Annotated in this window: 94 protein-coding genes (1 of these 94 running past the window's edge); 35 read left to right on the plus strand and 59 right to left on the minus strand. The window is 70.8% G+C overall.

The features are described 5' to 3' along the window. Positions 1–321 carry the final stretch of a TIGR03089 family protein gene (locus VGK78_RS05225; protein ID WP_331526407.1) on the plus strand. The gene continues 402 nt to the left of window position 1, outside the view, so 321 of the gene's 723 nt are visible here — the last part of the coding sequence; its start codon lies off the left edge, out of view; it ends in the stop codon at positions 319–321. Positions 322–339: 18 nt separating this feature from the next. Here VGK78_RS05225 and VGK78_RS05230 read toward each other — a convergent pair whose 3' ends face one another. The 10 genes from VGK78_RS05230 to VGK78_RS05275 all read right to left on the minus strand — a co-directional run bounded on the left by VGK78_RS05230 (position 340) and on the right by VGK78_RS05275 (position 12856). Continuing rightward, on the minus strand, positions 340–3219 hold the full coding sequence (locus VGK78_RS05230; protein ID WP_331526409.1) for an FG-GAP-like repeat-containing protein: 2880 nt from the start codon (positions 3217–3219) through the stop codon (positions 340–342). A 313-nt stretch (positions 3220–3532) separates the two neighbouring features. Further along, positions 3533–4324: an ABC transporter ATP-binding protein gene (locus VGK78_RS05235; RefSeq protein ID WP_331526410.1), complete on the minus strand. Its 792-nt coding sequence runs from the start codon at positions 4322–4324 to the stop codon at positions 3533–3535. Then, positions 4321–5184 (minus strand): ABC transporter permease, encoded by an 864-nt coding sequence (locus VGK78_RS05240; protein WP_331526412.1) that lies wholly within the window; start codon positions 5182–5184, stop codon positions 4321–4323. The genes VGK78_RS05235 and VGK78_RS05240 overlap by 4 nt, the downstream gene beginning before the upstream one ends. 77 nt (positions 5185–5261) lie before the next feature. Then, complete coding sequence (locus VGK78_RS05245; protein ID WP_331526413.1) at positions 5262–7247, minus strand: glycosyltransferase; 1986 nt, start codon at positions 7245–7247, stop codon at positions 5262–5264. Continuing rightward, complete coding sequence (glf, locus tag VGK78_RS05250) at positions 7244–8416, minus strand: UDP-galactopyranose mutase (protein ID WP_331526414.1); 1173 nt, start codon at positions 8414–8416, stop codon at positions 7244–7246. The genes VGK78_RS05245 and glf overlap by 4 nt, the downstream gene beginning before the upstream one ends. Positions 8417–8449: 33 nt before the next feature. Beyond that, entirely contained in the window at positions 8450–9391 is a 942-nt protein-coding gene (locus VGK78_RS05255; RefSeq protein ID WP_331526416.1) for a glycosyltransferase family 2 protein, read from the minus strand. After that, complete coding sequence (locus VGK78_RS05260) at positions 9388–10314, minus strand: glycosyltransferase family 2 protein (RefSeq protein ID WP_331526418.1); 927 nt, start codon at positions 10312–10314, stop codon at positions 9388–9390. The genes VGK78_RS05255 and VGK78_RS05260 overlap by 4 nt, the downstream gene beginning before the upstream one ends. A gap of 9 nt (positions 10315–10323) precedes the next feature. Beyond that, positions 10324–11136, minus strand: a complete 813-nt coding sequence (locus VGK78_RS05265) for a nucleotidyltransferase domain-containing protein (protein WP_331526419.1) — start codon at positions 11134–11136, stop codon at positions 10324–10326. A gap of 34 nt (positions 11137–11170) precedes the next feature. Next, positions 11171–11458 carry a DUF1905 domain-containing protein gene (locus VGK78_RS05270; protein ID WP_331526420.1) on the minus strand — a complete coding sequence of 96 codons (288 nt, stop codon included), beginning with the start codon at positions 11456–11458 and terminating at the stop codon, positions 11171–11173. A 9-nt stretch (positions 11459–11467) separates the two neighbouring features. Then, positions 11468–12856, minus strand: coding sequence for an LCP family protein (locus tag VGK78_RS05275; RefSeq protein ID WP_331526421.1), 1389 nt, complete (start codon positions 12854–12856; stop codon positions 11468–11470). A 178-nt stretch (positions 12857–13034) separates the two neighbouring features. On the opposite strand from VGK78_RS05275, the gene VGK78_RS05280 reads away from it, so the two are divergent. Further along, positions 13035–14282, plus strand: a complete 1248-nt coding sequence (locus tag VGK78_RS05280; RefSeq protein ID WP_331526422.1) for an LCP family protein — start codon at positions 13035–13037, stop codon at positions 14280–14282. Positions 14283–14335: 53 nt separating this feature from the next. Here VGK78_RS05280 and paaK read toward each other — a convergent pair whose 3' ends face one another. The 4 genes from paaK to VGK78_RS05300 are packed head-to-tail and all read right to left on the minus strand — an operon-like array spanning position 14336 to position 17879. Next, entirely contained in the window at positions 14336–15616 is a 1281-nt protein-coding gene (paaK, locus tag VGK78_RS05285) for a phenylacetate--CoA ligase PaaK (RefSeq protein ID WP_331526423.1), read from the minus strand. A 20-nt stretch (positions 15617–15636) separates the two neighbouring features. Beyond that, positions 15637–16062 (minus strand): hydroxyphenylacetyl-CoA thioesterase PaaI, encoded by a 426-nt coding sequence (paaI, locus tag VGK78_RS05290; RefSeq protein ID WP_331526424.1) that lies wholly within the window; start codon positions 16060–16062, stop codon positions 15637–15639. 9 nt (positions 16063–16071) lie between these two features. Further along, positions 16072–17016, minus strand: a complete 945-nt coding sequence (locus VGK78_RS05295; protein ID WP_331526425.1) for a cation diffusion facilitator family transporter — start codon at positions 17014–17016, stop codon at positions 16072–16074. Positions 17017–17069: 53 nt separating this feature from the next. Further along, positions 17070–17879: a SigB/SigF/SigG family RNA polymerase sigma factor gene (locus VGK78_RS05300; RefSeq protein WP_331526426.1), complete on the minus strand. Its 810-nt coding sequence runs from the start codon at positions 17877–17879 to the stop codon at positions 17070–17072. A gap of 295 nt (positions 17880–18174) precedes the next feature. Between VGK78_RS05300 and VGK78_RS05305 the strand changes: the two genes are divergently transcribed. Together VGK78_RS05305 and VGK78_RS05310 are read left to right on the plus strand one after the other, a co-directional pair. Continuing rightward, the gene (locus VGK78_RS05305; RefSeq protein WP_331526428.1) at positions 18175–18342 is read left to right on the plus strand and encodes a hypothetical protein; all 168 of its coding nucleotides are present in this window, start codon (positions 18175–18177) and stop codon (positions 18340–18342) included. A gap of 47 nt (positions 18343–18389) precedes the next feature. Further along, on the plus strand, positions 18390–18929 hold the full coding sequence (locus VGK78_RS05310; protein ID WP_331526429.1) for a type 1 glutamine amidotransferase domain-containing protein: 540 nt from the start codon (positions 18390–18392) through the stop codon (positions 18927–18929). 11 nt (positions 18930–18940) lie between these two features. Here VGK78_RS05310 and VGK78_RS05315 read toward each other — a convergent pair whose 3' ends face one another. Beyond that, positions 18941–19351 carry a hypothetical protein gene (locus tag VGK78_RS05315; protein WP_331526430.1) on the minus strand — a complete coding sequence of 137 codons (411 nt, stop codon included), beginning with the start codon at positions 19349–19351 and terminating at the stop codon, positions 18941–18943. A gap of 348 nt (positions 19352–19699) precedes the next feature. Here VGK78_RS05315 and VGK78_RS05320 point away from each other — a divergent pair, with 348 nt between their 5' ends. After that, positions 19700–19885: a hypothetical protein gene (locus VGK78_RS05320; protein WP_331526431.1), complete on the plus strand. Its 186-nt coding sequence runs from the start codon at positions 19700–19702 to the stop codon at positions 19883–19885. Positions 19886–19907: 22 nt separating this feature from the next. On the opposite strand, the gene VGK78_RS05325 is transcribed toward VGK78_RS05320, so the two are convergent. Beyond that, the gene (locus VGK78_RS05325; RefSeq protein ID WP_331526432.1) at positions 19908–20636 is read right to left on the minus strand and encodes a dienelactone hydrolase family protein; all 729 of its coding nucleotides are present in this window, start codon (positions 20634–20636) and stop codon (positions 19908–19910) included. A gap of 138 nt (positions 20637–20774) precedes the next feature. Between VGK78_RS05325 and VGK78_RS05330 the strand changes: the two genes are divergently transcribed. Both VGK78_RS05330 and VGK78_RS05335 read left to right on the plus strand, forming a co-directional pair. Next, complete coding sequence (locus VGK78_RS05330) at positions 20775–21362, plus strand: sigma-70 family RNA polymerase sigma factor (RefSeq protein WP_331526433.1); 588 nt, start codon at positions 20775–20777, stop codon at positions 21360–21362. After that, positions 21359–21859, plus strand: a complete 501-nt coding sequence (locus VGK78_RS05335) for a hypothetical protein (protein ID WP_331526434.1) — start codon at positions 21359–21361, stop codon at positions 21857–21859. The genes VGK78_RS05330 and VGK78_RS05335 overlap by 4 nt, the downstream gene beginning before the upstream one ends. A gap of 215 nt (positions 21860–22074) precedes the next feature. Here the strand turns inward: VGK78_RS05335 and VGK78_RS05340 are convergent, their stop codons facing one another. The 3 genes from VGK78_RS05340 to VGK78_RS05350 are packed head-to-tail and all read right to left on the minus strand — an operon-like array spanning position 22075 to position 24909. Continuing rightward, a complete protein-coding gene (locus VGK78_RS05340; RefSeq protein ID WP_331526436.1) occupies positions 22075–22512 on the minus strand; it encodes an SET domain-containing protein-lysine N-methyltransferase in 438 nt (145 codons plus the stop codon). Then, a complete protein-coding gene (locus tag VGK78_RS05345) occupies positions 22505–23740 on the minus strand; it encodes a cysteine desulfurase-like protein (RefSeq protein ID WP_331526438.1) in 1236 nt (411 codons plus the stop codon). The genes VGK78_RS05340 and VGK78_RS05345 overlap by 8 nt, the downstream gene beginning before the upstream one ends. Continuing rightward, positions 23737–24909, minus strand: a complete 1173-nt coding sequence (locus VGK78_RS05350) for an acyl-CoA dehydrogenase family protein (RefSeq protein ID WP_331526439.1) — start codon at positions 24907–24909, stop codon at positions 23737–23739. Before VGK78_RS05350 ends, VGK78_RS05345 begins: the two co-directional genes overlap by 4 nt. A 24-nt stretch (positions 24910–24933) precedes the next feature. Between VGK78_RS05350 and VGK78_RS05355 the strand changes: the two genes are divergently transcribed. Further along, positions 24934–25371, plus strand: coding sequence for a CoA-binding protein (locus VGK78_RS05355; protein ID WP_331526440.1), 438 nt, complete (start codon positions 24934–24936; stop codon positions 25369–25371). A 7-nt stretch (positions 25372–25378) separates the two neighbouring features. Here VGK78_RS05355 and VGK78_RS05360 read toward each other — a convergent pair whose 3' ends face one another. The 7 genes from VGK78_RS05360 to VGK78_RS05390 form a co-directional block, all read right to left on the minus strand. Next, complete coding sequence (locus tag VGK78_RS05360; protein ID WP_331526441.1) at positions 25379–25798, minus strand: DUF5709 domain-containing protein; 420 nt, start codon at positions 25796–25798, stop codon at positions 25379–25381. Positions 25799–25853: 55 nt separating this feature from the next. Continuing rightward, positions 25854–26372, minus strand: coding sequence for a 5-(carboxyamino)imidazole ribonucleotide mutase (gene purE / locus VGK78_RS05365; RefSeq protein WP_331526442.1), 519 nt, complete (start codon positions 26370–26372; stop codon positions 25854–25856). Beyond that, the gene (locus VGK78_RS05370) at positions 26365–27558 is read right to left on the minus strand and encodes a 5-(carboxyamino)imidazole ribonucleotide synthase (protein ID WP_331526443.1); all 1194 of its coding nucleotides are present in this window, start codon (positions 27556–27558) and stop codon (positions 26365–26367) included. The genes purE and VGK78_RS05370 overlap by 8 nt, the downstream gene beginning before the upstream one ends. Positions 27559–27580: 22 nt before the next feature. Continuing rightward, positions 27581–27937, minus strand: coding sequence for a winged helix-turn-helix domain-containing protein (locus VGK78_RS05375; protein ID WP_331526444.1), 357 nt, complete (start codon positions 27935–27937; stop codon positions 27581–27583). Between the two features lie 116 nt (positions 27938–28053). Continuing rightward, entirely contained in the window at positions 28054–29037 is a 984-nt protein-coding gene (locus tag VGK78_RS05380; protein WP_331526446.1) for an adenylate/guanylate cyclase domain-containing protein, read from the minus strand. After that, on the minus strand, positions 29024–29539 hold the full coding sequence (locus VGK78_RS05385; protein ID WP_331526447.1) for a PH domain-containing protein: 516 nt from the start codon (positions 29537–29539) through the stop codon (positions 29024–29026). Before VGK78_RS05385 ends, VGK78_RS05380 begins: the two co-directional genes overlap by 14 nt. 12 nt (positions 29540–29551) lie before the next feature. After that, positions 29552–30325, minus strand: a complete 774-nt coding sequence (locus VGK78_RS05390) for a biotin--[acetyl-CoA-carboxylase] ligase (RefSeq protein WP_331526448.1) — start codon at positions 30323–30325, stop codon at positions 29552–29554. Positions 30326–30416: 91 nt separating this feature from the next. On the opposite strand from VGK78_RS05390, the gene VGK78_RS05395 reads away from it, so the two are divergent. The 4 genes from VGK78_RS05395 to VGK78_RS05410 all read left to right on the plus strand — a co-directional run bounded on the left by VGK78_RS05395 (position 30417) and on the right by VGK78_RS05410 (position 34662). After that, complete coding sequence (locus tag VGK78_RS05395; RefSeq protein WP_414690635.1) at positions 30417–31982, plus strand: acyl-CoA carboxylase subunit beta; 1566 nt, start codon at positions 30417–30419, stop codon at positions 31980–31982. After that, complete coding sequence (locus VGK78_RS05400; protein WP_331526450.1) at positions 31979–32209, plus strand: acyl-CoA carboxylase subunit epsilon; 231 nt, start codon at positions 31979–31981, stop codon at positions 32207–32209. The genes VGK78_RS05395 and VGK78_RS05400 overlap by 4 nt, the downstream gene beginning before the upstream one ends. Positions 32210–32807: 598 nt before the next feature. Then, positions 32808–34151 (plus strand): HNH endonuclease, encoded by a 1344-nt coding sequence (locus VGK78_RS05405; protein WP_331526452.1) that lies wholly within the window; start codon positions 32808–32810, stop codon positions 34149–34151. 73 nt (positions 34152–34224) lie between these two features. After that, positions 34225–34662, plus strand: a complete 438-nt coding sequence (locus tag VGK78_RS05410) for a hypothetical protein (RefSeq protein ID WP_331526453.1) — start codon at positions 34225–34227, stop codon at positions 34660–34662. Here VGK78_RS05410 and VGK78_RS05415 read toward each other — a convergent pair. Beyond that, positions 34595–36814: a hypothetical protein gene (locus tag VGK78_RS05415; RefSeq protein WP_331526454.1), complete on the minus strand. Its 2220-nt coding sequence runs from the start codon at positions 36812–36814 to the stop codon at positions 34595–34597. The two genes, VGK78_RS05410 and VGK78_RS05415, sit on opposite strands and share 68 nt — an antisense overlap. After that, positions 36811–37554 (minus strand): class I SAM-dependent methyltransferase, encoded by a 744-nt coding sequence (locus VGK78_RS05420; RefSeq protein WP_331526456.1) that lies wholly within the window; start codon positions 37552–37554, stop codon positions 36811–36813. Before VGK78_RS05420 ends, VGK78_RS05415 begins: the two co-directional genes overlap by 4 nt. A gap of 59 nt (positions 37555–37613) precedes the next feature. Between VGK78_RS05420 and VGK78_RS05425 the strand changes: the two genes are divergently transcribed. Continuing rightward, positions 37614–38204, plus strand: coding sequence for a Maf family protein (locus tag VGK78_RS05425; protein ID WP_331526457.1), 591 nt, complete (start codon positions 37614–37616; stop codon positions 38202–38204). A 6-nt stretch (positions 38205–38210) separates the two neighbouring features. Here VGK78_RS05425 and VGK78_RS05430 read toward each other — a convergent pair whose 3' ends face one another. From VGK78_RS05430 to VGK78_RS05445, 4 genes are all read right to left on the minus strand, one after another. Then, positions 38211–38744 carry a GtrA family protein gene (locus tag VGK78_RS05430; protein WP_331526458.1) on the minus strand — a complete coding sequence of 178 codons (534 nt, stop codon included), beginning with the start codon at positions 38742–38744 and terminating at the stop codon, positions 38211–38213. A gap of 62 nt (positions 38745–38806) precedes the next feature. After that, entirely contained in the window at positions 38807–40036 is a 1230-nt protein-coding gene (locus tag VGK78_RS05435; RefSeq protein ID WP_331526459.1) for an MFS transporter, read from the minus strand. A 9-nt stretch (positions 40037–40045) separates the two neighbouring features. Further along, positions 40046–41233, minus strand: a complete 1188-nt coding sequence (locus VGK78_RS05440) for an acyl-CoA dehydrogenase family protein (RefSeq protein WP_331526461.1) — start codon at positions 41231–41233, stop codon at positions 40046–40048. Between the two features lie 67 nt (positions 41234–41300). Next, entirely contained in the window at positions 41301–41873 is a 573-nt protein-coding gene (locus VGK78_RS05445) for a DUF664 domain-containing protein (RefSeq protein ID WP_331526462.1), read from the minus strand. Between the two features lie 307 nt (positions 41874–42180). Between VGK78_RS05445 and VGK78_RS05450 the strand changes: the two genes are divergently transcribed. Next, a complete protein-coding gene (locus tag VGK78_RS05450) occupies positions 42181–42633 on the plus strand; it encodes a hypothetical protein (RefSeq protein WP_331526463.1) in 453 nt (150 codons plus the stop codon). Between the two features lies 1 nt (position 42634). On the opposite strand, the gene VGK78_RS05455 is transcribed toward VGK78_RS05450, so the two are convergent. Next, a complete protein-coding gene (locus VGK78_RS05455) occupies positions 42635–43273 on the minus strand; it encodes a class I SAM-dependent methyltransferase (protein WP_331526465.1) in 639 nt (212 codons plus the stop codon). Next, a complete protein-coding gene (locus VGK78_RS05460; protein WP_331526466.1) occupies positions 43270–44688 on the minus strand; it encodes an FAD-binding oxidoreductase in 1419 nt (472 codons plus the stop codon). The genes VGK78_RS05455 and VGK78_RS05460 overlap by 4 nt, the downstream gene beginning before the upstream one ends. A 111-nt stretch (positions 44689–44799) precedes the next feature. Here VGK78_RS05460 and VGK78_RS05465 point away from each other — a divergent pair, with 111 nt between their 5' ends. The 10 genes from VGK78_RS05465 (at position 44800) to VGK78_RS05510 (ending at position 57413) form a co-directional block, all read left to right on the plus strand. Then, on the plus strand, positions 44800–46572 hold the full coding sequence (locus VGK78_RS05465) for an acetyl/propionyl/methylcrotonyl-CoA carboxylase subunit alpha (RefSeq protein WP_414690636.1): 1773 nt from the start codon (positions 44800–44802) through the stop codon (positions 46570–46572). Further along, positions 46572–47069: a PH domain-containing protein gene (locus VGK78_RS05470; RefSeq protein ID WP_331526467.1), complete on the plus strand. Its 498-nt coding sequence runs from the start codon at positions 46572–46574 to the stop codon at positions 47067–47069. Before VGK78_RS05465 ends, VGK78_RS05470 begins: the two co-directional genes overlap by 1 nt. A 13-nt stretch (positions 47070–47082) precedes the next feature. Further along, entirely contained in the window at positions 47083–48534 is a 1452-nt protein-coding gene (locus tag VGK78_RS05475) for a PH domain-containing protein (RefSeq protein ID WP_331526469.1), read from the plus strand. Positions 48535–48569: 35 nt separating this feature from the next. Then, positions 48570–49814, plus strand: a complete 1245-nt coding sequence (locus VGK78_RS05480) for an MFS transporter (RefSeq protein WP_331526471.1) — start codon at positions 48570–48572, stop codon at positions 49812–49814. Between the two features lie 245 nt (positions 49815–50059). Then, complete coding sequence (locus VGK78_RS05485) at positions 50060–51769, plus strand: ABC transporter family substrate-binding protein (protein WP_331526472.1); 1710 nt, start codon at positions 50060–50062, stop codon at positions 51767–51769. 10 nt (positions 51770–51779) lie between these two features. Beyond that, positions 51780–52763 carry an ABC transporter permease gene (locus VGK78_RS05490; protein WP_331526474.1) on the plus strand — a complete coding sequence of 328 codons (984 nt, stop codon included), beginning with the start codon at positions 51780–51782 and terminating at the stop codon, positions 52761–52763. After that, positions 52756–53727: an ABC transporter permease gene (locus tag VGK78_RS05495; RefSeq protein ID WP_331526475.1), complete on the plus strand. Its 972-nt coding sequence runs from the start codon at positions 52756–52758 to the stop codon at positions 53725–53727. The genes VGK78_RS05490 and VGK78_RS05495 overlap by 8 nt, the downstream gene beginning before the upstream one ends. Next, positions 53724–54806 (plus strand): ABC transporter ATP-binding protein, encoded by a 1083-nt coding sequence (locus tag VGK78_RS05500; protein ID WP_331526476.1) that lies wholly within the window; start codon positions 53724–53726, stop codon positions 54804–54806. The genes VGK78_RS05495 and VGK78_RS05500 overlap by 4 nt, the downstream gene beginning before the upstream one ends. After that, positions 54799–55818, plus strand: a complete 1020-nt coding sequence (locus VGK78_RS05505; protein ID WP_331526477.1) for an oligopeptide/dipeptide ABC transporter ATP-binding protein — start codon at positions 54799–54801, stop codon at positions 55816–55818. Before VGK78_RS05500 ends, VGK78_RS05505 begins: the two co-directional genes overlap by 8 nt. Before the next feature lie 56 nt (positions 55819–55874). Beyond that, on the plus strand, positions 55875–57413 hold the full coding sequence (locus tag VGK78_RS05510) for a hypothetical protein (RefSeq protein WP_331526478.1): 1539 nt from the start codon (positions 55875–55877) through the stop codon (positions 57411–57413). A 7-nt stretch (positions 57414–57420) separates the two neighbouring features. Here VGK78_RS05510 and VGK78_RS05515 read toward each other — a convergent pair whose 3' ends face one another. From VGK78_RS05515 to lpdA, 6 genes are all read right to left on the minus strand, one after another. Further along, positions 57421–59016 (minus strand): NAD(P)/FAD-dependent oxidoreductase, encoded by a 1596-nt coding sequence (locus VGK78_RS05515; RefSeq protein WP_331526479.1) that lies wholly within the window; start codon positions 59014–59016, stop codon positions 57421–57423. After that, entirely contained in the window at positions 59013–60287 is a 1275-nt protein-coding gene (locus VGK78_RS05520) for an aminomethyltransferase family protein (protein WP_331526480.1), read from the minus strand. The genes VGK78_RS05515 and VGK78_RS05520 overlap by 4 nt, the downstream gene beginning before the upstream one ends. A gap of 67 nt (positions 60288–60354) precedes the next feature. Next, positions 60355–61563, minus strand: coding sequence for a SpoIID/LytB domain-containing protein (locus VGK78_RS05525; RefSeq protein WP_331526481.1), 1209 nt, complete (start codon positions 61561–61563; stop codon positions 60355–60357). A gap of 60 nt (positions 61564–61623) precedes the next feature. Further along, complete coding sequence (locus tag VGK78_RS05530) at positions 61624–63015, minus strand: NAD(P)H-quinone dehydrogenase (RefSeq protein WP_331526483.1); 1392 nt, start codon at positions 63013–63015, stop codon at positions 61624–61626. Between the two features lie 4 nt (positions 63016–63019). Continuing rightward, positions 63020–63289 (minus strand): hypothetical protein, encoded by a 270-nt coding sequence (locus VGK78_RS05535; protein WP_331526484.1) that lies wholly within the window; start codon positions 63287–63289, stop codon positions 63020–63022. A gap of 215 nt (positions 63290–63504) precedes the next feature. Then, positions 63505–64947 carry a dihydrolipoyl dehydrogenase gene (gene lpdA, locus VGK78_RS05540; protein WP_331526485.1) on the minus strand — a complete coding sequence of 481 codons (1443 nt, stop codon included), beginning with the start codon at positions 64945–64947 and terminating at the stop codon, positions 63505–63507. Positions 64948–64986: 39 nt separating this feature from the next. Between lpdA and VGK78_RS05545 the strand changes: the two genes are divergently transcribed. Continuing rightward, positions 64987–65439: a gamma-glutamylcyclotransferase gene (locus VGK78_RS05545; RefSeq protein ID WP_331526488.1), complete on the plus strand. Its 453-nt coding sequence runs from the start codon at positions 64987–64989 to the stop codon at positions 65437–65439. Between the two features lie 21 nt (positions 65440–65460). Here the strand turns inward: VGK78_RS05545 and VGK78_RS05550 are convergent, their stop codons facing one another. Beyond that, positions 65461–67155, minus strand: coding sequence for a hypothetical protein (locus tag VGK78_RS05550; protein WP_331526489.1), 1695 nt, complete (start codon positions 67153–67155; stop codon positions 65461–65463). 140 nt (positions 67156–67295) lie between these two features. Here VGK78_RS05550 and VGK78_RS05555 point away from each other — a divergent pair, with 140 nt between their 5' ends. Next, complete coding sequence (locus VGK78_RS05555) at positions 67296–68114, plus strand: purine-nucleoside phosphorylase (RefSeq protein WP_331526491.1); 819 nt, start codon at positions 67296–67298, stop codon at positions 68112–68114. Here VGK78_RS05555 and VGK78_RS05560 read toward each other — a convergent pair. Together VGK78_RS05560 and VGK78_RS05565 are read right to left on the minus strand one after the other, a co-directional pair. Next, positions 68111–68542, minus strand: coding sequence for an SRPBCC family protein (locus tag VGK78_RS05560; protein ID WP_331526492.1), 432 nt, complete (start codon positions 68540–68542; stop codon positions 68111–68113). The genes VGK78_RS05555 and VGK78_RS05560 overlap by 4 nt on opposite strands. After that, a complete protein-coding gene (locus VGK78_RS05565) occupies positions 68539–69105 on the minus strand; it encodes a HEAT repeat domain-containing protein (protein ID WP_331526494.1) in 567 nt (188 codons plus the stop codon). The genes VGK78_RS05560 and VGK78_RS05565 overlap by 4 nt, the downstream gene beginning before the upstream one ends. Before the next feature lie 18 nt (positions 69106–69123). Between VGK78_RS05565 and VGK78_RS05570 the strand changes: the two genes are divergently transcribed. Continuing rightward, positions 69124–70791 carry a phospho-sugar mutase gene (locus VGK78_RS05570; RefSeq protein ID WP_331526495.1) on the plus strand — a complete coding sequence of 556 codons (1668 nt, stop codon included), beginning with the start codon at positions 69124–69126 and terminating at the stop codon, positions 70789–70791. A gap of 1 nt (position 70792) precedes the next feature. Here the strand turns inward: VGK78_RS05570 and VGK78_RS05575 are convergent, their stop codons facing one another. Next, complete coding sequence (locus VGK78_RS05575) at positions 70793–71458, minus strand: hypothetical protein (RefSeq protein ID WP_331526496.1); 666 nt, start codon at positions 71456–71458, stop codon at positions 70793–70795. Between the two features lie 89 nt (positions 71459–71547). Here VGK78_RS05575 and deoC point away from each other — a divergent pair, with 89 nt between their 5' ends. Genes deoC through VGK78_RS05590 form a run of 3 tightly spaced genes read left to right on the plus strand, consistent with a single transcriptional unit; the run spans position 71548 to position 74880 of the window. Continuing rightward, positions 71548–72528, plus strand: coding sequence for a deoxyribose-phosphate aldolase (gene deoC, locus VGK78_RS05580; RefSeq protein ID WP_414690637.1), 981 nt, complete (start codon positions 71548–71550; stop codon positions 72526–72528). A 13-nt stretch (positions 72529–72541) separates the two neighbouring features. Continuing rightward, positions 72542–74002, plus strand: a complete 1461-nt coding sequence (locus VGK78_RS05585; RefSeq protein WP_331526497.1) for an aldehyde dehydrogenase family protein — start codon at positions 72542–72544, stop codon at positions 74000–74002. Then, complete coding sequence (locus VGK78_RS05590; RefSeq protein ID WP_331526498.1) at positions 73999–74880, plus strand: aldehyde dehydrogenase family protein; 882 nt, start codon at positions 73999–74001, stop codon at positions 74878–74880. The genes VGK78_RS05585 and VGK78_RS05590 overlap by 4 nt, the downstream gene beginning before the upstream one ends. Before the next feature lie 19 nt (positions 74881–74899). Here VGK78_RS05590 and VGK78_RS05595 read toward each other — a convergent pair whose 3' ends face one another. Next, positions 74900–76186 (minus strand): hypothetical protein, encoded by a 1287-nt coding sequence (locus VGK78_RS05595; protein ID WP_331526499.1) that lies wholly within the window; start codon positions 76184–76186, stop codon positions 74900–74902. Between the two features lie 53 nt (positions 76187–76239). After that, a complete protein-coding gene (locus VGK78_RS05600) occupies positions 76240–77613 on the minus strand; it encodes a hypothetical protein (RefSeq protein WP_331526500.1) in 1374 nt (457 codons plus the stop codon). A 162-nt stretch (positions 77614–77775) separates the two neighbouring features. Here VGK78_RS05600 and VGK78_RS05605 point away from each other — a divergent pair, with 162 nt between their 5' ends. Next, entirely contained in the window at positions 77776–78387 is a 612-nt protein-coding gene (locus VGK78_RS05605; protein WP_331526501.1) for an ATP-binding protein, read from the plus strand. On the opposite strand, the gene VGK78_RS05610 is transcribed toward VGK78_RS05605, so the two are convergent. Next, positions 78374–78829 carry a MaoC family dehydratase gene (locus VGK78_RS05610; RefSeq protein WP_331526502.1) on the minus strand — a complete coding sequence of 152 codons (456 nt, stop codon included), beginning with the start codon at positions 78827–78829 and terminating at the stop codon, positions 78374–78376. The two genes, VGK78_RS05605 and VGK78_RS05610, sit on opposite strands and share 14 nt — an antisense overlap. A gap of 41 nt (positions 78830–78870) precedes the next feature. Here VGK78_RS05610 and VGK78_RS05615 point away from each other — a divergent pair, with 41 nt between their 5' ends. Beyond that, entirely contained in the window at positions 78871–79962 is a 1092-nt protein-coding gene (locus VGK78_RS05615; protein ID WP_331526504.1) for an adenosine deaminase, read from the plus strand. Between the two features lie 23 nt (positions 79963–79985). Here the strand turns inward: VGK78_RS05615 and VGK78_RS05620 are convergent, their stop codons facing one another. The 10 genes from VGK78_RS05620 to VGK78_RS05665 all read right to left on the minus strand — a co-directional run bounded on the left by VGK78_RS05620 (position 79986) and on the right by VGK78_RS05665 (position 93296). Then, positions 79986–81272, minus strand: coding sequence for a thymidine phosphorylase (locus tag VGK78_RS05620; protein ID WP_331526505.1), 1287 nt, complete (start codon positions 81270–81272; stop codon positions 79986–79988). Continuing rightward, on the minus strand, positions 81262–81675 hold the full coding sequence (locus VGK78_RS05625; protein ID WP_331526506.1) for a cytidine deaminase: 414 nt from the start codon (positions 81673–81675) through the stop codon (positions 81262–81264). The genes VGK78_RS05620 and VGK78_RS05625 overlap by 11 nt, the downstream gene beginning before the upstream one ends. Positions 81676–81699: 24 nt before the next feature. Next, positions 81700–82995: an ABC transporter permease gene (locus VGK78_RS05630; protein WP_331526507.1), complete on the minus strand. Its 1296-nt coding sequence runs from the start codon at positions 82993–82995 to the stop codon at positions 81700–81702. Next, a complete protein-coding gene (locus tag VGK78_RS05635) occupies positions 82992–84254 on the minus strand; it encodes an ABC transporter permease (protein WP_331526508.1) in 1263 nt (420 codons plus the stop codon). The genes VGK78_RS05630 and VGK78_RS05635 overlap by 4 nt, the downstream gene beginning before the upstream one ends. Beyond that, positions 84251–85765 carry an ABC transporter ATP-binding protein gene (locus tag VGK78_RS05640; protein WP_331526509.1) on the minus strand — a complete coding sequence of 505 codons (1515 nt, stop codon included), beginning with the start codon at positions 85763–85765 and terminating at the stop codon, positions 84251–84253. The genes VGK78_RS05635 and VGK78_RS05640 overlap by 4 nt, the downstream gene beginning before the upstream one ends. A gap of 133 nt (positions 85766–85898) precedes the next feature. Then, on the minus strand, positions 85899–87005 hold the full coding sequence (locus VGK78_RS05645; protein WP_331526510.1) for a BMP family ABC transporter substrate-binding protein: 1107 nt from the start codon (positions 87003–87005) through the stop codon (positions 85899–85901). Positions 87006–87136: 131 nt separating this feature from the next. Further along, positions 87137–88318, minus strand: coding sequence for an amidohydrolase (locus tag VGK78_RS05650; protein WP_331526511.1), 1182 nt, complete (start codon positions 88316–88318; stop codon positions 87137–87139). Positions 88319–88330: 12 nt separating this feature from the next. Next, positions 88331–89341 (minus strand): methylmalonyl Co-A mutase-associated GTPase MeaB, encoded by a 1011-nt coding sequence (gene meaB, locus VGK78_RS05655; protein ID WP_331526512.1) that lies wholly within the window; start codon positions 89339–89341, stop codon positions 88331–88333. Further along, positions 89338–91545: a methylmalonyl-CoA mutase gene (gene scpA / locus VGK78_RS05660; RefSeq protein ID WP_331526513.1), complete on the minus strand. Its 2208-nt coding sequence runs from the start codon at positions 91543–91545 to the stop codon at positions 89338–89340. Before scpA ends, meaB begins: the two co-directional genes overlap by 4 nt. After that, positions 91542–93296 (minus strand): methylmalonyl-CoA mutase family protein, encoded by a 1755-nt coding sequence (locus tag VGK78_RS05665; protein WP_331526514.1) that lies wholly within the window; start codon positions 93294–93296, stop codon positions 91542–91544. The genes scpA and VGK78_RS05665 overlap by 4 nt, the downstream gene beginning before the upstream one ends. A gap of 176 nt (positions 93297–93472) precedes the next feature. On the opposite strand from VGK78_RS05665, the gene VGK78_RS05670 reads away from it, so the two are divergent. The 3 genes from VGK78_RS05670 (at position 93473) to VGK78_RS05680 (ending at position 95699) form a co-directional block, all read left to right on the plus strand. After that, on the plus strand, positions 93473–93892 hold the full coding sequence (locus VGK78_RS05670) for a hypothetical protein (RefSeq protein ID WP_331526515.1): 420 nt from the start codon (positions 93473–93475) through the stop codon (positions 93890–93892). Positions 93893–93990: 98 nt separating this feature from the next. Next, positions 93991–94281 carry a hypothetical protein gene (locus VGK78_RS05675; RefSeq protein WP_331526516.1) on the plus strand — a complete coding sequence of 97 codons (291 nt, stop codon included), beginning with the start codon at positions 93991–93993 and terminating at the stop codon, positions 94279–94281. A gap of 47 nt (positions 94282–94328) precedes the next feature. Further along, on the plus strand, positions 94329–95699 hold the full coding sequence (locus tag VGK78_RS05680) for a sugar porter family MFS transporter (protein ID WP_331526517.1): 1371 nt from the start codon (positions 94329–94331) through the stop codon (positions 95697–95699). Between the two features lie 2 nt (positions 95700–95701). Here VGK78_RS05680 and VGK78_RS05685 read toward each other — a convergent pair whose 3' ends face one another. Together VGK78_RS05685 and VGK78_RS05690 are read right to left on the minus strand one after the other, a co-directional pair. Then, positions 95702–96433 carry a hypothetical protein gene (locus VGK78_RS05685; RefSeq protein WP_331526518.1) on the minus strand — a complete coding sequence of 244 codons (732 nt, stop codon included), beginning with the start codon at positions 96431–96433 and terminating at the stop codon, positions 95702–95704. Positions 96434–96521: 88 nt separating this feature from the next. Beyond that, positions 96522–96933: 4Fe-4S dicluster domain-containing protein (locus VGK78_RS05690; protein WP_331526519.1), on the minus strand; the 412-nt coding region annotated here is incomplete at its 5' end.

The raw sequence follows: 96933 nt of genomic DNA on the forward strand, positions 1-96933 counted from the left end.
GGGGGCGTCCACGACCTCGGAGCCGAGGTCTGGTCGCAGCCGGACGCGTACGTCGCGTGGCCGGGGCCGGAGGACGGCGACCTGGCGGTTGCCGGGACGACGCAGGCCGACCTGTGGAGGTCGGCCGCCGCCGGTGATCTCGCCGACGGCGGCCGCCTCCTCTCGGAGGCGAACCCGGCTTCCCCTTCCGGTCTCGCCTCCCTCACCGAACCACTGGCACGCAGCGGTTCACTGGTCCTGGTCACGCAGGCGTCCGAGGAACGGCGTGGGCGCATCGCTGCCGACGAACGGGTGACCGACCGCTTCTCGCCCGCCACCTGACGTCTCGGGGCGTCGCGCCTAGCCCACCAGGTCGTACCCCCCGAAGCCGCCGCCGACGTACACGGGACGCTTGAGGCCCGAGCCCTTGCCGGGGATCGCGTACAGCCGGCCGGTGTTCTTCTGGCGCACGATCAGGTCGGGGTGGCCGGTCAGCTGGAGGTCGCTGATCCCGATCGTCCAGTCGTACGGGGACATGTCGACCGGCAGCGTCGACGGGGAGTGCAGACCACCTGGGCCGTTGCCCTGGAGCAGGGTCAGCGTGCCACCGCGGCGCAGCAGGCTGTCGGGGGCACCATCGCCGTTCCAGCGGCCCACCCCGATGGGGTTTCCCTTGAGACGGCTGTAGATGGGGTAGCTCTTCTTGAAGCCGGCCAGACCCCTACCCGGATACACCCTCATCACGCCGTAGCGCGGCTGGCCGATCAGGTCGGGGAACCCGTCACCCGTCATGTCACCGACGGCGGTGAGCTTGCCGACGGTGCCGAAACCCTTGGCCAGCATCTTGGTCCGCGCGAGATGGCCGTGGCCGTCGCCGCGCCAGAGCACCAGGTTGCCGCTGGTCTGGCGGGTGACCACGTCGCCGTAGCCGTCGCGGTCCCAGTCGCCGGCGACCAGGATCTTGTCGGCCCCGGAGAGGTCCGCCCCGGTGTCGATCGGGCCGCCGAGGTCGAACCGGCCGGGGTTGACCCACTCCTCGACCCGGTTTCCGTCGAGGGCGACGACATCGGGCGCGTTCGACCGGGCGACGTTGCCCACGGCCAGGCCGGTGGCGCCCGCGAACCGGTTGATCGGGCCCAGTCTCCGGCCGAACGTCCCGTCGCCGTTGCCCGGGAGGACGTAGGACGCGCCGGTGCTGCGCTCGCGGACCAGCAGGTCGGCGCGGCCGTCGTGGCTGATGTCACCGGCCCCCGCGATCACGTCGTACTGCCCGAAGCTGCCGGGGATGCGCACGCCCTTCGCGAACGTCGTGTCGCCCCGCCCGGCGTACAGCCAGAGGTCGCCGTCGGCGTCGCGCGCGACGAGGTCGGCGTGACCGTCCCCGTTCAGGTCACCGACACCGGTGATCAGGTCGAAGGACTTCCAGCCCGTGCTGCTCACGACGCGTCGGAACCCGCCGTCCGACCGCTGGAGGAACAGCACCAGCGCACCGGTCGAGGGGTTGCGGCCGGCGAGGTCGTTGCGGCCGTCGCCGTTGAGGTCACCCGGCGCGGTCACCTGGTCCAGGCCCCGGAACCCGGTCAGCACCTGGGTGGCCGCCTTGAAGGTTCCCCGCCAGGTGCCGGGCCGGACGGCGACGCTGCCGTCGGCCTGCCGCACGAGCAGGTCGCTGTGCCGGTCGCCGGTGATGTCCGGTGTGACGGTGAGCTGCGTGGCGCCGGAGACCACGGAGGCGGCGGTGACGGGCCTCGGGAAGGAGAAGAGCCCCCCGGTGGGCACGACGAACGCCTCGCCGTCCCTGGCACGACGTACGACGATGTCGGGTGCGGGCGTGGACGCGAGGTTGGACTCGAGCTGCCGCCCGGACCAGCCGCGCTGCGCGGCCGCGGCGAGGCGGCGGATCTCGGGGAGCTTGGCGTAGAGGTACTGGCCGGGGCACAACGTGGCGGCGGCGTCGCGGTGGCCGTTGATGGCCTGGAACCACCGCTTGGTGACCCACTGACGGGTCGAGTCGGCGTTGACGCCGTGGAGTGACAGCTTCCAGGCGTACAGGCTCGCGTAGGCCTGGATCATCGCCGAGCTCGGATGGGCGATCTGGTAGTTGCCGATCGCCGAGGCGGCGAACGAGTCGTCGTTGTAGCCGAGGGTGTGGGCCCCCACGACCGGGCGGTCGACGCCGCCGTACCGGCCCTCCCAGATCCGGCCGAAGCGATCGACCAGGTAGTTGTAGCCGATGTCGCTCCAGCCGCGGGACTCCACGTGGTAGGCGTAGATGCTGCGGATGATGCCGGGCACCTCGCTGCGCGAGTAGCCGTTGGCGTTCACGGTGTGGTGCACGAAGCCGGCGTGGACGTCGCCGTAGTGCAGGGAGGACTTGTCGCGGATGCTCTCGTCGGCGCCCCACTGCTGGCGCGAGTAGATCACCGGCTTCGGGGTGAACACTGCGGCCGCCAGTCGGGCGGTGTCGTCGGCGCCGGTCGTGGACGCCACGGAGGCCGCGCGATCCAGGACCACGGCCTCCTGGACCGAGTCGCTCCCGCCGCCGCCGTCCATCGTGCTGGTGTCGATCGCGGCCCGCTCGTCCGCCGAGTCCTGGGCGTGGCCGGGTGCGATCACGGCGAGCTTCATGTCCGGCGGCATCGGCTGGTCGGAGACGACGCGCACCTGGACGTCGCTGACCTTGCCGACCAGCACCGGCTCGGTGCCCGGCCGGGCGTGACGGGCCTCGGCCGATCCCGGGTCGGGGCCGTGCTCGGGGTCGTAGGGCACGTCGCTCCATGCGGTCCACCCGTTGTCGGTCCGCGTCCGCGCGGTCACCGTCAGCCCCGACTGGGGGATCGTGACGCCGTGCGCCCAGGTCACGCCGACCTCTCCGAAGCCGGTGACCGTCTGCGGTGTGGTGGTCAGCTCATGGGTGCCGCCGCGCTGCTGGGCGATCCGGGCCGACGGCGTGGGGATCGCTCGCCCGGCGGTGGTCGTCGAGGAGGTCAGCTGCACCTCGCGCACCTGCGGCTTGACCGGGGCTGTGGGGACCCGCGACGCCTTGATCGCCTCCGCTGTGTACGCCGCGAGCGCGGAGGTCGGGAGCGCAGTGACTCCTCCGCCGCTGGTGGTCGCCGGACCGGTGCCGACCACGTCGAGGGTGACCACCCCGGCCGCCGGAGTGAGCGCAGCGAGCACGACACCGAGCGCCAGCACCTGCTGGCAGGTCGTGACGAACCGACTGCGGTGGGGGCTCATGCCGCTGCTCCAGATGTGTGGGGGAAGGAGTCACACGAGCAGCAAGTTTCACATCAGTCACACGGCACGGGAAGAAGTTCTGAGTAACTACAAGCCTGTAATTTCCAGTCGACACGCCGTCGAGCGCCGGATTACTCGAGCTTGCTCGAGGAATCCGACAAGCGCGAGAGAGTGAGGAGCGTCGGCTCGAACCCGAACGAAGAGAGGGGTCGAGCGACGCGTCTCGAAATCCGGTAAGCGCCGGATCTTCCGAGCGAAGCTCGACCTTCCCGCGCCCACGCCGAGCCCTCCTTCCTCGCGCTCGGCTGCGCGGTCAGATGTCCGCGCCCATCGCCTCGTCCATCTCCTGCTCCTCGTCGAGCGGCTTGTCGCCGTCGTCGTCGTAGTGCAGGAAGCGGATGCCCTCGTCGACCGGCCCGTCGAACGCCAGCCGGCCCTTCTCCAGCACCAGCACCCGCTCGCACATGCTGCGGACACTGCCGGCTGAATGGCTGACGTAGAAGAGGGTCGTACCGCTGTCGCGGACCTCCTCCATCTTCGCCAGGCACTTGCGCTTGAACGGGCGGTCGCCCACCGCGAGCACCTCGTCGGCGAGGAAGATGTCGGCGTCGACGTGGATGGCGACCGCGAAGCCAAGCCGGGCGAACATACCCGAGGAGTAGTGGCCGACGGGCGAGTCCAGGAACCGGCCGAGATCGGCGAACTCCACGATGGCGTCGAACTTGCGCCGCGTCTCCGCCTCGGACATGCCGAGGATCGCGGCGTTCAGGTAGACGTTCTCACGGCCGGTGAGCTGCGGGTGGAAGCCGGCCCCGGTGGCGATCAGGCCGGCGATCCGGCCACGCGTCTTCACCACGCCGGAGTCGGGACGCATGATCCCGTTGATCATCTTCAGCAGCGTGCTCTTACCGGAGCCGTTCAGGCCCATCAGCCCGATCGACTCGCCCTGCTTGACCGTGAACGAGACGTCGTCGACGGCCAGGAAGGAGTCGGACAGGTCCTGCTGGCGCAGCATCGCCACGCTCATCTGCTTGAGCGTGCGGTGGTAGCGCAGGGTGAACGTCTTCGAGACGTGGCGGACGACGATCGAGCGGCGGTCGGTCACAGAAGACGCTCCGGGATGCGCCGTTCGAGGCGGGTGAACGTCGACTGGGCGAAGGCCAGGATCACCATGCTGATCAGCAGCGCCCGGACCGCCAGCCAGAACAGGTTCGGCGGCATGTCGGTGGCGACGGTCTGCGACGGGTGGCTGGTGGCGCCGACCCAGAAGCAGCGCTGGAACGACAGCACGGCCTCGCTGATCGGGTTCATGAGGTAGAGCCCGGTGTGACCGTGGAAGCGCTGGGCGACCAGCGTGTACGGGTACATCATCGGCACCCCGAAGCGGATGAAGTTGCTGAGCACGTTCACCGCGTTGTAGATGTCGCGCAGGAACACGTTCGCCGCGCTGAACATCAGGGCCAGCGCGGTGCCCAGGGTCATGCTGATCAGCAGACCCATGACGCCGAAGAACATCCCCACCGGGTCGGGGCGCCAGCCGGCGATCAGGGTGGCGATCAGCAGGATCACCACCTGGGGCACGACGTGGAACAGCGAGACCAGCATCGAGGCGACGGGGAACATCTCCCGTGGCACGGCCATCTTCTGGACCAGGGACTTGTTCCGGACGATCGACCGGGTGCCGGCTGTCATCGTCTCGGTGAAGAAGTGCACCACGATCAGGCCGGCGAAGACGTGGACCGCGAAGTCCTCGGTGCGGGTGGCCCGGCCGAAAAGGATGCCCATCACGAAGTAGTAGATGAAGAACTGCGTGAGCGGGTTGACGTAGGACCAGAGCAGGCCGAGCACGGACCCCTGGTAGCGCGCCGCGATCTCACGGCGCACCAGCAGGCTGAGGATGTAGCGGTGCCGGAACACCTCGAACAGCCCCTGCTCCGACCACGGCGGACGCAGCGGCGCGTCCACCGCACGGAAGCGTACGGGCGGCGCGGCAGGGGCGCTCGTCGCCGCGTCGTTCCCGCTCACGTCCCGGTCACTTCCGCTCACTCCTCGGACTCGGTCCAGGGCCGCAAGGTCTCCTCCCAGGCCTCGGGCGAGGTGATCTCCGCCAGGGCGTCCCGGTACTCGGCGGACAGGGCGTCCCACTCCCGGTGGAAGCGCGCGTGCACCGCGAGGGTGCGACGCATCAGGTCGCGGAAGTGGGCGGGGTCGCGCCGGTAGAGAGCAGCGGAGGTGCCGTCGTTCATGGACACGACGGCCGAGTCGTAGCGCGCCAGGCGGAACCACCTGGCGTCCATCGCCGGCAGCTCGACCTCGGGGAACTCCGCGGCGAGCTTCCGGCGCGGCCGCAGCTGCCGGATCGGGGCGAGCCCGGCGGTGATCAGCATCGACCGGCGGGTGGGGACCTCGCTGTCGGACTTCCCCTTCCGGGGCGGCTTCTCGCGGCGTACCGGCGGGAAGTCGTCGGGGTCGGCGTGCAGCTGGGCGTCGCTGAACTGCTTGCGGAAGGCGTTCACATCGGCCAGCCGGTGCGGGAGCAGCTCGTGGAGCCCGCGCGGACCGGCCAGGACGTCCTCCATGGCCATCAGTCGCAGCTCCGCGGTGGAGTACTGCATCGAGACCAGGTGGGCGATCTGGTGGTTGACGCTCTCGCGCAGCATCCGTCCGCCGCGCGGATATCTCGAGTGGAGCAGCGCCGCGACCAGACGGTTGCGGTGGTGGAAGTAGGCCTGCCAGTCGACGGCGTCGTTCTTGTCGCTCCACGGCACGTGCCAGACGGCGGCGCCGGGGAAGGTCACGGTCGGGAAGCCGTGCTCCTTCGCGCGCAGGCCGTACTCGCTGTCGTCCCACTTGATGAACAGCGGCAGCGACAGGCCGATCTCGTCGATCACCCGGCGCGGGATCAGGCACATGAACCAGCCGTTGAAGTCGACGTCCTGCCGCTTGTGGAGCCAGCGCGCGGAGCGCAGGTTGCGTGCCGCGAGGTCCCACTCCGGGTAGGCGTCGAGCGGGGTCATCCACCAGAAGCGCCAGGGATGGATGATCTCGCCGAAGCTGTGCAGCCGCGAGCGCGAGTAGAGGCTGAACATGTGACCGCCGACGATCGTCGGGCGCTTGGCCAGGTCGCCGAAGGTGACCGCCCGGATGATGCCCTCGGGCTCGCAGACGACGTCGTCGTCCATCATCAGCGCGTACGTCGCGGTGCCCTTGCGCAGCGACTCCAGCTGGCCCCGGGCGTACCCGCCGGAGCCGCCCAGGTTGCCCTGGACGAGCACCCGCAGCCGATCGCCCAACGCCTTCTCGGCCGCCGGGAAGAACTCCGAGCCGGTCACCGGCTTGGAGCCCTGGTCCATCACGAAGACGGTGTCGACGTACGGCGCCAGGTCGTCGTCGTCCCCGATCTGCTTGAGCAGCTTGGAGCAGAAGTCGGGGAGGATCGTGGTGATGGCGATGTCGGTGGTGCCGTGCTCCGCCAGCTCCTCAGGGACGTCGGCCGTCCACTCCGCCGACTCCACGACCGCGTCCTCGTCACCGCCGACGACGTCGTACCAGTACCAGCCGCCGTCGACGAACGGCGTGAGGCTGAGCTCGAACGTGAACCTGCCCGAGCCCTCGGAGTCCGTGGTGGCCGAGGCGACGCGCTGCGCGCGACCGTTGGCCATCGACTTGTACACCGTGACGCTCGAGCCCTTGCCGGTCACGGACACGGTCAGGGTGACGTCGGTGACGTGGGTCCACCGCCGCCAGTAGGACGCCGGGAACGCGTTGAAGTACGTACCGAAGGACAGCCGCTGCCCCTGGAGCACGCGGAGCGCCGTGCGCGACTCGATCTGGTCGGGGTGGACGCTCGCGCCGGTCGAGGTCGTCTGCCGGATCGCCGCCTGGTTGAGCTCCTTGGCGGCCCGGTTGCCGCCGACCTGGTACTTGTCGGCGTCGAGCCGTGCCTCCTCGGGGTCGACGTAGAGCGCCATCACGTCGGTGTCGCGGTCGAGCGGCAGGATCTGGCGCTGCAGCAGACGGGTGGTCATTCGACTCCTCCACTCGTGAGCTCGGCGCCCTCGGCGAAGTGGGGCCGCAGCTTGTTGTCGAACATGGACAGGGCCGAGCCGATCGCCATGTGCATGTCGAGGTACTTGTAGGTGCCGAGACGCCCGCCGAACAGCACCATCGGCTCCTTCTTGGCCAGCTCGCGGTACCGCAGCAGCGTGGCGCGGTCCTCCTTGGTGTTGATCGGGTAGTACGGCTCGTCGTTCTCCTCGGCGAAGCGGCTGTACTCGTGCACGATCACGGTCTTGCCCGGGAGATAGGTGCGCTCGGGATGGAAGTGCTTGAACTCGTGGATGCGCGTCCAGGGCACCTCGATGTCGTTGTAGTTCATCACCGCGCAGCCCTGGAAGTCGTCGACGTGCCTGACCTCCGCCTCGAGGTCGACGGTGCGCCACGACAGGCGTCCCTCGCTGTGGCCGAAGTACTCGTCGACCGGCCCGGTGTAGACGATCGGCACCCGGCCCTTGAACTCGTGGGCGATGTCGAAGAAGTCGGTGTTCAGCCGGACCTCGATCTTCGGGTGGTCGGCCATCCTGGTCAGCCACGCCGTGTAGCCGTCCACGGGCAGGCCCTCGTGGGTGTCGTTGAACCACCGGTTGTCGAAGTTGTAGCGGACCGGGAGCCGGGTGATGATGTCCGCGCTCAGCTCCTTCGGGTCGGTCTGCCACTGCTTGGCCGTATAGCCCTTGATGAACGCCTCGTACAGCGGGCGGCCGATCAGGCTGATCGCCTTCTCCTCCAGGTTCTGCGCATCCTCGGTCTGGATCTCGCTGGCCTGCTTGGCGATCAGCTCGCGGGCCTCGTCGGGGGTGTGGCTGCGGCCGAAGAACTGGTTGATCAGCCCGAGGTTCATCGGCAGTGAGTAGACCTGCCCGTCGTACTGGCCGAAGACGCGGTGCTGGTAGTGCGTGAACGACGTGAAGCGGTTGACGTACTCCCAGACCCGCTCGTTGGAGGTGTGGAAGAGGTGCGCGCCGTAGACGTGCACCTCGATGCCGGTCTCGGGGTCGGCCTCGCTGTACGCGTTGCCGCCGATGTGGCGACGTCGCTCGAGGACGAGGACGTCCAGGCCCAGCTCGTTGGCACACCGTTCAGCGATGGTGAGGCCGAAGAAACCGGACCCGACGACGACGAGGTCGGGCTGGGACAAGTCAGAACTCCTGATCGGTCGAGATCCGCCAGTCTAGCCAGCGGAGCGGTCCGAACCTGGAATCGTGCCGCCGCCCGAGGGCGAGGGGAGCCGACGCATCGAGCGCGCGTCGCGCACCGCGCGCAACACGTTGCTCGCCTCCACCCGGCCCCCGCGGACCGGGCTGAGCGCGGTCACGACGGCGGCGACCGCGTAGGGCTTGGCACGCACGAGCGGGTTGGTCCCGTAGCGGAAGTGCACAGCGAACAGGTTGCGGTACATGTAGTAGCCCTTCCAGGTGTCCAGCGCGTGCTTCTGGTCGAAGTCCAGCTGACGCACGAGTACGGCATCGCGGACGGCCCAGATCCGGTAACCGGCGCGGCGGGCGCGCAGGGCGAAGTCGACGTCGTCGTAGAAGATGAAGAAGGAGTCGTCGGGCAGCCCGACCGCCGCGACGACCTCTCGGCGTACCAGGAAGCCCTCGAAGGCGACGTTCTGCAGCTCCACGCGCTCCGGCATGGCGGCACGCTCGCCGTACGCCGACTCCACGCTGGCGCGCTTGGGCCGGATCGACCAGGGGCGGCTGAGGTCGAAGTCGATGGCGGCCTTCTCGACCAGGTGGCCGCGGATGTCCTCGCGGACCACCATCAGGCACGCCTCGTCCTGGGCCATCAGGACCGCCAGGCAGTCGGGCACCGGGACGACGTCGTCGTCGATCAGCCAGATCCGGTCGAAGCCCTGGTCGTACGCCGCCGCCATACCCGCGCGGAACCCGCCTGCGCCGCCGGTGTTGGTCTCGAGATGGATCCGCTGCAGCGTCGGCCCGGCCGACGAACGATGGCGGTCGAGCACCTCGCGGGTGTGGTCGGTGCTGGCGTTGTCGACCACGATGATCGACCCGGGCTGATGGGTCTGCGCGGTCAGCCCCTCGAGGGTCCGGGCGAGCAGGTCGGCCCGGTTGTAGGTGACCACGACGACGGCGACGGTCTCGCTCACAGGAACCTCTCGTGGCCGGTGAAGTCGCCCCGCAGCGCGTCGCGCCAGGCGCCGATGCTGAGCCGGATGCGGCCGGGGTCGCGCCGGGTGAACGTGTAGAACCACAGCGTCTTCGCGACGAAGGCCAGCGCGTGCGGTACCCCGCCGTACTCGCGCAGGTTGACCAGGTTGTTGCGCGCCATGCAGTAGTGCTTGAGGTCGCTCGGGGTGTCGTTGTACGTCGTGCGCCCGAACGCCATCGGGGTCCCGAGCGCCCCCACGGACGGGTGCTGGACCCGGGCATCGACGACGGTCGCGATGCGCGCACCGGCACGCTCCGCGCGGAGGCGGTACTCGTGGTCATCGCCCCAGATGAAGAACTCCGCGCGCGGCAGGCCGATCCGCTCGACCAGCCCGCGCGTGACCAGGACGCCGTTGAACGGGATCACGATGTCGCGGATCAGCCCACCATCGGCGGCTCGGCGTACGTCGTCCATGGCGTGCACTACCCGCGTGCCACCGGGCAGCCGGATCGGGAAGACCAGCCGTTCGGGGTCGGCCTCGTCGACGACGACCGGGCCCCAGAAGTCCAAGGCGCCGTCGTGGGCGAGGAGCCGGTCGAGGCAGTCAGGCTCGGGCGTGCCGTCGTCGTCCATCAGCCAGACCAGGTCGGCGCCCCGCTCCTCCGCCCAGCGCAACCCCTCGTGGAACCCGCCCGCGCCGCCGGAGTTCTGCGGCAGCGTCCGGGCCAGCACCGGCACGCCGCCGGCGGTCGTCCCCACCTTGCGCAGCCACTCCCCGGTGCCGTCGCTCGAGGCGTTGTCGATCACCAGGATCTCCGCCAGCTCCTCGATCGCCCGCAGTCGCTCGAGGAGCCGCTCGATCATGGCGAGCCTGTCGAAGGTCACGACCACCGCGCTGATGCGGCGGCGGCGGTCGGTCACGGGGAAACCCTAGGTCCTGCCAGCCCCCAGCTCGCCGCGGGCCAGCCGCGCCAACATCGCCATGGTGCCGGCCTCGAGCCCGGAACCAGGACGAGCACGACCGGTGCGCTCCGCCCAGTCCGTGAGCAGCTCGGTGTACCAGACTCCGGCCGCGTGGAGTGCCCGCGCGAGCTCTTCCGGCGCGGATGATCGCGGACACACCTCGTCGAGCCGAGTCAGCGTTGCCTGGTCCCTCGGGTCACCGACAGAGCCGATTCGGTACGCCGGAGGCGCCAGCAGAGGCACGAGGCGACTCGCGATCAGATCGCAGATACCGACCCACGTCATGAAGACCCGCCGCTGAAGCAACCCTCCGGCCAGCCACACGAGCAGCCCCCACGTGACGTCACAGGCACCCGTCGCGTCGTACTCCGGGAGGGGCAGGTGCGCGCGGTCCTGCTCGAAGGCGGCGCGGACATCACCACGGTCGACGAGGAAGTCGACCTCACCGGTCAGGCCGATCCAGACGTCGACGGTTCCCTCGTCGAGCGTGAGGTCGAGCATGTCGAGCTCGGCGGTCCGAGCCTGCCAACGGTACGGGCGCTGGTGCGGGACCTCCCAGCTCGCGACGGGGTCGGCACCGAGCAGCCGGCGAGTCACCTCTTCCCGTTCGGCCCAGATCTCGCCGCGTCGTCCCGGCTCGGCCACGACGACGAGATCGACGTCGGAGAGCTCGGTTGTCTCGTTCCGGGCCACTGAGCCGTGCACCAACGCGGCACGGACTCTCGTGTCGGCGACCGCCCACTCACGAGCACGGGCGACGATCCGGTCTGCCTGGTCCATCCCGGGATTACATCAGCGCCGCCGTCGAAGGCAGTCACAGGTCGATGGTGAGTCTCACCGTGACCTCGTCACCGAGCTGGAGCCCTTCCGGCCTGCGGACCGCGTCCTTGATCGGCACGACGTACCCGCCGTCCTTGGGCCACAGCGAGGTCGTGAAGTCGGTGTCGCCGATGCGGCCGCGGACCGGGATCATCCCCCAGCCGTAGGTGACGAACACCGCGGCGTCACGCAGCTCCTCGGCCTCGTCCTCCGGCACGGCGACGAAGTGGTACGGCGCGGGGCCGCGCCACTCGTACATCGGCCCGGAGAACTCCAGCTCCATGGGAGAAGTTCAGCAGACGGCGCCCAGGTTGCTGGACTGGTTCGCGGCGTACCCGGTGGAGAGCGAGCCGATCGAGCCGCCGGTGACGGTCGTCGGGGCCTTCTTCTTCGTGTGGTGGTGCGCCGAGGTGGCCGGCGGATGCTCCGAAACGGCGATGGAGGCCGCGACCTTGCGCCGGATCAGGGCGATGTCGGGGTGGCCGGTGTCGATCAGCGGCGGTACCAGCGAGAGCGTCGCGACCGGCTGGCTCTTCGCCTTCAGCGCGAGCGCCATGAACGTGTCCACCTCGCTCGCCGGGATGTCGGTGGAGATCATCTGCGACGACGCCTTGGCGATCTTCTCGAAGTTGGTCAGCACGGTCTGCGGGCTGACCTGGTGGAGCATCGCGTTCATCACGCACTTCTGCCGCGCCATCCGCGAGTAGTCGTCGGAGCTGTCGCGGGAGCGGGCGAACCACAGCGTGTCGAAGCCGTCGAGCTTGCGGATGCCGGGCTTGATGTAGCCGGTGACGTCGGCGCCGAGGCCGCCGACGGGGATCGGCTGCCGTACGTTGAGGGTGACGCCGCCGACCGCGTCGACGAGGCCGCGGAACCCGGCCAGGTTGACGAACGCCCAGTAGTTGACCTTCAGACCGGTGATCCCCTCGATCGCCGAGATCGTGGCGTCCATGCCGGGGTCCTTGACCCCCTTGAACAGACCGAGGTGGTCGCCGACCCAGGTGTTCACGCCGTTCAGCTCGCAGTCCGGGTAACCGCAGTCGAAGCCGTGCGGCCACGCCTTGTGCATCACCGAGCCCTTGGCGAACGGGAAGTTCGTCATGTTGCGCGGGAGGCCGATCAGCACCGTCTTCCCGGTCGTCGCGTCGATGCTGGCCACCGTCATCGAGTCGGTGCGCAGCCCCCACCGGCCGGCCCCGGAGTCGCCGCCGACGAGCAGCACGTTGTAGCGCCCGTCGTTCGCGCCGTGCACGGTGTCGCCGGAGAACATGGTGAGGATGAAGTCGCGCTGGACCCCGACCAGGTGGGCGCCGAAGAGCAGGGTGCCGGCGACCGAGAGGCAGAGGACGCCGTTCAGCCCGACCACGGCCCGGCGATGACCCATGGACAACGACAGCGGCTGGCCGATCCGCCACGCGTCGAGGAAGAGCAGCGCCCAGCCGATGGCGAGCACCATCAACCCGAGCCGGACGACGCCGAGTGCGGTGGTGTCGGTCACGAACCAGAAGACGTACTGGTGGTGGACCGCCGCCATCGCCATCCCGAGGATCCCCGCGACGAGGAGGGCCGCCCAGATGCGGGTGGCGATGCGACCGACCCTGCGGTCGCCGGCCACCAGCTGGGCCGAGCCCGGGACGGCCAGCGTCATCACCATCAGCATCAGTGCGCGGCGGTAGCGCACGCGCGCGGCACGGTCACCTGCGGTGGCCCGGACTGTGGGAGACGCGGGAGGCAGCCCCATGGGCATGGCTTTCTGTGCTGGGGAAGTAGCCCCGCCAGTATCACCAGCCACACCGGTCACACCGCGGACCGACGCGCCGAATCGGGCCCGTGAAGTGCCGGCCGGTACCCTCGCCGACATGTCCGACGACTGGCTGTACGGCCGCTCGCCCCGTGGCGGGAAGAGTGGGCGGGACGGCGGCCGCCAGGACGGCGACGCGGGCTCGCACGCCGATCCCGACGCCACCCGGCCGGTCCCGCGGCAGTCCGGGTCGCGCGAGCCCGGTCCCGACGAGACCCGCGTGATGCCCACCGTGGCACGTCAGCAGCGCGGCTCGGCCGCTCGGTCGCCGCGCGAGACACCAGCCCCTCCCCCGCCCCCGTCGCGTGCCGGCGGCGGGTTCCTGGGCGGCGTACGCCGGTGGGGCCCGCGGTGGCCTCGGCCGCGGTTCCGGCTCCGCTACCTCTGGCTGCTGCTCCTGCTCTGGCTGGTGTACCTGGTCGCAGTGCCGGTCTTCGCATGGAACAACGTCTCGCAGGTCAACGCGTTCCCGTCCGGCCACCGCCCCGCGGACACGCCCGGCACCAACTACCTGATCGTCGGAAGTGACTCCCGCAAGGGCCTCACCGCCGCCCAGCGCAAGCAGCTGCACACGGGCAACGACTCCGGGCAGCGCACCGACACGATCATGCTGCTGCACGACGGCTCGGGCCCGAGCCTGCTGATGTCGATCCCGCGCGACTCCCTGGTGGCGATCCCGGGCCACGGGACGACCAAGATCAACGCCGCGTTCGCCTACGGCGGCCCGAAGCTGCTGATCCGGACCATCGAGCAGCTGACCGGGATCCGCATCGACCACTACGTCGAGATCGGCTTCGGCGGCTTCGTGAACGTCGTCGACTCGGTCGGCGGCATCACCATCTGCCCGAAGCACAACATGGACGACAAGCTGGCCAACCTGCACGTGAAGAAGGGCTGCCAGCACGCAGACGGGCGCGTCGCGCTCGCCTACGCCCGGTCGCGGCACGCCGACCCGAAGCTCGGCGACGTCGCACGAGGCGGGCAGCAGCGCGAGGTGGTGAACGCGGTCGGTCACAAGGCGCTGTCGCCGTGGACGTTCGTCAACCCGTTCCGGTACTGGAGCCTGAACATGTCCGCCGCCGACAGCCTCCAGGTCGACCAGGACCTGAGCGTGTTCGGGATGGGACGGTTCGCGTGGGGCCTGACGCACGCCGACCTCAACTGCGTGGTGCCGATCAGCAACCTCTCGGTCCAGCTCGACCCGACCCGGTCCAAGCAGATGTTCAAGCTGATCCGCGACGACGACACGTCAGCGGTCGACAAGCGACTCTGCACCCGGTCGGGGCTGCCGCCCAGCGCGGGATAGTACGGATCAGCGGGCGGTTGTCCACGGGCGTGAGACGAGCCAGGTGATCCGTACTATCGCGACCGGTGGTCCTCGATCCGCCGGGCCTTGCCGGTCGAGCGCTCGAGGCTGTGCGGAGCGACCACCTCGACCCGGGCGGTGACGCCGATCCGGTTCTTGATCCGCTCGGCGAGCACCGACTCGAGCGCGGCCGTGCCGAGGGCGTCCGGCTCACCCAGCGACTCCACCCGCACCGTGAGCTCGTCGAGGTTGCCGGGCCGGCTGAGCACGCACGTGTAGTGCGGCGCCAGGCCGTCGACCGCCAGGATCTGCTCCTCGACCTGGGTGGGGAACACGTTGACCCCGCGCACGATCATCATGTCGTCGGTGCGACCGGTGACCTTCTGCATCCGCCGGAAGGCCGGGTACGCCGACCCCGGCAGCAGGCGGGTCAGGTCGCGGGTGCGGTAGCGGATCACCGGCATCGCCTGCTTGGTCAGGCTGGTGAAGACGAGCTCGCCCTCGTCGCCGTCCGGCACCGGCTCCAGAGTCAGCGGGTCGACGATCTCGGGCAGGAAGTGGTCCTCCCAGACGTGCAACCCGTCCTGGGTCTCGCCGGACTCCTGGCTGACCCCTGGACCCATGACCTCGGACAGTCCGTAGATGTCGACCGCCCGCAGGTTGGTGCGGGCCTCGACCGCGTGCCGCATCTCGTCGGTCCACGGCTCGGCACCGAAGATCCCGACCTCCAGGCTGGTGTCCTTCGGGTCGACGCCCTGGGCCTCGAGCTCGTCGAGGATCGACAGGAAGTACGACGGCGTCACCATGATCACCCGAGGCCGGAAGTCGACGATCAGCTGCGCCTGCCGCTCCGTCATGCCGCCGCTGACGGGAACCACCGTGCAGCCGAGTCGCTCCGCGCCGTAGTGGGCTCCGAGCCCGCCGGTGAACAGGCCGTAGCCGTAGGCCACGTGCACGACGTCACCGGGCCGCCCGCCGGCCGCGCGGATCGAGCGCGCCATCAGCTCCGACCAGGTGTCGAGGTCGTCCGCGGTGTAGCCGACCACGGTGGGCTTGCCCGTCGTGCCGCTGCTGGCGTGGACGCGGTTCACCTGCTCGCGCGGCACCGCGAACATGCCGAACGGATAGTTCGCGCGCAGGTCCGACTTGGTCGTGAACGGGAGCTGCGCCAGGTCGTCGATCGAGGTCACGTCCTGGGGTTTGACTCCCGCCTGGTCGAAGGCGCGGGTGTAGTGCGGCACGTGCGCATAGACCCGGGTCAGGGTGTCCTGCAGCCGCTCGAGCTGCAGCCGCTCGAGCTCGTTCCGGTCGTACGTCGGGATCTCGCCGCTCATGCGGCGAATCTAGACCGGAGTCAGCCCGCGTCGAACAGCGTGCCGCGGATCTCCTTGCTCCGTCCGGTGAAGACCGCGACGACCTCGTCGCCGACCGTGACCAGCACGTCGTACACCCCGTCGCGGCCGTCGCGCTCGCGCTCCGTCGCGGTGGCGACCAGCCGGTCGCCGAGATGCGTCGGCCGGCGGAACCGGATCTCGCACCCGGCCGCCACCGTGGAGCGGTTGTAGGAGTTGCAGGCGAACGCGAAGGCGCTGTCGGCCAGCGTGAACGTGTACCCGCCGTGCCCGATCGCATGGCCGTTGACCATGTCCTCCCTGACCGTCATCGAGAGGGTGGCCGTCCCGGGGCCTACGGCGTCCAGACTCATCCCCAGGCCCTGACTGGCCCGGTCGCCGGCCCACATCGCTTCGGCGCTCCGGCGGGCGGTCTCCTCGGGCGTCACGGGCAGAGGTTAGCCAGGCGCCTCCGCGTCGGCCTCGTCCCGGTCCGGGGTCGGATCGAGGAACAGGTGCCGTACCTCCGGGAACCGTTCCTTGACCAGGTCGTCGATCTCGTCCGCGGCCTGTTCGATCTGCTCGGGTGTCAGGTGGTCGGCCAGGTCGACGCGTGCCGCCACCAGGACCTGCTCGGGCGAGAGCCGCATCGTCATCAGCTCCAGGACCCGGTCCACGCCCTCCGCATCGTGGATGGCGGAGGCGATGTCGGACTGCATCCGGGGGGATGCCGCCTTGCCGATCAGGTACTGCTGGTTCTGCCGCCCGAGCCCGTAGGCGACCGCGATCAGCAGGGCGGCGATCGCCAGCGAGGCGATCCCGTCGAACGTGCGGCCGCCCCGGACGGTGTCGAGCCCCAGCCCGGCGGCCGCCAGGACGAGCCCGACGAGGGCGGCACCGTCCTCCCAGACCACCGCGCGCAGTGCAGGGTCCGCCTCGCCGCGGAGGAACGACACGACGGGTGCGCCGGCCTCGGCGGCGTTGCGGCGCAGCTGCAGCACCCCCTTGCCGAACGAGGCCCCTTCGAAGAGGAACGACAGCCCGAGGACCACGAACGCCCACAGGGGCGAGCCCTCCGACCCGCTCGGCGAGAGGAGCGACTCGATTCCCTGGTACGCCGAGAAGCCCGCCCCCAGCACGAAGATCCCCACCGCGGCCAGCAGCGACCAGAAGTACCGCTCCATGCCGTAGCCGAACGGGTGCTTCGGATCAGGCGCCTTGCGGCTCTTGCGCAGGGCCGCCATCAAGAACACCTGGTTCATGGTGTCGCCCACGGAGTGGGCGGCCTCCGACAGCATCGCCGAGGAGCCGGAGGCGAGCCCGGCGACCAACTTCGCGACCGCGATCAGCAGGTTGGCCGTGCCGGCCACGAGCACGGTAGAGGTGGACTCGTCCTCTGCCATGTCCTGTTGAGTACCCGATCACCCGCAGACCAGCAGCGGCCTCCGGGGTCGATTCAGCTGACGGTCCCCAGCTCGTCGCGCAGCCGCGCGAGCAGCGCGGAGAGCAGCCGCGACACCTGCATCTGGGTGATGCCGAGGACCTCACCGATCTCCGACTGGGTCGCGCCCTTGAAGAACCTCATCTCGAGCATGATCCGCTCACGCCGGTCGAGATGGGCCAGCAGCGGCTTGAGCGCCACGCGTGCCTCGGCGCTGTCGAAGGACGCGTCCTCGTCGCCGAGCCGGTCGCCGATGCCGCCCTCGTGGTCACCCGGAGCGGCGTCGAGCGAGGTGGGCGCGAAGCAGCCGTTGGCGGCCAGCGCCTCGACCACGAGATCGAGGTCGAGCCCGAGCCGGTCGGCGATCTCGCTCGGGCGCGGCGCGCGCCCCAGCTCCTGGCACAGGTCGGACTCGACGGCGGTGATGCGCGCCTGGGCCTGCTGCACCGAGCGAGGAGGACGGACGCTCCACCCGTGGTCGCGGAAGTAGCGGCGTACCTCGCCGCGGATGGTCGGCACCGCATAGCTGAGGAAGTCGGTGGCCCGCTCGGGATCGAAGCCGCGGGCGGCCTTGACCAGGCCCAGGTAGGCGACCTGCTCGAGGTCGTCCACCGCGACGCCGCGGGACCGGTACCGGCGGGCGACGTCGACGGCGATCTGCATGTTGATCTCGACGATCGTGTCCTCGAGCATGCGGCGTTCATCGCCGGTCGCCGTGGCTGCGAGCGCGAGCAGACGCGCCGTCGCGTCGCGCCGCGGGAGCTCCGCGATCTCGTAGGGATCGTCGGTATGGAGAGGAGGGGATTCGGTCGTGAGGGTGGCCACGCGAGACACGCACCTTTCGGAAGGCTTCCGGTGCTGCTGGACGTGGCAGGGGGTCTCGACCACTTGTCACTGGTTTAGCACTCCCGGACAGCGCCGGAACACACCCCTAGGGGGGTGAACACCTCACCCCCCGAGGCGCCGGCCCCCGTGGCCCCCGCCTGGGCGGTACCGCTCAGGCGACCCGGGGAAGACCGTCCGCATCCTGGACGACGCGCTCGCCAGGCCGTGCGCCTGCGCTGCACCGGCACTGTCGGAGGGCCCTGCATGAGCAGGAGGGTCTCGGGTACGGCGAGGCATGAGCGAGATGGGGCACAAGAACGAGGAGCGTCCGGTCGAGGTGGAGGGCGTGCCCGAGGGCGAGGAGATCTCCCAGGGAGACGCGGCCGAGCGCATCGACGAGGACCCGGACGAGCAGGAGAACCGTCGCGACCCGGTGTGGAACGACGAGGACCACGAGGACTGACACGGGACTGACAGAGGGCTGACAGCGGATCGAGAGGAGCAGAGGTCATGGCCGAGCTGGACGGCAAGACCATTGCGTTCCTGGTGGCGACCGAGGGCGTGGAGCAGGTGGAGCTCACCGAGCCGTGGGCGGCGGTCGAGAAGGCCGGAGGCGTCCCGCGCCTGCTGTCGGTCGAGGCGGGGAAGGTGCAGGCCCTCAACCACCTGGACAAGGCGGACACCTTCGAGGTGGACGCCGTCGTCGCCGACGCCGACCCTGCGACGTACGACGGGCTCGTGCTGCCCGGTGGCGTCGCGAACCCGGACGCCCTGCGCACCGACGAGGACGCGGTCGCCTTCGTGCGCGACTTCGTGGAGGCGGACCAGCCGGTGGCCGCGATCTGTCACGCGCCGTGGACGCTCGTGGAGGCCGACGTGGTGCGAGGACGCCGGATGACGTCCTGGCCGAGCCTCCAGACCGATCTCCGGAACGCCGGCGCGGAGTGGGTGGACGAGGAGGTCGTGGTCGACGGCCGGCTCGTCACCAGCCGCAAGCCGGACGACCTGCCGGCGTTCGACGAGGCGATGGTGGAGTTGTTCGCGGGCTGATTCGCCCGGCGTCAGACCCGGGAGCCGGCGATCGCGAGCGCGACCCGGTGCACCGCAAGACGCAGGTTGGTCGCCGGGAGGTGGGTCCTGATCCGGCGCTCCACGAAGGGGCGCGCGAACTCCGGGAAGTCCGCGCGGCCGAACGGATCGAAGAGGTGGATCGCCTCGTGAAGCCCCTCGAGGGCGTGGTGCTCGAGGCCGCGACGCCGTGAGTCCGTCAGCGCGAGCCGGTCGGCCACCTCGCCGATCAGGGGCAGGTTGAGGTGCAGGGCCCGGAACTCCAGGGCCCGGGCCTCGCCCGGCTGGGCATGGGCCGCGCGGGTCAGCAGGTCGCGGGTCAGGATCCGCCTGGTCTGGTCGGCCCAGTCGGCCGGAGACTTCTCGGTCACGGTCGAGCCGGGGGGCTGCTCCACGACGCGCATCGCACCACTCTGTCCACTCGGGGGCGTCGCCCATCGCCCGGCTTGGTCGGCCCTGGTCCGGTCGTGCCTGAGGCCGCCCGGACCGGGCCGCGGCGACTATGTACCCCTGGCCTCGCGGCTCCAAACACGCCTCGAGGCGGGGAAATTCGCTCCGGCGGACCGAACCCTCCGGCTGGCTGCTCAACCAGAGGGCCTGTCCCCGCCACAGGTGGCGGACACCGGGACCGTGCCCACCTGGTGAGGATCGAAACGAGCGGGTACGAGCGATCCGATGGATGCTGCAGTCACGGGTCGGCAGCCGCCGGCTGCGGGCGATCCGCCCGGCCACGTAGTCGCAGGTGAGGACGCGTGAGCCGCCCATCCGTCCGCGCCACCTACTTCTGGCTGATGGGCACGTGCATCGTGCTGATCGTCCTGGCCTGGAACGTCGTCCGTCTCTGGTCGGTCCCGGCGGCCGTGGCGATGAGTGCCGTCGCGGCCATCATCCCTCCGGTGGCCGCCATGTGGGCCGGCCGCGGGCGCGGTGGCGGCTGACGACCCATCCCCCATCCCGGCATCACCCGCTCAACCTGCGGTCGAGCAGGCCCCGCAGCTCGTCGAAGGACCGCTCCGCGCCCGCCTCCTGGTAGGCCGCCGTGTCGTTCATCGTGTACCCGTGCGCTGCATCCGGGTAGATCTCGTTCGTCGCCGTCAGACCGGCGGCGTCCAGCGCCGCACCCAGCCGCTCGACGGCGGCCGGGCCCATCGACCGGTCGTGGTCGGCATGCCCGAAGACGTACTCGGCACGCGTGCCGGAGACCAGCCGGTGTGGGCTCTCCGGGTCGTCCTCGACGGCCAGGGCCGCGCCGTGGAAGCCGGCGACGGCCACGACGTCCCCGTCCAGGGCCGCCGTTCGGACGGCGAGCCGGGCGCCCATGCAGTACCCGACCGTGCCGACCTCGTCGCCGTCGGCGTGCTCACGCAACGCGGCCAGGTACGCCGGGATGTCGCGGCGCGCCAGCTCGGGCGTGAGGTGGCCGATCCGCGGCCCGGCGTGGGCGAAGAACGCCTCCCCCGCTCCGGGCTCCCGGAGGTCGGTCTTCGGTGACGTCTCGTCGGCCGAGCCGTCGCGGTGGAACACGTTCGGCGCCAGCACCGTGTAGCCCCAGCTCGCGATGCGGTCGGCCATCTCCGCGATCTGCGGGCGGATCCCGTAGGCGTCCATGAACAGCAGCACGCCGGGTCCGTGTCCGGTCAGGTATGCCTGGGCCGGCCCGTCGGGGGTCTGGATCTCGATCAGGTTCACGGGCTCACGTTAGGCCGGGGCCTGGATCGCCGCCGAAAACGGTCGAATGCGCATGACGAGCCGGTCGACCCGCGATAGGTTCGTGACCCAGTCATTGAGGTATCAGGACCGCTCGGGCGGATCTCCTGTGGGGGTGTGATGGCCACGCACGGCGCACCGGGAGGACCCACCTCCTCGGCGTTGTACGACGCGGCCACCGACGCGTTCCGGCGCTGGCGCACGGGCGACGAGCCCGCCCTCGACGACCTGGTCCGGATGATGAGCCCGGTGCTGTGGCACGTCGTACGCGCCACCGGCCTCGACCGCGAGGCCGCCGAGGACGTCGTCCAGAACACGTGGCTCACCCTGGTCCGTTCCGCCGACTCGGTCCGCGACGCCCAGGCCATCACCCGCTGGCTGTGCACGGCCGCGCGCCGCGAGGCCTGGCGGGTCAGCAAGGTCTCGACGCGCTCCCGGCCGGTCGAGGACGAGGTGCTCGACGCCCGCATGCCGGTGCAGAGCTCGCCCGAGTCGGAGGTCGTCACCAGCGACGAGCAGGCACACCTCTGGCGGGCCCTCTCCCGGCTTCCCGAGCGGTGCCAGAAGCTGTTGCGGATCGTGGCCTGGGAGCCGCGGCCCGACTACTCCTCGGTCGCCGACAGCCTGGGGATGCCGATCGGGAGCATCGGCCCCACCCGTCGGCGCTGCCTCGACAAGCTGCGTCTCGAGCTGGGCGGGCTGGCATGAACACCTTCGACGACGACCTCCTCCAGGCGATGGCCGACCTCTACGCCGCGCTCGATCCGGCGCCGGCGGACCTGGCCGACGGCGTCCTGGCCCGGCTGGCGGTGCAGGACCTCGAGGCGGAGTTCGAGCTGTTCACCCTTGTGCAGCCCGTCGACACGCTGGCCGGCACCCGGCACGGCGACGAGCCCGAGACCAGCGCGACGGTCGCGCTCGAGTTCGCGGGGTCGGCGTACCGCGTCCTGGTGCGGATCAGCGACACCGACGACGGTCGCCGGCTCGACGGCTGGGTCGTGCCGGCCCTGCCGATGCGGGCCCTCCTCGGTCCCCAGGGCGATGCCCTCGCGCACACCCGGCAGAGCGCGTACGCCGACCGCGAAGGCCGCTTCGAGTTCCCCGCCGCGGTGACCGGCGAGGTCCGGCTGTGGCTGCTCCCGCAACGCGGCCGCGGGGACGGCGACACCGTGCCCGCGTTCGTGACGCCGCCCTTCCTCGTCTGACCGCGGGCGGCCGACGGATTTTCCGGGAACGTGTGTATCAGGCGCCCGTTGACCGGCTCTTGAACGTCAGCGGCCGGGAACGCTGATTCGGGGGAACAGCGCCCCCGGCCGACACGGGAGAGAGCGCCGACATCGTCGGCGTCACGGGCTGGATCGCGGTGCATCGGGGGGTTGCCCTGCGATCCGGCCCTTCCGCGTGTCACCAAGCCTCGGCGTCAGCCCGCTCGGCTCGCCTCGACCAGCCGCCGGACGCGCGGCGCCCACCATCCGTCGTAGCGCCGCTGCAGCTGCGGGATCCGCCAGTCGGTGCCCTCGACCATCTGTCGGCAGCGGTAGCTCGGGCAGTGGCACCGGAGGCACCAGTCGGGCTCGACGGTGCTCATCGCGTAGTCGGTCACCAGCTCGGTGCCGGCAGGCACGTCGGTCATCGTCGCCAGCGTGGACCCGTCGACCCAGCCGACGTTGGGGTCGCAGGAGTGGTTGGGGAAGTCCACACCGAGGCTCTCGATCCGACCGTGTTCGACCGCGGCAGCCCGCAGCACGACCGAGCGGGCCGGGAAGTCGGAGGTCGCGAACAGACCGCGTCCGGCGATCTCCGACGGTCGCACCTCCACATCCGGGTGGACCCACGAGCCCGGCTGGGGCTCAGGCACCGTCCAGACTCTCGGTCAGCGCCTCCAGGAGCCGGTCGACGTCGCGGTCGTCGTTGTACGGCGCGAGACCGATCCGCAGACCTCCGGCCGTGCCGAGACCGAGCCGTCGCGACGCCTCATAGGCGTAGAACGATCCCGCCGGAGCGTTCACGTTGCGGGCGGCGAGATGGCGGCGTACGTCCTGGGGGTCGTGGCCGGCGAACGTCGCGAGCAGGGTCGGGGTACGCCGGGCCGCCCGGCTGTGCAGGGTGACACCGGGAAGCGACACGAGGTGCTCCTCGACCCGGGCCCGGAGCCGGTCCTCGTGCTCCTCGACGGCGGCGAGCGACGCGACCAGCCGCAGGCGCCGCGAGCCCTCGCCCGGCACCAGGTCGGCCAGGAAGTCGACCGCGGCGGCCACCCCCGCGAGCAGCTCGTAGGCCGGGGTGCCGAGCTCGAAGCGCTCGGGGACACCGTCGCTCGAGGGGGCGAGCTTGTCGGGGCGTAGGGGCTCGAGCACCTCCGGGCGCGCGGCCAGCACGCCGCAGTGGGGGCCCAGGAACTTGTACGGCGAGCAGGCGAAGAAGTCCGCGCCGAGCGCCTCGACGTCGACGGCGACGTGCGCGGTGTAGTGGACCCCGTCGACGTAGAGCCGGGCGCCGGCGGCGTGCGCGAGCCCAGCGATCGCGGGCAGGTCGGGGCGTGTGCCGAGCAGGTTGGAGGCCGCGGTGACCGCGACCAGCCGGGTGCGGTCGGACAGCACCGCCTCGACCTGGCCCGGGTCGAGCTCGGCGGTCTCGGGGTCGAAGTCCGCCCATCGCACCGTCGCCCCCGCCCGCTCGGCCGCGATCGTCCAGGGCCGGACGTTGGCGTCGTGGTCGAGCCGGCTGACGACGACCTCGTCACCCGGCCCCCACCCCTGCGCGAGGGTGCGCGCGAGGTCCATCGTCAGCTGGGTCATCGACCGGCCGAAGACGACACCGCGCGGGTTCACGTTGAGCAGGTCGGCCATTGCCTCCCGTCCGTCGCCGAGCGCTCGGGAGGCGTTCCGCTCGGCCGGTGTGACGTCTCCGTCGTTGGCCAGCGGACCGGCGAGCGTCTCGTACACCGCACGCGCGACGACGTCCGGCGTCTGCGAGCCCCCGGGCCCGTCGAAGTGCGCGGCACCGAGCCCCTCCCCCTCAGCCAGCTGCGGGAAGTGGGCGCGCACGCGCGCGACGTCGTACGCCGTGCTGGTCGAGGTGGTCACAGCTCGGACTGCACGCCGGCCAGCAGCTGGCGCGCCATCACGATCCGCTGCACCTGGTTGGTGCCCTCGTAGATCTGGGTGATCTTGGCGTCGCGCATCATCCGCTCGACCGGGTAGTCGCGGGTGTACCCGTAGCCACCGAGCACCTGCACGGCGTTCGTGGTGACCTCCATCGCGACGTCGGAGGCGAAGCACTTGGCTGCGGCGCCGAAGAAGGTGAGGTCGTCGTCCCCGCGCTCGGAGCGACCGGCCGCGGCGTACGTCAGCTGTCGCGCGGCCTCGACCTTCATGCCCATGTCGGCGAGCAGGAACTGCAGCCCCTGGAAGTCGCTGATCGGCTTCCCGAACTGCTGGCGTCCCTTGGCGTACTCGAGCGCGACGTCCAGCGCCCCCTGGGCGACACCGACCGCCTGCGCGGCGATCGTGATCCGGGTGTGGTCGAGAGTCCTCATCGCGGTCTCGAAGCCGGTGCCCTCGGCACCGATCATCCGGTCGGCCGGCAGCCGCACGTTGTCGAAGTACACCTCGCGCGTGGGGCTGCCCTTGATGCCGAGCTTCTTCTCCTTGGCCCCGAACGTGACGCCTTCGTCGGACTTCTCGACCACGAACGCCGAGATGCCGCGGCTGCGTTTCTCCGGGTCGGTCACCGCCATCACCGTGTAGTACTCGCTGACGCCGGCGTTGGTGATCCAGCGCTTGACCCCGTTGAGCACCCAGTCGTCCCCGTCCCGGACCGCCCTGGTCTTCATCGCCGCCGCGTCCGAGCCGGCGTCGGGCTCGGAGAGGCAGTAGGAGAACCCGCCGTCGCCGGCCGCGAGCTTGGTCAGGTAGCTCTTCTTCAGCTCCTCAGAGCCGCTCAGCATCAGCGGCAGCGATCCGAGCTTGTTGACGGCGGGGATCAGGCTGCTGGCCACGCAGACCCGGGCGACCTCCTCGATCACGAGCACGGTGGCCAGCGCGTCCGCGCCGGCGCCGCCGTACTCCTCGGGAACGTGGGGCGCGTGGAAGTCGGCCTGCTGGAGGGCCTTCGCGGCCTCCTCCGGGTAGCGGCTGTCCTCGTCGACCTCCGCGGCGTACGGCGCGACCTTGGCCTCGCAGACGTCGCGGACCGCCTGTCGGATCGCCCGGTGCTCCTCGGAGAGCGCGAACATCGGGAAGTCGGTGCTCATGGCCCGGATTCTAGGCTGGGGCACATGGACGAGTGGCAGCGAGATGAGTGGGTCGACCTGATGCTGGACGACCTCGATACCTGGGCCGTGGTCGGGCTGTCCGGCGACCGGGGGCGCACGGCGTACTCCATCGCCGACCTGCTGCAGCGGCGCGGCAAGCGGATCGTGCCCATCCACCCGCGGTTCGCCGACGAGGACGGCGAGGTGCTCGGTGAGCGCGGCTACGCGGCGCTCGCGGACGTCCCGTTCCCGATCGACGTGGTCGACGTGTTCCGCCGCTCGGACGCGGCCGGCGAGTTCGCCGACCAGGCGGTGGCGTGCGGCGCGAAGGCCGTCTGGTTCCAGCTCGGCGTGATCGACGCCGACGCGTTCCGGCGTACGACGGAGGCCGGGGTGCCGATGGTGATGGACACCTGCCCGGCGATCGAGTGGCGCCGCCGGGACCGGCCGCGCTCGGCGTGACCGGTTCCTACACCTGGTCCTCGTCGACCGTGTGGACCGCCGCCTCCTCGGCCGACGCGGCCGCGCCGTCGATGCCCACGTCGTCCGCGACGTCGTCGTCGTGGTCGTCCGGGTCGGGCGTGAGCCGACCCGAGCGCTCGTCACCGACCTCGTAGCCGTCGGACGGGTCCGTGCCCTCTTCGCCCAGGAGCTCGGCCTCCTGGCCCTCGGCGGTGTGGTCGACCTCGGCGGACGGGTCCGGCTCCTCCTGCTCCATCCGCTCCTCGAGGCTGTCGCCCTCTGCATCCTCGGCGGGCGTCACCGCGTGCGCCACGTTGCGACTGGGGCGTTCCGGCGGCGACATCCCCTCGTCGAGCACGTCGTCCACGCCACGGTCGTCGAGCGTGTCGGCGGCCTGCAGCTGGTCCTGGTCGAAGTTGCTGCTCATGACCCGGTCGTACCCAGGCCGCGCGGCATCAACCCCGGTGCAGCACCAGGGCGCTCTAGGAGAAGCCGAGCTTGCGTCCGCTCGACGAGCGGACCTTCTTGCCCTTCTCCAGGGCCGTCTGGCGGAGGTCGGCCTGGAAGTCGAGCATCTGCTGCTGGAGGTCGGCGTCGGAGGCCGCGAGGACGCGCACCGCGAGCAGCCCGGCGTTGCGGCCGTTGCCGACCGCCACCGTCGCGACCGGGACGCCGGAGGGCATCTGCACGATCGAGAGCAGGGAGTCCATGCCGTCGAGGTGCTGCAGCGGCACGGGAACGCCGATCACCGGCAGGGGCGTCACGGCGGCGAGCATCCCGGGCAGGTGGGCCGCGCCGCCGGCCCCGGCGATGATCACCGACAGCCCGCGGGCGGCCGCCTCGCGTCCGTAGGCGAGCATCTCGTCGGGCATCCGGTGCGCCGAGACGACGTCGGCCTCGTAGGCCACGTCGAACTCCTTCAGCGCCGCCGCGGCCGCCTCCATCACCGGCCAGTCGGAGTCGGAGCCCATCACGATGCCCACCCGAGGCGCGTTACTCACTCTCGTCTCCCAGCTCTCCGGCGAACCACGCCGCCGCGTGGCGGGCGCGCTCCAGACACTCTTGCAGGTCGTCGCCGTAGGCGTTGACATGGCCGACCTTGCGGCCGGGACGCGGCGCCTTGCCGTACAGGTGGACGCGCAGACGGGGGTCGCGGGCCAGGGCGTGCGGATACCCGTCGTACAGAAGGCCGCCCGAGTCGCTGGGGCCGCCGAGGATGTTCACCATCACCGTCCACGGCGCTCGGGCCACGGGCGAGCCGAGCGGCAGGTCGAGCACCGCACGGAGGTGGTTCTCGAACTGCGAGGTGACCGCACCGTCCTGCGTCCAATGTCCCGTGTTGTGCGGGCGCATCGCGAGCTCGTTGACCAGGATCCGGTCGTCCACCGTCTCGAACAGCTCGACCGCGAGGATGCCGGTCACGTCGAGCTCGCGAGCGATCCGCAGCGCGAGCTCCTGGGCCTGCGTGGCGAGCCCGTCGGACAGGCTCGGTGCGGGCGCCACGACCTCGTGGCAGATGCCGTCACGCTGCACCGACTCGACGACGGGGTACGCCGCGGCCTGGCCGCTCGGGCTCCGCGCGACAAGGGCGGAGAGCTCGCGCCGGAAGTCCACGCGCTCCTCGGCCAGGATCCGCGACCCCGTCGCGGCCGCGGCGTCGAACGCCGGCGCGCACTCCTCCGGCGTACCCACGAACCAGACGCCCTTGCCGTCGTAGCCGCCGCGGCTGGTCTTCAGCACGCAGGGCAGGCCGAAGTCGGCGACCTCCTCGGCGTCCGAGACCGCACGGAACCTCGGCACCGGCGCTCCCAGGGCCGCCAGCGCCGCACGCATCACGAGCTTGTCCTGGGCGTGCACGAGGGCGCCGGGACCCGGTCGCACGGCAATGCCCTCCTCCTCCAGCACGTGGAGGTGACCGGTGGGCACGTGCTCGTGGTCGAAGGTGACGACCCGGCAGCCGGCCACCAGCGCCTGGAGCGTGGCGAGGTCGGTGTAGTCCCCCACGTCGTGGTCGGGGATCACCTGGGCGGCCGAGACACCCGGCGCCTCGGCGAGCAGCCGCAGCGGGATGCCCAAGGCAGCGGCGGGCTCGGCCATCATCCGGGCGAGCTGACCGCCGCCGACCACGGCCACCGTCGGTGCCCCGGCCGCCGCGGAGCGGCCGTCCGCAGCGTCTCCGGGGCTCACCCGGAGAAGGGTAGAGCCGCGCTCAGGCGGTGCGGACCTCGGCCTCCTCCGAGGCGCGCAGCGCGTTGGACGAGCCCGGCGCGTCGACCTCGAAGCGGAGACCGTGACCACGCACGGTGGTGATCAGGCTCGGTGCGCTCGGATCGTCGCCGAGCTTGCGGCGGACCCAGCCCAGGTGCACGTCGATCGTCTTGGACGACGTCCAGAAGGTGGTGTTCCACACCGTCAGCATCAGCTCGTCGCGGGACACGACGGACCCGGCCCGCTGCATCAGGAAGAGCAGCAGGTCGAACTCCTTGCGCGAGAACACGATCTCGCGATCATCGCGCCAGACCCGGCGGGTAGCCGGATCGATGGCAACGTCCTGGACCTTGAGCACGCATCGAAAATACGGAGCCAACACCTGCCCGCGCCGAAGAATCGGTCAACTCGCGGGCCGCCGAGGGTAAAATTCCCCGGGTCGTGTCACCCGGTCTAGGCCATCGGGACCATGCCTCAGTGACGCCGAACGGCCACGGGTTCCACCAGTCCGAACCCTCTCACCGGCCGCGCCGGCAGCGGACGCGCCTCGAACTGGTCCTCCGGCAGAAGTCCCGCGGTGGCGCCGTCGACGATGATCCGGTTGCGCCGCGCGACGGCTGTCAGCCGGGCCGCCATGTTCACCGGTGGCCCGAACACGTCCCCCAGCCGCATCACCACGGATCCGGTGGACAGCCCCACGCGGACGTCGGGCATCCGCTGGTCGCGGCCGATCACGCTGATGATCCCCTCGGCGGTGTCGTAGGCGCGGATCGGGTCCTCGTTCACGAACAGCACCGCGTCGCCCAGGCTCTTGATCACCCGGCCGTGCTGTCCCGCGACGACGTCCGCGCACCGGGACTCGAAGATCTCCACCAGGTCGCCGATCCGGTCGTGGTCGAGCCGATTGGTGAGCGCCGTGAAGTGCACGATGTCCGCGAAGCCGACCGTGACCTGGGTGGTGTGCAGGTCGGCGTCCTCCGCCCCCAGCGCCTCCACCCGTGCGACCGCCGCCGCGAGGTGCCGGCGCCACACGTAGACCAGGAGCCCCTCGAAGGGTCCGTTCAGCGCGTCGAGGAGCCGCAGCGCGGCCGTCGCCCGCGATCCCGTGGCGTCCTCCCCCGACTCCATCTCCTGGACCCGGTGCACCAGGGTCGCGACCTCCCAGTCCGCGAGCCGGGCCATGGTCTGGCCCACGGCCCGGGTCAGGTCGACGGCCATGTCGAAGTCGATGGTCCCCTCGGCGACCAGCCGGAGCAGCGTGGACACGGCGTCGGCGTCCGCCTGCGTGAAGGCGCGCTCGTTGCCCCGGTCGGGGAAGCCCAGGGCGCGCCACAGTCGCTGGGCCTGCTCGATGCTCGCCCCGGTCTCGGCCGCTACCTCGAGGGCGCTGTAGACGACGTCCTCGCCCAGGATGGCGTGCTCGAGCTGCTGCGCGGGGGTCTCGTCAGGTGCCGTCATCGTCCTGTCGGTCGGCGACGGAGGCGCTTCCTGCCCCACCGAGCAGCTCGGTGATCTGGCGCTGTACCTGCTCCACGTGCGGGATGTCGTGGAGCCGGACCGAGCCGTGCGTGCTCGCGTCGCTGATCACGAGCGTGCCACAGCCCAGCATCCGGTCGACGATGCCCATGTCGTAGGCCACGTCGCTGATGCGCATCAGCGGGATGTCGTGCCCCTTGCGGGACAGGATGCCTTCGCGGGTGATCAGCCGCCTCGTGGTGATGGTGTAGGTCGAGGTGAGCCAGTCGAGGAACGGCCGGAGCACCCACCACACGATCACGATGAGCGCGAGGATCCACACCACCAGGCTGGCGAAGCCGTTGCCGATCATGCGGTCGAGGAAGATCGCGACCGCCAGCGTGATGACCAGGACCAGGCCCGGGAGGATCAGCGCCTTCGGATGGGTCCGGGTGTCGACGACGACCGACTCGCCCTCGGTCAGCAGCTTCTGTGAGATGGCCACGGCGAGAGTCTGTCACTCGGAGGGGCGGACGTGCACCACATCGCCGGCCGCGACGACGACCGTCCCCTCGGCGTTCTCGACGACCAGCCGGCCGTGCTCGTCCACGTCGACAGCGCGGCCCTCGAGGGTCTCGCCGCCCGGCAGCTCGACCCGGACCTCCTGCGCGAGCGTGTCGCACAGTCCGCGGTAGTCACGCAAGGTGTCTCCGGGCGATCTGACCGCGGCGTCCAGACCGGTCCGGAGCTGGTCGAGCAACTCCCCGAACAGCTCCGTGCGGTCGCGCGGACCCGTCTCGAGTGCCAGCGAGGTGGCCGTCGGCACCGGCAACTCGTCGGACGTCTGGTCGACGTTGAGCCCGATGCCGACGACCGCCAGCGGGGTGTCGGCTCCCCGCCCACGCACGTGGACCCGCTCCACGAGGATCCCGCACACCTTCCGTCCACCGAGCAGTACATCGTTCGGCCACTTGAGCGAGCCCCCGACCGTGCGCGCCACGGCGTACCCTGCGACGAGCGGCAGCAGCGGCCACCACTCGTCGTCGAGGCCCGGGTCGACCACGGCCGAGAACGTGAGCGCCGCACCCTCGGGAGTCACCCAGGTGCGTCCGAGCCGCCCGCGTCCCGCGGTCTGGTGGTCGGCGACCACCACGAGGCCGGGTTCCGGGGTGGTCGCTGCGAGTGCGTTGGTCGACTCGGCCTCGGCGTGCAGGTGCACCTGCCAGCGCGGGCCGGCGGCCTCCTGGAGGCGTTCGAGGACGAGCGGTGCCCGTGGAGTGGCGTCGTTCATGAGCACTAGTCTCGGGCAGGTGAGCGCCCCATCGACGCACCAGCCCACCCACCTCGGCGAGGGCACCGACGTACCGCCTCCCGACTCCGGGATCGACATCCACACCACGGCCGGGAAGCTCGACGACCTCCACCGGCGGCTCGACGAGGCGATCCACGCCGCCTCCAAGAAGGCGGTCGAGAAGCAGCACGCGAAGGGTCGCAGGACCGCACGCGAGCGCATCGAGATGCTGTTCGACGAGGGGTCGTTCGTCGAGCTCGACGAGCTCGCGCGTCACCGGTCGACGGCGTTCGGACTCGAGAAGCGCCGGCCCTACGGCGACGGCGTGGTCACCGGTTACGGCACGGTCGACGGGCGCCAGGTGTGCGTGTTCAGCCAGGACTTCACGATCTTCGGCGGCTCCCTGGGCCAGGTGTACGGCGAGAAGATCACCAAGGTGATGGACCTCGCCATCAAGACCGGGTGCCCGATCATCGGCATCAACGAGGGCGCGGGTGCGCGGATCCAGGAGGGCGTCGTCTCGCTCGGCCTGTACGGCGAGATCTTCCGCCGCAACGTGCACGCCTCGGGCGTGATCCCGCAGATCAGCCTGATCATGGGCTCCTGCGCCGGCGGCCACGTCTACTCCCCCGCCGTCACCGACTTCACGGTGATGGTCGACGGCACCTCGAACATGTTCATCACCGGTCCCGACGTGATCAAGACGGTCACCGGTGAGGACGTCACCATGGAGGAGCTCGGCGGCGCGCGCACCCACAACACCAAGTCCGGCAACGCCCACTACATGGGGTCGGACGAGGAGGACGCGATCGAGTACGTCAAGGCGCTGCTCTCCTACCTGCCTCAGAACAACCTCGACCCGGCTCCGGCGTACGACACCCCCTCCGACGACGAGATCACCGACCGCGACCGCACCCTCGACACCCTGGTGCCCGACGGCGCCAACCAGCCCTACGACATCCACGAGGCGATCGCCGCCGTCCTGGACGACGAGGAGTTCCTCGAGGTGATGGCGCTGTTCGCGCCCAACATCGTGGTCGGCTTCGGCCGTGTCGAAGGGCGGTCTGTTGGGGTGGTGGCCAACCAGCCGATGCAGTTCGCGGGCACCCTCGACATCGACGCGTCGGAGAAGGCGGCGCGGTTCGTGCGCACCTGCGACGCGTTCAACATCCCGGTGATCACGTTCGTCGACGTGCCGGGCTTCCTGCCGGGCACCGACCAGGAGTGGAACGGCATCATCCGGCGTGGGGCCAAGCTGATCTACGCCTATGCCGAGGCGACGGTCCCACTGGTCACGATCATCACCCGCAAGGCCTACGGCGGAGCCTACGACGTGATGGGCTCCAAGCACCTCGGTGCCGACATCAACCTGGCCTGGCCGACCGCGCAGATCGCGGTGATGGGCGCCCAGGGCGCGGTGAACATCCTCTACCGCAAGGAGCTCAAGGAGGCCGCCGACCCCGAGACGACGAGGGCGCAGCTGATCACGGAGTACGAGGACACGCTGGCCAACCCCTACCTCGCCGCCGAGCGGGGGTACGTCGACGGCGTCATCCCCCCGCATGAGACCCGGATCGAGATCGTCAAGGCGCTGCGGCTGCTGGCCTCCAAGCGGGAGATCCTGCCGAGCAAGAAGCACGGGAACATCCCCCTGTGACGGACGAATCCGCCAGCGAAGCGAGCTCCGCGCCGTACCTGCGCGTCGTCAAGGGCGACCCGACCCCGGAGGAGCTCGCGGCCCTGGTGGCCGTGCTGGCCACGCTCGGCTCGCCTGACGCGGCGCCCCCACGTCGTACTCAGGAGTGGAACGCACCGCGACGGATGCACCGCGTGGTGCCGCCGCACGGGCCGGGCGGCTGGCGGGCGTCGGGACTTCCCCGCTGAGCGGCCCCGGGCAAAATCTTCGCGACTTCGCGCCGGAGCCCGGGTCGCGACCTACCGTTTCGGAAGAGCGCGCGACCAATGGGGGGTCGTCGCAGACGTCGGGGGGTTCCATGATGAGCTCACAGATGAGGGACGCGTCCGGGACGCAGGGCACGGCGCTTATGGCGCATCCTCGGGGTGCGGGCTTCCGGGTGCTGAGCCGGATGGCACGGAGCGTGGCCGAGGAGCCCGAGGAAACTCACCGCCCGCGATGGGAAGAGTCCGTCCCGGCGGATGCGCCGGACCCGGGTGAGGTGTCCGCGGCCGAGGATTGACCTCCGGTATCCACGCGGTGGGGAGCAATCGGCCGCCGTGAGGATGACGTTCGCTCGGATCGATGCGTCAGCCGGACGCGCAACGGCGCGTCGCCCGTCCGCGCCCCGGAACGTGTCACACCTGCAGGCAGAAAGGGTGGCCGGCCGGATCGGCGAGCACGGGACGCTCGCGCCTCTCGACCGTTCGGGGCCGGGCCGCCGTGACCCGTCCCCCGCCGGTCCGTCGTCCACAAGGGGCGGATCGAGGGTGGCGACTGTCTGCCCAATGGTCTATCATCGAACATATGTTCGATCTCTCGGGAGTCTCGGAGCCGGCGGCCACGCCGCTCGATGCGCGCGCCATCGACACCTTCCGTGCGCAGCTGTCGGCCGCGCTGGAGTCGCCGAGCGGGCTCGACGACGGGGGACGTGTGGATGCGATCCGTGGGCTGGAGGCGCTGGCCTGCGTCGTGACCGCGGCACAGGCACACCTGTCGGTCGAGCTCGACACGTCGCGTCGCGAGGAGCGTGCGGCGAAGGGTGTCCCGGCCGCGCAGCTGGGCCGCGGAGTCGGCCAGGAGGTCGCCCACGCACGGCGTGAGTCGCCGCACCGCGGACAGCGCCACCTCGGACTCGCCAGGATCGCCACGACCGAGCTGCCGTCGACCTGGCGCGCATGGCGCGCCGGGAGGATCACCGAGTGGCAGGCGACGCTGATCGCCCGCGAGACCGCCTGCCTCTCCCGCGAGGATCGTCTCGCGGTCGACACCGCGGTCGCCGGTGACCCCGCCCGACTCGAGCGGATGGGGCTGCGGGAGCTGGTCGGTGAGCTGCAGTCGGAAGCCAACCATCTCGACCCGGCCTCCGTCGTGGCCCGGCGCCGTCGGGCAGAAACCGACCGACATGTCACCCTCCGCCCCGCGCCCGACACGATGACCTGGCTGACCGCTCTGCTGCCGGTCAAGGACGGCGTCGCGGCGTACGCCGCACTGACCCGGTCCGCCGACTCGGCGCGGGCGGGTGGCGATCGGCGTGGCAAGGGCCAGGTGATGGCCGATGCGCTGGTCGGCCGAGTGGTCGAGGGCGACACAACGACCGCAGGTCACCAGCGCGTGTCGCTCAACCTGGTGATGACCGACCACGACCTGTTCGGCGCCGGTGACCAGCCGGCGTACGTCGACGGCTACGGCCCGGTCCCCAGTGAGCTCGCCCGCGAGATCGTGGCGGGCGCCTGCACCAGGAAGGAGGAGCTCTGGCTCCGTCGGCTCTACTGCCACCCGCGCACCGGTGAGCTGGTCGCAGCGGACTCGAGGTCACGCCTGTTCCCGCGGTCGCTGGCCCGCTTCATCCGCCTCCGCGACCGGGTCTGCCGCACTCCGTGGTGCGACGCACCCGTGCGACACCTCGACCATCCGGTGCCGCGAGCAGACGACGGACCCACGAGCGAGGTCAACGGCCAGGGGCTCTGCGAGGCGTGCAACTACGCCAAGGAGGCGCCCGGCTGGTGGGCCAGACCATCCCCCGGCACCGACGGGCACGAGATCGAGACGACGCTCCCGACCGGCCACCGATATCGCTCCCGACCACCGCCGATCGTGGCGACGGTCCGGCGTACGCCGATCCGGATCGACTTCGTCCTGGCCACCTGATCGCCCGAACCGACCACGGCGGTCGAGTGCGCCCCGTAGCCTCCCCTCGATTCCATCGGGGGAAGGAGCCCGGATGCTGAAGGTGGTCGTCGTGCTGGCAGTGGTCGCAGTCCTGGCCGGTCTGGGGACGAACTGGCTGCGCGACAGGGGCAAGGACCTCGCGCACCATGCCATCGACCTGTCGCTGCCGGGCACGGTCGAAGGGCCTGCCTGGTCACCGGTCAGCCACGGCCACGCCGTGCGGGCCGACCGGGTGCGGTTCGCGGACGGGCACGTGACCACGGTGCGCTGCCACCTGACGTTGGGCACCTACTCCGTGCGCGTGGACCATGGGTTCACGTTCTCGCCCCAGCCGGGGGCCATCCGCCGAGGGTGCCCCGGACGGTCGCTGCGCGCCTCCCTGGAGCACGCCACCCGGATCGACGCCGAGCCGAGCGGCCGGGTCATCCGGCTGACGTTCTCCGACCGGGACGGCGCCACCGTCGCCACCCTGCGCGGCCGGTCGGGCTGAGGGCCGCCGCCAGCGACCAGAGTGCGCCGCCGAGCAGGGCCAGCACCCACGCGGCGACCTCGGCGGTCCAGCCCGGCGGGTCGAAGGCCACCTCGACCGACTCTCCCTGCGCCGAGGCCGGCAGGTGGACGGTCACGAGGTACCCGTCGACGGGGTCGCCCAAGGAACCAGCAGAGGTGGAGTAACCCGGCCAGTCGAGCAGGCTCAGGACCACCATGCCTCCGCCGGCCGGCACCCGGTCGACGCGGAACGTCGTGCTGGTCGCATCGGCCTGCACCGAGGACACCATGGTGCCCGGCGAGGTCCACGCGACGTGGCCGGCTCGTGGCACCGGCGTACGCCGGGTCCACAGCACGGCGTACGGCGTGTGCTCGGCGACCTGCCAGCCCGCGGGCGGGTGCCGGAGCCGCCGCGCGGGGAAGTCCTGGCGGATCAGCAGCAACGAGCTGACGCCGAGCAGGTCCACCCGTTTCGTGCCTGTCGTCGGCTCGGTCGTGAACAGGGTGTCGAGGAGCTGCGGGCAGGTGTCGCCCTGGTAGTAGACGCAGTAGCGGTACTTGTACACGCGCTGGCTGACGGCGGTGTAGGTGTTCTGCGCGGGCAACCCGGTCAGGTACCAGCCCGAGCCGATGGGCAGCTGGCGCGCGGCGCCGGGGTCGGTGCGGTCGAGCACGTCGGTCGCACCGACCTGCAGGAGGTCACCGACGGCGTCCGGGTACAGCGCCTGGTACGTCGAGAGCTCGGTCGGGGCGTTGCGTTGCGGTGAGGGCGGCGTCGGGAAGAACGCGTGCTGGACCCCGAACGCCGCCAGGGTCACCACGCCGGCCACGGGTGCCAGCCAGGAACGTCGTCCCGTGCGCAGCAGCCACCACAGGAGCACGATCGCCCCGGCGACCAGCGCCGTGGCGCACAGGTGCGCGCGCCACTCCGACGACGCCCGCACCACCGCGAGCAGAGCTGCCAGCACCACCCAGCCCATGGAGAGGGCGAGCCGGCGCGGCGAGGGACGCGCGAGCCCGAAGCGCGAGCCCGCCACGGCGACCAGGACCACCAGGCCCGTGACCAGGAACGGCGCCAGCCGCAGCGGCCAGCGCAGCGGCCCCAGCTGTGAGGGTCCGTCGACGATCGCGAGGGTGACCACGGTGACGACGATCAGCCCGCCCAGCGGCCGCCAGGCCCGCCGAGCCCGGCCCCAGTCGATCCAGAGCGCCGTCGGCAGCAGCCAGGCCAGGTAGGCGTAGGGCAGCAGGTGCGAGGAGACGTTGGGCACCGAAGAGGTGGGCAGGACACCCGCGATCAGCGCGAGCGGGTCCGTGCTGAACTTCCCACCGAACGGGGTGAAAGCACTCGACCGGTCGCTCACCGACGACGTGAGGACCCCGGGCAGGTAGACGGTGAGCGCGACCAGTCCGAGCAGGATCCCCGCGCCCAGGACGCGCAGCGCCGCGGCGCGGTCGCGCGTGAGGTAGCAGTCGACGAGGCAGGCGGCGATGGCGACGACGAGCATGATCGTGCCGAACACGTAGCCGACGCTCACCAGCAGGTAGCCCGCGGCCAGGGCCGGCAGTGGGTTCGCGCCGCGCAGCATCGTGCGGCGCAGGCCCCACCAGGCCCACGGGAACAGCGCCCAGATCATCTCCCCGGCCGCCCAGGACGGCAGGTCCAGGTACTGGGTCATCCCGCCCATCGGGGCCAGCACAGCGGCGACGTACGCCGCGGCCGGGGGCGCGTCGTACGAGCGGACGAGCAGGTAGATCCCGACCACCGCCGCCGCGACCAGGGCGAGCTTCACCGCGACGGTCAGCACCAGCATGTCCGGCACCACCGTGGCCAGCAGCCCGATCCCGATGGTCAGGGGCGACCACAACCCCCACTGGCCCTCGGCGGCGATGTTGCCGGACCGCCAGGCGTGCGGGTCGAGCGTGGCCCAGTGGCCGTGCCGGACGAGGTCGCCGAGGTGGTACCACCAGCCGTAGTACGCCGCGGGGGTGTCGCCGTACCAGTAGTAGTGGTGGTCGCCGACCAGTAGCAGGCCCAGGCCGACGAGCACGGTCAGCACCGCGAGCCCGGCCCACCGCGCGTCGGTGCGGACGCCGCCGACGCCGCTGACCTCGCTGACCTCGCTGACCTCGCTGACGGGGGGGCGTGTCACCGCCTGACCGCCGCGAGGAAGACCGACGAGCCGAACGGGAGGTCGCGCCGAACCAGCGCCCGGCGGTCGAGGCTGCACAGGCCGAGCAGGACCCGCTCGACCACCGGCGACACCGGCGGGAGGTCGACGACGTCGGCCGGCCCGGTCGCTCCGGAGGACCCGAACCGCTGTTGCACGGCCCGCATCGCCCGTTCCGCGGCGAACGCCGGGAAGACCGCGCTGAAGCCATAGGTCGCCCGGAGCACGTCGAAGCCGGCCGCCCTCACGACCGCGACCGCCCGCTGCCGGGTGTAGCGGCGATGGTGGCCGTTGGCCACGTCGTGGTCGGACCAGGCCCACTGGTACGCCGGCACCGAGAGCAGCAGCCGCCCCTGGGGCTGCAGCACCCGGCGCAGCTCGGCCAGGGCGACGTCCTCGGGCTCGCAGTGCTCGACCACGTCGAAGGCGCTGACCACGTCGAAGCTGCCGTCGGCGAACGGCAGGGCGAGCACCGATCCGCAGACCCCGCTCGGTGCCTGCAGGCCGCGGCCGTCGAGGTCGAGCGAGACCTTCTGCGAGGCGCGCAGCCACCCGACGCTGGGTCCGTCGGCACTGCCGACGTCGAGCAGTCGCTCCGCGGACCCGACGTACGGCTCGAGAGCGGTGCGCAGCATGTCCGACCTCGCGCGGTACCACCAGTAGTCGGGGTTGCGGATCGATGGCGAGCCGCCGTGCGGGGTCGCAGGGGTCGGGCCGGGCACGCCGGAACACTAACCGCCGCCCCTGAGTGCCTCCTGGTCGGCTCTGCCAGACTCCCCCGGTGATCCCGCTCGTCCTCGCCTCGGCCTCACCCGCCCGTCTCGCCACCCTGAAGTCGGCCGGCGTGGAGCCGTCGGTGGTCGTCTCGGGGGTCGACGAGTCACAGGTCACCGGGCTTCCGCCGGCCGACCTCGCCCAGCGCCTCGCCGAGCTCAAGTGCGCGGCCGTCGCCGACGAGGTGGGGTCCGGACGTCTCGTCCTCGGCTGCGACTCCGTCCTCGAGCTCGACGGTCAGGCGCTGGGCAAGCCGGAGGACCCGGACGAGGCAGTACGCCGCTGGCGGACCATGCGCGGGCGCACCGGCGTGCTGCACACAGGCCACTGCCTGCGTGAGACGACGTCCGGCCAGCAGGCCACCGGCACCGGCTCGACGGTCGTCCACTTCGCGGCGGTTACCGACGACGAGATCACGGCGTACGTCGACTCCGGCGAGCCCCTGCAGGTGGCGGGTGCATTCACCATCGACGGGCTCGGCGGCGCGTTCGTCACGGGGATCGAGGGTGACCACCACAACGTGGTCGGGCTCAGCCTGCCCCTGCTCCGCGACCTGCTCGGGGAGCTCGGCCACGACTGGACCGCCCTCTGGCGGTAGCGCGGATCAGACGCGGTCCTCCGAGGACCGTTCGGGGTCGAGCAGCGGGCGCGCGGGGCCGAGCAGCGACGCCGGATGGTGCGCGAGATCGGTGGCGTGGACCGGCTGGCGGAAGACGAACCTGCGGAACAGGTAGAACCGGGCGGCCTGGCCGAGCAGCTGGCCGACGACGTTCCCGGCGATGTTGTCCGAGAAGGGGTCGGTGAGCCCGAGCACGTGCCGGCTCACCCAGAGGCAGGCGATCGCCAGCGGCATCGTGACCAGGTTGATCACGAAGAACGCGGTCCGCCCGCCGTCGGGATGCACCGGCGGGCGGTGCTGGAAGGTCCAGTGCCGGCTCAGCTGGTAGCTGACGAGCATCCCGAAGACGTTGGCGATGACGAATGCCGCGATCGCATGCTTGACGAGCCAGGGATGGCTGGTGATGTACAGCCCGTGCGCCAGGAAGTTGAAGACCAGGAACGACGTCAGCGTGGACAGCCCGCCGGTGACCATGAAGCGCCCGATCTCCACGACGATGTGGGGCAGACGCGTCGGCACGTGGGCAGTCTAAGGAAGAGCCCCTCCGAACCGGGTAACAGCCACCGTCGCGCCCGCCTGCGTCAGGTGGACTCCGCCGCCGTGTCGCGCGCCTCCTCCTCCAGGACGACGGCCGAGACCGGGTGCTCGCGCTGGAGGGTCTCGGGCGCGGCCAGGACGAGGAGGACCGGCAGCGCGCACACGACCGCGCACAGCACGAACGCCGGGGAGTAGCCGGCCGCGTCGGCCACCCAACCGGTGACGACCGGTCCGAGCACCGCGCCGAGGTCGCCGGCCATCTGGAAGACCGCCACCACGGTCCCGCCCCGCCCCGCCACCACGTCGCCCATCACGGCGCCGGGCGCCACCGAGTCCGAGGCCGCGGCGACGCCGATCATCGCGGTCGCGATGACCAGGCCCGCGATCGCCGGAAGTGCGGGCAGCAGCAGGAAGGCCATGGCCCCCACGAGCAGGCCCAACGCGATCACCGGACGACGACCGACCGTGTCGGCGACCTTGCCGGTGGGCAGCAGCAGCGCGCCGCTGACGAGGCTGACGATCAGGAAGGCGGCGTACACCCAGCCGGCCGAGAGGTGCAGTGACTCGCGCACGTAGAGCGGCAGCATCGCCGAGCGGGCCCCGACGAGGGCGAAGTCGCCGGCGAACGCCGCGGCCAGCGCGGCGAGGTAGGCCCGGTGCCGCAACGCCACGAGCAGTGCCAGGGGCTCGGACCGGGCCGCCTGCCGGGCGGCCAGGTTGCTGTGCCGGAGCGCCCCGAGCCCGATCAGCCCGGCGACGACGAGGGTGCCGGCGTACAGGAAGAACGGCAGTCGGAGCGAGAACGTCGCCACCGTGCCGACCGCAGGCCCGGCGACCATCCCGATCAGGAAGGACCCCGCCCACACGCCCTGGGCCCGGCCTCGCAGATGGCTGGGCGTCACCCTGACCAGGAGACTGGCCGCGCTGACGCTGAACATGATCGAGCCCACGCCGCCCGCGCCGCGCAGGACGAGCAGCTGCCAGTACGACTGGGAGAGCCCGGCCAGGGCGCTGCTCACGGCGACCACGCCGATGCCGGTGGCGAGCAGCACCCGCTCGCCGGCGCGGTCGATCAGCCGGCCCACGAACGGCGCCATCGCGATCCGCATCAGTGCGAAGGCGCTGACGACGGCCCCGGCCGCCGCCTTGCCGACCCCGAACTCGCGGGCGAACAGCGGCAGCGCCGGTGCCACCAGCCCGAAGCCGAGCGCCACCATGAAGCCGACCCCCGTCAGTGCCCGCACCTCGGCGGGGAGGTCGCGGAGCAGGCGCACCGCTCGACGCTACTCGACCGGCAGGCCGAGACCCCGGGCGATGAGCATCCGCTGGACCTCGGAGGTGCCCTCACCGATCTCGAGGACCTTGGCGTCGCGGTAGAGGCGAGCCACCGGGTACTCCTCCATGAAGCCGTATCCCCCGAACACCTGGGTGGCGATCCGGGTCGCCGTCACCGCGGACTCGGTGGCGTACAGCTTGGCCACGGACGCAGCCTGCTTGAGCTCGCTCAGCTTCGGGCCGCTTCCGTGGCGCATGGCGTCCTTGGTCGCGGCGGCCTTGTAGACCAGGAGACGGCTCGCCTGGAGCATCACCTCGAGGTCGGCGATCTGGAAGGCGACGCCCTGCTTCCGTCCGATCGGGACCCCGAACGTCTGCCGCTCACCGGCGTACTGCAGGCAGGCGTCGAGGCACGCCTGGATGCAGCCGACCGCCAGCGCGGCGATGGCGATGCGCCCGTCGTCGAGCGTGGCCAGGAACTGCGCGTATCCACGGCCCCGCTCGCCCAGCAGGTTGCCCTCGGGGATGCGGACGTCCTCGAGCGTGATCGGGTGGGTGTCGGAGGCGTGCCAGCCGAGCTTGTCGTACGCCGGCTCCGCGGTGAACCCGGGCGCGTCCGCCGGGACGATGAACGCCGAGATCTCGGCCTTCCCGTCGTCGTTCTGGCCGGTGCGGGCCGTGACCGTCACGCACGAGGTGAGCTCGGAGCCGGAGTTGGTGATGAACTGCTTCGCTCCGTTCAGCACCCACTCGCCGTCGCCCATCTCGGCGCGGGTGCGGGTAGCCCCTGCGTCGGAGCCGGCGCCCGGCTCGGTGAGCCCGAATCCCGCGAGGGCCTGGCCGGCGACGAGGTCGGGGAGCCACCGCTCCTTCTGCTCGTCGTTGCCGAAGGTGAGGATCGGGTTGATCCCGAGCCCGACCGCCGCCTCGAGCGTGATGCCCATCGACTGGTCGACCCGGCCCAGCTCCTCGATCGCCACGCAGACGCTGGTGAAGTCGCCGTCCTCGCCCGCCCCGCCGTACTCCTCCGGCGCGGTCAGTCCCATCAGTCCGAGCTTGCCCATCTGCTGCACGACGTCGGTCGGGAAGTGGTGGTCGCGGTCCCATTGCGCCGCGTGCGGCGCGATCGCGCCCTCCGCGAACTCGCGCACGACGCGCCGGAACTCCTCGTGCTCCCGCGACAGCTCGAACGTCATGCCGGACATCGTAGCCGCGCTGGTTAACGATCGCTAACCTTGAGGTCGACTGACCAGCGGCTCGGACTCAGGGCACCGAGAAGTCCTGCGGAGCGCCTTCTCCCGTGGCCCCGTCGACGTGCTCGCGGAGCAGGTCGGCGTGACCGGTGTGGCGGGCGTACTCCTCGATCATGTCCGCCAGCAACCGGCGCAGGCTCATCCCGTCGTGGGTGGTCTGCTCCAGCCCTCCTCGGGACAGCGCCTCGGCGAGGGCGTCGCGGGACCTGTGCACGGACGCCACCCAGAGGGCACGCAACGCGTCGGGCGTGTCGTCGGCCGCCGTGCGCCAGGCCCAGTCCTCCCAGTCGTCCTCGAGGTCCAGCTGGTCGAACGGCGCCATGGCCGTGCGACCGGCCAGTCGGTTCTGGAAGTACAGCTCCTCGACCCAGGCCAGGTGCTTGAGCAGGCCGCCCAGCGTCACGGACGAGGCACCGAGTGTCAGACGCAGCCCATCGGCGTCCAGATCGGCACACTTCCACGCGAACGTGAGCCGGTTGCGTTCCAGGGTGATCACGGCGGTCTCGACCTCGTCGCCGCGCATGAAGCGCTCGAGGTCCCACTCGGGTGGCCGGCCGGGCGTGAAGCCGAAGGTTCTCGTCATGGGGCCAACGTAGGGACTTTTCCGGACGTAACGCGTCCGCAAACCGTTCCGAGGCTCGGGTCTGTATGACCGACTGGGCTTCTCCAGATCCCGTTCGAGGAGAACGCGCGCTCCGGCATCGACGCCGCGATCCCGATGGCGGGTGGGTGGCCGGCAGCGGGAAGGCTCTGGGCGGCGTCCTGGCGGCGCGACAAGCGAGGTTGGGTACCGGAGTGGCTGCACCGGGTGAGCCTCAGGCGTGCTCAACGAGGGGCCCGGACCTTCCACCGACGAACGTGAGCCTCGGAGGGATCGATAGGTTCGCCGGGTGTTCAAACTGTTGCTCTTCCTGCACCTGCTGGCAGCGATCTTCGCCGTCGGCCCGCTCGTCGGCGCGGCGACGACCGCCTCGCGTGCGCTGCGGTCGTCGGACGCCGGGGCCGCGACCTCGGCGGCGAGGACGATCCGGCTGTACAGCTACGTCTCGGTCGTCGTGGTGATCCTGGGCATGGGACTGATGTCGCAGAAGGCGCCGTGGGACAAGTCCCGGGAGGTCGCGGACTTCGGCGACACCTGGATCTGGCTGTCGCTGCTGCTCTGGGCGTGCGCTACGGCCGTCGCGCTCGCGGTGCTGGCGCCGACGCTGACCCGGGCGGCGGCGGTGATCGGGGGCACCGGTTCGGCGCGCGGCCTGGTCGGCCGGGTGGCGGGAGCCGGCGGGGTGATCGGGCTCCTGTACGCCGTGATCGTGGTGCTGATGGTCTACCAACCGGGCGGGTGACTCACCCGCGCCGGAGCACGTGCACGACGTACGTGCTGTCGTCGGTGTACGGCTGTAGGTCGTAGGTCGCGAAGCGGTGCACCATCTGCAGCCCGACCGACTCGTAGTCGGCGACGAACTCCGCCAGCGGGTACGTCCTCGAGAAGCCGGACGGTGCGCCGGAGAGCGCGAAGCCGACCAGCATCCGGCCCTCGGGTGCGAGCAGGGCGGCGAGGTTAGCGAGGACGGTGCGCTCGGTGTCCGGCGCGAGCAGGATCATCACGTTGCCGACGCACACGACCAGGTCGTACGCCGTGGGGTGGCCGGCGTCGGACAGCTCGGCGGGGGTGAGCTCGTCGAGTCGCGAGTCGACCAGCGGCAGGTCGGGGAAGGTGCGACGGGACTGGTCGAGGATCTCCGGGTCGAAGTCGACCCCGACCACGCGATGCCCGCGCGCCAGCAGTGCAGCGCCGACGCGACCCATCCCCGACCCGGCGTCCAGGATCCGTCCGCCGCGCGGTGCGAGCACGTCGGCCAGTCGCGCCTCGCCCTCGATGTCGACGCCCTCGGCCATCAGCCGGGCGAAGTGCGCGCCGTACCCGCCGTGGCCCGCCGCCCGCTCGTAGGAGCGTGCCTGCTCCCACCTGGTCTCGGCGCTCACGACAGGATCGCGCCGGGATTCAGGATGCCGTCGGGGTCGAGTGCGTCCTTGATCTTCCGGGTCAGTGCCATCACGTCCGGTCCGAGCTGGTCCGGCAGCGACACCGCTTTGGCCCGCCCGACGCCGTGCTCGCCGGTGATCGTGCCGCCGAGGGCGATCGCCGCCGACATCACCTCGAGGAAGGCCGCACGCGCCCGGCGCTCGGACTCGGGGTCCTGTGCGTCGTACACGATCAAGGGGTGGGTGTTGCCGTCACCGGCGTGGGCGACGGTCGGGATCTCGACGTCGTGCTCCGTGGAGATCGCGACGATCCTCGCGAGGAGCTCGGGCAGCAGCGGGATCGGGGCGCCGACGTCCTCCAGCAGCAGCGACCCCCGCGCCTCGAGCGCGTTGAAGGAGATCCGGCGCGCCTGCACGAACATCTCGCCCTCGTCGGCGTCGTCGGTCACGAAGCACTCCCCCGCCCCGGCCGCCTCGCAGGCCGCCTGCATCGCGGTGATCTCGCCCGACCGCACCTCGCCCGGCGCGTCGGACTGACCGATCAGCAGCGCGCCCACGCTGCGGTCCAGCCCCATCGGCTTGAAGTCCTCGACGGCGTTGACGGTCGCCTGGTCCATCAGCTCGAGCAGGCACGGCCGCATCGTGGTGCGGATCGCGACGACCGCCTCGGCCGCGGCCGTCACGGTCGGGAACGTCGCCACCATCGTCGAGCGCGCGCCCTGGGCGGGCACCAGCCGCAGGATCGCCCGGGTCACGACGCCGAGCGTGCCCTCACTACCGACGAACAGCTTCAGCAGCGACAGCCCGGCGACGTCCTTGATCCGCTTCCCGCCGAGCGTGATCAGGGTGCCGTCCGCCAGGACCACGTCGAGCCCGAGCACGTAGTCGGTGGTCACGCCGTACTTCACGCAGCACAACCCGCCGGCGTTGGTCGCGACGTTGCCGCCGATCGAGCAGATCTCGAACGACGAGGGGTCGGGCGGGTACCACAGCCCCTCCTTCGCGGCCGCGGCCTTGACGTCCTTGTTGAACGCACCCGGCTCCACGACCGCGACCTGGCAGAGGGGGTCGATCTCGACGGCGGTCATCCGTTCCAGGCTGAGCACGATGCCGCCGTCGACCGCGCTGGAACCGCCCGACAGCCCGCTCCCCGCACCCCGGGGTACCACCGGCACGCGGTGCGACGCAGCCCAGCGGACCGCGGCCTGCACGTGCTCGGCGTTCTCCGCGCGTACGACGGCGACCGGCGTCCCCGCCGACGGGTCACGCGACCAGTCGTGCCGGTACTTCTCGACCGCGTCCGCCCCGGTGACCACGACATCGCCCGGGAGCGCCGCGCTCAGCTCCGCCAGCGCCTCACGGTCGACGCCGCCCTCCGCTTGTCTGTCGATGTCCATGTGCCCGGTGACCTGCATGGGGCCATGCAACCACGCGGATCACGGTCGGCCGGACGACGATAGTGTGCTCGGCGGAGTCCCATCCGCCCGGAGGAGTGCGCCTTGCCCGACGTGAGACCCCTGCAGCCCCTGCGAAAGGTCCTGATCGCCAACCGCGGCGAGATCGCGGTGCGCGTGATCCGTGCCTGCAAGGACGCCGGGATCGGCAGCGTCGCGGTGTACGCCGAGCCCGACCGCGACGCGCTGTTCGTGCGTCTGGCCGACGAGGCGCACAGCCTGCACGGCGCGACCCCCGCCGACTCCTACCTCGACATCGCCAAGATCATCGCGGCCGCCGAGAGGTCCGGCGCCGACTCCGTCCACCCCGGTTACGGCTTCCTCGCCGAGAACGCCGGCTTCGCCCAGGCCGTGATCGACGCCGGTCTGGTCTGGATCGGCCCGCCCCCGGAGGCGATCGAGAGCCTCGGCGACAAGGTGCGGGCACGCCACATCGCGGAGAAGGTCGGCGCACCGCTGGCCCCTGGCACGAAGGACCCCCTCGACAACGCCGACGAGGCGGTGGCCTTCGCCAAGGAGAACGGCCTGCCGATCGCGATCAAGGCCGCCTTCGGCGGCGGCGGCCGCGGGCTCAAGGTCGCCCGCGAGATGTCCGAGGTGGCCGACGCCTACGAGTCGGCCGTGCGCGAGGCGGTCACGGCATTCGGGCGCGGCGAGTGCTTCGTCGAGAAGTTCCTCGACAAGCCGCGTCACGTCGAGACGCAGTGCCTGGCCGACCAGCACGGCAACGTGGTCGTCGTCTCGACCCGCGACTGCTCGCTCCAGCGGCGCCACCAGAAGCTGGTCGAGGAGGCGCCCGCGCCGTTCCTCAGCGACGACCAGATGAGCCGTCTCTACGACTCCTCGAAGGCGATCCTGCGCGAGGCCGGGTACGTCGGGGCCGGCACCTGCGAGTTCCTGGTCGGACAGGACGGCACCATCTCGTTCCTCGAGGTGAACACTCGGCTCCAGGTCGAGCACTGCGTGTCCGAGGAAGTCACCGGGATCGACCTGGTCCGCGAGATGTTCCGGATCGCGGCCGGCGAGGAGATCGGGTACGGCGACCCGGCGGTCCGCGGACACTCGATCGAGTTCCGGATCAACGCCGAGGACGGCGGGCGCAACTTCATGCCCGCGCCGGGCACGCTGTCGGCCTGGCACCCGCCGCAGGGCCCCGGTATCCGGCTCGACGGCGGTTACGAGAACGGCGAGACGGTGCCGGGTTCGTTCGACTCCTTGATCGCCAAGCTGATCGTCACCGGCCGCGACCGCACCGAGGCGCTCGAGCGGTCACGCCGCGCGCTGGCGGAGTTCGTGGTCGACGGGATGCCGACGGTCATCCCCTTCCACCGAGCCGTGGTCGAAGACCCGGCGTACGTCGGCGCCTCGAACCCGACGGGCGAAGGCTCCTTCGACGTCTACACCACGTGGATCGAGACCGACTTCGACAACCAGATCACGCCGTACGGCGGTGACGTCGCCGAGGCCGAGGAGACCGCGGACCGGCAGACGGTCGTGGTCGAGGTGGGCGGACGCCGGCTCGAGGTCAGCCTGCCCGGCGGTCTGGGCGCCGGGATCTCGACGGGTTCGGCTTCCGGCGCGAAGAAGCCGAAGCGGTCGGCCGGGAAGAAGTCCGCCGCTGCCGCGAGCGGGGACGCCGTCACCAGCCCGATGCAGGGCACGATCGTGAAGGTCTCCGTCGAGGAGGGCCAGGAGGTCGCCGAGGGCGACGTGATCGTGGTGCTCGAGGCGATGAAGATGGAGCAGCCGCTGAAGGCGCACAAGGCCGGCACCGTGTCCGGGCTGCAGGCCGAGGTCGGCGCGACCGTGACCAACGGCGCGGTCATCTGCGAGCTCAAGGGCTGATGTCCCGGCCCGAGGCGGTGCGGCTGCGAGCACCGCTGGAACGGGTCAGCCCGCGGGCCCGGCTGATGTGGACGTGCACCGACCTGCTGCGGTGCGTCCCGCCCATGGCGTTGCTCCTGCTCGGCGACGGGCCGTGGGACTGGTTCGACCTCCCCACCTGGTCCCTCGTGGGAGTCGGCGTCCTGTTCGCGGCGTACGGCGTGCTGGTGCCGCAGTGGCGCTACCTCGTGCACCGCTGGGAGGTCACCGAGACCGCCGTGTACACCCAGACCGGCTGGTGGGCCAGGGAGCGGCGGATCGCCCCGATGTCGCGGGTGCAGACCGTCGACCACCGCGAGGGCGCGATCTCGCGGCTGTTCGGGCTCGCCACGGTGCGGGTGACCACGGCGTCGTCCGCGGGGGCGCTCTCGATCGAGGGGCTCGACCGGGACCGCGCCCTCGTCATCGTCGACGAGCTCACCCGGATGGCCGACTCCGTCCCCGGCGACGCGACGTGACCGGCTGATCACGATGAGCGACTGGTCCCGGCTCGACCCACGGATGCTCCTGGTCCACCCGGTGCGCGACCTCGTGAAGTTCCTGCCGGCGCTGGTCGGGATCGTGGTCTTCGGCCGCTCCTCCGAGGGCGGAGGCTGGTGGGGTGTGGCCGGCGTCGGCATCCCGATCCTGCTCGGGCTCGCCCGGTACCTGACGACGACCTACCGGATCACCGCCGGCCGGATCGAGGTCCGGCACGCGCTGCTGAACAGGCGCGTGCTCTCGGCGCCGCTCGACCGGGTGCGGACCGTCGATCTCACGGCCTCCCCCATCCAGCGCCTCCTCGGGCTCGTCACCGTGCGGATCGGCACCGGTCAGACGGCCGGCCACGGCGAGGAGAGGCTCGCCCTCGACGGTCTCTCGGTCGCGGCCGCCACCGCCCTGCGCGAGCGCCTGCTCCACGTCACGACGCCGGCCGACACCACGTCGGCCCCGACGACGGGCGGCCCGCGCGTCGTGCTCACCCTGGACCTGGCCTGGGTCCGCTTCGCACCGCTCACCTCCGCGGGCATCGTGATCGCGGGCGCGGCGCTCGGAGCGGCGGCCCAGACCATCCGCACGCTGGAGCTCACCCCGTCGGTCGACCTGGACCCGCTCGCGCACCTCGGCCTCGCGCTGCTCGTGGTGGGGGGCGTGATCGGTGTGCTGGTCACCATCTGCGTGCTCGCCGTGGTCGGCTACCTGGTCACCAACTTCGGCTTCCAGCTCTCGCACACGGCGACCGACGGCTCCTGGCACCTGCGGCGCGGCCTCTTCACGACCCGCGAGACCAGTCTCGACGACGCCCGGGTCAGCGGCGTCAGCATCGGGGAGCCGCTCGCCCTCCGCCTCGCCGGCGGCGCGCGGCTCTCGGCGATCGTGACCGGGCTCGACCGGAAGCAGCAGGGCAGCTCGGTCCTGGTGCCGCCGGCACCTCGAGCCGAGGTCGACCGGGTGGCCGGCGACGTGCTCGGCACCTCGAGGCCGGTGACCGCCCTGCTCGTCGAGCACGGCCCGCGCGCCCGCAGGCGGCGCTGGATCCGGGCGTTGTTCCCCGCCACGGCTCTCGCCCTCGCCGCGCTGCTGACGGCGTATGCCGTCGCCTGGGAGCTCCCGTTCGTCGCGGTCGTCGCCGTGCTGCTGGTCGCCGGTGCAGTTCTCCTCGCCCGCGACCGAGCGGGCGGGCTGGGCCACGCGCTGGTCGACGACCACCTCGTCGCCCGGTCGGGCAGCCTCGACCGGCGCCGGGAGGTGCTGCACACGCCGTCGGTGATCGGCTGGAACCTCCGTGCAACCTGGTTCCAGCGTCGCGTGGGGCTCACCGATCTGGTCGCCACGACCGCGGGCGGGCGGCAGCGGGTGAGGGTGCTCGACGTCGACGAGGCGGCCGCCACCCTCCTCGCCGTGCGCGCCACGCCGAGCCTGCTGGACCAGTTCCTCGCCTGAGGCCCGGCTCCCGCCCATCGTGCAGGCTGGGCCAGGTGGACCGCGAGAGCCTGTTCCTCCACGCCGACTTCCGGCGGCTGTGGGCGGGTGACGCGATCAGCCAGGTCGGCACCATGGTCACGATGCTGGCGATGCCGCTCCTGGCGGTGAAGGTCCTGCACGCGACGCCGTTCCAGGTCGGTCTGCTGACGACGTTCGAGTTCCTGGCGTTCCTGGTGATCGGCCTTCCGGCCGGGGCCTGGGTCGACCGGATGCGTCGCCGCAACGTGATGATCACCGCCGACCTCGGGCGCGTCGTCAGCCTCGGCTCCGTGCCGGTCGCGGCGGCGTTCGGTGTCCTGACGATCTGGCAGCTCTACGTCGTCGTACTGCTGACCGGTGGGCTCACCGTGTTCTTCGACGTCTCCTACCAGAGCTACCTGCCGTTCCTCGTCGGGCGCACCCGGTTGGTGGAGGGCAACGCGAAGCTGCAGGGCACGCAGTCGGTGGCCCAGGTCGCCGGACCCAGCGTCGGCGGGTTCCTGGTGCAGCTGATCGGTGCTCCCTACGCGATCGCCGCCGATGCGGCGAGCTATCTGTGGTCGGCGCTGTGGGTCGGCGCGATCCGGCGGCGCGAGCCGAAGCCGGAGCGCGCGGCCGACGCGAACCTGGTCCACGAGATCCGCGAGGGCGTCTCGTTCATCGCCCATCACGGCATCCTGCGCTCGATCGCGGGCTGTACCGCGACCAGCAACCTCTGGAACGCCGCCGGCCAGCCCATCCTGATCGTGCTGCTCGCACGCAACCTGGACTTGTCGGCCGGTCTGATCGGCGTCCTGTACTCCGCCGCCGCGGTGGGCGGGCTCGTGGGTGCGCTGCTCGCCCAGCGGCTCGCCGCCCGCATCGGGCAGGGGCCGGTGATCTGGCTCAGCGTCGCCCTCAGCTCGCCGCTGGCGTTCGTCCAGCCGTTCCTGCACCGGGACTGGACGCTCGGCCTCTTCGTGGCCACCCAGATCGCCTTCTACGCGGGGGTGGTCGTCTACAACATCACCCAGGTCAGCTTCCGCCAGGCACTGTGTCCCGAGCGACTGCTCGGCCGGATGAACGCCACCATGCGTTTCGTCGTCTGGGGCACGATGCCGATCGGCGGTCTGCTCGGCGGAGCGCTCGGCTCGACGGTCGGCGTACGCACCACCCTGTTCGTCACCGCGGCCGGTGGGAGCCTGTCGTTCCTGTGGGTCTACCTCTCACCGCTCCGACGGATGCGGGAGCTCGCGACGGAGCCAGGACGCGTCCAGTGACCTGATCTACGTGCGGTCACGCCCCTGCACGCTCGGACAGCGCTACCGCGTTGAGGCATCCGCCGTTTGCGTCCGAAATCCGCCGATGGACCCCGTCAACGGCCAGACGGATCTCCTCGACAAGAATCTCGGGTCACGAGATGGTCACGATCTCCGGGCCCATGTGTGCACGTGCCGTAACCGGGTACCGCTTGTGGCGGTTTGCAGATGCGAACGGAACGTCTCGGCTCCTCTGGAGGTCAGCCATGCGTAGTTCTCGTCTCGTCAAGATCACCGGGACCACGGCGATGTCCGCGGCGGCCCTGCTGGTGGTAGCGGCCTGCGGGGCCGGGAGCAGCAACCCGCCCCCGTCCTCCGGCCCGGTCAAGAGCGGAGGCTCCATCACCTTCGCCCTCGACGAGGACGTGGCCGGCTGGAACGTGCTGCAGGCCAACGACAACGAGTTCGTCCTGCAGGAGATCCTGGACCAGACGTGGCCGCAGACCTTCGTGATCCACCCCGACCTCAAGCCTCATCTGAACACCGCGATCGCCACCAGCGCCAAGGTGACCAAGAAGAGCCCGCAGACCGTGGTCTACAAGCTCAACCCCAAGGCGACGTGGTCCGACGGCACTCCGATCAATGCCGACGACTACATCTACAACTGGAAGGCGCAGTCCGGCAATCCGAAGTACAAGGACGTCGGCGGCAAGGCGTTCCTGCCCGCGAGCACCAGCGGCTACAGCCAGATCAAGTCGGTGACGGGCTCGAACGGCGGCAAGACGGTGACCGTCGTCTTCTCCCAGCCCTACAGCGACTGGCAGTCGCTCTTCAGCCCGATGATCCCGGCGCACATCGCCTCGAAGGTCGGCTTCAACAGCGGCTTCCAGGAGTTCAACGCGGCGGCCAAGGTCTCCGGCGGCCCCTACATGCTGCAGAGCTACAGCAAGGGTGAGGACGTCGTCGAGGTGCCCAACCCGCACTACTGGGAGTCGAAGCCGAAGCTGGACAAGATCACCTACCGGTTCATCACCAACGACGACCAGCAACCACCCGCCGTCCAGAACAACGAGGTCAACATCGTCAACCCCGCGCTGGTGTCGACCACCTTCTACCAGAGCGTCAAGAACATCCCGAACTTCAACGTCCAGGTGTTGCCCGGCCTGGAGTTCCAGCACATCGACTTCAACGAGAGCAACCCCTACCTGGCCAAGCAGAGCATCCGGCAGGCGATCGCCTACGGCACCGACCGTCAGCAGATGGTCGACCGGATCGTGGCGCCGCTCGGCGTGAAGAACCCGCAACCTCTGCAGAACCGGATCTGGATGCCGACCCAGCCGCAGTTCCAGGACACCAGTGGCGGCCTCGGTGACTTCGATCCGAGCAAGGCCAAGCAGCTGCTCGAGAGCTCCGGCATGACGATGGGCTCGGACGGCTACTTCCAGCCGAACTTCGGACCGGAGAAGGGCAAGGACCTCACGCTGTCGATCTCGACGACCAGCGGGGTGCCGGTCCGCTCCCAGATCGAGCAGCTTTTCCAGGCGAGCATGAAGAGCATCGGCATCAAGATCAACATCCAGAACTACGACGCCAACAAGCTGTTCGGCACCGTCGGACCGAAGGGCGAGTTCGACATGATCGAGTTCGCGTGGGTGCAGTCCCCCTACCCCTCCGGCAACCAGTCGATCTACTGCTCCTACACGAACGCCAACCTCTGTGGCTCGAACTGGGACCACTACGCCAACCCGCAGGTCGACAAGCTGTTCACGCAGGCACTGACGAACATCGACACCAGTCAGGCCGCGCGGCAGTACAACCAGATCGACTCGATGCTGTGGAAGGACATGGCCACGCTGCCGTTGTTCCAGCAGCCGCAACTGTTCGGGTGGTCGTCGAACTACGGCAACATCATCCCGAACACGAGCAGCACGGGCATCCCCTGGAACGCCAACCAGTGGGGAGTGTCGGCACAGTAACGACTCCGCGATGTGGCCCTTCATCCTGAGGCGCGTCCTGGCCGGGCTCGTGGTGCTGTTCATCGCGAGCTTCTGCCTCTACGTGCTGGTGTCGCTGTCCGGTGACCCGCTGGCGCAGCTCAAGGCCAACCCGCACGTCTCCCCCAGGACGATCGAGGCAGCCCGGCACCAGATGCACCTCGACGAGCCGCTCCTGCAGCGTTACTGGACCTGGTTCACCGGGTTCCTGCACGGCGACTTCGGGACGAGCACCACCGGGCAGCGGGTCGGGCCGCAGATCTGGGTCCGGCTCGGGGTGACGGCCAAGCTGGTGATCCCGACCGTGATCATCGCCGCGATCGTCGCGGTGCTGCTCGGCATCTGGAGCGCCGTCAAGCAGTACTCGGTGACCGACCACACCTCGACGGCCCTGGCGTACCTCTTCTACTCCTCGCCGGTGTTCGTGATCGCCCTGGTGCTGAAGAACTTCCTGGCCGTCGACGTGAACAAGACCCTGGGACACACGATCTTCTACACCGTCGGGGAGAACACCCCCGGCGTGACGGGCACCTGGAACGTGATCCGGGACGATGCGGCGCACACCGCGCTGCCGGTGATCGCCCTGGTCCTCGTGACCTATGCGGCGTGGAGCCGTTACCAACGCGCCGCGATGCTGGACGTGCTCAACGCCGACTACATCCGGCTGGCCCGGGCGAAGGGCCTGTCCCGCCGCAGGGTGCTGCTGGTGCACGCGGCACGCAACGCGCTGATCCCGGTGACCACGGTGATCGCCCTGGACTTCGCCGTCATCCTCGGCGGCACGGTGATCACCGAGATCGTCTTCGGCTGGGAGGGGATGGGCCGGTTCCTCTACGAGGGGCTCACCGGTCCGGTCAGTCCCGACGTCAACGCGGTGCAGGCCTGGCTGATGATCACTGCCACCGCCGTCGTCGCCTTCAACATCATCGCCGACATCCTGTACGCCGTACTCGACCCGAGGATCCGTCTTGGCTGAGCCAGAAGCACACCCACCCGAGCAGACCGGACGCCCCCGTCCGACCCTGACGGCGCCGAAGGGCCCCCGGGAGACGCTCGGGTCGGCACCCGAGGCGGCACCCCCGGTCAGCCGGAGCCAGCTGCAACTGGCCCGCGAGCGGTTCTTCCACCACAAGCCGGCGGTCGCCGGGCTCGTGGTGTTCGTTTCGCTGCTGCTGCTGTCCACGATCGGCGGCCACTTCTGGCACTACAGCTACAGCGACATCACCGCTCAGTACTCGACCGGTCCGTCACTCCAGCACCCGTTCGGCACCGACACCATCGGTCACGACCTCTTCGCGCAGGTCCTCCTCGGCACGGCGACGTCGATCAAGACCGCGATCGTCGTGGCCGCGCTGGCCACCGTGGTCGGGACGCTGATCGGAGCCCTGGCCGGCTACTACGGCACGTGGGCCGACTTCGCCCTGATGCGCTTCACCGACCTCGTGCTCACCGTCCCCCTGTTCGCGGTCCTGCTGGTGCTCGCGAACACGCTCGGCAAGCAGGCCAACAGCTGGTTCTGGATCGCGATCATCCTGGCCGCGCTGCTGTGGACCTACCTGGCCCGGCTGGTCCGCGGATCGTTCCTGTCGCTCCGGGAACGTGAGTTCGTGGAGGCGGAGTGGGCGATCGGGGCGAGCGACGCACGGATCATCGTGCGGCACCTGATCCCGAACGCCCTCGGGCCGATCGTGGTCAACGCCACGCTCACCGTGGCGGTGGCGATGCTGATCGAGGCGGCACTCTCCTTCGTGGGCCTGGGCATCCAGCCGCCCGAGGTGTCGCTGGGCAGCCTGATCAACGACGGCCAGGGCGCGATGGCCGTGCTGCCCTGGCTGTTCTTCTTCCCGGCCGGCTTCCTGATCGCGATCATCCTGTCGATCAACTTCATCGGCGACGGCCTGCGCGACGCACTCGACCCCTCACAGCGGAACAGCTCGTGAGCGACCACCTGCTCGAGGTCCGCGACCTCTCCGTCGACTTCTCGACCCGCGAAGGGACCGTGCAGGCGGTGCGGGGGCTGAGCCTCGACCTCGCCCCGCGCGAGACGGTCGGCATCGTCGGCGAGTCCGGGTCGGGGAAGTCGACGGTCGCGCTCGCCATCCTCGGCCTGCTGCCGCGGAACGCGACCGTCTCGGGCTCGGTCCGGTCCGGCGACACCGAGCTGACCGGGCTCCCGGAGAGGGCCCTGGCGAAGGTGCGGGGCAGCACCATCGCCTACATCCCCCAGGATCCGCTGACCTCTCTGAACCCGGCGTACACCATCGGCTGGCAGGTCGCGGAGGCGATCTGGGCCAAGGGGCTCGACTCGAAGCGAGGCGCCCATCGGCGGGCCCTCGAGCTGTTGGAGACGGTCGGGATCCCGCGCGCCGCCCAGCAGATGGACAGGTACCCCCACGAGTTCTCCGGTGGGATGCGCCAGCGGGTGGCGATCGCGATCGCGATGGCCAACAACCCCCGGATCATGATCGCCGACGAGCCCACCACGGCCCTCGATGTCACCATCCAGGCGCAGGTCCTCGATGCGCTCCGCGCTGCGCGCGAGGAGACCCACGCCTCGCTGATCCTGATCACCCACGACCTCGGGATCGTCGCCGGGATGGCGGACCGGGTGATGGTGATGTACGCCGGGAAGCCGGTGGAGACCGCGCCCACCGACGAGGTCTTCTACCGGTCCCGGATGCCGTACACGCTCGGTCTGCTGGGCTCCCTCCCGCGGCTGGACGACGAGCGCCGCGGCCCCCTGCGGCCGATCCCCGGCACCCCGCCCTCGCTGCTCACGCTGCCCTCCGGATGCCCGTTCCGGCCCCGCTGCCCGGTCGCCTTCGACCGCTGCGTGACGGAGGAGCCCGGGCTGGACCCCGCCGGGCCGGACCACCGGGCGGCGTGTCACCTCCGGACCGAGCTCGAGGCCGGCGACACCACCCTCTTCGCCGCGAGCTGGGAGGACACCACGGACCAGGTCGGGGGCGACGAGGTCGGCATCCACGGCCGGAGCCGGTCGGAGGTGCCGCATGGCTGAGACCCGGGCGGACGCCGGACACCGGCCCGTCGTGGAGGTCACCGACCTCGTCAAGCACTTCCCGATCCGCGGCGGCCGGCTGGTGCGGCACACGGTCGGCGAGGCGCACGCGGTCTGCAAGGTCTCCTTCGAGCTCCGGGAGGGCGAGACGCTCGGCCTGGTCGGGGAGTCCGGGTGCGGCAAGTCGACGGTGGCACGCACGGTCCTCCAGCTGACGCCGGCCACGGCCGGCTCCGTGCGGTACGACGGCACCGAGCTGACCGAGCGCAGCCGGCGACAGCTGCACTCGGTCCGTCGCGACATCCAGGTCGTGTTCCAGGACCCGTACGCCTCGCTCGACCCCCGGATGCCCGTGGGCGAGGTCGTGGCCGAGCCGCTGCGGATCCACGGGCTCTGGGACAAGCGGACCGGACCGGAGCGGGTGAGCGAGCTGTTCCGCCAGGTCGGGCTCAACCCCGAGCACACCAACCGGTTCCCCCACGAGTTCTCCGGCGGCCAGCGGCAGCGGGTCGGCATCGCCAGGGCGCTCGCGCTGGAGCCCAAGGTCATCGTCCTCGACGAACCCCTGTCCGCGCTGGACATGTCGATCCAGGCCGGCATCGTCAACCTGCTGGAGAGCCTCCAGTCACGTCTGGGGCTCGCGTATCTGTTCATCGCCCACGACCTGTCGGTGATCCGGCACATCTCCCATCGGGTGGCGGTGATGTACCTGGGCAAGATCGTCGAGACCGGCACCAGATCCGACGTGTACGACCGACCCTCACACCCCTACACCCAGGGGCTGCTGTCCGCCGTACCGGTGCCGGACCCCCGCCTCGAGCGGGAGCGCCGGCGGATCATCCTGGAGGGCGACGTGCCCAGCGCCGCGGATCCGCCGTCCGGATGCCGGTTCCGCACCCGCTGCTGGAAGGCCCAGGAGATCTGTGCACACGAGGAGCCGGCGCTCATCGACCGCGGGCAGGGGCACCCGGTGGCATGCCACTTCGCGGAGGTATCCGATGTGATGCCGTAGCCGGACGGACGTCGGCTTCACCTGCGCAGCGGTGCGAATCGACCTACGCTCCGGCCATGAGCGATCTCGGGGGATATCAGCCACCACCGCCGGCGCCACCGGGCGCACCGCCGGAGAAGAAGACCGACGACATCCCGCTGTGGGTGGTCCTGGTCGCCGGCGTCGTCACGCTCGGGCTCGCCGGGCTGCTCGGCTTCGTCGTGCTGACCCGCGGCGGGGACGACCACCACGAGTCCGCGCCGGCCAGCAACCACGCGGCCCACCACCACTACCCGAAGCACTGGGACCACCGGATCGCGCCGTACGCCCGGATCGCCGCGAGGCAGCGGGGTCTGACGTTCAAGCACCCGGTGCCGGTCCGCTTCCTGTCACCGGCCGCCTTCACCATGAGCCTCGAGGCGGAGGACCAGGAGCCGACCCAGCAGGACCGGCGCGAGATCGAGCAGGCCACGGCGCTGCTACGGGCGTTCGGCCTGCTCAGCGGCCACGTCGACCTGCTCCGAGCCGTGAAGGGCTTCAACGGCGCTGCGGTCGACGCCTACTACTCCTTCAGGACCCGGTCGATCACCGTGCGCGGGCGCACGATCACCCCGGCGGTCAAGGCGACCCTGGTCCACGAGCTCACGCACGTGCTCCAGGACCAGTACTTCCACGTCGGAGCCCGGCTGAAGGCGCTCCAGAAGAAGTCCGGGAACGGCACGAGCAGTGCGGCCGGCGAGGTCCTCGACGCCCTGGTCGAGGGCGACGCCGAGCGGATGGAGGGGGCGTACCGCAGCTCCCTTCCCCCGGCCCAGCAGCACGCGCTGGACGCGGCTCAGAAGGCCGAGGGCGACCGGGCGACGTCCACTCTTGCCAAGATCCCGAAGATCGTCGTCACCATGCAGACCTCGCCGTACACCCTCGGCATCGGTCTCGCCCGGACCGCCGCCGAGCAGGGCGGCAACGCGGAGGTCAACCGGCTGCTCCGGCATCCGCCGGTCCACGAGACAGCCCTGATGGAGCCGCTGCGGGCGCTCTCGCGACGGAGAGGCGCCACCCACGTCGACGTCCCGTCGCTCGAAGCCGGCGAGAAGAAGTTCGACTCGGGCGAGTTCGGCGCCCTGAGCTGGTACCTCATGCTCGCCGCGCGCATCCCGGTGATGGACGCGCTCGAAGCAGCCGACGGCTGGGGCGGGGACGCGTACGTCGGCTTCGATCGCGGCGACGAGACCTGCGCCCGGATCGCCTACGCCGGCCGCACGGCCGCGGACAGCACCCGGATGACGGGCGCGCTCCAGCAGTGGATCGCGGACTTCCCGGGCGCCCGGGCGCGGGTCGCCCAGGCCGGCAGCCGGGTGAGCTTCGAGTCCTGCGACCCGGGCACCTCCGCCCAGCTGGGCAACGACGACTCGGCCGACGCGGTGGCCCTGGTCTCCACCCGCGCACTGGTCGAGGTCAGCCTCCTCCACGGCGGGGCCACGGCCGCGCAGGCCACGTGCCTGGGCGACCGGCTCGTGCAGTCCTACACCGTCGCCCAGCTCACCGACCCGACGTTCGGTGCGAACGACCCGACGGTCACCGCGCACGTCCAGGAGCTGGCGGCCCGGTGCCGATGATGGCCGGCTAGCTCCGCCGATCGCCGAGGATGCGCATCGCGGCGAGCTTGGCGGGCCCGCCGCTCACGCAGCCGCCGGGGTGGGTGCCGGAGCCGCACTGGTAGTAGCCCTCGATCGGGGTGTTGTACCGGGCGTAGCCCGGCGCGGGCCGCATGAAGTACATCTGCGGCGCCAGGAACTCGCCGTGGAAGATGTTGCCCTCGGTCAGCCCGGCCACCCGTTCGATGTCCAGCGGCGTGACGACCTCGCGGTGGAGCACGAGGTCGCCGAACCCCGGGAAGTGGTGCTCCAGCACCGCCTGCACGGTGTCGCCGAACGCCTGCCGCTCGGTGTCCCAGTCGCTGCCCTTGAGGTGGTACGGCGCGTACTGGATGAAGCAGCTCATCACGTGCTTGCCCGGAGGAGCCATGTCGGGGTCGACGACGGACTGGATGGCGCCGTCGATGAACGGCTTCTGGGAGTACCAGCCGTACTTCGCGTCGTCGAAGGCCCGCTCCAGGTACTCCAGCGACTCCCCGATGTTGATGAACCCGCCGAAGTGGTCGATCCGGCCCTTCAGGGCGGGGAAGATCGGCAGGTCGTCGAGGGCGAAGTTCACCTTGGCCGAGGTTCCCTGGAACCGGTAGCGCGCGATCGCGTCGTTCAGGTCGCCGGGCAGCTCGCGCGGGTCGACCAGCTCGGTGAAGGTACGCCGCGGGTCGAGCGCACTGACCACGATCGGCGCGGCGTACTCCGTGCCGTCGGTGAGCACGACCCCGGTGGCCCGGCCGTCCTTGGTGATCACCCGGTCGACCGGGGCCTCGAGCTTCACGGTCGCGCCAAAGGCCTCGGCTGCGCGCTGCAACACCTGGGTGAAACCGCCGTTGCCGCCCTTGTGGAAGCCCCAGACCCCGTGGTGGCCGTCCTGCTCGCCGATCAGGTGGTAGAGCAGCACCAGGCCGGAGCCCTGCGACATCGGCCCGACCTTGGTGCCGATGATCGACGAGGACGCGATCGAGGCCTTGACGATGTCGGACTCGAAGTAGTCGTCGAGCAGGTCCGCGCAGCTGCCGGTCAGGAACCGGATCAGGTCGTGCAGCGTCTTCTTGTCGGCGCCGCGGAGCTGCTTGACCATCCAGGCGACGTCGGCCTGGTCGGCCGGATCGTCGCTGAAGATGTCAGGCGGGGCGGCGTCGAACAGCGGCTTGGCGACCTGGATCACCCGTTCGAGGTCGTGCTCCCAGCGGTGGTAGGCGTCGACGTCCTTCTTGCTGTGCCGGGCGATCTCCTGGTCGTTGAACTGCTCGTCCTCGGTCATCAGCAGGTAGTCGCCGTTCTCCATCGGGGAGAACGCCGTCGGCATCAGCAGCGGCAGGAAGCCGTGCTCGACCAGGTTCAGCTCGTGGATGATCTCGGGGCGCAGCAGGCTGAGCGCGTAGGAGAACGTCGTGAACGAGAACCCTGGGTGGAGCTCCTCGGTGATCGCGGCTCCGCCGACGAAGGGCCGGCGCTCGAGGACCAGGACCTTCAGGCCGCCCTTGGCGAGGTACGCCGCGTTGGTCAGGCCGTTGTGGCCGCCGCCGACGACGATCGCGTCGTAGGTGTTGCCACTGCCGCTCGTCATGACTGCTCCATTCGGTGCGAGATCGGGGCCGGCTCGCGGGCGGTGCCGCTCGTCTTGCGGGCCGGGTTGTAGAGGGGAAGCCGGTCGGTGGTGGCCGGGACGGAGAGGTACTCGTGGTCGACGGTGATCTCCAGGTGCACCGTCGAGCCCAGACCCGTCGAACTCCGTGCGGCGTACTCGGGGAGCACTCGCGCGATCGCGATGTGCCGCTGGAGCACGGGGCTGTACATCAGACTCGTCGCGTAGCCGACCCGCTGGTCGCGGTCGGGGCCGCCGTAGAGCATCGACTCCCAGGGCACCGGCGTCTCGTCCTTGGGCACCACCAGGCCGTGCTCGAGGTGCAGGTCGCGGTGGGCCTCCCAGTCGACCCACAGTCCGACGGTCGCCCAGCGTGAGGTGCCGTCGCGGAGCTCCCGCTCGATGGCCCGCCGCCCGATGAACGGCCGGTCGTCGCCGAGCGCCGCGCCGTCCCTGCCGAGCATCCAGCCGAAGCCGAGCTCCTTGGGGGTGAACCGCTCCGCGTCGGTGAACGCGTAGCGCGCGGAGTTGAACTCGACGTTGATCAGGGAGAGGCCGGCCTCGATGCGCAGCATCATCAGGGCGTCCTCGCCGAACGGCCGCAGTCCCTGGCCCTCGCCGGCCTGGATGATCTTGTCGAGCACGCCCAGCGCGTCGTCGGCCTCCACCCTCACCTCGAAGCCGAGGTCGCCGGTGTACCCGGTGCGCGAGATCGTGACCGGCGCGCCGCCCATCTTGGCCGGCGTGAGGCCGAAGAAGGCCAGGTCCTTCACCTCGGGCGCGAGCGTCGCCAGGATCTCCCGGGAGCGCGGCCCCTGGACGGCGAGCATGCCGTAGTCCTCGCTCACGTCCTCGATCGAGACGCGCAGCCGGCCGACCAGGGAGTCGAGGTAGCCCAGGTTGGGGTCCGCGGCGGTCAGCAGCCAGTCGTCGTCGGCGTGCCGGAACACCACGCCGTCCTCGAGGACGTAGCCGGCGTCGTCGCACCAGACGGTGTACATCGCCTGGCCGGGGCGACACCGTCGTACGTCGCGGGTCATCAGGCCGGCCAGGAAGCGCTCGGCGTCGGGCCCGGTGATCCGGTACTTGTACAGCGGCGAGGTGTCGAAGAACCCCGCCGAGTTGCGGACGGCGAAGTACTCGTGCTTCGCGGCGAGGTCGTAGCGCAACGCGGAGAGGTAGCCCGACCAGTGGCCGTACAGGCCGGTCTGGTTGAGCTCGCTGAGCCGTGGGTGGAAGGGCGTCGTCTTCATCAACATGGCGCCGCCACCCTAGCCTGAACCGCCGTTCAAGTTCTAGGCCGAACGATGCCCGGACGGGTCAGCTGACCCCGAAGGCGAGCCAGGTCGACTTGAGTCCCAACCCGCCCCGGAACGCGTCCCCGGTGAGAGTCTTCGTGCCCGTGCTGCCGACCAGCTTCATCGACTCGATCCGCCCGTTCCACTGGCCGTTGCCGTCGCGCTGGGTCACGGTGATCCGGCGCAGGTTGCCGATGCTCGGCCACCGCTTCTCGATGGTCGCGTCGGAGAGCGTCGTGCGCCAGGTGTGGTTCGGATTGCCCGACCAGCCGTCGTACGGATCAGGCTTCGCGACGAGGTACGGCTGGTCGCCCTTCGCCAGCCACCCGCCGTTGCTGGAGCTGAACTCGGTGAAGGCGGGCTTCTGGTCGTACAGCCGGACCTGGTCGGCCGTCTTGGCGACGGCTTCGTCGGTGCTCGGGGTCTCGGCCGCCGTTCCGCCGTACACCTGGCAGTCGCTGGTGTCGCAGAGGGCCGCGCGGGAGCTCAGCGGATGCGCGACCTTGTACGCCGCATAGGTGCGCGCGGCGATCGCCTGGGCACGCAACGCCGCCTGGTGCCACGACGAGGGCATCTCGCGCGCGAGGACGCCGCGGACGTAGTTCTCGAGCGAGACCTTGTTGACCGTGATCCGTCCGGGGTGTCCCGTGACCGGCCCGATCGACTGCAACGTGCCGCGGTAGCTGACCCGGTCCCCCGCGACCAGCAGTGTCAACGGCTTGCCGGTCGAGCGGAACTCGCCGGCGCCCGTCAGGGTTCGCCACGTGTGCCAGCCATCAGTGCGGTAGGAGACGCGGGTGGCCGTGCCTCGACCGGACATCCGCCACCGGGTCGCCTTGCCTGCGGCACCGGTGGTCGGCACCTTCCGAGTCGTGCCGGCAGCGAGGTCGCGCATGAGCAAGCCCGGGCGTGCGAGCACCGTCGTGTTGTCGTCGGTGTCGGCCTCGATCCAGACGGTCACGTTGCCGCCGACGGTGCCGGCCTGGGTGTGCGGATAGTAGAACCGAACGATCTTCTGGGCGCTGAGGCCCTGCCGCGCCGCGCCCTCCGCGCCGTACTGGCTCATCCCGCGCCCGTGACCCCATCCGTGACCGCGGACGACGATCGTCGCGTGCCTCGGGATGCTCAGGCCGGCAGCGGCGGCCGGCTCGAGCGCAGCGCCGCCTGCGACCAGGACGGAGGTCGCCACCGCGAGCGCGGTGGCAGCAGTCGTCGTACATCGCGGCGGCATGTGATCTCCGATCGAGGGGCGCGTGACTCGTGTGACGGGAGGGGATAGGACACCACGGGCTCAGACGCGATGCAACCTGCGGGCCGCCTCGGCCACGGAGCCGCTGATCGACGGGTAGACGGTGAACGCCTGCGCCAGCTGGTCGGCGGTCATCGACTCGGCGACGGCGATCGACACCGGGTGGATCAGCTCGCTGGCCCGCGGCGCCACGACGACGCCACCCACGACGATGCCGGTTCCGGGTCGGCAGAAGAGCTTCACGAAACCGTCGTGCACGCCCTGCATCTTGGCGCGGGCGTTGCCGGCGAGTGGGAGCGTGACCTGGTTGACCTGGATCTCGCCCCGGTCGACCGCCTGCTGCGACCAGCCGACGGTGGCGATCTCGGGGGCGGTGAACACGTTGGAGGAGACCTTCTTGAGGTCGAGGGGCGACACCGCGTCGCCCAGGAAGTGCCACATCGCGATCCGCCCTTGCATCGCCGCGACGCTGGCGAGCATCAGGACGCCGGTGCAGTCACCGGCGGCGTACACCCCGCGCGCACTCGTGCGCGAGACCCGGTCGACGCGGACGAACCCCCGCTCGTCGGTGTCGACGCCGGCGGTCTCGAGGCCGAGTCCGCCGGTCTTGGGGACCGAGCCGACGGCCAGGATGCAGTGCGAGCCCTCGACCGTTCGGCCGTCGGTGAGCGCCACCGTGACGACGTCGCCGTCGCGGGTCACCGACTGCATCCGAGAGCGCCCCAGGACGTGCATCCCGCGCCGGGTGAGCACCTCCTCGAGCACCCTCGCGGCGTCGGCGTCCTCGCCGGGGAGCACCCGGTCGCGGCTCGACACCAGGGTGACCTCGCCGCCCAGCGCCAGGTAGGCGCTGGCGAACTCCGCCCCCGTCACCCCCGACCCCACGACGATCAGGTGCTCGGGTAGGTCATCGAGGTCGTAGACCTGCTCCCAGGTGAGGATCCGCTCCCCGTCGGGCTGGGCTTCGGGGGTGATGCGCGGGGCGGCACCGGTCGCCAGCAGCACGGCGTCCGCGGCCAGCCGCTCCTCTCCACCGTCTGCCGCCGCGACGACCACCGCGTCGGCTCCGTCGAGCCGCCCGCGGCCCGGAAGCACCCGGACCCCTTCCTTCTCGAGCCGGCGCGCGATGTCGTCGCTCTGGTCGCGGGCCAGCTGCTTCACGCGTGCGTTGACCCGGCCCAGGTCGACGCGGACGGAGGCCGTCGCGTCGTTCGTCAGCTGCACTCCCAGCTCGGCCGCGCCTTCGGCGTGGGTCATCAGCTCGGCGGTGGCGATCAGGGTCTTGCTGGGCACACAGTCGGTGAGGACCGCCGAACCCCCGACGCCGTCGGAGTCCACAAGGGTGACCTCAGCCCCCAGCTGGGCCGCGACCAGGCCTGCCTCGTAACCTCCGGGTCCGCCGCCGACGATGACAACGTGCGCGGGGCTGGACATGGGGTCATTGTGGCAGCCGCGTCGGGTCCCAGAAGAACCACGTGCGTCCTTCCCTGAAACGGAACCACCGGCCATCCAGGCCGTCGAACCAGCTGCCAGGAGGACGCAGGTCGAAGACGATCGTCCCGCGCTCGCTGGTGCGCCATCCGGTGGCCTCCGCGCCCAGCACGACCAGGCCGGACACCGTGGCGATCCACGGCAGTCCACCGGAAACCCGCATCCGGACGCCGAGCAGAGCCGCGGTGAGGTCCGGCATCGCCGGCTGCTCGGACACCTGCGCTGTCCGCTCGAGCCAGGGAGTGCGGACGTCGAGGGTGCGACCACGCGTCAGCCGGGCGACGTGCACTCCCCACGGACACAAGCCTCCGCAGATGCGGGGACGACGCCTGTGGATGAGCCCGCCCGGCGACCGACGTCCTTCGAGGTCTGCATGGATGAGTCACATGACTCGTCCACGCAGACCTCCCGAAGGGCCGTCGAGGCCCGAGGTCAGAGGTTGATCATGTGCCCGGCGATGCCGTGCACGGTCTCCTTGATCGCCTCGGTCAGGGTCGGGTGGGCGAAGACGTTGCGGGCGACCTCGTCGGCGGTCAGGTCCCACTTCTGCGCGAGCGTCAGCACCGGCAGCAGCTCGGTCACCTCGGGGCCGATCATGTGGGCGCCGAGGATCTCGTTGTACTCCGCGTCGGCGACCACCTTGACGAAGCCGACCGCCTCGCCGAGCCCCTGGGCCTTGCCGTTGGCCGAGAACGGGAAGGTCGCGGTCTTGACGTCGTAGCCCTTCTCGCGCGCCTGCTCCTCGCTGTAGCCGAAGGACCCGATCTGCGGCTGGCAGTACGTCGCGCGCGGCACGAAGTCGTAGGCGACCGGCATGGTCTCGGCACCGCCGATCGTCTCGGCCGCGACGACCCCCATGGCCTCGGCGACGTGGGCGAGCATCAGCTTCCCGGTGACGTCGCCGATCGCGTAGACGTGCTCGACGTTGGTGCGGCAGTGGTCGTCGACCACGATCGCGCCGCGCTCGGTCGCCACGCCGAGCGCCTCCAGTCCGTAGCCCTCGAGCCGGGGCGCGAAGCCGATCGCCTGCAACACCTTGTCGGCCTCGAGCACCTGCGAGGAGCCGCCCTTCGACACCGTGACCTTGACCTTCTCGCCCGACTCGACCCCGGCGTCGGCGATGGACTCCACCTTGGTCCCGAGCAGCACCTTCACCCCGAGCTTCTTGTAGTGCTTCAGCAGCTCCTTGGAGATGTCGGCGTCCTCGGTCGGCACCATCCGTTCCAGGAACTCCACGATCGTGACGTCGACGCCGAAGTTGGCGAGCACGTAGGCGAACTCCACGCCGATGGCACCCGACCCGGCGATGATCACCGACTCCGGCAGCTCGGGGTCGAGGATCTGCTCCTCGTAGGTCACCACCCGCTCCGACAGGGTGGTGCCCGGGATCAGCCGTGTCGTCGCGCCGGTGGCGATGATCAGGTCGTCGTAGGTGTACGACGCACTCCCGCCGTCCTGGTCGGAGTTGAGCTCGACGTCGATCACCCCGGGACCGTCGCCCTCGCGCGGTCGCAGCGTGCCCCACCCGTCGATCTCGGTGATCTTGTTCTTCTTCATCAGGTAGTGGACGCCGCGGACGATCCCGGCGCTCACCTTCCGGGAGCGCTCGTGCGTCGGCCCGAACGCCATCGTGGCGTTGCCCTCGATCCCGAACACGTCCTTCTCGTGGGTGATCACGTGCGCGAGCTCGGCGTTGCGGAGCAGCGCCTTCGAGGGGATGCACCCGACGTTCAGGCAGACACCGCCCCAGTACTTCTTCTCGACCACGGCGACCGACTTGCCGAGCTGGGCCGCGCGGATGGCGGCGACGTACCCGCCGGGGCCGGCTCCGAGGACGATGAGGTCGAAGTGCTGGTTCGAGGTGGGCTCACTCACGTCCGTCAGCCTAGTGAGCACAACGACTACGCTCTGCGCGTGCCCCTCTACGCCGCCTACGCGTCGAACCTCGACCCGCGGCGGATGGGACAGCGGTGCCCGCACTCCCCCCTGCAGACCACGGGCTGGCTCACCGGGTGGCGGCTCACCTTCGGCGGCGAGGACCTCGGCTGGGACGGCGCGCTGTCCACGATCGTCGAGGACCCGATCGACCAGGTCTTCGTCGCGGTGTACGACGTGTCGCGCGACGACGAGGCGAACCTCGACGGCTGGGAGTCGACCGACACGGGTCTGTACCGCAAGGTCAAGGTCCGGGTCTCGACGATGACCGGCGAGCTGCTGGCGTGGACCTACGTGCTCGACGCGTTCGAGGGCGGCCTGCCCAGCGCGTCGTACCTCGGTGTGGTCGCCGACGCCGCGGAGGCCGCGGACGCGCCGGCCGACTACGTCACCGCGATCCGGCTGCGGCCCTGTCGCTCGACCGGGCTCTGACGACCCGGCCGCGGCCCGGGCTCACGCAAGCGAAGGGCTCGGCTCAGTGCCGTGCACCTTGATCGCGACCGGCACGTCGGTGGTGATGCCGTTGGCGTTCCGCACGTGCACCGTGAGGGTCTGCCGGCCGTGTGCCGCGCCGTCACAGCGCAGCGTGTACGGCCCGGGCCCTTCCTCGGCGGAGCAGGCCACGGATCCGACCTCGGCCCATGCCGCCGTCGGAGCCGAGTGCGTCTGCTCGTCGGCGGTCGCCTCGACGGTCACGGTGAACCCACGGGTGAGCTTGGCGCCGTCCGGCGGAGACGTGACCGTGACGTCGGGGCCGTAGACCGTGCCGACCACCGCCTCGCTGGGAGCCGACCAGCCGTCCTGGTTCAGCGCCTGCACCATGAAGGACTGCGGCCCGTCGCTGCCGAGCGGGAAGCGCACCGAGGTGCGGTAGCCGGCCGGCCCCTGGACGAACCTGGTGACCCCGCTCGGCGATGCCGTGACCCGGTAGCCGAGCACGATCTGGCCGTTGTCGGCCGGTGCGCTCCAACTGACCTGGTAGCCGTCGTCCACCTGCGTGGCGGCCTCGACCACCGGGGCGTCGGGTACCGCGGCGGGCTGGTCGAAGCCGACCTGCACCGTCGCGCGCCGGCCGACGGAGACCGTCGTGAACCGGATCTTCTCGGGCGTGGTCAGGCTGCTGCCGGCCGGGAGGGCGGGGTTGGTCAGGTCGCGGTCCGGGTAGGCGATGCCGACGGGGTTGCCCGGTGAGGCGTCGATCATCTCGACCGGCCCCCGTCCGACCTGCCGGCGGATCATCACGCCGGGGATCGTCCGCCCGACCTCCGGGCTGCGCTCGGGCTGGTACTCCACCCAGTACGTCGTCCGGCCCACCCGGATGCGCAGCGCCTGGTTGGCCGATCCGGAGTGCTCGAAGTCCGCGACCCGGAACGTGCCCGAGCTCCGGACGTTCTTGATCTTCCCGGCCCAGCCGAGCCGGAGCAGCGCGGGCGCGGAGAAGAAGCCCTTCGAGTGCCCCATCGCGTCCCAGCTGTCGCCGTACTCCACCGGGACGCAGCGGCCTCCCAGCGCGACGCGGCGCCCGTCCTTACGGCACAGGACGCCGTAGGCGTGCTCGAGGCCCAGGTTGTGGCCGAGCTCGTGGACAAGTGTCGCCATCCCGGGCGAGCGGAACCTGACCCAGGTCACATGTCCCGGCAGCTGCGCAGCGGACGCGGCGGCGTTGCACTGCTCGGTGAAGATCATCAGCCGGTTGAAGCGGTCGGGGTGGTATCCGGCCCGACGCAGCCCGGCGGTCGCAGCGCGGATCGAGCCCCGCTCGGTGTTGCACATCGTGTCCGCGGAGGCGGTCACGTGGACCCATCGGGTCACCGTCACGCGGAGGTGCTCCTGGCCTCGGGAGGCGTGGGCGTACCACTCGGCGGTCTTGCGGAGGTCGGAGCTCACCGAGCGCACCGAGGGGTACGACGGGTGCCGGTGCCCCCAGTAGAGCCGGGCGGCGAGCAGATGCACCGATGCCGGAGCCGAGAGCCGTCCCGCGAAGCGACTGGTGCTGGTGTCCCGGGTCGAGGTCACCGCGCGGTCCACCGACCGGACCGTGGTGTGCTGTGCCCGGAGGGTCGGGGCGGGGCCCGCGGCTGCGGCGGCTGCGGGCATGCCGAAGAGCGGCGCGAGCAGCGCAAGCGCGACGTATCGCGGACCCCCCACGGTCAACCCCCCAGTCGGACCCGTGCCTCAGGGTGAGGCATGAAGGCCTCCAAATCAATCATCACGGCGGATGAACGTGTGGCCCTTTCGGACTAGACGACCTGGGGTCGCCGCCATGACGCACCCATTACGCTCACGCCGTGACCCCGCAGGAGCAGGCCCAGGAGGCCGCCGACATGCTCGCCCGTCTCACCGGCGTCGAGCGGCACGACGTCGCCCTCGTGCTGGGCTCCGGGTGGCGCCCGGCCGCCGAGGCGCTCGGTGGGGACGACGCGGGACAGACGGTCGCCGAGATCGCCACCACCGACCTGCCCGGCTTCTCGGCCGCTGCCGTCGCGGGCCACTCGGGCACGATCCGCAGCATCCGGTCAGGCGACCGGCACCTGCTGGTCTTCCTCAGCCGCACCCACTACTACGAGGGCAAGGGGGTCGCGGCGGTCGTCCACCCGGTTCGCACCGCTGCCGCTGCGGGCTGCCGCACGATCGTGCTGACCAACGGGTGCGGTGGCCTGCGTGACTCCTGGGGCCCGGGTACGCCGGTGCTCATCCGCGACCACATCAACCTCACCGCGCGTTCCCCGATCGAGGGGCCGCACTTCGTCGACCTCACCGACCTCTACTCGGCGCGGCTGCGGGCGCTGTGCCGGGAGGTGGACCCGTCGCTGGACGAGGGTGTCTACGTCCAGTTCCCCGGGCCCCACTACGAGACTCCGGCCGAGATCGAGATGGCGCGGCGGATCGGCGGCGACCTCGTCGGCATGAGCACAGCGCTCGAGGCGATCGCGGCCCGCGACGCCGGCATGGAGGTGCTCGGCATCTCGCTGGTCACCAACCTGGCCGCCGGCATCTCGGGCGAGCCGCTGGACCACGCCGAGGTGCTCGAGGCCGGGCGGGACGCCGCTGACCGGATGGGCGACCTGCTCGCCCGGATCGTCGGCCGGATCCAGGCCGGGTCCTAGACCGCCACCCGCTCTCGGAGACCGTCGACGCAGCCGGCCATCATCCGGGCGTGGTTCCACCGCAGCAGCGGCCGCACCACCGGGGAGATGGCGGCCAGCCAGCCGCCGACGGTCACCTCCTGGACGAAGTCCAGCCGGGTACGCCGACCGAGGTCTGTGAGCCGCCAGCGGGCGACCCCGTCGAGGTCGCCGGAGATCCGCACCTCGAGCCGGGGCGCCTCGCGGTGGAGGGCATGGAGCACCACGTCGAGGGTGTACGGCAACCGCGACCGGCACAGCACGCGGGCGTCGTCGGCGCCGAGCGTCGCCACGGCCAGCACCTGCGGCCACCACTCCGGGTAGTGCTCGAGGTCGACCAGCACCTCGTGGACGCGGAGCAGCGGCGCGTCGACCGTCCAGCTCCCCGAGAACGCGTATCCGCGCCTCACCGGTCGCCCAGGTCGAGTCGCCGGGACATCCGGCCGTACGCGCGGGCCGCGTGCTCGCGCACCCACTCCTCCGGGTCGTCCAGCAGTGCGCGCACGTCGGCCACGTGCTCGGTGTCGCCGACCACCCCGAGGGCACGGGCGGCGTTCGCCCGCACCCGCGGCAGCTCGTGCCTGGTGAGCGCGGCGGCCCCCGGCCCGGATCCGGCGACGTCGTGCTTGGCGGCGACCTTCAGGCACATCTCGGCGGGACGGTAGTGCTCGTCGCCGAGCCCGGCAACCACCGCCCGCGTCGCCTCGTCGTCCCAGCAGTAGAGGAGGCCGCGGGCTCCCCAGGTGCGCACCCAGTAGGCCTTCCACACGCCGACGTCGTACGCCGGCGCCCCCTCCGACCAGTCGAAGCCGGTCAGGTACCGCAGCTCCGGCACGTACGCCGTACGGTCGGCGCCGTCGAGCAGGTCGACGCAGACCTCGACGAACCGGCGCCGGCCCACGAACGCGTCGAGCTCCTGGATGAGTCTCGCGACCGGCCGGTCCCGATCGGCCGGAGGAGGGATGGTGCTCACACCCACTAGCCTGCCAGCGTGAGCGACCGCACCGACGAGCTGACCGCGCGCGCCCGGGCCTGGGCGGCCGACGACCCGGACCCCGAGACGAGGGCCGAGCTCGAGGCGCTGCTGGCACGCGACGACGCGGCGGCCCGGGACGAGCTCGCCGACCGGTTCGACGGGACCCTGCAGTTCGGGACCGCGGGGCTCCGCGGCGAGCTGGGTGCCGGCCCGAACCGGATGAACCGGGCGGTCGTCACCCGCACGGCGGCCGGCCTCGCGGCGTACCTGGTCGAGCACGGCCTGGAGAAGCGAGGCGGCGCGGAGCGCGACGCCTCCGTCGTGATCGGGTACGACGCGCGGCACAAGTCCGACGTGTTCGCCCGCGACACCGCCGAGGTGATGACCGGTGCCGGGCTGCGCGCTCTCGTGCTCCCGCGCCCTCTGCCGACGCCGCAGCTCGCGTTCGCGATCCGCGAGCTGGGCTGCGTCGCCGGGGTGATGGTGACCGCGAGCCACAACCCGCCGCGCGACAACGGCTACAAGGTCTACCTGGGTGACGGCAGCCAGATCGTGCCGCCTGCGGACGCCCGGATCGCGGCCCGCATCGAGGCCGTCGGGCCGGTGTCGGAGATCCCGCGCGGCGACGGCTGGACGGTCCTCGGCGAGAGCATCGTCGACGCGTACCTCGACACGGTGGCCGGGCTGGCCGGTGACGGCCCTCGTGACCTGCGGCTGGTCTACACGCCGCTGCACGGCGTCGGCGGTACGTCGGTGGCCCAGGTGCTCGAGACGGCCGGCTTCGACTCGCCGTACGTCGTGCCGCAGCAGGAGCAGCCGGACGCCGACTTCCCCACGGTCTCCTTCCCCAACCCGGAGGAGGCCGGGGCGATGGACCTGGCGATGGCCCTGGCCGCCGAGAGGCAGGTCGACCTCGTGGTCGCCAACGACCCCGACGCCGACCGGTGCGCCGCCGCGGTGCCGGACGCGCACGGGTGGCGGATGCTGCGCGGGGACGAGGTCGGGGTCCTGCTGGCGCACCACCTGCTGACCGGCGGGCACACCGGCACGTATGCCTGCTCGATCGTCTCCTCCAGCCTGCTCGGGAAGATGGCGGCGGCAGCGGGTCAGCCGTTCGCCGAGACGCTGACCGGGTTCAAGTGGATCAGCAAGGTCGACGGGCTGGTGTTCGGCTACGAGGAGGCGCTCGGCTACTGCGTCGACCCCGAGCACGTGAAGGACAAGGACGGCGTCTCGGCGTTGCTGCTGCTGTGCGAGCTGGCCGCCGCCGAGAAGGCGCAGGGTCGCACCCTGGTCGACGTGCTGGACGACCTCGCGCTCGCGCACGGCCTGCATGCCACCGACCAGCTCTCCGTGCGGGTCACCGACCTGGCCGAGATCGCCGCGGCGATGGAGCGGCTGCGTGCGGCTTCCCCGTCCGCCCTGGGCGGGCTTCCGGTGCGGACCGTCGACGACCTCTCCCGCGGCGACGGCGGCCTGCCACCCACCGACGGCCTGCGCTACCGGCTGGGCAGCGGCGCGCGGGTCATCGTGCGCCCGAGCGGCACCGAGCCGAAGCTGAAGTGCTACCTCGAGGTGGTCGTGCCGGTCGACGAGGAGGCCGGCGTCGATGCCGCCCGGATCTCCGCGGCCGCGCGCCTCGACGCGCTCCGCGACGACATCAAGGCCGCTGCAGGGATCTGAGTCAGAGGACGACCAGCGTCACCACGAACGCCGCGGCCAGGGCCGCCAGGACGCCGATCTCGAGCCACGCCGTACGACGGACGACCTGTGAGCCGAGCTCGTACTCCTCCTCCGAGCGCTCCTGGATGCCGAGCCGGAGCCGGTCGTTGACCGCGAGCTGGGTGATCCGCTGCTCCACGAAGTCGGGATAGGCCATCTCGTTCGCGCCCTTGACCTCGGTCCGGAGGCGGCCGCCACTCAGCCGCTCCTCCGACAGGTCCGGCGACAGCATCTGCGGGCTGCCGCTCCACCTCATCTCCGCACGCACGGTCTTGCGGAGCGGCCGGCTGATCGCGGGACAGATGTACTTCTGGCCGCCGGAGCGGACCAGCAGGTACCGACGTACGACCACCGTCTCGATCGAGGCCAACGGGATCGACACGTCTCCGGCCAGGGTGCGCAACCGCAGCTCGGTGGTCGTGGCGGCGACACTCGGGCGGAGCATCGCCATCCAGACCAGCCCGGCCAGGAAGGCGCAGCCGAGGACGCCGGGAACGGCGACGGCGGGCGACTCGTAGACCACGAACAGGACGGCGGCGCACGCGGCCATGGCGAGCCCCAGGGCGCCCATCGCCCGCCCATTGGTCGGACGGAACCGCTGGATCTCCTCGGCCTCGTGGTCGGCCATGTCGTCGCACTCCTGGGTCGTCGCTCGAATACCGGGCGTCGGACCCTCAACTCTATGCTGGGCTGGTGACGAGCACAGCCACCCCGACCGTGGGCCCCGGTCACGAGCCCGGTCACGAGCCGGGTCACGACTGGGCGGACGTGACGGCCTCGGAGTCGTCGTTGCGGCGCTTCCTGCACGGCCTGCCGGGCGTCGACCAGGTCGGCGCCGAGCAGCGCGCGGCGAGCCTCGGCACGCGCTCGATCAAGACCACCGCGAAGGCCTACGCGATCGATCTGGCGATCTCGATGGTCGATCTCACCACCCTCGAGGGGCAGGACACGCCGGGCAAGGTCCGGGCGCTGTCCGCGAAGGCGAGGCGACCCGACCCGGCCGACCCGAGCTGTCCGCCGGTCGCGGCGGTCTGCGTCTACCCCGACATGGTCGCGACGGCGAAGCAGGCCCTGGGGTCCAGCGGCATCCACGTCGCGTCCGTAGCCACGGCGTTCCCGAGCGGGCGTGCGGCGATGGAGGTGAAGCTCGCCGACACCCGCGAGGCCGTCGCCGCCGGCGCCGACGAGGTCGACATGGTGATCGACCGGGGCGCCTTCCTGGCGGGGCACTACCTCCAGGTCTTCGAGGAGATCGTGGCGGTGCGCGAGGCCTGTGCCAGAGAGGGGGGCGCCGCCCACCTCAAGGTGATCATGGAGACCGGCGAGCTCCAGACCTACGACAACGTACGTCGCGCCAGCTGGCTCTCGATGATGGCCGGCGCCGACTTCATCAAGACCTCGACCGGCAAGGTCCAGCCCGCGGCCACTCCGCCGGTCACCCTGGTCATGCTCGAGGCGGTCCGCGACCACCGCGAGCAGACCGGCCGGATGGTCGGGGTCAAGCCGGCCGGCGGCATCCGCACCAGCAAGGACGCGATCAAGTACCTCGTGATGGTCAACGAGATCGCCGGGCCCGACTGGCTCGACCCGGACTGGTTCCGGTTCGGCGCGTCCACGCTGCTCAACGACCTACTGATGCAGCGCACCAGGCTCGCCACCGGCCGCTACTCCGGCCCCGACTACTTCACCCTGGACTGAGGAGGCTGACGCCGTGGTCTCGACAAGCTCGACCGCCGGGAGGTTCGAGTACGCACCGGCGCCCGAGTCCCGCGCAATCGTCGACATCAAGCCGTCGTACGGCCTGTTCGTCGGCGGTGACTTCGTCGACGGGCACGGCCGGAGCTTCAAGACGATCAGCCCGTCGACCGAGGAGGTGCTCGCCGAGGTCGCGGAGGCCGACGAGGCCGACGTCGACCTCGCGGTCAAGGCGGCACGACGCGCGCACAGCCGGGTCTGGGGCCGGATGCCCGGCAAGGAGCGCGCCAAGTACCTCTTCCGGATCGCCCGGATCCTCCAGGAGCGTGGCCGGGAGCTCGCCGTGCTGGAGTCGATCGACAACGGCAAGCCGATCAAGGAGACCCGCGACGTCGACGTCCCAATCGCCGCGGCCCACTTCTTCTACTACGCCGGCTGGGCCGACAAGCTGGAGTACTCACGCCCGGGAAATGGGCAGAGCGGGACGCAGAGCCTCGGCGTCGCCGGGCAGGTCATCCCCTGGAACTTCCCCCTGCTGATGCTGGCCTGGAAGATCGCGCCGGCGCTGGCCTGTGGCAACACCGTGGTGCTGAAGCCGGCCGAGACCACGCCGCTCACGGCCCTGCTGTTCGCCGAGATCTGCCAGCAGGCCGACCTCCCGGCCGGGGTCGTCAACATCATCACCGGTGCGGGCGACACCGGACGCGCACTGGTCTCCCACCCGGACGTCGACAAGGTCGCGTTCACGGGCTCGACCGAGGTCGGCCGGGCGATCGCGAAGGCCGTCGCCGGCACCGACAAGCGGGTCACCCTCGAGCTCGGTGGCAAGGCCGCGAACATCGTCTTCGACGACGCCCCGATCGACCAGGCGGTCGAGGGCATCGTGAACGGGATCTTCTTCAACCAGGGCCACGTCTGCTGCGCGGGCTCGCGGCTGCTGGTTCAGGAGAGCGTGGCCGACGAGGTGCTCGCCCGGCTCAAGCGACGGATGGGCACGCTCCGCATCGGCGACCCGCTGGACAAGAACACCGACATCGGCGCGATCAACTCCGCCGAGCAGCTGGCCAAGATCCGCGAGCTGTCCGAGATCGGCGAGCGCGAGGGGGCGGGTCGCTGGTCACCGCCGTGCGAGCTGCCCGAGCACGGCTTCTGGTTCCCGCCGACGATCTTCACCGGAGTCAGCCAGGCCCACCGGATCGCCCGCGAGGAGATCTTCGGGCCGGTGCTGTCGGTGCTGACGTTCCGCACGCCGGCGGAGGCGATCGAGAAGGCCAACAACCCGCCGTACGGCCTGTCGGCCGGCGTCTGGACCGACAAGGGCTCCCGCATCCTGAAGATGGCCAACGCGCTGCGAGCGGGTGTGGTGTGGGCCAACACGTTCAACAAGTTCGACCCGGCCAGCCCCTTCGGCGGCTACAAGGAGTCGGGCTACGGCCGCGAAGGCGGCCGTCACGGTCTGGAGGCCTACCTCAAGTGACACGCGCCGAGACACGACAGAGCGTCCGCAAGACCTACAAGCTGTTCATCGGCGGCGACTTCCCGCGCTCGGAGTCCGGCCACTCCTACGTCGTGAACGACGTGAAGGGGCGGTTCGTGGCGAACGCCGCCCTGGCGTCCCGCAAGGACGCGCGCGACGCGGTCGCGGCGGCGCGCAAGGCGTTCCCCGGCTGGGCCGGGCGCACGGCGTACAACCGCGGCCAGGTGGTCTACCGCATCGCCGAGGTGATGGAGGACCGCCGCCCGCAGTTCGTCGAGGCGCTGCGCCAGGGCGAGGGCCGCACGGCCGCGGCCGCCGGCAGGGTGCTGGACGAGTCCATCGACCGGCTCGTCTGGTACGCCGGGTGGGCTGACAAGCTCGCCCAGGTCGTCGGCAACGCCAACCCGGTTGCCGGGCCGTTCTTCAACCTCTCGACCCCGGAGCCGACCGGCGTGGTCGCGGTCCTCGCCCCGCAGGAATCCAGCCTGCTCGGGCTGGTCAGCGTCGTCGCGCCGGTGATCGTGGCCGGCAACACCGTCGTCGTCGCCTCGTCGGAGGGGCGGCCGCTCCCGGCCGTGACCGTCGCCGAGGTGCTCGCCACCTCGGACGTGCCGGGCGGCGTTGTCAACATCCTGACCGGGTCGCTCGACCGCACCGCCCCGACCCTGGCGTCGCACATGGACGTGAACGCGATCGACCTGACCGGTCTGGCCGGAGACCCGGAGCGGGCCACCGCCCTCGAGGTCGAGGCCGCGGCGAACCTCAAGCGGGTACGCCGCGCCCCCGCGGCCGAGCCGGACTGGAGCCTCGACCCCGGCCTCGACCGGATGACCGACTTCCTGGAGACCAAGACCGTCTGGCACCCGATCGGGGTCTGACCACTGGCTGGTGCAGGTCCTAGCTGCTGACCATCACCGGCTTGTAGTTGACCGCGAGGGTCGACCGCGGCTTCACCCGGTCCCGGACCCCGAACTCGGTGGTCTTGTGATGGGCGTTGGAGGCGAGCCTGACCTTGGCCCGGTGGAACGGGTTCCAGTAGATCCGCCGGACGCCCGAGGAGTCCTTGACCACGCAGGTGTAGGTGCCGTGCCGGTCGGTCCGGCAGGGCGGGCCGGTCCGGGTGCCGAGCAGAGTGCCGTGCATCCACTGCTGGATGCGCAGGTACGCCTTGCCCGCCGGACGCAGCGAGCCCGAGTTGGTGGGTGAGGTCAGCAGGGTGTTCCCCAGGGTTCCGGCGGTGCCGGGCAGGTAGCCCCAGTCGTAGCGGTACCAGAACACCCGCTTGACGCCGTTGGCCGCGTTGAGCAGGTAGGTCCGCATCACGTTCGCGATCTGGCGGGCGTCGGAGATCTTGACCGCTGTCCCGGAACCCATGCCGTAGTTGACCTCGGTGTTCCAGATCGGCTTCGAGCCGGGCACACCGGCGGCTCGCAGGCGCTGCTTCGCGGCGTGCAGCAGACGGATGCTGTCCTCCGGCACGGCCAGTCGCGTCCCCGCCCGTTCGGTGGGGTACAGGCTGAGGGCGACGGCGTCGACGTACCTCCAGACGGCCTTGCCGCCGACCCGCTGGTTGTAGAAGCTGCTGAGACCCTTCATCTCGAACTTGAGCCGGGTCACCATCGGCGGGGCGATCACCTTCGCGCGACGGGCGAACTTGTCCCGCACCTGGTCCATGGCCTGGGTGAGCCTGGCCAGCTTCGCGAACGTGCCGGTCCAGAACGTCTTGATGTTGCCCTCGTTCCAGACCTGGTACGCCGAGATCCTCCTGCCGTAGCGCTTCATCACGTGCGCGACGAACGCCTTGTAGTCGCCGATGTGCGTGGCCGGGACGTTCCACGGGTCCTTGGAGTAGAAGGACGGCGTGCCGGCGACGACCATGGTCACCTCGGCGTGGTGCTTCCGCGCCGCCGTGACCAGCTGGTCGAGGCGGCCCCACGAGTAGTGGTGGCGCGAGGTCTCGACCTGGCCCCACTGCACTCCGACATCCCAGAGCCGGACGGCGCCGGGATGGATCTTGCCCAGCGAGCCGCTGGTGGACGTGTTGTCGTGGATGCCGAACAGGCCGTGCCTGACCCGGACGTTGGAGGCGGTGGCCGGTGTGCACGCCACCAGGGCGAGCGTGGCGGCCAACGCCGAGACGATGGTGATGCGCCGTGAACGGGCGCGGGACGACAGTCGGAACATGGGCCCCCCTCCGGACTGGACGACGAATCGTAACAAGGCCCGCGTGCCCCACGTCACCTCTTGGACTTCACCAGGACCGGCTTGAAGTTCACCTTGATCCGGCTGCCGCCGGTGACCCGGCTGGTCACGCCGTTCTCGTTGGTCTTCCTCGTCGCGGTGCTCACCAGCCGGACCTTGACCGTCTTGAACGGGTTCCAGTAGATGCGGCCGACGCGCGTGGCGTACTTGATCTTGCAGGTGTAGGTGCCCTGCCGGTTCTTGATGCACGGACGCTGAGTGGTGGTCCCGATCATCGTGCCGTTCATCCACTTCTGGACCATGGTGAAGGCCTTGCCGGCCCGGGTCAGGGTCCCGGCAGCGCGGTGTCTGGGGTCCGTCAGCAGGGTGTTGCCGAGCGTGCCGCCGCCGGGGAGGGTGCCCATGTCGTAGGCGTACCAGTCGACCTGCTTGACGCCCTGCGCGGCGTTGAGCAGGTAGGTGCGAATGACGTTGGCGGTCTGGCGGGCCCCGGAGATCGGCACGTCGGTGGCGTCACGGCCCATGCCGTAGTTGATCTCGGTGTCCCAGATCGGCTTCGAGCGCGGGACGTTCGCGTCGTCCAGGAAGCCGCGCATCGTGTGCAGCAGCGCCATGGCGTCCTCGGGGATCGACGGGCGCTGGCCGCCGTTGCTGGTGGCCACGGTCTCCGTCGGGTACAGGTTCAGCGAGACCGCGTCCACGTACTTCCACACCGGCTGGCCGGTCGAGTGCAGCTTGGTCGAGTAGAACGCGCGGGCCGCCTTCTGCTCGAACCTCAGCCGGGTCACCATCGCCGGTCCGATCACCCGCACTCCGGGGTCGACCGCGTCGCGGACGCTGTGCACGGTCCTGGTCATCTCAGCCAGCTCGTCGTCGGTGCCGGTCCAGAACGTCGAGATGTTGGCCTCGTTCCAGACCTGGTAGGACTGGATGCCGCGGTAGCCCCAGTGGCCGGCCCGGTAGCGCTCCATCACGGCCTGCACGTAGTCGCGGTACATCGTGGGGTCGGGCGCGTCCGTGGGCGTGGAGGCGGCGTACCACGGCGAGAGGCCCAGCACCAGGGTGACCGCCGTGCCGTTGTTGTGCGCCGCCTTCACCACGGCATCGAGGGGTGCCCAGTTCCAGGTGCCCTCCGTCGGCTCGATCGTCGCCCAGTCGGTGCCCGCGTCCCAGATCCGGATCGACCCGGTGCTCGCGCGCCGGAGCGAGCTCAGGTAGCGGTCGTGCACGCCGAAGAAGGAGTGCCCGACCTTGACCTTGTGGACCCGCGCCTTCGAGACGGTGCGCGACGCCGACCCGTCGGCCGAGGCGTTCGGGCCCGCCAGCGTGACCGCCAAGGCGGCGATCAGGACCCCGACGACGGCCACCCGGGCCCGGACGTTCCCGTATCGAGTCGACGACACCGGCATGATTTCTCCCCCATGAGGTAGTCAGCAGGACCAAGCATTCGAAAGCCCCTCGCCAGTCTCAGTTTTTTTACTTTTCGTCGAAGACGATTGGAGGAATTTCGCCTTTGATCGGCAGAGGGGCCCGGCCGGGAAGGTTTCCAGGCGCTCCGGCACAATGTCGCGGTGCCCACCCCGGTCCCGGCCCTCGTCGTGGTGCTGGCCGGACCGTCCGGGGTCGGGAAGTCACGTCTCGCTGCCCGCACCGGCCTCCCGGTCCTCCGGCTCGACGACTACTACCGCAGCGGCGACGATCCGGCGCTCCCCCGCATCGCCACGGGCGCGAACGCCGGCCTCGTCGACTGGGACGACCCGCGCTCCTGGCTCCGCGACGGAGCCGTCTCCGCCATCTGCGAGCTGGCGGTCACGGGGCGCACGGTGGCGCCTGTCTACGACATCGCGCGGAACGGTCCGGTGGGGACGCACGTGGTCGACCTGGACGGGTCCGGGCTGTTCATCGCCGAGGGGATCTTCGCCCAGGAGGTCGTCGCGGGATGCCGCGCGCACGGCGTGCTCGCGGCGGCGCTGTGCCTGCGCCAGCATCCGCTGGTCACCTTCTGGCGCCGGCTCACCCGTGACCTGCGCGAGCACCGCAAGCCACCTCTGGTGCTGGTACGCCGCGGCTGGGCGCTGATGCGCGACCAGCGGCGGGTGATCGCCGCAGCCGCAGCCGCCGGGTGCGAGGTGGTGTCGGCGCCCGAGGCGGAGGAGAGGATCCGGGGGCTCAACCGCCGATGAGGAGGACGACCGTCTCGGCGACGCAGGCGGGCTTGTCCTGGCCGTCGATCTCGATGGTGTGCCGCAGGGTGAGCTGCTTGCCGGTCGGGAGGTCGGTGACCTCGCCCATCACCACCCGGTCACGGATGCGCGAGCCGACCGGCACCGGCGCCGGGAAGCGGACCTTGTTCACGCCGTAGTTCAGCTTGGCGCCGGGCGTCTCGAGCGAGAAGACCTGGCTGCCGAGCAGGGGCACCAGCGACAAGGTCAGGTACCCGTGTGCGATCGTCCCGCCGAACGGCCCGGACGCCGCCCGCTCGACGTCGACGTGGATCCACTGGTGGTCTCCGGTGGCGTCGGCGAAGCGGTCGACCCGGTCCTGGTCGATCTCCAGCCAGTCACTGGTGCCGAGCTCCTCACCGGTCAGGCCGGCCAGCTCGTCGAGGTCGTCGAGGACTCGCATCTCATCTCCGGGGTGGGTGACGGGTCTGCCAGGATCGGCGTGTGTCCGAACCTACCCGCGAGCAGATCCTCCAGGCACCGAAGGTGCTTCTCCACGACCACCTCGACGGAGGGCTGCGGCCACAGACCGTGGTGGAGCTGGCCGAGGAGGTCGGCCATCAGCTCCCGGCGCCGGATGCGGACTCCCTCGGCGGGTGGTTCGCCGAGTCCGCCGACTCGGGCTCGCTGGTGCGGTACCTCGAGACCTTCGAGCACACCGTCGTCGTGATGCAGACGGAGGAGGCCCTGGAGCGGGTGGCCCGCGAGTGCGTGGCGGACCTCGCCGCCGACGGGGTCGTGTACGCCGAGATCCGCTACGCCCCGGAACAGCACGTCAGCCGTGGACTGACCCTCGACCAGGTGGTGGCGGCGGTCCGTTCCGGCTTCGAGGCCGGGATGGCGGAGGCTCCACCGGGGCCGACCGGGGGCCGGATCGTGGTGCGCCAGCTGCTCACGGCCATGCGCCATCAGGCCCGCTCCCGGGAGATCGCGGAGCTGTCGGTGGCCTGGCGCGACGCGGGTGTGGTCGGCTTCGACATCGCGGGTGCCGAGGCGGGCTTCCCGCCGACCCGTCACCTGGACGCGTTCGAGTACCTCCAGCGACAGAACTCCCACTTCACCATCCACGCGGGCGAGGCCTTCGGCCTGCCGTCCATCTGGGAGGCCATCCAGTGGTGCGGCGCCGACCGTCTCGGCCACGGTGTGCGGATCGTCGACGACATCACCGTCGACGACGACGGCCGGGCCCACCTCGGCCGGCTGGCGGCGTACGTCCGCGACAAGCGCATCCCACTCGAGCTCGCCCCGGCCTCGAACGTCCAGACCGGGGCCGCACCCTCGATCGCCGAGCACCCGATCGGCCTGCTCACCGACCTCCGCTTCCGGGTCACCGTCAACACCGACAACCGGCTGATGAGCCAGACCTCGATGACCAGTGAGATGACGGCTCTCGTCGAGGCCTTCGGCTACGACCTCGCCCGGCTCCGCTGGTTCACGATCAACGCGATGAAGTCCGCCTTCCTGCCCTTCGACGAGCGGCTGGCGATCATCGAAAGCATCGTCAAGCCCGGGTACACCGCCCTCGGCGCCGGCTGAGACAGCGGCCCCCCAGGAAGAGGTCAGCCCACCCGCTCGATCACCAACGGCGACGGTGCATGCGAAGCGGCATCGCCGATCTCGTAGCCGCCTTCCAGCGACTCGAGGGCGCGGGGGATGCGGTCGGCGTCGTCGGTGTGCAGCGTGAACAGCGGCTGACCCTCGGTGACCTCGTCGCCCGGCCGCGCGTGCCAGACGACCCCGGCACCGGCCTGGACCGCGTCCTCCTTGCGCGCACGGCCCGCACCGAGACGCCATGCGGCCAGGCCGACCGCGAGGGCGTCGAGCCGGGTGATCGTGCCCGACGACGGCGCCGGCACGACGTGGGTCTCGCGGGCAGTCGGCAGGGGAGCGGACGGATCGCCTCCCTGGGCAGAGATCATGGCGCGCCACACGTCCATGGCCGACCCGTCAGCGAGCTTGTCGGCCGGATCGACGTCGTCCCGTCCGGCCGCGGCGAGCATCTCCCGGGCCAGGGCCAGGGTCAGCTCCACCACGTCGGCCGGCCCGCCGCCGGCGAGGACGTCGACCGACTCCTGCACCTCGACGGCGTTCCCGGCGGTCAGCCCCAGCGGAGTCGACATGTCGGTGAGCAGTGCCACCGTGCTGACGCCGGCGTCCTGCCCCAGCGCCACCATCGTCGTCGCCAGCTCGCGGGCCTCGTCGACGGTGCGCATGAACGCGCCGGTGCCGACCTTCACGTCGAGCACGAGGGCGCCGGTGCCCTCGGCGATCTTCTTCGACATGATCGACGAGGCGATCAGCGGGATCGCGGGCACGGTGCCGGTGACGTCGCGCAGGGCGTAGAGCTTCTTGTCGGCGGGAGCCAGCCCGTCGCCGGCCGCGCACACCACGGCGCCGACGGACTCCAGCTGCGCCAGCAGCTCGTCGTTCGACAGCGCGGCGCGCCACCCCGGGACGGACTCGAGCTTGTCGAGCGTGCCGCCGGTGTGGCCGAGGCCGCGGCCGCTCAACTGCGGCACGGCGACCCCGCACGCCGCCACCAGCGGCGCCAGGGGGAGGGTGATCTTGTCCCCGACCCCGCCCGTGGAGTGCTTGTCGGCGGTGGGGCGGGACAGGGAGGAGAAGTCCATCCGCTCCCCCGACGCGATCATCGCCGCCGTCCACCGGCCGATCTCGCGTCGGCTCATCCCGTTCAGCAGGATCGCCATCGCCAGCGCCGACATCTGCTCGTCGGCGACCTCGCCGCGCGTGTAGGCGCCCACCACCCAGTCGATCTGGTCGTCCGACAGCTCGCGGCGGTCGCGCTTGGCGGCGATCACCTCGACGGCATCGTGGTCACCGCCCATGGACGGCCTCGAGGTCCTCGGGGCCGAAGGCCTGCGGTAGAACCTCGCTCATCCGGAGAACGCCACGCGGGGTCATGACCTCGAGCTCCGGACCGCCGTTCTCCCAGAGCAGCTGTCGGCATCGGCCGCAGGCCATGATCACCTCGCCCTCACCGTTCACGCACACCAGGTGAGTGAGCCGACCACCACCGGTGGCGTGCAGCGAGCTCACGACGCCGCACTCGGCGCACAGCACCACGCCGTACGCCGCGTTCTCGACGTTGCAGCCCACCACGACCCTGCCGTCGTCGACCGTCGCCGCCGCACCGACGGGGTAGTGGGAGTACGGCGCATAGGCACGACGCGAGACGGCGACGGCCTCGGCACGCAGTGCCTCCCAGTCGAACGAGTCCCTCACGCCCATCCCTTCACGACCAGCCCGTCACCCTCAGCCCTTGACATAGGGTTCGCCGTCGGCTGCGGGCGCCCGCACCTTCCCGACCAGTCCCGCCACCGCCAGGATGGTCGCCAGGTAGGGGAGCATCGCCACGACGTTCGACGGGATCGACGGCGCGTTGATCGACAGCGTCACCTGCAGTGCCGACGCGAACCCGAACAACAGGGCCGCGCCGACGGCGCCCCGGGGGCTCCAGCGTCCGAAGATCACGGCGGCGAGGGCGATGAAGCCCTGGCCCGAGGTGATGTTCTTCTGGAACTGCCCCACCGAGAAGATGAAGTACGAGCCCCCCAGACCGGCGATGGCGCCACCGAGGATCACGTTGCGGTAGCGCATCGCAAGCACCTTGATCCCCACGGTGTCGGCCGCCTTGGGATGCTCGCCGACGGCCCGGGTCCGCAGACCCCACCGCGTGCGGAAGAGCCAGATGTCGACCAGCACGATCAGCACGTAGGTGATGTAGACGAGCACGGTGGTGTCGAACAACAGCGGCCCCACCACCGGGATGTCGCCCAGCAGCGGGATCTTGTGCGGGTCCATCAGGGGCGGCTGGTTGAGCGACTCCGCGTGCGGCTGCATGAAGGCGTCGTAGGCGAAGCCGGTGAGGCCGGCGGCGAAGACGTTCAGCACGACACCGAGCACCACCTGGTTCACGAGGTACCGGATGGCGAACACGGCGAGGATCCATCCCATGAGCGCGCCCGCCAGGGCACCGGACACCAGTCCGGCCGTGGCGCCCACCAGGCTGCCGAGCAGGGCGGCGGCCCAGGCACCGGCGAGCATCTGACCCTCGATGGCGACGTTGATCACCGCGGAGCGCTCGCACATGACGCCCGCGAGCGCGCCCAGGATCAGCGGGACCGCCAGACCGATCGAGCTGGTGAGGAGGCCGACCACGTCCACGAAGGCGAAGGAGCTGGCCGAGGCCAACCAGCAGATGAGAGCGAAGACGAACAACAGGATGCCGACGCCCATGACCACCCCGAACAGCCGGCGGCGCGGTACGACGAGCCAGATCAGACCCAGCAGGATGGTCAGCCCGCCGGCCACGTACGCGACCGGCGCCGCCGGCAGCGTGAAGTGCGGTACGTGCGCAGCACCGGTGGCGCCGAGCTGCAGCTTCGCGTCCTGGTGGTGGTGGCCCTCGAGGCCGAACCGCCATACCGTCAACAGCCCGAGCACGAACAGTGAGATCCCGCCGGACAAACGCTGGGCACGTGAGACGGGTGCCCGGGTCACCGCGTGCTCGACGGTGAGGTCTTCGGGTGTCGTGAGTTCGATGGTCATCCGTTCCACCCCTTCGCCAGCTCGCCGGCGACGCCCGAGGTGGAGCCCTTCAACCGGTAGATCGCTCGGACCAGCATCGGCGCCGCGATGAACAGCACGATCAGTGACTGGATCACCTGCACGAGGTCGATCGGAGTCCCCGTCGCCGACTGCAGCTGGGTGCCGCCCGCGTGCAGGGCGCCGAAGAGCACACCCGCGGCCACGATGCCCTTGGCGTTGGCACGGCCGAGCAGGGCGACGGTGATCGCGTCGAAGCCGATCCCCGCGTCGATGTCACCGGTGATCTGGCTGTTGGTGCCGAGGATCTGGCTGACCCCGGCGAGTCCGCACAGTGCACCGGCGAGCACCATCACCGTGATGTAGCTGCCCTCGACGTTCATCCCGGCGGTACGAGACGCGAACTGGTTCGCACCGACCGCCCGGAGGCGGAACCCGAGCGTGCTCTTCGTGAGCAGCCAGTGGACGAACCACGCTGCCAGCAGGGCCAGGATCAGGCCGGCGTGCACGCGGACGCTGCTCCCGAGCAGCGGGGGCAGCTGGGCGCTCTTGTGGACCTGGTTGGAGATCGCCTGGCCGTACGGCGGGGCCTGGAACCCCTTGACCGACAGCAGATACGCCAGGAGGTACACCGCGACGTAGTTGAGCATGATCGTCGTGATCACCTCATGGGCACCGGTCTTCGCCTTGAGGAAGCCGGCCAGTCCGCCCCAGACGGCACCGCCGAGGATGCCGGCGATGATGCCGAGCAGCAGGTGGAGACCGGGGGGCAGGTCGTAGTGGAACCCGACGAAGCCGGCGCAGATCGCGCCGGCGATCACCTGACCCTGTCCGCCGATGTTGAACAGACCCGCGCGGAACGCCAACCCCACCGACAGCCCGCCGAGGATCAACGGTGTGGCGTTGGTCAGGGTCTCGGAGATCGGGCCGACGTATCCGGCCCACGTGCCCTTGGATGCCGTGTGTGGGTTGAAGATCGCGCCCTGGAACAGCGCGACGTACCCGTGCCAGATGGCGGCGAACCCGTAGCGGAAGGTGTCCCACGGATACTGGAAGAAGTAGTGCGACGCGTCCTGGGTCCTCGGGTCGGCGACTGCGATCAGCAGGCCGCCGAGGATCATCGCGGTCACGAAGGCAAGGAGTGTCACGACCAGGGAGTTGGCGCGGGCGTAGCGTGCCCAGAACCCGTGCGGCTCCGGTTCGTCGCGGTGAGCCAGCGCCGCCTGGGGGTCGGCCGCGGGGTCGGCGGTCTGCTCGCTCACGACGCCTCCTCCTGCTCCTGAGCCTGCCCCGCCATCAGCAACCCGATCGCCTCGGGATCGGCGCTGCCCGACGTCTCGCCGATGATCTTCCCCCGGTACATGACGCCGATCCGGTCGGCGAGCCCGAGCACCTCGTCGAGCTCGGTGGAGACCACGATCACTGCGGCCCCGTTGTCGCGCTCGGCCACGATCCGGCGATGGACGAACTCCATCGACCCGACATCGAGTCCGCGCGTGGGCTGGGCGACGACTAGGACCTTGAGCGGACGGGACAGCTCGCGCGCGAGGACGACCTTCTGCTGGTTCCCGCCTGAGAGGGTGGACGCCGGATGTTCGATGGACGACGTCCGGACATCGAACTCGGAGATCCGCTCGTCGGCGTTCGTGGCGATGCGACCGAGGTCGAGCGAGATGCCGTTGGAGAAGGGCTCCCGGTCGTAGAGGTCCAGAACCAGGTTCTCCGCGACCGAGAAGCTGCTCACGAGGCCGTCGTGGAGCCGGTCCTCGGGGACATAGCCGACACCGAGCCCGAGGATGTCGTCGATCTTGGCGCGGGTGACGTCGCGGCCGTCGATGAGGACCTTCCCGGACTCGATCTTCTCCAGGCCGACCAGCGCCTCGGTGAGCTCGGTCTGGCCGTTGCCCTGGACACCGGCGAGCGCGTAGATCTCACCCGCGCGCACCACGAAGCTCACGCCGTCGACGGTCACCTGGCCGGCCTGGTCCACGATGCGGAGCTCCTCGACCCGGACGACGTCGGCCCCGGGCCTCGAGACCTCCTTGTCGATCTCCAGCTGGACGGGTCGCCCGACCATCATCGAGGCCAGCTCCGCTGATGACGCCGTGGGCTTGGCCTCCCCGACGACCTTGCCGCGGCGGATCACGGTGATGCGGTCGGCCACGGCGCGAACCTCGCGGAGCTTGTGGGTGATGAAGACGATGGAGGTGCCGCTCTCCTTGAGGGATCGCATGATCTCCATCAGGTCGTCGGTCTCCTGGGGGGTGAGCACGGCAGTCGGCTCGTCGAGGATCAGGATCTGCGCGTGCCGGATCAGCGCCTTGATGATCTCCACACGCTGCTGGACGCCGACCGGCAGGTCCTGGACCAGGGCGTCGACGGGCACCTGGAGTCCGTAGCGCTCGGAGACCTCCCGCACCTCGCGGCGAGCGGCTCGCCGGTTGAGGAACCCGAGCCTGGTGCGCTCGTGGCCGAGCTCGACGTTCTCGGCCACGGTGAACACCGGAATCAGCATGAAGTGCTGATGCACCATGCCGATCCCCGCGCGCATCGCGTCTCCGGGACCGGAGAAGGTGACCGGCTCGTCGTCGACGAGGATCTCGCCCGCGTCGGGCTGGTAGAGCCCGTATAGCACGTTCATCAGCGTGCTCTTGCCGGCCCCGTTCTCCCCGAGCAGCGCGTGGATCTCGCCGGGTTCGACCACGAGGTCGATGGCGTCATTGGCGACCAGGTCGCCGAAGCGCTTGGTGATGCCGCGAAGCTCGAGCTTCACTGATGGACCTCCCTCTTCGGCCCGGACCCGCCTGTTCGCGCCGCCCACATCATGGCGCACGCATCCGGAGATACCGAGAGGGGAGCACCGGCAGCGCCGGTGCTCCCCCCGCGGCTAGCTCAGTGACCCGGCCCTACTGCGGCTGGCTCGGCGAGGTGATCTTGATCTTGCCGGAGATGATGTCCTGCTGGACCTGGTCGAGCGCGCTCTTCAGGGCGGACGGCACCGTGCTGTCCCAGTCGTGGAACGGAGCCAGGCCCGTGCCGTCGTTCTCCAGGGTGCCGATGTAGTTGCCCTTCGGGAAGGTGCCGGAAGCGGCCTTCTCGACGTACTCCGTCACCGAGTCGGTGAGGTTCTTGGTGACCGAGGTGATGAAGTACTTGCAGTAGTTCGACACGCTCTCGCAGCCGTCGGTGTCGACCCAGATCACGTTCAGCTTGCCCCCGGATGCGGCTGCCGCCGCGGCCGAGCCGACACCCGTGCCACCCGCAACGGGGAAGACGATGTCGGCGCCCTGCTGCTGGAACTGCTGGGTGATCTGCTTGCCCTTGTTGGCGTCGGTGAAGGAGTTGGCGAAGGTGCCACCCTTCTGGTTGGTCTCGTCCCAGCCGAGGACCTGGACGTTCGTACCCTTCTGCTTGTTGTAGTACTGCACGCCCTCCCAGAAGCCGTCCATGTAGATGGTCACCGGCGGGATGTTCAAACCGCCGTACGTCGCCACCTTGCCGGTCTTCGACATGCCCGCGGCGAGGTAGCCGCCGAGGAAGCCGCCCTGGGCGGTGTTGTACTGCAGGCCGTAGACGTTCTTGAGCCCCTGGTTGCTGCTGTCGATCTCCGCGTAGTGCTGGCTGGGGTTCTTCTTGGCGATCTTCGCGACCGCCTGGTACATCAAGCCGCCGACCGCGATCACCGTGTCGCAGCCCTTGTTGGTCTCGGCGGTGAGGTTCGGCGTGTAGTCGTTCTGGGAGCCGGACGGGACGTAGGAGACGCTGATGTTCGAGTTGGCTGCCTTCGCGGCCGTCATGCCCGCCCACGAGGACTGGTTGAACGACTTGTCGTCCACGCCGCCGGTGTCGAGGACCATGCATGCCTTGAGGCTGCCGGTCGACGTACCACCGGAGCTGGTCTGACCGGAGCTGCTCGGCTCGTCGGTGGCGTTGCTGGAGCTCGGCTTACCGCAGCCGGCGATCAGCAGGCTGGCCGCCCCGAGCGCGATCACGATCTTGAGTGGGTGGCGCAAGTGGATCTCCTCGTTCGTCCCGCACCTCGGGTCGGCGCGGATTCGGGGGTCACCCTAACGGCGGGTACCCCCCTACGTCATCAACCGGAGGGCCTGTCATCGACTTGTGACGTTCGGCCCCTTGTCTAGTGCTAGATGGCCCCGAGGGCCACCCCGGCGAGCACCTTGGCGCCGATCGCCGTGGCGCGCTCGTCGACGCGCAGGTTCCCCTGATGGATGTCGTACGTCGGGCCACCCGGCTGGCGGGTCCCGAGCCGTCCCATCGCGCCCGAGACCCGGGTCAGGTACCACGCGAAGTCCTCGCCCCCCAGGCTCTGCGACGTGGGGGCCCGACCGGCGGTGCCGAGCACCTCGTCGACCGCTCGGCCGAGCAGCGCGACCGAGGCCGCGTCGTTGACCACCGGCGGGACCCCGCGCTGGTAGTCGACGTCGGCACGGACGCCGTACGGCGCGACGATCTCGGCGACGTGCCGCCGGATGCGCTCCTCCATGTCGCTCCAGGCGACCGCGTCGAGCATCCGCACCGTGCCGGCCAGGGTGCCGGAGTCGGGGATCACATTGACCGCGCGGCCGGCCCCGAGGCGCCCCCACACGAGGCTGACGCCGACGCGCGGGTCCAGCCGCCTCGAGAGCACCGAAGGCAGCTCGGTGACGATCTTGGCGAGGGCGAACGTCAGGTCCTCGGTCAGGTGCGGGCGGCTGGTGTGACCGCCACTCCCGGACAGCCTGATCTCGAGGGAGTCGGCCGCGCCGGTGACCGGGCCCTCGCGCAGCCCGACGTGCCCGACGTCGATCGTCGGGTCGCAGTGCAGGCAGAAGATCCGGGTGACGTCGTCGAGGGCGCCGATTTCCATCAGCCGGGCGGCGCCACCCGGCATGACCTCCTCGGCCGGCTGGAACAGCAGCCGCACCCGTCCCGGCAGCCGCCCGGCGGCGTGCACCTCGGCCAGCGCGAGTCCCGCCCCGAGCAGCGCCGTGGTGTGGACGTCGTGACCGCAGGCATGGGCGACGCCGGGCACCTGGCTGCGCCACGGATCCGGTGTCGTGTCGTTGACGGGCAGCGCGTCCAGGTCGGCGCGCAGCGCGACCCGGGGGCCGTCGCCGTCTCCGAGGTCGGCGATCAGGCCCGACTCGCCGGTGCGGGTCAGGCGCCATCCGACCTCGTCGAGGTGGTGGCAGACCAGGTCGGTGGTACGGCTCTCGCGCCAGGAGAGCTCCGGGTGGGCGTGCAGGTCGCGTCGCAGGTCGACGAGGTCGTCTTCGCGCTTGTCGAGCACGGTCTCGACGATCGCGAGCGCCTCTTCCCTGGACATGTCGGTCCGAGGTTAGTTCACGCCCGGCCCGGGCCCCGCATCGTCACGGTCGTCGTACGCCGCGAGGATGCGGTCGGCTGCCTCGACCGCCGGCAGCTCCCCCCGCAGCACGAGCTCGCGTACGCCGGAGCGCACCCGGCGCACCGGCCCCGAGCGGCGCAGCCGCTGCTCGAGCTCGTCGCGCACCAGTGCCCAGGCGAAGTCGAGCTGCTGGTGGGCCCGCTTCTCGGCCAGCCCGTCGGCACCGAGGTGCTCACGGTGGTCGACGACGCGCTGCCACACGTCGTCGACTCCGGCCCCGGTCAGGCCGGAACAGGTGACGACCGCCGGAGCCCGGTCGCGCCCGTGCACCATCCGCAGCGCCCCGCCGAGCTCGCGGGCAGCGGCCCGAGCCTCCGCCTCCCGGTCACCGTCGGCCTTGTTGACCGCGATCACGTCGGCGAGCTCGAGGATGCCGCGCTTGATCCCCTGCAGCTGGTCGCCAGTACGCGCCAGGGTCAGGAAGAGAAAGGTGTCGACCATGCCGGCCACCGTGGTCTCCGACTGGCCGACCCCGACGGTCTCGACCAGCACCACGTCGTACGCCGCCGCCTCGAGCACCAGCATCGCCTGGCTGGTGGCTCGGGCGACCCCGCCGAGGGTGCCGGCGCTGGGACTCGCCCGGATGTAGGCGTGCTCGTCCGCGGCGAGGTCGGGCATGCGCGTCTTGTCGCCGAGCACGGACCCGCCGGTACGGCGACTGCTGGGGTCGACCGCGAGCACGCCGACCCGGTGGCCCGACCGGGTGAGCCGGCCGCCCAGAGCCTCGATGAAGGTCGACTTCCCGACTCCGGGCACCCCCGAGATCCCGACCCGCACCGACAGCTCGGCCCTCGGTGGTCGAGCGGAGTCGAGACCACTCAGCAGCTCGCGTGCGAGCGCGCGGTGTCCCGGCTTGCTGGACTCGACCAGCGTGATCGCGCGGCTGACCGCCGCGCGGCGACCCTCCCGCACCCCTTGGACAAGGTCGTCGACCTCGGTCATCGGCTGTCGAGCTGCTCGCGCAGGCGGGCCAGCAGGTCGAGCGCCGAGCGCGCGATCACGGTGCCGGGCAGGAACACGGCGGCCGCGCCCATCTCCTCGAGGGTCCTCACGTCCGCCGGCGGGATCACCCCGCCGACCACCACCATGATGTCGTCGCGGCCGTGCTCGGCCAGCGCCTTCTTCAGCGCCGGCACCAGGGTCAGGTGGCCGGCCGCGAGGCTGCTCACCCCGACGATGTGCACGTCGGCGTCGACCGCCTGCTGGGCGACCTCCTCGGGCGTGGAGAACAGCGGCCCGACGTCGACGTCGAAGCCCATGTCGGCGAACGCGCTGACGATCACCTTCTGCCCGCGGTCGTGGCCGTCCTGGCCCATCTTCGCGATCAGGATCCGCGGGCGGCGACCCTCGGCCTCCTCGAACGCCGCGGTCGCGTCCAGGACCTCCTCGACCAGGCCACCGCCGGCCGAGTCGGACTCGTCCCTGAACACACCGGAGATGGTACGGATCTGCGCCCGGTGGCGGCCCCACACCTGCTCCAGGGCTCCGCTGATCTCGCCGACGGTCGCCTTGGCGCGCGCCGCGTCGACGGCCGCGGCCAGCAGGTTCCCGTTCCCCTCGTCCGACGCCGTGGCGGCGAGCACCTCGAGCGACCGCCGTACCTCCTCGTCGTCGCGCTCGGCCCGGAGCTGCTCGAGCTTGGCCACCTGCTGCCGGTAGACCTCGTCGTTGTCCACCTTCAGTACGTCGAGCGGCGCTGCATCGGCACCGTCGTCGACCCGGTAGGTGTTCACGCCGATCACGGCCTGGGCCCCGGAGTCGATCCGTGCCTGGGTGCGCGCCGCGGCCTCCTCGATCCGAAGCTTCGGGATGCCCTCCTCGATCGCGCGCGCCATGCCGCCGGCGCGCTCGACCTCCTGGATGTGGGCCCACGCGCGCTCGGCGAGGTCGTGGGTGAGCCGTTCGACGTAGTAGCTGCCGGCCCACGGGTCGATGGTCCAGGTGGTGCCGCTCTCCTGCTGGAGCAGCAGCTGGGTGTTCCGGGCGACCCGGGCGCTGAAGTCGCTGGGCAGCGCGATCGCCTCGTCGAGGGCGTTGGTGTGCAGGCTCTGGGTGTGACCCTGGGTCGCCGCCATCGCCTCGATGCAGGTGCGGGCGACGTTGTTGAAGGCGTCCTGGGCGGTCAGGCTCCAGCCGCTGGTCTGGCAGTGCGTGCGCAGGCTCAGGCTCTTCGGGTCCCGCGCCCGGAAGTCGCGCACCAGCCGCGCCCACAGCGCGCGGGCCGCGCGCATCTTGGCGACCTCCATGAAGAAGTTCATCCCGATGGCCCAGAAGAAGCTGAGCCGCGGCGCGAACCGGTCGACGTCGAGACCGGCGGCGACGCCGGTGCGGAGGTACTCCACTCCGTCGGCCAGTGTGTAGGCCAGCTCCAGGTCGGCGGTCGCTCCCGCCTCCTGCATGTGGTAGCCGGAGATCGAGATCGAGTTGAACCTCGGCATGTGCTCGGCGGTGTAGCTGAAGATGTCGCCGACGATCCGCATGCTCGGACCGGGCGGGTAGATGTAGGTGTTGCGGACCATGAACTCCTTGAGGATGTCGTTCTGGATGGTCCCCGACAGCTGCTCCGGCTTGACCCCCTGCTCCTCCGCGGCCGCGATGTACAGCGCCATCACCGGCAGCACCGCGCCGTTCATGGTCATGCTCACCGACATCCGGTCCAACGGGATGCCGTCGAAGAGCGTGCGCGCGTCGTAGATCGAGTCGATGGCCACGCCGGCCATGCCCACGTCACCGCGGACCCGCGGGTGGTCGGAGTCGTAGCCGCGGTGGGTCGCGAGGTCGAAGGCGACGCTCAACCCCTTCTGGCCGGCCGCGAGGTTGCGCCGGTAGAACGCGTTGGACTCCTCGGCGGTCGAGAACCCGGCGTACTGCCGGATGGTCCACGGCTGGGTGGTGTACATCGTCGGGTAGGGCCCGCGCAGGTACGGCGGAAAGCCCGGCCAGGTGGCCAGCGCGTCGAGGCCTTCGAGGTCGGCCCGCGTGTAGAGGGGCTTGATCTCGATCCCCTCGGGACTGTGCCACCCCTCCGGTGGTCCAGGAGCGAGCCCTGCGCCGTTCTCCGGTGGTCGAGGAGCGAGCTCTGCGAGCGTCTCGAAACCACCCTCCGACGCCAGTGGCAGGTCCGCAAAGCTCTCCGGCACGCTCATCGCAGCGCCTCGCGGGTCCGCGTCAGGAACTCGACGGCGTCGACCCCCGCCGCGCACGAGTCGTCGGCCCAGGCCGGAGCGTCGGTGACCACCACGATCACCCGCGTCGCGCCGGCGCCGCGCAGCGCCTCCGCCGCATCGCGACCCCACGCGTCGTACGCCGTGTCGGAGCCGGCCAGACACACGACCCGTTGGCCCTGGTAGGCCGTCACCACGTCCTCGACCCCTTCGGTGGCGCCGGCGACATCGACCGGGATCCCGCCCGCGGCGAGCAGGTTCGCCGCGAAGCTCGCCCGGGCCGTGTGCTGGGCCACCGGACCGAGGGTGGCCAGGAAGACATGCTGCGCGGGTGGGTCGGCACGGAGGGCCTCGAACGCCGCGCCCCAGCGTCGTACCTGGTCGGGACGGCCCACACGCTCGGGCAGGGTCTCCCCGAGGTGCGGGAACTCGCTGAGGCCGGTGATCGGCTTCGCCCGGGTGGCGACGTCGCGCGCCCGGGTCGCGGCCACGCCCTCGACGCGTCCCAGGAACGAGCCGTCCTCGAGCGCGGCGCCGATCCCACCGACCCCTTCGATCCGCTGGAGCTCGGCCCAGGCGGCGGTCGCCAGGTCGTCGGTGAGCTTCTCGACGGCGTACGCGCCGCCGGCTGGGTCGGTGACGGCACCGACGTGCGACTCGGCGAGGAGGAGCGAGGAGACGTTGCGCGCGATCCGCCGGCCGAAGGCGTCGGGCTCACCGAGGGGGCTGTCGAAGGGGACCACGGTCACGGCCTCGGCCCCACCCACACCGGCCGCGAACGCCGCGACGGTGCCGCGCAGCATGTTCACCCACGGGTCGTAGGCGCTCAGCATCGCCCGGCTCGTGACCGCGTGCTGCCGCTGCTCGCCGGAGGCGCCGCTGAGGCCGAGCAGCCGCGCCCAGCAACGCCGCGCGGCTCGCAGCTTGGCGATGGTCGGGAACTGCTCGTCGGTGGCGGCGTACCGGAACTCCAGCAGCCCCGCGGCCTCGTCGACGGTCATCCCGGCGGCCGTCAGCATCCGGAGGTACGTCGCGCCCGCGGCCAGGCTGTACCCGACCTCCTGCGCGTCGGAGGCGCCGAGGTCGTGCGCCGAGGTGGCGTCGACGACCACACCGCGCACGCCGTGCTCGAGCGCCAGCCGCGCGATCTCGACCATCCCCTCGTCGCTGCCGGAGTGACTGTCGCCTCGAACCCGGGTCCCCAGCGGGTCGGCGCCGAGGTTGGAGTCGGGATGCAGGCGGATGCCCCGCTCGGCGGCGATCTCGAGCAGCCGGCGTGCCGTCGAGGGGGTGCCGTTCTCGAGGACCACCGGGGCCAGGTCGAGCATCACCCCCTCGAGCTGGTCCGCGAGACGTCCCGAGACCAGCCACAGCGACGTCGCGCCGTTCTCCAGGTCCGGCAGCGCCGTGCCGTCGGGCTCGTGCAGCGGGACCCGGATGTCCCAGTCGCCCGTGCGCGTCGGACGCCCGGAGGTCACGAGGTCGTCGAGGAGGTCCGGGGTCCCGAGCGGCGGCACGGGGATCCCGTCGTACGTCGTGCGCGTCAGCGCTGCCCAGACGGCGTCGTCGGAGTCGTCGTCGGTGAGCCGCCCGCCCTTGCGGAGCACCGCGGCCGCGGCCTTCTCCCAGTCGGCCCGGGTGGCGTCGTCCTCGGGTGCGGCGAGGCGGAGCGCACCCTGCTCGGGCTGCAGCTCCTCGGGCTCCTCGAGCCCGCCGGCCACCTCGTCGGTCATGCCAGCAAGGTTAGGAGTGGGCGATCCGCGTCAGCCACGCGGTGTGAGGTTTTCGACTGCCGGCCGACGGTCCGGCCGAGCCGGGAGCGATCTCTAACTGACAAAACTCTTGACGATAGACCGTGCCAGGGTTTCTAATAGAGATCACAATGTCAGTTAGAAAGGAACCCGCGGTCATGGCCTCCTCGACCGTCCCCACCTCCCCGTCCGTCCGCGCCGACGCCGGCCGCGCCGGGCAGGAGGCCTTCCTGATCCTGCGCACCGCGTTCACCGTCGCGCCGATCCTGTTCGGCCTCGACAAGTTCGCGAACGTGATGACCGACTGGTCGAAGTACCTGGCCGGCCCGTTCAACGACCTGGTTCCCGGCACCGCCCACCAGGCGATGCTGGCGGTCGGCGTGATCGAGGTCGTCGCGGGCCTCCTCGTCGCCTGGCGGCCCAGGATCGGCTCGTACGTCGTGGCCCTCTGGCTGGCGGGCATCATCGTGGACCTCCTCGTGCTCGGCGGGTACGGCGACGTCGCCCTGCGCGACTTCGGGCTCCTGCTCGCCGCCCTCGCCCTGGCCCGCCTCGCCCCTGCGTACTCCCCCCGCTGACCCTCCCGTATCGCTCGTCCCCCCATCCCCTGCCCGGACCCGGTCCCGACGCGCCTGCCGCGTTGCGGCCGGGTCCGCTGGCACCATCGAGGCTTGTGATGGTGATGGGGCTCGGTCACGTCCTCGGGTCCGACGGGCGCGAGTGGTACAACGTCTGGTCCGGGGTCGGGGCGGACCTCGGCCAGCTGGCCCTGTTCGGCGCCGTGTTCGGCCTCTACCGCAAGCACCGGTGCCACGTGACGCGGTGCTGGCGGCTCGCCAAGCAGCCGGTCGAGGGGACCTCCTGGTACGTCTGCCATCACCACCACCCCGACGGGAAGCCCACCCACGCCGACGTGCTGCGCGCCGTCGCCGACCACCGTTCGGGCGACCCCGCCTCGCGGCACTGATACATGCGGCTGCGCATGTAGTTCTCGGGCAGGGGTACCGATCCGGTATGTCCACCACCTTCGTCAAGGAGATGCGGTCGAGCGGCAACGGCCTCCTGGTCCGGATCTCGGTCATCGCAGCCATCGGCGGTCTGCTCTTCGGCTACGACACCGGAGTCATCTCGGGTGCGCTGCTGTTCATCAAGTCGGACCTGAACGCCAACACGTTCGAGCAGCAGGCGATCGTCGCCGTCCTGCTCCTCGGTGCGATGTTCGGCGCGTTGATCTCGGCGTACATCGCCGACAAACTGAGCCGCAAGTGGACCAAGGTGATCTCGGGCAGCGTCTACGTGATCGGTGCGCTCGGCTGCGCCTTCTCGGTGAACGCCGAGATGCTGATCGGGTTCCGCTTCCTGTTGGGGCTCTCGGTCGGGACGGCCTCGTTCGTGGCGCCGCTGTACATCTCCGAGGTGTCGCCCCCTCGGGTGCGCGGCGGGCTGGTGTCCTTCAACCAGCTGGCGATCACCACGGGCATCCTGGTCGCCTACATCGTGAACTTCGCGCTCAAGGGCGTCACCGACGAGTGGCGCTGGATGCTCGGCGTGGCCGCGATCCCCGGCGCCGTGCTGGCGGTCGGCATGCTGACCGTCCCGCACACCCCGCGCTGGCTGGCGATGCAGGGCCGCGAGGACGAGGCGCGCGACGTCCTGGAGGACCTGCGCGAGAACGACGACGACACCGACGTCGACGACGAGCTGAAGGACATCGAGGAGGAGAACGAACGGGAGAAGAAGACCCGCTTCGGTGAGCTCTTCACCGGGCGCCTACGGCCGATGCTGCTGGTCGGCCTCGTGCTGGCGATCGCCCAGCAGTTCGTCGGGGTGAACACGGTGATCTACTACGCGCCCACGATCCTGTCCGACACGGGCCTCGGCAACGCCGCGGCGCTGGCGCAGACCGTGGCGGTCGGGGTCACCAACGTGGTCTTCACGATCATCGCGGTGCTGCTGCTCGACCGACTGGGACGCCGAGTCCTGCTGATCACGGGCACCATCGGACTGCTGGTCGCCCTGGTCGTCCTGGGCATCTACTTCTCGTCGACGACCCTGCAGGACAGCTACGGCTGGGTGGCGCTGGCGGGCCTGCTGCTGTTCATCGCCAGCTTCGCGGTCGGACTCGGCCCGGTCTTCTGGTTGATGATCTCGGAGATCTTCCCGATCGGCATGCGGAGCAAGGCCATGGCGATCTGCACGATCGCCAACTGGGGCGCGAACTTCCTGGTGGCCCAGACCTTCTTGAGCCTGAGCAACGCGATCAGCCGGGAAGGCGTGTTCTTCCTGTACGCCGCTCTCGCGGTGCTGTCGATCGCCTTCTTCTCCTGGAAGGTGCCGGAGACCAAGGGCAAGCCGCTGGAGGAGATCCAGCAGGAGGTCGCCTGAGGCTAGTCGGCGGGCATGCCGTAGTGGTGGACGAGCGCGTCGTCGACCAGGTCGCGCACCCGCCGACCGGTGGCGGCGCTCTCGGCCTCGAGCCGGGCCGCCAGTGCCGGTGACAGAGTGACCGTCAGCGAGCGGTCGCCCCGGCCGAAGACGCCGACCGCGATCGTGACCAGCGTCCCGAGCACGTCGAGGATGCCGACGACCCCGAGGCCCCGGAGGAAGCTGTCCGAGGCGTCGTTTCCGGTGATCATCGAGCTCACCATGACCGCGACGACCAGGGCCAGACCCACCGTGCCCCACATCAGCGGCGCGAGGGAGCGCCGCGCGCCGGCGAGCCCGAGGACCAGACAGATCTGCGCCAGCGTGAGCGACGCGGTGACCGCGACCCCGAAGGTGTGGTAGAGGTTCTCGATCAGGTCGTCGGACCCACCCCACACCATCAGCAGGCCGAGTCCGGCGGTGCCGAGGGCGACCAGGAAGCCGACCACGCCCACCGGCTCGAAGCGGCGGCCGACGACCGCGAGGCAGCACAGCGTCACGACGCTGGCACAGCCGACCACGACAGTGGTGAGCAGTACCCGCACGCTGGTCTCGCCGAGGTCGCCGGCGCCCAGCAGGGCCGCGATCCCCATCAGGGCCGCGATGCTGAACGACGAGATCGTCACCGCCAGCACGGCGCGTCGTACGTCGGTCTTGGTCGTCCCGGTGCTCGTGACTCGGTCACCTGTGTTCATGCCCACCATCGTCGAGTGGGACGTCACAGCCGCGCGTGAGTACGCGGGCCCAGACCGGACAGGTTTTACCCGGGGGACGGCTCGGCGGTCAGAGCTCCGCGCGGGAGTCGCGGTCCTTGTCGCGGATGCCGATCTTGTTGCCGAGCCACACCAGCGGGTCGTAGGTGCGGTCGACCACGCGCTCCTTCATCGGGATGATCGCGTTGTCGGTGATGTGGATGTTCTCGGGGCAGACCTCGGTACAGCACTTGGTGATGTTGCAGTAGCCGAGCCCGGCCTGCTCGCGAGTGACCTTGCGCCGGTCGACGGTGTCGAGCGGGTGCATGTCGAGCTCGGCGTACCGCAGGAAGAAGCGTGGCCCGGCGAAGGCCGGCTTGTTGTCGTCGTGGTCACGGATGACGTGGCAGGTGTTCTGGCACAGGAAGCACTCGATGCACTTGCGGAACTCCTGGCCGCGCTCGACGTCCTCCTGCATCATCCGGCGCTTGCCGTCGGCGTCG

The sequence above is a fragment of the Nocardioides sp. genome, from assembly GCF_036503465.1.
In the GTDB taxonomy this organism is placed as follows: Bacteria; Actinomycetota; Actinomycetes; order Propionibacteriales; family Nocardioidaceae; genus Nocardioides.

What these genes read in the sequence shown, in the direction of transcription:
- VGK78_RS05230 (WP_331526409.1), bottom strand. Translation starts at nt 3,219, where the DNA reads ATGAGCCCCCACCGCAGTCGGTTCGTCACGACCTGCCAGCAGGTGCTG.
- VGK78_RS05245 (WP_331526413.1), bottom strand. Translation starts at nt 7,247, where the DNA reads ATGACCACCCGTCTGCTGCAGCGCCAGATCCTGCCGCTCGACCGCGAC.
- VGK78_RS05265 (WP_331526419.1), bottom strand. Translation starts at nt 11,136, where the DNA reads ATGGACCAGGCAGACCGGATCGTCGCCCGTGCTCGTGAGTGGGCGGTC.
- VGK78_RS05270 (WP_331526420.1), bottom strand. Translation starts at nt 11,458, where the DNA reads ATGGAGCTGGAGTTCTCCGGGCCGATGTACGAGTGGCGCGGCCCCGCG.
- VGK78_RS05280 (WP_331526422.1), top strand. Translation starts at nt 13,035, where the DNA reads ATGTCCGACGACTGGCTGTACGGCCGCTCGCCCCGTGGCGGGAAGAGT.
- paaK (WP_331526423.1), bottom strand. Translation starts at nt 15,616, where the DNA reads ATGAGCGGCGAGATCCCGACGTACGACCGGAACGAGCTCGAGCGGCTG.
- VGK78_RS05295 (WP_331526425.1), bottom strand. Translation starts at nt 17,016, where the DNA reads ATGGCAGAGGACGAGTCCACCTCTACCGTGCTCGTGGCCGGCACGGCC.
- VGK78_RS05305 (WP_331526428.1), top strand. Translation starts at nt 18,175, where the DNA reads ATGAGCGAGATGGGGCACAAGAACGAGGAGCGTCCGGTCGAGGTGGAG.
- VGK78_RS05310 (WP_331526429.1), top strand. Translation starts at nt 18,390, where the DNA reads ATGGCCGAGCTGGACGGCAAGACCATTGCGTTCCTGGTGGCGACCGAG.
- VGK78_RS05315 (WP_331526430.1), bottom strand. Translation starts at nt 19,351, where the DNA reads ATGCGCGTCGTGGAGCAGCCCCCCGGCTCGACCGTGACCGAGAAGTCT.
- VGK78_RS05330 (WP_331526433.1), top strand. Translation starts at nt 20,775, where the DNA reads ATGGCCACGCACGGCGCACCGGGAGGACCCACCTCCTCGGCGTTGTAC.
- VGK78_RS05335 (WP_331526434.1), top strand. Translation starts at nt 21,359, where the DNA reads ATGAACACCTTCGACGACGACCTCCTCCAGGCGATGGCCGACCTCTAC.
- VGK78_RS05350 (WP_331526439.1), bottom strand. Translation starts at nt 24,909, where the DNA reads ATGAGCACCGACTTCCCGATGTTCGCGCTCTCCGAGGAGCACCGGGCG.
- VGK78_RS05355 (WP_331526440.1), top strand. Translation starts at nt 24,934, where the DNA reads ATGGACGAGTGGCAGCGAGATGAGTGGGTCGACCTGATGCTGGACGAC.
- VGK78_RS05360 (WP_331526441.1), bottom strand. Translation starts at nt 25,798, where the DNA reads ATGAGCAGCAACTTCGACCAGGACCAGCTGCAGGCCGCCGACACGCTC.
- VGK78_RS05380 (WP_331526446.1), bottom strand. Translation starts at nt 29,037, where the DNA reads ATGACGGCACCTGACGAGACCCCCGCGCAGCAGCTCGAGCACGCCATC.
- VGK78_RS05390 (WP_331526448.1), bottom strand. Translation starts at nt 30,325, where the DNA reads ATGAACGACGCCACTCCACGGGCACCGCTCGTCCTCGAACGCCTCCAG.
- VGK78_RS05405 (WP_331526452.1), top strand. Translation starts at nt 32,808, where the DNA reads ATGTTCGATCTCTCGGGAGTCTCGGAGCCGGCGGCCACGCCGCTCGAT.
- VGK78_RS05410 (WP_331526453.1), top strand. Translation starts at nt 34,225, where the DNA reads ATGCTGAAGGTGGTCGTCGTGCTGGCAGTGGTCGCAGTCCTGGCCGGT.
- VGK78_RS05440 (WP_331526461.1), bottom strand. Translation starts at nt 41,233, where the DNA reads ATGACGTTCGAGCTGTCGCGGGAGCACGAGGAGTTCCGGCGCGTCGTG.
- VGK78_RS05445 (WP_331526462.1), bottom strand. Translation starts at nt 41,873, where the DNA reads ATGACGAGAACCTTCGGCTTCACGCCCGGCCGGCCACCCGAGTGGGAC.
- VGK78_RS05460 (WP_331526466.1), bottom strand. Translation starts at nt 44,688, where the DNA reads ATGCAGGTCACCGGGCACATGGACATCGACAGACAAGCGGAGGGCGGC.
- VGK78_RS05470 (WP_331526467.1), top strand. Translation starts at nt 46,572, where the DNA reads ATGTCCCGGCCCGAGGCGGTGCGGCTGCGAGCACCGCTGGAACGGGTC.
- VGK78_RS05475 (WP_331526469.1), top strand. Translation starts at nt 47,083, where the DNA reads ATGAGCGACTGGTCCCGGCTCGACCCACGGATGCTCCTGGTCCACCCG.
- VGK78_RS05485 (WP_331526472.1), top strand. Translation starts at nt 50,060, where the DNA reads ATGCGTAGTTCTCGTCTCGTCAAGATCACCGGGACCACGGCGATGTCC.
- VGK78_RS05490 (WP_331526474.1), top strand. Translation starts at nt 51,780, where the DNA reads ATGTGGCCCTTCATCCTGAGGCGCGTCCTGGCCGGGCTCGTGGTGCTG.
- VGK78_RS05505 (WP_331526477.1), top strand. Translation starts at nt 54,799, where the DNA reads ATGGCTGAGACCCGGGCGGACGCCGGACACCGGCCCGTCGTGGAGGTC.
- VGK78_RS05510 (WP_331526478.1), top strand. Translation starts at nt 55,875, where the DNA reads ATGAGCGATCTCGGGGGATATCAGCCACCACCGCCGGCGCCACCGGGC.
- VGK78_RS05515 (WP_331526479.1), bottom strand. Translation starts at nt 59,016, where the DNA reads ATGACGAGCGGCAGTGGCAACACCTACGACGCGATCGTCGTCGGCGGC.
- VGK78_RS05520 (WP_331526480.1), bottom strand. Translation starts at nt 60,287, where the DNA reads ATGAAGACGACGCCCTTCCACCCACGGCTCAGCGAGCTCAACCAGACC.
- VGK78_RS05525 (WP_331526481.1), bottom strand. Translation starts at nt 61,563, where the DNA reads ATGCCGCCGCGATGTACGACGACTGCTGCCACCGCGCTCGCGGTGGCG.
- VGK78_RS05530 (WP_331526483.1), bottom strand. Translation starts at nt 63,015, where the DNA reads ATGTCCAGCCCCGCGCACGTTGTCATCGTCGGCGGCGGACCCGGAGGT.
- VGK78_RS05575 (WP_331526496.1), bottom strand. Translation starts at nt 71,458, where the DNA reads ATGGCCGACCACGAGGCCGAGGAGATCCAGCGGTTCCGTCCGACCAAT.
- VGK78_RS05595 (WP_331526499.1), bottom strand. Translation starts at nt 76,186, where the DNA reads ATGTTCCGACTGTCGTCCCGCGCCCGTTCACGGCGCATCACCATCGTC.
- VGK78_RS05600 (WP_331526500.1), bottom strand. Translation starts at nt 77,613, where the DNA reads ATGCCGGTGTCGTCGACTCGATACGGGAACGTCCGGGCCCGGGTGGCC.
- VGK78_RS05610 (WP_331526502.1), bottom strand. Translation starts at nt 78,829, where the DNA reads ATGCGAGTCCTCGACGACCTCGACGAGCTGGCCGGCCTGACCGGTGAG.
- VGK78_RS05620 (WP_331526505.1), bottom strand. Translation starts at nt 81,272, where the DNA reads ATGGGCGGTGACCACGATGCCGTCGAGGTGATCGCCGCCAAGCGCGAC.
- VGK78_RS05625 (WP_331526506.1), bottom strand. Translation starts at nt 81,675, where the DNA reads ATGGGCGTGAGGGACTCGTTCGACTGGGAGGCACTGCGTGCCGAGGCC.
- VGK78_RS05630 (WP_331526507.1), bottom strand. Translation starts at nt 82,995, where the DNA reads ATGACCATCGAACTCACGACACCCGAAGACCTCACCGTCGAGCACGCG.
- VGK78_RS05650 (WP_331526511.1), bottom strand. Translation starts at nt 88,318, where the DNA reads ATGTCCAGGGAAGAGGCGCTCGCGATCGTCGAGACCGTGCTCGACAAG.
- meaB (WP_331526512.1), bottom strand. Translation starts at nt 89,341, where the DNA reads ATGACCGAGGTCGACGACCTTGTCCAAGGGGTGCGGGAGGGTCGCCGC.
- scpA (WP_331526513.1), bottom strand. Translation starts at nt 91,545, where the DNA reads ATGAGCGTGCCGGAGAGCTTTGCGGACCTGCCACTGGCGTCGGAGGGT.
- VGK78_RS05665 (WP_331526514.1), bottom strand. Translation starts at nt 93,296, where the DNA reads ATGACCGACGAGGTGGCCGGCGGGCTCGAGGAGCCCGAGGAGCTGCAG.
- VGK78_RS05670 (WP_331526515.1), top strand. Translation starts at nt 93,473, where the DNA reads ATGGCCTCCTCGACCGTCCCCACCTCCCCGTCCGTCCGCGCCGACGCC.
- VGK78_RS05675 (WP_331526516.1), top strand. Translation starts at nt 93,991, where the DNA reads ATGGTGATGGGGCTCGGTCACGTCCTCGGGTCCGACGGGCGCGAGTGG.
- VGK78_RS05680 (WP_331526517.1), top strand. Translation starts at nt 94,329, where the DNA reads ATGTCCACCACCTTCGTCAAGGAGATGCGGTCGAGCGGCAACGGCCTC.
- VGK78_RS05685 (WP_331526518.1), bottom strand. Translation starts at nt 96,433, where the DNA reads ATGAACACAGGTGACCGAGTCACGAGCACCGGGACGACCAAGACCGAC.